The organism is Neobacillus sp. NPDC093127, from assembly GCF_044754175.1.
Classification (GTDB): Bacteria; Bacillota; Bacilli; order Bacillales; family Cytobacillaceae; genus Neobacillus.
The window spans coordinates 142,088-231,266 of the sequence record NZ_JBIVOP010000003.1 but is presented as its reverse complement, the minus strand read 5'-3'; the positions used below and the strand labels follow the sequence as shown (position 1 = coordinate 231,266).

General features: G+C 40.4%; 67 protein-coding genes, 1 pseudogene, 1 riboswitch and 2 other annotated features (1 of these 71 only partly in view). Of the genes and pseudogenes, 34 read left to right on the top strand and 34 right to left on the bottom strand.

Going from position 1 to position 89,179, the window contains the following annotated elements; all coding sequences use genetic code 11:
• A partial coding sequence (locus tag ACIQCO_RS06390) for a collagen-like protein (RefSeq protein WP_400426845.1) occupies positions 1-1,251 on the top strand: 1,251 nt, incomplete at its 5' end.
• Between the two features lie 67 nt (positions 1,252-1,318).
• On the opposite strand, the gene ACIQCO_RS06385 is transcribed toward ACIQCO_RS06390, so the two are convergent.
• Complete coding sequence (locus tag ACIQCO_RS06385; protein ID WP_400426843.1) at positions 1,319-2,878, bottom strand: glycosyltransferase family 2 protein; 1,560 nt, start codon at positions 2,876-2,878, stop codon at positions 1,319-1,321.
• Entirely contained in the window at positions 2,868-3,971 is a 1,104-nt protein-coding gene (locus ACIQCO_RS06380; protein WP_400426841.1) for a tetratricopeptide repeat-containing glycosyltransferase family 2 protein, read from the bottom strand. Before ACIQCO_RS06380 ends, ACIQCO_RS06385 begins: the two co-directional genes overlap by 11 nt.
• 162 nt (positions 3,972-4,133) lie before the next feature.
• On the opposite strand from ACIQCO_RS06380, the gene ACIQCO_RS06375 reads away from it, so the two are divergent.
• The 3 genes from ACIQCO_RS06375 to ACIQCO_RS06365 all read left to right on the top strand — a co-directional run bounded on the left by ACIQCO_RS06375 (position 4,134) and on the right by ACIQCO_RS06365 (position 5,674).
• Complete coding sequence (locus ACIQCO_RS06375) at positions 4,134-4,448, top strand: S-Ena type endospore appendage (protein WP_400426839.1); 315 nt, start codon at positions 4,134-4,136, stop codon at positions 4,446-4,448.
• A gap of 155 nt (positions 4,449-4,603) precedes the next feature.
• A complete protein-coding gene (locus ACIQCO_RS06370) occupies positions 4,604-4,996 on the top strand; it encodes an S-Ena type endospore appendage (protein ID WP_400426837.1) in 393 nt (130 codons plus the stop codon).
• 252 nt (positions 4,997-5,248) lie between these two features.
• Positions 5,249-5,674 carry an OsmC family protein gene (locus ACIQCO_RS06365; protein WP_400426835.1) on the top strand — a complete coding sequence of 142 codons (426 nt, stop codon included), beginning with the start codon at positions 5,249-5,251 and terminating at the stop codon, positions 5,672-5,674.
• A gap of 449 nt (positions 5,675-6,123) precedes the next feature.
• Here the strand turns inward: ACIQCO_RS06365 and ACIQCO_RS06360 are convergent, their stop codons facing one another.
• The 3 genes and pseudogenes from ACIQCO_RS06360 to ACIQCO_RS06350 all read right to left on the bottom strand — a co-directional run.
• Positions 6,124-7,665: an IS200/IS605 family accessory protein TnpB-related protein gene (locus ACIQCO_RS06360; protein ID WP_400426833.1), complete on the bottom strand. Its 1,542-nt coding sequence runs from the start codon at positions 7,663-7,665 to the stop codon at positions 6,124-6,126.
• Between the two features lie 264 nt (positions 7,666-7,929).
• Entirely contained in the window at positions 7,930-8,865 is a 936-nt protein-coding gene (locus ACIQCO_RS06355) for an ADP-ribosylglycohydrolase family protein (RefSeq protein WP_400426832.1), read from the bottom strand.
• Positions 8,866-8,959: 94 nt separating this feature from the next.
• Positions 8,960-9,088 (bottom strand): annotated as a pseudogene (locus ACIQCO_RS06350) (DNA-binding protein); the annotation flags it as partial.
• A 125-nt stretch (positions 9,089-9,213) separates the two neighbouring features.
• Between ACIQCO_RS06350 and ACIQCO_RS06345 the strand changes: the two are divergent.
• The 4 genes from ACIQCO_RS06345 (at position 9,214) to ACIQCO_RS06330 (ending at position 11,250) form a co-directional block, all read left to right on the top strand.
• Positions 9,214-9,858 (top strand): alpha/beta hydrolase, encoded by a 645-nt coding sequence (locus ACIQCO_RS06345; RefSeq protein ID WP_400426830.1) that lies wholly within the window; start codon positions 9,214-9,216, stop codon positions 9,856-9,858.
• A gap of 34 nt (positions 9,859-9,892) precedes the next feature.
• Complete coding sequence (locus ACIQCO_RS06340; protein WP_400426829.1) at positions 9,893-10,672, top strand: DODA-type extradiol aromatic ring-opening family dioxygenase; 780 nt, start codon at positions 9,893-9,895, stop codon at positions 10,670-10,672.
• Between the two features lie 34 nt (positions 10,673-10,706).
• Positions 10,707-10,904, top strand: a complete 198-nt coding sequence (locus ACIQCO_RS06335; protein ID WP_400426827.1) for a tautomerase family protein — start codon at positions 10,707-10,709, stop codon at positions 10,902-10,904.
• A gap of 94 nt (positions 10,905-10,998) precedes the next feature.
• The gene (locus ACIQCO_RS06330; RefSeq protein ID WP_066092464.1) at positions 10,999-11,250 is read left to right on the top strand and encodes a hypothetical protein; all 252 of its coding nucleotides are present in this window, start codon (positions 10,999-11,001) and stop codon (positions 11,248-11,250) included.
• A 68-nt stretch (positions 11,251-11,318) separates the two neighbouring features.
• On the opposite strand, the gene ACIQCO_RS06325 is transcribed toward ACIQCO_RS06330, so the two are convergent.
• A complete protein-coding gene (locus tag ACIQCO_RS06325) occupies positions 11,319-12,098 on the bottom strand; it encodes a DUF2268 domain-containing putative Zn-dependent protease (RefSeq protein WP_400426977.1) in 780 nt (259 codons plus the stop codon).
• A gap of 215 nt (positions 12,099-12,313) precedes the next feature.
• Positions 12,314-13,171: a 5'-methylthioadenosine/S-adenosylhomocysteine nucleosidase gene (locus ACIQCO_RS06320; protein ID WP_400426826.1), complete on the bottom strand. Its 858-nt coding sequence runs from the start codon at positions 13,169-13,171 to the stop codon at positions 12,314-12,316.
• Between the two features lie 226 nt (positions 13,172-13,397).
• Here ACIQCO_RS06320 and ACIQCO_RS06315 point away from each other — a divergent pair, with 226 nt between their 5' ends.
• On the top strand, positions 13,398-13,940 hold the full coding sequence (locus ACIQCO_RS06315) for an NADPH-dependent FMN reductase (RefSeq protein ID WP_400426825.1): 543 nt from the start codon (positions 13,398-13,400) through the stop codon (positions 13,938-13,940).
• Positions 13,941-14,469: 529 nt separating this feature from the next.
• On the opposite strand, the gene ACIQCO_RS06310 is transcribed toward ACIQCO_RS06315, so the two are convergent.
• On the bottom strand, positions 14,470-15,390 hold the full coding sequence (locus ACIQCO_RS06310) for a reverse transcriptase-like protein (protein WP_400426824.1): 921 nt from the start codon (positions 15,388-15,390) through the stop codon (positions 14,470-14,472).
• Positions 15,391-16,136: 746 nt separating this feature from the next.
• Between ACIQCO_RS06310 and ACIQCO_RS06305 the strand changes: the two genes are divergently transcribed.
• From ACIQCO_RS06305 to ACIQCO_RS06250, 12 genes are all read left to right on the top strand, one after another.
• A complete protein-coding gene (locus ACIQCO_RS06305) occupies positions 16,137-18,746 on the top strand; it encodes a right-handed parallel beta-helix repeat-containing protein (protein ID WP_400426823.1) in 2,610 nt (869 codons plus the stop codon).
• A 280-nt stretch (positions 18,747-19,026) separates the two neighbouring features.
• Positions 19,027-20,070, top strand: a complete 1,044-nt coding sequence (locus ACIQCO_RS06300) for a glycoside hydrolase family 43 protein (protein ID WP_400426822.1) — start codon at positions 19,027-19,029, stop codon at positions 20,068-20,070.
• Positions 20,071-20,121: 51 nt separating this feature from the next.
• Positions 20,122-21,375 (top strand): extracellular solute-binding protein, encoded by a 1,254-nt coding sequence (locus ACIQCO_RS06295; RefSeq protein WP_400426821.1) that lies wholly within the window; start codon positions 20,122-20,124, stop codon positions 21,373-21,375.
• A gap of 64 nt (positions 21,376-21,439) precedes the next feature.
• Positions 21,440-22,333 carry a carbohydrate ABC transporter permease gene (locus tag ACIQCO_RS06290; protein WP_400426820.1) on the top strand — a complete coding sequence of 298 codons (894 nt, stop codon included), beginning with the start codon at positions 21,440-21,442 and terminating at the stop codon, positions 22,331-22,333.
• A gap of 12 nt (positions 22,334-22,345) precedes the next feature.
• Positions 22,346-23,182, top strand: coding sequence for a carbohydrate ABC transporter permease (locus ACIQCO_RS06285; RefSeq protein ID WP_400426819.1), 837 nt, complete (start codon positions 22,346-22,348; stop codon positions 23,180-23,182).
• Positions 23,183-23,203: 21 nt separating this feature from the next.
• A complete protein-coding gene (locus tag ACIQCO_RS06280) occupies positions 23,204-23,623 on the top strand; it encodes a PH domain-containing protein (protein WP_400426817.1) in 420 nt (139 codons plus the stop codon).
• 255 nt (positions 23,624-23,878) lie between these two features.
• Positions 23,879-25,681: a glycoside hydrolase family 2 protein gene (locus tag ACIQCO_RS06275; RefSeq protein WP_400426816.1), complete on the top strand. Its 1,803-nt coding sequence runs from the start codon at positions 23,879-23,881 to the stop codon at positions 25,679-25,681.
• A gap of 113 nt (positions 25,682-25,794) precedes the next feature.
• On the top strand, positions 25,795-26,784 hold the full coding sequence (locus tag ACIQCO_RS06270; protein WP_400426815.1) for a LacI family DNA-binding transcriptional regulator: 990 nt from the start codon (positions 25,795-25,797) through the stop codon (positions 26,782-26,784).
• Between the two features lie 336 nt (positions 26,785-27,120).
• Entirely contained in the window at positions 27,121-28,296 is a 1,176-nt protein-coding gene (locus ACIQCO_RS06265; RefSeq protein WP_400426814.1) for a galactokinase, read from the top strand.
• Between the two features lie 140 nt (positions 28,297-28,436).
• Entirely contained in the window at positions 28,437-29,954 is a 1,518-nt protein-coding gene (gene galT / locus ACIQCO_RS06260; protein ID WP_400426813.1) for a UDP-glucose--hexose-1-phosphate uridylyltransferase, read from the top strand.
• A gap of 80 nt (positions 29,955-30,034) precedes the next feature.
• Positions 30,035-31,081, top strand: coding sequence for an aldose epimerase family protein (locus tag ACIQCO_RS06255; RefSeq protein WP_400426812.1), 1,047 nt, complete (start codon positions 30,035-30,037; stop codon positions 31,079-31,081).
• 204 nt (positions 31,082-31,285) lie between these two features.
• Positions 31,286-32,158, top strand: a complete 873-nt coding sequence (locus tag ACIQCO_RS06250) for an EamA family transporter (protein ID WP_400426811.1) — start codon at positions 31,286-31,288, stop codon at positions 32,156-32,158.
• Positions 32,159-32,263: 105 nt separating this feature from the next.
• Here ACIQCO_RS06250 and ACIQCO_RS06245 read toward each other — a convergent pair whose 3' ends face one another.
• Positions 32,264-32,596 (bottom strand): hypothetical protein, encoded by a 333-nt coding sequence (locus ACIQCO_RS06245; RefSeq protein WP_400426810.1) that lies wholly within the window; start codon positions 32,594-32,596, stop codon positions 32,264-32,266.
• A 77-nt stretch (positions 32,597-32,673) separates the two neighbouring features.
• The gene (locus ACIQCO_RS06240) at positions 32,674-32,964 is read right to left on the bottom strand and encodes a GRAM domain-containing protein (RefSeq protein ID WP_400426808.1); all 291 of its coding nucleotides are present in this window, start codon (positions 32,962-32,964) and stop codon (positions 32,674-32,676) included.
• 595 nt (positions 32,965-33,559) lie between these two features.
• Here ACIQCO_RS06240 and ACIQCO_RS06235 point away from each other — a divergent pair.
• Positions 33,560-34,363, top strand: a complete 804-nt coding sequence (locus ACIQCO_RS06235) for a prohibitin family protein (protein ID WP_400426806.1) — start codon at positions 33,560-33,562, stop codon at positions 34,361-34,363.
• A gap of 46 nt (positions 34,364-34,409) precedes the next feature.
• Here ACIQCO_RS06235 and ACIQCO_RS06230 read toward each other — a convergent pair whose 3' ends face one another.
• Together ACIQCO_RS06230 and ACIQCO_RS06225 are read right to left on the bottom strand one after the other, a co-directional pair.
• A complete protein-coding gene (locus ACIQCO_RS06230; RefSeq protein WP_400426805.1) occupies positions 34,410-34,550 on the bottom strand; it encodes a hypothetical protein in 141 nt (46 codons plus the stop codon).
• 23 nt (positions 34,551-34,573) lie between these two features.
• Positions 34,574-34,659, bottom strand: a riboswitch (cyclic di-GMP riboswitch).
• Positions 34,660-34,778: 119 nt separating this feature from the next.
• The gene (locus tag ACIQCO_RS06225; RefSeq protein ID WP_400426804.1) at positions 34,779-35,273 is read right to left on the bottom strand and encodes a sigma-70 family RNA polymerase sigma factor; all 495 of its coding nucleotides are present in this window, start codon (positions 35,271-35,273) and stop codon (positions 34,779-34,781) included.
• A 306-nt stretch (positions 35,274-35,579) separates the two neighbouring features.
• Here ACIQCO_RS06225 and ACIQCO_RS06220 point away from each other — a divergent pair, with 306 nt between their 5' ends.
• Together ACIQCO_RS06220 and ACIQCO_RS06215 are read left to right on the top strand one after the other, a co-directional pair.
• Complete coding sequence (locus ACIQCO_RS06220) at positions 35,580-36,113, top strand: VanZ family protein (RefSeq protein ID WP_400426802.1); 534 nt, start codon at positions 35,580-35,582, stop codon at positions 36,111-36,113.
• A 102-nt stretch (positions 36,114-36,215) separates the two neighbouring features.
• Positions 36,216-37,055, top strand: coding sequence for a protein phosphatase 2C domain-containing protein (locus tag ACIQCO_RS06215; RefSeq protein ID WP_400426801.1), 840 nt, complete (start codon positions 36,216-36,218; stop codon positions 37,053-37,055).
• Between the two features lie 130 nt (positions 37,056-37,185).
• Here the strand turns inward: ACIQCO_RS06215 and ACIQCO_RS06210 are convergent, their stop codons facing one another.
• From ACIQCO_RS06210 to ACIQCO_RS06185, 6 genes are all read right to left on the bottom strand, one after another.
• The gene (locus ACIQCO_RS06210) at positions 37,186-37,662 is read right to left on the bottom strand and encodes a hypothetical protein (protein ID WP_400426800.1); all 477 of its coding nucleotides are present in this window, start codon (positions 37,660-37,662) and stop codon (positions 37,186-37,188) included.
• Positions 37,663-37,909: 247 nt separating this feature from the next.
• Entirely contained in the window at positions 37,910-38,650 is a 741-nt protein-coding gene (tatC, locus tag ACIQCO_RS06205) for a twin-arginine translocase subunit TatC (protein WP_400426798.1), read from the bottom strand.
• Positions 38,651-38,796: 146 nt separating this feature from the next.
• Positions 38,797-39,804 carry an NAD-dependent epimerase gene (locus tag ACIQCO_RS06200; RefSeq protein ID WP_400426975.1) on the bottom strand — a complete coding sequence of 336 codons (1,008 nt, stop codon included), beginning with the start codon at positions 39,802-39,804 and terminating at the stop codon, positions 38,797-38,799.
• 5 nt (positions 39,805-39,809) lie between these two features.
• Entirely contained in the window at positions 39,810-40,241 is a 432-nt protein-coding gene (locus tag ACIQCO_RS06195; RefSeq protein WP_400426797.1) for a hypothetical protein, read from the bottom strand.
• A gap of 181 nt (positions 40,242-40,422) precedes the next feature.
• Entirely contained in the window at positions 40,423-40,590 is a 168-nt protein-coding gene (locus tag ACIQCO_RS06190) for a hypothetical protein (RefSeq protein ID WP_400426796.1), read from the bottom strand.
• Between the two features lie 191 nt (positions 40,591-40,781).
• Positions 40,782-41,987, bottom strand: coding sequence for a HupE/UreJ family protein (locus ACIQCO_RS06185; protein ID WP_400426794.1), 1,206 nt, complete (start codon positions 41,985-41,987; stop codon positions 40,782-40,784).
• Between the two features lie 272 nt (positions 41,988-42,259).
• Here ACIQCO_RS06185 and ACIQCO_RS06180 point away from each other — a divergent pair, with 272 nt between their 5' ends.
• From ACIQCO_RS06180 to ACIQCO_RS06160, 5 genes are all read left to right on the top strand, one after another.
• Positions 42,260-49,432: a CehA/McbA family metallohydrolase gene (locus ACIQCO_RS06180; RefSeq protein WP_400426792.1), complete on the top strand. Its 7,173-nt coding sequence runs from the start codon at positions 42,260-42,262 to the stop codon at positions 49,430-49,432.
• A gap of 407 nt (positions 49,433-49,839) precedes the next feature.
• Positions 49,840-54,063 carry a S8 family serine peptidase gene (locus ACIQCO_RS06175; protein ID WP_400426791.1) on the top strand — a complete coding sequence of 1,408 codons (4,224 nt, stop codon included), beginning with the start codon at positions 49,840-49,842 and terminating at the stop codon, positions 54,061-54,063.
• 100 nt (positions 54,064-54,163) lie between these two features.
• Positions 54,164-54,523 carry a hypothetical protein gene (locus ACIQCO_RS06170; protein WP_400426790.1) on the top strand — a complete coding sequence of 120 codons (360 nt, stop codon included), beginning with the start codon at positions 54,164-54,166 and terminating at the stop codon, positions 54,521-54,523.
• A 237-nt stretch (positions 54,524-54,760) separates the two neighbouring features.
• A complete protein-coding gene (locus ACIQCO_RS06165; RefSeq protein WP_400426789.1) occupies positions 54,761-58,213 on the top strand; it encodes a 5'-nucleotidase C-terminal domain-containing protein in 3,453 nt (1,150 codons plus the stop codon).
• A gap of 74 nt (positions 58,214-58,287) precedes the next feature.
• Complete coding sequence (locus tag ACIQCO_RS06160; protein WP_400426787.1) at positions 58,288-62,841, top strand: endonuclease; 4,554 nt, start codon at positions 58,288-58,290, stop codon at positions 62,839-62,841.
• 29 nt (positions 62,842-62,870) lie between these two features.
• Here ACIQCO_RS06160 and ACIQCO_RS06155 read toward each other — a convergent pair whose 3' ends face one another.
• The 3 genes from ACIQCO_RS06155 to ACIQCO_RS06145 all read right to left on the bottom strand — a co-directional run bounded on the left by ACIQCO_RS06155 (position 62,871) and on the right by ACIQCO_RS06145 (position 66,400).
• On the bottom strand, positions 62,871-64,202 hold the full coding sequence (locus tag ACIQCO_RS06155; RefSeq protein WP_400426785.1) for an O-antigen ligase family protein: 1,332 nt from the start codon (positions 64,200-64,202) through the stop codon (positions 62,871-62,873).
• 27 nt (positions 64,203-64,229) lie between these two features.
• Positions 64,230-65,699, bottom strand: a complete 1,470-nt coding sequence (locus ACIQCO_RS06150) for an oligosaccharide flippase family protein (protein WP_400426783.1) — start codon at positions 65,697-65,699, stop codon at positions 64,230-64,232.
• A 71-nt stretch (positions 65,700-65,770) separates the two neighbouring features.
• Complete coding sequence (locus tag ACIQCO_RS06145) at positions 65,771-66,400, bottom strand: sugar transferase (RefSeq protein ID WP_400426782.1); 630 nt, start codon at positions 66,398-66,400, stop codon at positions 65,771-65,773.
• Between the two features lie 262 nt (positions 66,401-66,662).
• On the opposite strand from ACIQCO_RS06145, the gene ACIQCO_RS06140 reads away from it, so the two are divergent.
• Complete coding sequence (locus tag ACIQCO_RS06140; RefSeq protein WP_400426781.1) at positions 66,663-67,271, top strand: hypothetical protein; 609 nt, start codon at positions 66,663-66,665, stop codon at positions 67,269-67,271.
• A 33-nt stretch (positions 67,272-67,304) separates the two neighbouring features.
• Here ACIQCO_RS06140 and ACIQCO_RS06135 read toward each other — a convergent pair whose 3' ends face one another.
• The 4 genes from ACIQCO_RS06135 to ACIQCO_RS06120 form a co-directional block, all read right to left on the bottom strand.
• A complete protein-coding gene (locus tag ACIQCO_RS06135) occupies positions 67,305-68,423 on the bottom strand; it encodes a glycosyltransferase family 4 protein (protein WP_400426780.1) in 1,119 nt (372 codons plus the stop codon).
• Positions 68,423-69,559, bottom strand: a complete 1,137-nt coding sequence (locus ACIQCO_RS06130; protein ID WP_400426779.1) for a glycosyltransferase family 4 protein — start codon at positions 69,557-69,559, stop codon at positions 68,423-68,425. The genes ACIQCO_RS06135 and ACIQCO_RS06130 overlap by 1 nt, the downstream gene beginning before the upstream one ends.
• A gap of 4 nt (positions 69,560-69,563) precedes the next feature.
• The gene (locus ACIQCO_RS06125) at positions 69,564-70,193 is read right to left on the bottom strand and encodes an exopolysaccharide biosynthesis polyprenyl glycosylphosphotransferase (RefSeq protein ID WP_400426777.1); all 630 of its coding nucleotides are present in this window, start codon (positions 70,191-70,193) and stop codon (positions 69,564-69,566) included.
• Between the two features lie 337 nt (positions 70,194-70,530).
• Positions 70,531-71,442, bottom strand: coding sequence for a DMT family transporter (locus ACIQCO_RS06120; protein ID WP_400426776.1), 912 nt, complete (start codon positions 71,440-71,442; stop codon positions 70,531-70,533).
• A 379-nt stretch (positions 71,443-71,821) separates the two neighbouring features.
• On the opposite strand from ACIQCO_RS06120, the gene ACIQCO_RS06115 reads away from it, so the two are divergent.
• Both ACIQCO_RS06115 and ACIQCO_RS06110 read left to right on the top strand, forming a co-directional pair.
• Entirely contained in the window at positions 71,822-72,910 is a 1,089-nt protein-coding gene (locus tag ACIQCO_RS06115) for a CotS family spore coat protein (protein WP_400426774.1), read from the top strand.
• A gap of 6 nt (positions 72,911-72,916) precedes the next feature.
• Complete coding sequence (locus tag ACIQCO_RS06110; RefSeq protein ID WP_400426773.1) at positions 72,917-74,452, top strand: glycosyltransferase family 4 protein; 1,536 nt, start codon at positions 72,917-72,919, stop codon at positions 74,450-74,452.
• Between the two features lie 75 nt (positions 74,453-74,527).
• Here ACIQCO_RS06110 and ACIQCO_RS06105 read toward each other — a convergent pair whose 3' ends face one another.
• From ACIQCO_RS06105 to ACIQCO_RS06065, 9 genes are all read right to left on the bottom strand, one after another.
• Entirely contained in the window at positions 74,528-75,130 is a 603-nt protein-coding gene (locus ACIQCO_RS06105) for a DUF421 domain-containing protein (RefSeq protein ID WP_400426772.1), read from the bottom strand.
• A gap of 84 nt (positions 75,131-75,214) precedes the next feature.
• Positions 75,215-77,161 carry an FtsX-like permease family protein gene (locus ACIQCO_RS06100; protein WP_400426770.1) on the bottom strand — a complete coding sequence of 649 codons (1,947 nt, stop codon included), beginning with the start codon at positions 77,159-77,161 and terminating at the stop codon, positions 75,215-75,217.
• The gene (locus ACIQCO_RS06095; RefSeq protein ID WP_400426769.1) at positions 77,151-77,918 is read right to left on the bottom strand and encodes an ABC transporter ATP-binding protein; all 768 of its coding nucleotides are present in this window, start codon (positions 77,916-77,918) and stop codon (positions 77,151-77,153) included. The genes ACIQCO_RS06100 and ACIQCO_RS06095 overlap by 11 nt, the downstream gene beginning before the upstream one ends.
• 70 nt (positions 77,919-77,988) lie before the next feature.
• Complete coding sequence (locus ACIQCO_RS06090) at positions 77,989-78,999, bottom strand: sensor histidine kinase (RefSeq protein WP_400426768.1); 1,011 nt, start codon at positions 78,997-78,999, stop codon at positions 77,989-77,991.
• Positions 78,992-79,699 (bottom strand): response regulator transcription factor, encoded by a 708-nt coding sequence (locus ACIQCO_RS06085; protein ID WP_400426767.1) that lies wholly within the window; start codon positions 79,697-79,699, stop codon positions 78,992-78,994. The genes ACIQCO_RS06090 and ACIQCO_RS06085 overlap by 8 nt, the downstream gene beginning before the upstream one ends.
• A gap of 240 nt (positions 79,700-79,939) precedes the next feature.
• Complete coding sequence (locus tag ACIQCO_RS06080; protein ID WP_400426766.1) at positions 79,940-81,106, bottom strand: Ger(x)C family spore germination protein; 1,167 nt, start codon at positions 81,104-81,106, stop codon at positions 79,940-79,942.
• Positions 81,106-82,611 carry a spore germination protein gene (locus ACIQCO_RS06075; RefSeq protein ID WP_400426765.1) on the bottom strand — a complete coding sequence of 502 codons (1,506 nt, stop codon included), beginning with the start codon at positions 82,609-82,611 and terminating at the stop codon, positions 81,106-81,108. Before ACIQCO_RS06075 ends, ACIQCO_RS06080 begins: the two co-directional genes overlap by 1 nt.
• Positions 82,604-83,713 carry a GerAB/ArcD/ProY family transporter gene (locus ACIQCO_RS06070; RefSeq protein WP_400426764.1) on the bottom strand — a complete coding sequence of 370 codons (1,110 nt, stop codon included), beginning with the start codon at positions 83,711-83,713 and terminating at the stop codon, positions 82,604-82,606. Before ACIQCO_RS06070 ends, ACIQCO_RS06075 begins: the two co-directional genes overlap by 8 nt.
• 372 nt (positions 83,714-84,085) lie before the next feature.
• Positions 84,086-85,273, bottom strand: a complete 1,188-nt coding sequence (locus tag ACIQCO_RS06065) for a YibE/F family protein (protein ID WP_400426763.1) — start codon at positions 85,271-85,273, stop codon at positions 84,086-84,088.
• A 239-nt stretch (positions 85,274-85,512) separates the two neighbouring features.
• Here ACIQCO_RS06065 and ACIQCO_RS06060 point away from each other — a divergent pair, with 239 nt between their 5' ends.
• Both ACIQCO_RS06060 and ACIQCO_RS06055 read left to right on the top strand, forming a co-directional pair.
• Positions 85,513-87,387, top strand: a complete 1,875-nt coding sequence (locus ACIQCO_RS06060; protein ID WP_400426762.1) for a purple acid phosphatase family protein — start codon at positions 85,513-85,515, stop codon at positions 87,385-87,387.
• A gap of 109 nt (positions 87,388-87,496) precedes the next feature.
• Entirely contained in the window at positions 87,497-88,573 is a 1,077-nt protein-coding gene (locus ACIQCO_RS06055) for a HupE/UreJ family protein (RefSeq protein ID WP_400426761.1), read from the top strand.
• 169 nt (positions 88,574-88,742) lie between these two features.
• Positions 88,743-88,977, top strand: a binding site (T-box leader).
• A gap of 46 nt (positions 88,978-89,023) precedes the next feature.
• Positions 89,024-89,179: a binding site (T-box leader), on the top strand (it continues 176 nt past the right edge of the window).

The following is an 89,179-nucleotide window of genomic DNA, read 5'->3' as shown; positions in this document are numbered from 1 at the left end:
GGAACAACAGGAACCACCGGAGCAACGGGACCAACGGGACCCACAGGAGAGACAGGAACGACCGGAGCGACAGGACCAACCGGACACACGGGAACGACCGGAGTCACCGGCCCAACCGGACCAACAGGAGTGACCGGAACCACCGGAGTCACGGGGCCCACAGGACCAACAGGACTAACCGGATCGACTGGAACAACAGGAACCACCGGAGCAACGGGACCAACGGGACCCACAGGAGAGACAGGAACGACCGGAGCGACAGGACCAACCGGACACACGGGAACCACCGGTCCGACAGGAATCACCGGAACCACCGGACCAACTGGAGCAACGGGGCCAACCGGTCCGACAGGATTGACAGGAATCACCGGACCAACTGGAGCAACGGGGCCAACCGGACCAACAGGATCGACGGGAACCACCGGAACCACGGGGACCACCGGAGCCACCGGACCAACTGGCCCAACCGGAGCAACAGGAACCACCGGAGCAACGGGGCCAACCGGACCCACAGGAGAGACAGGAACGACCGGAGCGACAGGGCCAACCGGACACACGGGAACGACCGGAGTCACCGGCCCAACGGGACCAACAGGAGCGACAGGAACCACCGGAACCACGGGGACCACCGGAGCCACCGGAGCCACCGGCCCAACTGGAGCAACGGGGCCAACGGGACCAACAGGAGCGACGGGAACCACCGGAGCCACCGGCCCAACTGGAGCAACGGGACCAACGGGACCAACAGGAGCGACAGGAACCACCGGCCCAACTGGCCCAACCGGAGCAACAGGAACGACCGGAGCCACCGGACCAACTGGAACTTCCGCACCAAATAGTTACGCGTTTATTTTTGATACAACTTCTCAACTAGTCGCTGTTGGAGCTGCGGCAACCTTTAATACAAATGGGCCAATAGGAGGCACAGCGATTTCTCATACCCCGGGTTCTTCGGCAATCACGATTACCCAGACGGGAGATTATAGTGCAACCTTTATGTTAAATGCGGATGTACCCAACCAATTTGCACTTCACTTAAATGGCTCAGCGATACCTGGCTCACGGTATAGTGCCGGTTCTGATCCCCAAAGCCGGCGAAATACAGGGCAAGCCATTTTTACTGTAAGCACGATTCCCAGTACACTTACCTTAATTAATGATACATCTACAGGAGCTGTAACCCTTGATCCAATCGCTGGAGGAACCGTTACAGGGACATCAGCATCCGTACTGATTCGAAAGTTAACATAAAAATCATTTTTCAACTAGCAATAGAATGAATACTAATAATCACACCATTCATCTCAAAAATACTTCCTTACTCCTCCCAGCGAATCAGCACGGGATTTTCATCTAATATGGACAAGTATTGGTCGACGTTTCCGTATAATCCCTCGGGGTCAAGCTCCATATAGCGCTGAAACTTCTCTATTCGATCCGAAGGCTTAGCCCAGCCAAAATGCAGTAAACGTAACGGCGAGATCCGATTAGGAAGCTCAAAAATATTTTCAGGGAAGCGCCCGCAATGCTGCGGGGTTTCTCTCCACGTATAGTCAAAATGCTCTCGGAAACGGGCTAAAAAAGGCCGATACGTCAGGTGGGACCGCCAAAATCTGTCTTCCCGATAGTGCGTATCATTCCAAAAATCGTAGAGACGAAAATGAAAGACATCCACATCCTCTTGCTCAAGTAGTTTCTGGACCTCAAAGACAAACTTGGGTTCAAACATTTCATCTGCGTCTAGATTCAAGATCCAGTCGGGGTTGGTTTTTAGCGTTTCCTCCCATTGTTGTTTACGAAGCTCGATTTCATTAGCAAACTTAGAGGTTTTATTCTCCACAATGTGTACGGGGATCCCTTTCAATAGCTCTAAACAAGCGTCAACCGTATCATCGGTACTTCCGTCATCAATAATCACCGCTTCATCAATATAGTTGCGGTGCTCTTTCAGAACCTGTTTCAAATACCGAACACTTTCATTTTTCACAACCATGGATAACGTTAATTTGTGATGGCTGTTACTCATAACGTGTACAATAGATTTCTGCCCATTAGGAGGAACAAGCTGGGTTTTGCCGAAAAATTCCTGGACACCTTCGAGATCAGACTCTCGATAAATATGATAGGCGGGGAAGTGGGTATCCACATATAAACCGAAGCCTAACACCGCTGCCCGAAGACAAAAGTGACGATCCTCTCCCCAAAATGAAAGATTGGAGATTTGCTGAAAATTAACGCCAGCTTTCAATGCTTTCAGGCTGATCAATGTACAAGCTCCTAGACCGCCAACTTGATAGATTCCGGGTGTCCGCATTTGTCTGAGAAATTCTTGATAACGATTCGAAATTTCCGCATCCGTTAATCGTTCCCCACGATCTTGCTTCCACTGTTTATACTCATCCGTTAGCCAAACTTGCGGTTGAGGTTCGGAATGAGGCTGCCATTTCGTCCAAAAAATTTCCGCTATGATATCCTTATCCGCCTTGACTAAATGTTCAATCGTATTGGGATATAAAAGCAGGTCAGAATCGACCAAAAATAAATAATCATAGTGATCCGCAATCACTCGTTCGATGATCAGGTTTTTAAAATCGGCAACTTTCCAGATTAGTTGTTCATTCCAATGGTGGGTATTCCGATCACAAATATAATCGTCACACTGGTTGGAAGGGGAAACGGTGACATTTTTTACATCCTCTTTAAAATCCAGCAGCAGCTGACTTGATGATTGTTCCGTATTGTCATCGATCAAGAAAAAGCTTAATTCGACGTCATCCTGTTTTAATCTTTTTAGGGATGCTAAAAATTCACGTAAAATACGCGGTTTTTGATGGACGGGACTCCCGACTAATACCCGTTTCCTCGCTTTATTCTCCATGACTAGGACCTTCCGCTTCTCCTATTTGAAGACAAGCTTCTAAATAGGCTTTGTTGTGCAAAACATTCGGATCGGTTGGCCGATACTGGCGTGCCGCCTCATTATGATGGTAAGCCAATTCATACTCTCCCAGCCGGTCATAACAAATACACAATTGCAAATGGGGCAGCCATGTGGAAAAAGTAAGATTGACAAATCCCCAATGATCTTTTGGTACCTCCAGTTGCGCAGCAAGTTTATACCAAAATACGGCCGCTCGTACTTCATTTTTTTCTAAAAAGTAAAACCCTAAACGACAACAGAATTCTGGGCGCGGACTGTCAAACTGAAATGACCTGAGGATGGACTGAAGCTCTTTTTCCGACTCGCCTAAGTCAAAATAGCAATCCGCAAGTTTACTGCAGGCAGAAATATTGTCTTCCACCCACCCTTTTTTGGTTTTAAGGAATTTTTCATAAAAATAAATCGCCCGTTCATGCATTTGATGATCTTTCAGTTCGTTTGCGAAATAAAATAAATCCCTCGGTGTCAATTCTTTTCCTCGGGCTAATTGCCTTTCATAGATTAATAGATTGCGATTCGCGTCATGCCGGTTACTTTGATGAGTAACCGCAATGTCGCTATTGAAGATGTTCCCCCAAACCTCAAGATACTCATGAACGGCACCAATCCATTTAAATTGATTTTCGCGCTTCACAAGCCGGTTCCGTTTGACACTTGACGTCACATTTCCATACTCGTCGGTCTGTAAAACATAATCCATTGTCACACTGTCAATAGAAGAAACTAGTGTCCCCTTCAATGTCTTTAATTTCGTCCTATCTGCCTCTAATAGAACATCGTCGGCATCTAACCAAAAAATATAATCCTTTGAGGCTTGTTGAAAAGCAAAATTGCGCGCTTTCGAAAAATCATCTACCCATTCAAAATCAAAAATCCGATCGGTGTATTTAGCGACAACTTGTTTGGTCGTATCTGTTGAACCAGTATCAATAATATTGATTTCATCTACAAGATCGTTAACGGAGTCTAGACAGCGGGCGAGGGAATCTTCTTCATTTTTTACAATCAGACATAAACTGATTGTTACCATGTATGACATCCTTTCGTAAACGTAAGTTGGTTTGTTTACGATATATGCCCTGCATGTGAAGTTGGTTAACAAAACTGGACCCCTTAAATGTGCTTTTTCATTAGGACGAGGTTCGATTTGCATCATAGTATGTCTTGAGGATTAAAAGGTGGTGATATGATTATGTGTGGAAATTGTTGTCCAGACCGTCCTTTTACGACCGATGATATTTGCGGAAATTTTGATACAACCGTTGCTACTACACCCTTGACGGTTTACGATCAAGATACGGCCATTATTTCATCAGGTACAATTAGTATTTTCTATGATCGCGGGACCCCGGCTGATATAACGTTTAGTGTGAACGGAACTCCGTTTCCGACTCCGGTTCCAAAAGGAAATACCATTTCACATACGTTTGACAATATCGATTCACTGTCAATCGATACGGCAGGAGCACTTGGTAAATACTGTATAACGCTTCATTATCAGGTATAAAATTTTTCGATCAGGGTTTGGCAGTAGAAGCTGTTAAACCCTGATACTTGTATAAACGATTCGTTTTACATAGGAATGTGTGAAGAAGGGAATGAAACCTTCTTCTCTTCTTGCATAAACTATATTCTAACTGCCTATGGAAAGAAGGTTTTAACATGCCTAAACCACACCCGCCCATTACTCCAGAAAAACCATCGCAACCGAGTTCAGAGAAACCAGTACTAACAGATGAAATCTGTGGCAATATTGAGCAGGGCTGCGATGGTACGTTTGTTGAATACTGGAAAGCCATTGGCATTTCCACTCTTCCGTCAGGATCCGTTTCGGTTGTAAATAAAAGTCATTGTATGATAACGGTTAAGGCGGATATGAATGGTGATGGTATTGCGGAGACTATTTTATTTCAATTAACTCAAAAAGGGCAGAGTAAGTCGGTCACTTTGGGTAGTATCGCCAATCTAGAAATTGGCTGTGGTTGTACAGATGGGCAGGGAAGTAAGAATTGCAGTGGGACATATTGCCTTACCATTCATTATGAAAAAACGTAACAAAATCCAAAATGGACGAGCTTATTGCAACATTATGCAATTATCCATTTATTTTTGTGAGTTCACACGATTTATAAAAGCGGGCGCTCTCGATTTTTAGGGAAGAAGGTAACAATCTAGCCCTATTTCTGCCCAAGACCCACATTTTCCTGATTACGGTCATTAAGTGATACCAGGTTTAGGCACCATCAAGGTAATTGGAAATAATCAATGCTCAAATTGGTTAGAATAAAACGGGAAAGGGGTATGAATATGGATTTTACAATTAACTGGAAAGGGAAAATGGCATTTTCAGGGGTAACTCCTTCCGGGCATGAATTTAACATGGATGCTGCTCCTGAAGTCGGGGGAGAGAACACAGGCGCCAGGCCGACAGAATTACTTTTGCAGGCAGTTGCGGGTTGTACAGGAATGGATATTATGTCAATCTTGCATAAAATGCGCCTTTCTCCTTCTGCCTTCCAAATGGATGTGAAGGGCGAACGAGCCGAAGACCATCCCAAAAGATTCACAACGATTAACATTCACTATGCGTTTGATGGAGAATTGCCGGAAGACAAGATTATCCGAGCAATTCAATTATCAAAAGACAAATATTGTTCCGTCTCCCATTCCTTAAATTCGGAAATAACTGTAAGCTATTCCCTCAATGGTGTTAAAGGAGAAAAAGACATATAACTTTTTAAAAATAAATGCCTTTTTACGGGAACTTGGTGTCAACCAAGAACCTGATTTTTCTCTGTTTACGATCATTAAGTTACCGTTCCTAAAAATATAGACATTCGTGTATATCACTATCTATATGTTCTAATCGAATAGAATCTATTCCATTTAGCACGCAAAACGAACAGAGTTTTTTGCGAATCGCGATAGGGAATCACGCCCTAATTCCAGAATGGAAACATCCGTTCAATTCGAGTCTTTAGACCAAAATAGACTTCAATGCTTCCGTCGCAATGTCATGGTTTCCTTTCTTTCGAATGAATTCCACGCCACAGGATATCTGTCGATACTCTAGAAAGGCTGTTAGCCACGCTGGTATTACAAATTCCCTTGCAAAATTGGAGTACGTGGTCCACATCTTCCTTGCAGGTAATAGGGAAGCGTTGCTCCAATTTTTTAGATTTTTATCGATCAGCCTTTAAAATTTCAATCTTATCTTGAAAGAGGTACTGCTTTTTTAGGTGATTTGTTATGATTCTCCATTTGCTAAAATTCGATTTATTTTTACTCAAGTTTTTTGGGAATGAAAGAATGGTGTCATATTTCGGTTTTTCCGTTTTGAAAAAGAATCCTCTTCTCGCAATCACACATGCTGCGGCACAATGAGAACCCATCCCATATCTAGCCATAAATTTCATCTGACCAATTTGGCTTGTGTAAGCAGGATTCACCTGCCGAACTCTGACACCAGCCTTTTTGGCTTTCCCTTCCATTAATTGTTCAAAAGCCGAATAGGCGAATCCGGACAGCATACGGGCATATTTTGTTCCCCTTTCTCGTAATTGCGTTTTCTTTTTTAAAAAATCGAGCTTCTCGATTACAATGTCTTTTTGAACAGAGATTGCGTAAACTAAGATTTCCTTGATTGCATCGCTAAGAGATGCCGTAACTTGTTCTCTCCTCCTATTATACATAGACACCTTTACGGACCAGCTTTTGATGGGATTTCCGAATCTATCAATTTCACTTACTGCTAAGAATCCGGCATTTAAGTCTATTCCGATTAGCCCATTAATATTGAATGTTCCAACAATTGGTGTTTTTCGTTCTACTGAAGCGGTAAGATACCAACCCTTTATCTGCTTAATAAAACGGTACGTAATGGAGGTAAAGTACTTTTGAGACTTTCCGCCACGGGTTTGTCCTATATATGAAACTTTTGCCCGATCCAGCCACTCTTGTCCAAACGGGAAGGTGACTTCGGGAAATTCAATGTATTTTCCATATTTGTCCTCAAAAGTATTGGCAACGCGGAGCCTTAATGTGTTTTTCAAATCATAGGTAGCACTCTGGTTTCCAAAGGTTTCATCCTTGGAACCCACGACTAAAAACTGTGAGCAGCGCGCCTCTTCCCAGTCTTTCTTCCAATCCCGATGGGTTTTATACTCATTTTCCTCCAAATGAAATTGCTTATGGAACAATATTTTTGATCCGAAACAAATGCGGATCTTCTGACAGGTTAAATCTGATTTCAGTTTTTCTAATTTATGTGTTAAATTACGCAATCTCCGCTTTTTTTGAAATAAATATGTTTTTAGATTCTTGTATTTTTTGGCGAGTTTGAGAAAAGACGGATGGGACGATGAACATTGAAGTAGTTTCTGATGGAGTTGTTCCTTTTGGGATGTTTTCTTTTCTATCATTTTTTGTAAATAAGCTGTTTTTGCTTCGAGTTCCTGTAGATCAAACTTTCTTTTTTCAATATAAGAGGAGACCTTTCCATCAAGCTGAATCCTTACCGAATTAAATTGACGGGCCGTAATCCCATATTGTGTAAGAAAGGTCTTTTTCAATGAAGCGGAGGGGAGCCCCTTTAAATGGGTTTGAACAAATAGCTTCCGTTCAAGCACGCCGAAGAACTTTCCGTACTCTGAAAGATACATGTCTGAAGTTCGTCCATGATTCAGTTGAATGTTACTTAGTTTTGTTTGGTAGGTTTGTATCATAATGAAAGGCCTCCTTCCATTTTGGTTAGAAATAAATATTAAAGCAGCGATTGTCAAAATTTTTACTGTCATAGTATTTTAAAGTGAAATAGAATATTTGTTCCCCTTTTTATATAATACCATAAACGTATATAAGCGTCAAATGTATACATTTGTCTATATTTTTGAAAACTGCTGAAAACCCTCTAAATAACGAACAATCCGCTTGGGATAACCGAGCGGATGTCACGACAGCACTTTCTTAACCAAGCAAAGATATAGTAATCAACCGTTTAAATGTACCTCATACAGTTTTTTTGCCGTTTTTTCAATGAAATCTAATTGCGCCAATTGATTCCGCCAATTTTCAGGAATGGCGGAAACTCCGTAGAACGCTCCGGCAAGCTGCCCATAAATGGCACCGGTTGTATCTGAGTCATCTCCTAAATTTACCACTTTAAGTAAGCCTTCCTTAAAATTATCCGTAAGATAAAATGCCCACAAGGCAGCTTCCAATGAGTCGACGACATAGCCACTCCCTTTAATTAGTGGGGGCTGCTTCTGTTTGAAGGATCCTTCCGCAACTTCTTTTATCTTCGGACTTAAGGGCCGGCCGATTTTTCCTTCAATCAAACGAACATATTCAGTTGAAAGAAGGACGGCCTTTGAATCACTGTTAGCGGCACCTGCAATGAGTGCCCCGAAGTAATAGCAGGCATCGATTGTTTCTTCAGCTTGATGTGTGGTCCTGGAACTTTCACCGGAAAAATAAATCGCTTTTTCCAGGTCATTCGACCAAAATAGAGGAACGGGTGAAAGCCTCATGATGGAGCCATTTCCTGCTCTGAATGGATCAGTTGAACCGCTGAATGGTTCCCCTGTCTCCTTAAAACGCAGAAGAGCTTCTCTTGTGGCGATTCCAATATCGAAACATTCGCCAGTACTGCTTAGATAGCCCTCTTTGTACCAGCGAATATAGCGCTGCATTTGATCCTCGGCATTGAAACCGTTCCTTTCGATGATGCTTTCAGTCAAGCATAAAGCCATTGAGGTATCATCCGTCCATTCCCCAGGTTTCAGCTGAAAAGGCCCGCCGCCAATCATATCAGTTACAGGTGCAAATGTACCGGGCGGCGAAAATTCAACAGCGGCACCGACACAATCTCCAACCGCTAATCCAATAAGACTTCCGACAAATCTATCTCTTCTGATCAATTTCATCGCTCCCTTCCCTACAGCAATTCGACAGAGGCCTTCTATTTCCTGCACCTGGGAAAAGGATCCTGTCCCCACATCCCACTGCAATTGATGCAAGGACACTTGCACACCAACTGAACGTATCTCCTACCTCTAATATAAATGAGTCCTCGCCTTGTTCCGGAAGAATTTTCCCCTTAAGGACCAAATGGCATTCTTCCCCTTCATGCTTGTTTTTGGTATTTTTATATAGTAAACAAATATTCATATGAGGAAACCAAAAGTATTTCATGTTTCTAAATATAAAATATATGGTTTAAAAAAATTTTTCCTGTTTATAATACATTTGTTGAATACAAGGAGGATAACTGAATGGAAACCCCAATGATTTATGAACTGCGTCGCCCAAAGAATGTTATTCCAGGGAAGAAGTATCCTGCATTGTTTGTCATGCATGGGATTGGCAGTAATGAACACAACATGCTTTCATTGGTTGATGGGTTAGAGGATTTCTTTTATATCTTTAGTGTAAGGGGCCACTTAACCCAAGGACCGGGATATGCTTACTTTACAATTCAGGGCTACGGCATACCACATCGAGAAGTATTTGATGAAGGGATCAATAAATTAACACACTTCATTGATTATGCATCTAAAACGTATCCACTTGATTCAAACCAATTATACTTATTAGGTTTCAGTCAGGGAGCAATTGTTTCTATGACTTTAGCGTTAACACTTGGTAACAAAATAAAAGGTGTTGTCGCATTAAGCGGATATATCCCTCTATTTGTAAAAGAAGAATACAATATTAATCCTGGTAAAAATTTATCTGTTTTTATTTCACATGGGGAATTCGATCAGGTTCTGCCATTTGAATGGGGTAAAGAAAATGTCGAATATTTCACTAAGTTAGGTATTCCTGTTATGTTTAATACGTATTCTGAAGGGCACACGGTAAGTGAAAAAAATCTGCAAGATTTTCAAACATGGCTATTAAATGAGGTACAAAGATAAATTATCCAAAAACAAAATTAGGGAGGAAATTAAGATGATACCATCATTATTTGTAGCTCATGGTGCACCATTGCTTGCAATCGAGAATAATGAGTATACAAAATTTTTAACTCAATTGGGGCAAAATATGCCTCGGCCTAAGGCGGTTATTTTATTTTCAGCTCATTGGGAATCTAACGTCCAAAAGGTTAGCGATGTTGACCAATATAGCACGATTTATGATTTCGGCGGGTTTGATGAAGCTCTTTACAAAATTCAATATCCTGCTCATGGTAATCAACAAATTACCAAAGAAATAGAGGGATTATTTACTGAGAGTGGTGTACCCTTTGAATTTGATACACAACGTGGTTTGGACCATGGTGCTTGGATTGTTCTCCGCTTACTTTATCCAAATGCAGATATTCCAGTCATCTCCATGTCCGTCAATTCTAGACTTACCCCAGAAGAGCAATATAAAATTGGGAAGACTTTGTCAGCATTACGAGCTCAGGACATTTTAGTCATTGCCAGTGGAGGAACAGTGCATAACCTCAGAGCGGTAAAGTGGAATGACAATGGACAGGTTGATCAATGGGCACTAGAATTTGATGATTGGTTAGCACATCATTTGGAAAAATGGGATTTAACAACACTTTTTAAATACGATTCTTTGGCTCCAAATGCAGAAATTGCTGTACCTCCATATGGGTCAGAACACTTTATCCCTATTTTTTATGCGATGGGAGCAGCAGACAATAGTCAAAATGCTACATTACTTCACCGCAGTTTTCGATATGGCAACCTTAGTCACAGCGTATGGCAGTTTGGATGATTTTCCGGAAATGATAAAAATGGAGTCATAAAACATGAATATCATTCAAGTCCATCTTAATGAAGGCAGATCTGCAGAATTAAAGCGGCAATTGATTTCAGAGGTTACTTCTGTGGTGAGCAGAACATTAGGAAATACCCCAGAAACTATCAGAGTGTTAATAAATGAGGTTCCTGAAGAAAAATGGAGAGTAGCCGGCGTGCCAATTAGGCTTTATAGAAAACAGATTTAATATTTCCACTAATCCCCTATTATACTTGTCCATAACGATTTTAAATTATATACGTATAATGTCGTATGGTTCATAAGTAATAGGGGGTGAAAAAATGTCGGTTGGACATTATTATGGAATGTGTCATAGACACATAGGTAGAGCTGTTGAAATCAGAACCCATGACGGAAGAATTCATAGGGGAATCATACATCGTGTCTCCAGAGACAGAGTTTTTCTTCAACCATTGGGGCGTCCTAGAAACTTAGGCGGTTTTGGCTATGGAGGCTGGGGATGGGGCTTTGGCGCTGGTATCGCGTTAGGTTTTATTGCTTCATTTGCAGTACTTTCTTTCTTCTTTTGGTAACGAATTTGATGATCCATTAAAAACAGACGAGAATTTTTTTTCGTCTGTTTATTTTCCGTTTTATAGTACTAACTTATTATTTGAGCAATATAATCTGGGTTGATATTTAGGAGATCCTTACTTGTTTTGTTAGTTGCTTCAATATAATTTTTAACCAAATAATATCCAACACTGTACCCTGCCATTTTCGGATAGAAACGTAATCCATACAATATGTTTTGATGTTTAATATCACTTTTTAGAATATTTCTATTTGGAAACACTATGTTATTCCATATTTTCTTTAGTTCTTCATTGGAATAATAGGATGTCCACGCAGCTAAAAATTCTTCACCCATTCTTTCACGTACTGCATTTTCAGCTAATCCTTCCAAAATGATTGTATCTAACAATACGTAATCATCTTCGTCTTTTTGATACTTGGATAACCGACAAACATGGTTATACTCATGTGTAAACAATGCCCTTATTTCCTTTTCTAAGTTATCCTCTGAAATAAATAAAAGTAGTTTATCTTTGAAGGCCAAACCTGATTTTCCGTTGAAGTCCTGTTTTAATTTTCGGTTGTGTATATCTGATGGAAAAATAAAAATAGGGATATTTGGTCCTTCCCACACTTTTTGAAGTCGCAGGTTTTCCTCTTGTACAATCTCCCATACTTTATTTTTTTGTAACTTTTTCACTACCTCATTTCCGTTCCTAAGAGGATGGTACATGCCATGTTGAGTTAAGTAATCGTAGATTTCGGAAGCTGAAGCATCCTCAAAGTGTACTATTAACTTTTCACATATTTCAATTGGTTTATGATATGAATCGTGTAACCACTGATCTGTTCTAATCACTCCCATATCTGCACTCCTAACTACATATTTCATTAAAAATACATTATGCACTTAGCATATAAACGTTCCGAAACCGTTTTCTTTCATCAAAAAAGACGACTTAAAATCATATTCCTGAATTGTTAGAGTCGTCTTTTATATTAATTGTCTTATTAAACTGCTCCTGTTTTCTGTACAATTTAGAAGCGCATGAAGGGAAAAGGCTCCTCGTCCCATTTTCACTAATTCGCCAAGTGGGACAAGGAGCCTGTCCCCATGGCCTTGACGATTTCAACGGCAAATTCGGCGCAATATTGCCCGGCGGTTTCTAAATCTTCTATTTTATCCCCTGAAACTTCAGAGTTTGAGACTGTTCTGACTGATAGGAAAGGAATGTGAAAGCCTTTTGCTACTTGAGCAACGGAAGCAGCTTCCATTTCTTCCACACTTGTACCGGCTTTCTTGTGGAACCATTGAATTCGGTCTACTTCTCTGTTCCAAAAATCGGAACTGCCGACTTTCCCGACCACTACTTTGCCATGCCTATAGTTAGGGGCGGCACTTAACGCTGCTTTCACAAGATCTGGGTGGCTCTTAAAGGCAGTATACTCCTTGATTTTTCCATTTTCTCTAATTTCTGTTTCGACGAATTTCCATGTTTTCGGACGAATTCCCTGGCCATCATCTAAATGCTCCGACCTAAGCCTGCCGATATTCATCACCTCTACACCAATCACCGAATCAAATACATGGAGCTTCGGGTCATGTCCTCCTGCCGTTCCTTGATTAATAATCGCTCTTGGATGATAATGTTCGATCAGTAACGCGGTGGAAGCAGCCGCATTAACCATGCCAATTCCAGTTCTTGAAATGACGATGGGAATCTCCTTTATTTTTCCAATATAATAGGTATAATTACCATGGGTTTCTTGTTTATATTGACCCATTTCTTTAAGAAGAACAGAAATCTCGATGTCCATCGCTCCTTGAACAGCAATGGGCTGATTGCCTTTTTGGCGGCTGCTCGCTGCTTCCTTTGTGGAAGGAAAGCCAGCTAGAAAATATGTCACCATCATTAGTAACGCTATAACAAACCTCATCCAATGACCTCCTCCTAAATTAGACTCATCCAACTTGATGCTGTGGCATACTACCGTTCGAGTTAGGTTATATTATCTTTCAGTGAAGACGAATCTATCCAACAGCACGAGAGCATTGTTTTTGACAATGATTTTTACCTTCCGTAAAATTGCTTAATGACAGTTGGTAATCATGGATTAAGGGGCAGACTATCAAAAAAATTCTATCATCATGGAGGCAGTGTAAATGAACGTTGTTGCAATCGTTGGAAGTATCCGTAAGGAGTCCTATAACTTAAAACTGGCACAGTATGTGCAAAAAAAGTATCAAGAGCACATGGATATTGAAATTTTGAGCATTCGCGATCTTCCGCATTATGATCAGGATACTGAATTAAATCCACCACAAGTGGTGACTGAATTTAAAAGCAAAGTGGCGAATGCTGACGCTGTTCTTTGGGTCACCCCAGAGTATAATTATTCAATCCCGGGTGTTTTAAAAAATGCAATTGACTGGCTGTCGCGTGTCGATAAAGTCATGAATCGCAAGCCATCTTGGATCATGGGCGCGACAATGGGGACACTTGGAACGGTTCGCGCGCAGAATCATTTACGCGACATTTTGTTCTGCCCAGGAATTGGCTCACCGCTATTACCAGGAAACGAAGTATACATTGGAGTCGTTCATGAAAAAATGGATGAAGCTGGGAACCTTACCCACGAACCAACAATTACATTTATCGATATGGTGGTAGATAACTTTATTAATTGGTATAACCAAATAAGCTAACCTGACAGGTAGTGACTAGGGACAGGCTCCTTGTCCTTAAACGGGACGAGGAGCCTGTCTCCCTCTATAATCCGACACAAAATTGTAATTGTAGGTAGAATTGAATCATTTTCCGGGGAATATTGTTCTTTTCTGTGGAAATGGGGCGGAGCGCCGCATAAACGAATAGGTATAACCAGTCGGAAGTGAATATATACAATTCGTATTTTGAATAGGTGAAGCGTAGCTCTGCTCACACCGCCATTATTATGCTGGTGTATTACTCATATAAAATATATTTCAATTCATGGGTTGGAAGTTGAAACGCATGTTAGTTTTTTCAGATAAAAGCTTCGACAAATATTTCCTCTCCTAAGGCACCACAAGAGAGCCTCTTTCGTTACCGTTAGCTTACGTTTATAGTCGTCCTTAGTTTTTAGTTTTAAAACTTCTTCGAACATTAATCCACTTAAAAATCAAAAAAGCTGCTGGTATTGGTTTTTCCAATCACTTTTCCAACTTTAAATTTTCGTTTGTCATTTCTTACATTCTATGATAAAAACTTTATTTCTTTAAAAACTTCTTTCTCATATTCCCGACTTAAACTATGAGCTTTCTGATAGAGCAAATTCTTTTTGCCGTTGTTCATTTCTCCTGCATATTTAACAACAACTTTTCCCTTTAACTCAGTCCATAACTGGTTAAACTCTAGCAGGTACGTCTTAATTGGACCTTCGTAACTGTTTACATCGATGGTGATTCCATTAGACCAAGATTTCTGGTCATTCACGATTATGGTCTTGTTGAATTTTTTCTTTTTCATCAATTTTAATGCGTCCAGTAAGGCAAGGAGTTCACTTACATGTGGTTTTGTTGTTGCAATCTTTCTAACATTGGAAACACCCATGGCTGTCTCTCTATTTTCAATTAAAATTAAACCGGACCCTGCCGTTTGATTGTTAAAATTGTACGACCCATCAACGATGATAATGGGAACGTCTTTGGGAACATTGTTACCTAACGGAGTTAAGCACTCTTCCGTTGCTGGTCCAGTTGCTGGCGTTAGAGAACCCTTCCGGAAATAATCCAAGATATCCTGGATGTGGAAAAACTCCTTTTCTCCTACTCTTTCAAAAGGCATTCCCCTTTTACTCAGGCCCTGCAAGGTTTCTTTTGTGATCCTCAGTGTTGCCAAAACAACTTTTTGAGTGACATATTCTTTTAGTGTCCGTCCTTTTTTATCACGAAATTCACTCTCTAACCGCTGCTGAGGCGGCCGATAGGTCTCCAGCCATTTCACTACCTCGTTTTCTAAAAATCGATATTCATTGCCAATCAAATAGTGCGGCATGCCATCCTTTAAATAGGCATTCATTTGAGCTTTGGATAATTTAAGCTTACCAATTAATTCACCTCTTAAAAGTAAAGCAGCCGGAGATTTCTGTTTTGTTTTTATATCAATCACACTCACCCACGTCCATTCGTCTGTTGTATGGATAAATTATACTATTCGGCAGTGAAAACTTAAATAAAAATGGTAGAACTGGTAACGAATTCAATTGGGTGTCATCAATTTGGTGTCAGGCACCCCTCGTGGACAAAAAGAGGTTTTGTCCACCCCACGTGGACAATGCTGATTCCTTGGTCGCTCTGGTGATTCACAGTGCCCATAGATTCTGGAAAAAATATATCATGGGCACTCTGGGAGGTTCACAGTGCCCGTAGGAGTAGGAAAAAGCATCCGGCGGGCATTCTGAGAGGTTCACAGTGCCCATAGGAGTAGGAAAAAGCATCCGGCGGGCATTCTGAGAGGTTCACAGTGCCCATAGAAGCAGGAAAAAACATATCATGGGCACTCTGAGAGGTTCTGAGTGCCCGTAGGAGTAGGAAAAGGCATCCGGCGGGCATTCTGAGAGGTTCACAGTGCCCATAGAAGCAGGAAAAAACATATCATGGGCACTCTGAGAGGTTCTGAGTGCCCGCCGGAACCAAAGAAAGTATAACCCAGGCATCCTGGAAGCAATCAAACCGAGGAATATCTCCTTGGTTTTTTTGTTCTATCCTTATTCCTATTTCGTCAATAGGAAGGGAGGTTCTTTAGCCCTATCTTCAGCATTTACCCAAACAATTCAAACAATATTCCAAAGATTTTGAATTAAAAGGCCTCCAGAAATAGCCTATACTTTTTAGGGATATTAATTTTAAGGAGATGATTTATTGAAAGCGCTTACTAGGATACTGATGATGGTTCTATCTTTGGTCATGGTGGTGAATACGGTTCCCGGGATGGCATTTGCTGATGAAGGAGCCCAACAGAGCAGGGACTCCTCTCAATTAAAATGGGAAACGATTTCCTTCGGTCAGTCAACAGATTTGAATTTTTCCGCGAATGTCTTACCTGGAAAAATAGGCACCAATTATGCGAAGCCGGAAGTGCCGGGGACGATTGACGGTGCGATTACATTAGAAAGCCGCGGCGGGAAGCTGGCGCCGGGCCATGATGGCTTAACGTTCTATTATACAAAGCTAAATGCGAAGACCGATAACTTTGTCCTTGAGGCTGATCTCACGATTGAACAATTCGGACCTGAAACCGGCGCTGCGCCAAACGGTCAGGAAAGTGCTGGCATCATGGTCAGAGACGCCATTGCTGCCCCGCGCCAGGATCCAATGATTCTCGGCTATGAAGAGGTTCCGGCTGCATCGAATATTTTTGGTGTTGGCATGATGCGCCATGGCATCAGCCCGATTTATCGTACAGGTGTGGTCTACCCGTGGGGTAATTTAGGCAGTCAGTTAAAAGCAACCGGATTTACAACCGATCCGGCGTATACCCTGCCAATCGGCACACCGGTCAGGGTTAAATTAGAACGAACCGATACTGAGTTCATCATGTCAACAACCTTCACACATCTTTCGGAAAAAAAGACATTTGAACAGCGGGTAAAGGGAGCGGATTTGGTTCAGGTCCTTGATCCCGACCATATGTATGTAGGTTTTTACGCGGCAAGAAATGCAAAAATGACCGTAACGAATGCAAGCCTGACGCTTAGTGATGCTCATACGGTTGCAACGCCGCCGACACCGCCAGCAAAAGAAAATGCCGCGATGAACATTGTTTCCGCACCAGAGACCGGTTCTGCCGATTACACTCTAAAAACACTAGCAAACTATGACGGTACCATTGCTATAGCGAAAGACGGGAAAGAGGTCGTCAGCAATGCGGCTGTTTTGAAGAACGAAGTGTATTCCTTCGCAGCCAAATTAGACAACGATACAACTGATTTTACCGTTGTGTATACGCCAAAAGACGCGCCGTCAACAGCTTCGATTACAAAAACCATTCAGGTCACGAAAAAGATTTTTAACAAAGGGGCCGGATTGTTTGTTTCACCAACGGGGAAAAGTACGGCGAAGGGAACTCTTGCAGAGCCAATGGACCTGGAAACGGCTATCAAGTACGTTCTACCTGGAGAAACGATTTTTATGCGCGAAGGAATCTATTCGCCTTCTGCGATGTTAAACATTAAAAAAGAGTATAGCGGTGAAAAGGATAAACTGAAAACCCTTGCGGCCTATAATGGTGAAAAAGTAACCATCGATGGGCAAGCCAAGCTTACAAATGTCATTCAGCTAAACGGGGATTACTGGCATGTGGCGGGATTCCATGTGACAGGCGCCACCTCAAATGGGATGAGGGTGAGCGGCGATCACAATGTGGTCGAGCAAATGCTCTTTAACTATAACGGCGATACAGGCCTGCAAATTACAGGCAGCGGCACGAACCCTGATTTATGGCCGAAGTACAATTTGATTCTTAACTGTGAATCACATGATAACCGTGACCCTCGTGATGAAGATGCAGACGGATTTGCTGCGAAATTAGGGGTCGGCGAAGGTAATGTGTTTAAGGGAAATATCGCCCATCATAATATTGACGACGGCTGGGATTTATACAACCGGACGAATGAAGGAGCCAATAAGCCGATAACGTTGGATGGAAATATTGCCTATTCGAACGGAAAGCTGAGCGATGGCTATAACAAAGATGGCAATATGGGGAATGGTTTTAAACTTGGCGGCGAGGGCCTCCCGGTTGCCCATATCGTTCGGAACAATCTTTCTTTTGACAATAACATGGACGGATTTACCGATAATTTTAATCCAGGAAAAATGATTGTCGAAAACAACACTTCTTTTGATAATAAACGCTTTAACTTTGTGTTCCGCATCAATCCTTACTTCACTGCTGAGGAACAAGGTATTTTTAAAAACAACCTTTCCTTTAGAACGAAGTCAGGTGCGGTGCCCGATTTCATTTCCGGCGCAGTCGATGAAACCAACTTCTTCTATGACGGAACAAAATCGGTGAACAGTAAGGGAACCGTGGTGACAGAAAAGGATTTTGCCAGCCTGCAAGTACCGGCAGCGTTTGCCCGTGCTAAAAACGGAACGATTCAATTTGGTGATTTCCTCCGTTTAGCTCCGAAAAGCGGACTTAATAAGGCAGGCACGGGAAAAAGTTATGTTGGAGCACTTGCAGCAAACCCTGTGTCAATAAAAGTCGAGGGGCCAGATTCCATAAGGGAAGGGGAAACGGCGCAGCTTGTCGTCAAGGGAGTTTACGCTGACGGCTCTGTCAAAACACTGACTGCCGATATTGTGTATTCAAGCAAGGACGCAGCGATTTTAGCAGTTAACGAAGATGGTTCCATTCAAGCAGGTAAAAAAGGAAAAACCATGATCACGGTTTCCTATCACGGCCTGAAAGAAGAACACCCAGTCCATGTAAAAAACATGCCGCCGGGGCAGAAAAAGAAGCAATAGGTTTTTGCATTTTAAAAACCTGTAAAAGAAAAACGACTATCAAACTTCGATAGTCGTTTTTTATTGAGATTAAGGAAGGGATCATCATGCCACTTCGTAACTTTCATTTCCAAAAAGATGATTGACAATTTCGAACAGCGACGGTATAGTAAGTTTAGTAAAAGTTTTATAAAAATTTTACTAAAACACTTTAAGTTCCATCTGATGTAAGCGTAAACATGATGTCTTTATGATTTCAACCATCAGATTTGGTGCGTGTTCTTGAGAGGGAGGGGGGGCAATGAGGCGAAAGGGAGTAAATAAAGCCTCAGTTGTTGTCGTATGTTTAGTTATTGTTTTACTAATTGCAGGAACAGGGATGTGGCATTTTATGAACAGTGAAAAGACCATAACATATAAAAACCCTGTTGGCGGAATGACTGATATTGGCGATCCCTTTGTGTTGAAAGACGGAGATACTTATTACATGTATGCGACTTCTGAAGCCTCGATCGGATTTAAGGTTTGGCAGTCTGGCAATCTGGTTGATTGGGAGGAAAAAGGCTTAGCCTACGATATGGCCGAACAATCAGAGCAATGGGCGACAGGTGATTTTTGGGCCCCGGAGGTCATCAAACACAACGGTCAGTTTTATATGACCTATAGTGCTCGTGATTTTGATGGGCACTTGCAAATATCAATTGCAACAAGTAAAAAACCGTTAGGACCATTTAAGGATGTCAGCACGAAAATCATTAAAGAAGAGGGCTCCTATATTGATGGGCATATTTTAATTGATAATGAAACACCGTATTTGTATTATGTCAAAGACTGTTCAGAAAATATTTTGAACAATATTCACGTCAGCCAAATCTTTGTACAGAAAATGAATGATGATTTGACAAAGGTAGTGGGCAAGCCGCAATTGTTAACCCAGCCTGACCAAGAGTGGGAAGGTCTTACCGAGGACTATCAGTGGAATGAAGGCCCATTTGTTTTAAAACATGAAGGTAAATATTATCTGATGTATTCATCCAATTTCTATGCCAGCCCGGATTACGGCATCGGCTACGCTGTGGCGGATGATCCGATGGGACCGTTTGAAAAAGCGGAGGAAAATCCAATTTTACAAAAGGATTTAAAAAACGGAATATCTGGCCCTGGGCATAATAGTGTCACTACAGGTCCTGATGGGAAAACGCTCTATATCGTTTACCACACACATACCGATCCTGACGCTCCAAGCGGCGACAGACAAATGAATATTGATCGATTGTATTTTGAAGATGGATTGCTGAAGGTGGACGGTCCAACTCACGAAGAACAGCAAATAAGGTTAAAGTAACTTAGAAAAGCGATTCAAACGAATCTCAATTATGTTGGAGGGGAATCTTGCATGAAAAAGAAGAAATTATCCTTGCTATTAACTGCATCCTTAGCATTATCTATTGGCCTAATGGGCTGCAGCAAAGATGATAATAAAGCAGCTACAGACAAAAATGAAAAGAAAGAAATCGTTTTATGGACTAGTATGACTGGTCCGGATGGTGAACTTGTCCAAAAGAACATTGACCAGTATAATGCAACAAAACCAGATTACTCAGTAAAAATGGTGAAAATGGAAGGTAACGCGTTTAACAATAAATTAGCAACTGTTGCCCGTTCCGGAAAAGGTGTTCCTGATGTCGCACTTATCGCGTCTGAAAACGTATCGGTTTACCAAAGCCAGGGTGTACTGGATTCTTGGGATCAGTACATTAAAGGAACAGACATTAAAGGTGATAACTATGTAAAAGCGGCTTGGGACGTTGGCTCAGTCGAAGGCAGCCAGTACGGACTTCCGGCTACAATGGGTTCTTGGGTTATGTATTACAACAAAGATTTAGTGGACAAATATGTTCCTGGTGCCGCTGATGATGGCATTATTACCTATGAAGAAATTGAAAAAGCCGGTGCTGCAGCGGCAAAAGACGGCATTTACGCTTACGGATTCAGTTGGCCAATGCAGAATTTCAGTAACCTTTACATGCAAATGGGCGGTAAATTCTCTAAAGATGGGAAACCAACCATTGACAACGAAACGGCAGTGGCTGCCCTGCAAGAATTTAAAAAATTACGTGACAATAACTGGATGAACAAAAAAGGTGAAGATACAACAAAGCTATTTAAGACTGGAAAAATCATCTTTATGCCGGAAGGTACTTGGATGTTAAATACGATGAACGAGATCAAAGACTTTACTTGGGGCGAAACTTTCACTCCGCAATGGGATGCTGCTAAGATTGTTCAAGGAAGCGGTGCTGATCAATTCGCATTGTTAAAGAGCAAAGAGCGTTCTGAAGTAAAAACAAAAGAAGCAGTTAAGTTTATTGACTGGCTAAGAGGCAACCAATCCGAGTGGATTAAATCAGGTGCAAACCCAACTGCTTTAGCTATGCTTGAAAATGAAGATTATACAAAAATGCCTCAATCGTTCCTGTTAAAAACAGAGCAAGGCCAAAAAGCGGTTACCATTATCACTGACCCTGGTTACTCTTATATCTTTGGTGAAGTAGATACAAATGCATGGGATATGATTCAAGGTAAATTAGACATTAAAGAGCAACTAAAGAAAATACAACAAACTGTTAACGATAAGATGGCTCAATAGTATTAGAAGAGGAGGAGTTTCATATTCCTCCTCTTATCTTCTTTCATAACCGAGGTGGTAATAAATGAATACAACGGTAAAAAAAGGACGAAAGCCTCTTAATTTTTGGCCGGCCCTTTTTGTTGGCCCCCATTTAATCATTTTTCTGATGTTCTTCCTAATTCCTAGTATATATGGGATTTACATTTCTTTTACGAAATGGAATCTAATCGCAGATCCTCAATTTGTAGGGCTGGAGAATTATAAGACTCTCCTTTTTAATAAGGAATCCAGCTTTTATGGCCAATTTCGCAATGGTTTGAAAAATACCTTCTATTTTGTTATTTTTTCGGTTCCTATTACGATTATTGTGCCGTTATTGCTGGCGACAGCATTATCCGCCAAGCCTAAACTAAATCGTTTATTTCAATCGGTTTTTTATTTACCATCGCTCTTCGCGATTTCGGCTGTTATGATTATTTGGCAATTTTTATTAAGTATTTCATATGGGCCGCTTAACCAGTATTTTAATGTTGATATTAATCTTTTAGATAACCAGCCCTATGCCTGGATCTCCATCGTTGTCGTTACTACCTGGTGGATGATTGGGGGGAATATGGTCATTTATCTGGCTGCCTTAAATGGTGTTTCTAAGGATTTATTTGAAGCGGCAGATTTAGATGGTGCAGGAGTTTTAAGCAAGTTTTTTAGAATTACCCTTCCAAGTATTAAAAGTCAGATTCTTTTTACTACCGTCATGACGACGATCGCTCAATTTAATGTGTATGGACAGCCTTTAATGCTTACAGGCGGCGGGCCGGAAGACTCAACCCGTGTCTTATTAATGTACATTCAGCAAAATGCCTTTGGTAAGGGGATGTCCATTGCTGGTATGTCATCAGCTATGGCTGTTCTATTAGGACTTTGTATAATGGTTGTATCTGTATTTCAATTTTTCATTTTAAAAGAGAGGGATTAGAGGTGGGTTACAATGAAACAAAGTAAAGCAACCAAAATTACGGCCTTTATTTTTTTACTCATGATGGCTTTATTCTGGGTAATCCCTCTTATTTGGGCCTTTTTTACTTCATTTAAATCAAATAACGAAATTGAGTCCACGGGATTTACCTTCCTGCCGATTCATTGGACCATCAGCAATTACAAGGAATTGTTGTTTGACAATGCATCTAACCCGGTTATTAAGTGGTTTTTCAACTCATTAATCGTGTCCATCAGCCACACCCTTTTGGTCTTAGTGGTTGTTGCCCTTGCTTCTTATGGGTATACCCGCCTGAAATTTAAAGGGCGTGACCTTTTATTTTCAATATTATTAGGCTCTATGATGTTCCCGAGTGTCGTTAACCTGATACCGCTTTACAAAATCATGGATGAACTGGGATGGGTAAACAACCTGTTAGCGGTCATTGTTCCGGGAGCTGCCGGAGTATTTAATGTTTTCTTAGTGCGCCAATTCGTTTTAGGGATTCCGAAAGCACTTGATGAGTCAGCCCAGATTGACGGGGCTAATGAGTTCCAGATTTTTTGGCATATTATTCTGCCGCTGATCCGACCGGTGTTGACTGTGGTTGCGTTGTTTAGCTTTACTGGGTCGTGGAATGATTTCTTGTGGCCTTCCATCATCATTAATGATATTGACAAATTACCGATTACACCGGGACTGCAGCTGCTCCAGGGACAATACATTACGTACCCGGGATTAGGAACAGCAGGTGCGCTGATTGCATTAATCCCAACCTTTCTGCTGTATTTGTTTGCCCAAAGGTACTTTATGCAGTCTATGTCTCTATCGGCAGGAGTAAAAGAGTAGGTTTTAATCGGGGGGAGATTTGTGAGCAGGTCTTTTGAGCGAAAAATGATGTATACAGCGAGTGTTTGGCAAATGGTTACAGGCTTGATTACCGTTTTCTATTACTCTTTTTATATTAAAAGTCAGGCAAGTGGGGCAGGACATTTATCGCCAATCGAATCGATGGGGGTCCAGTCTCTTTTTGACAATTTATATACCTTTTCGATTACCTATGGCCTGTTTTTTGTGGTCGTGTCTAGTGTGAATTTTATTTTTACTTTGAGATTGGTAAAAGACGATACCTTGCAGTACAAATTGCCGATTTTCTGGATCGCTTTAGCTGTCATTCTGTTCTTTTTGTCTGATTTTATCAGCGTGATGCTCTTCTTGGCAGCAGCGGTAATTGCTTTAGCGAAGAATCGGCCATTAAAACAAAAGCGTTTAGCAAGAACTAAAAAATGAAGTGCTTTTTTACTTTTAGGAAGGCTGTGTTAAAAGGGAATGTTGATTTCCGTTCCAGGCGCTTCGCTTTCCGCGGGGCGGGCGGTGAGCCTCCTCGGCGCTAAAGCGCCTGCGGGGTCTCACCTGTCCCGCTGCTCCCGCAGGAGTCTCGCGCCTTCCACTCCAATCAACATTGTGATCAAAATCAACAATATTCTTTAATACAGCCTTTAGAAAAAGAGTATTCTGCTCTTCGTGTGAAAGGGGACAACAAGGATGAGTTATAGACAAGAATACCCGCGGCCGCAGCTGGTCCGCAATGAGTGGGTTAATTTAAATGGTACATGGGACTTTGCTTTTGATGATCAAAATATGGGACGGCAACAAAAGTGGTATCTCAACAACTCAGAAGCGTTTCAGAAAAAAATTAATGTACCGTTTGCTTATCAGTCAAAACTAAGTGGAATAAACGACCCAAGCTTCCATGACCACGTCTGGTATAAGCGTGAATTTACAGTTCCGGCAACCTGGAAAGACCAGCGTGTCATCGTCCATTTCGGTGCGGTGGATTACCGTGCCTGGGTTTATGTAAACGGACAATTAATTGGTTCCCATGAAGGCGGGCATATTTCATTCTCCTTTGATATAACGGATGCACTAACTTGGGAAAATGAAACGATGGTAGTCCTTGTTGAAGATCCATCCACCGATGAAACGATTCCGCGTGGAAAACAATTTTGGATCGAAAAATCAGATGCTATTTGGTATACCCGTACAACCGGCATTTGGCAGACGGTGTGGCTGGAGCCAGTTAGCAGCACACGGATTTCCAAGTTGAAGCTCACTCCGGATATCGACCGCGGCGATATTATTGTCGAGTTCGATGTATTAGGAGAATTTGCAAATAAAAAGGTTAACATCGAAATTAGCTTTAAAGGCGAATTAGTCGTAAAAGATACAATTGAAGTGCTGGAAGCTTATAATAAACGAGCCATCAATCTATATAATCAGCATATTTTCCGTACTGGCTTCCATCATAATGGCTGGAACTGGACACCGGAAACACCGAACTTGTTTGACTTAAACATCACATTAAGCGATGCTGATCGACAGCTCGATGAAGTTACATCCTATTTTGGAATGAGAAAAATTCATACGGAAAATGGAATGGTGTATCTAAATAATAAGCCCTATTATCAAAAGCTAGTCCTCGACCAAGGCTACTGGCCGGATGGATTATTAACAGCGCCAACCGATGAAGATTTGAAAAAAGATATTGTCTTATCTAAGGAAATGGGTTTTAATGGCTGTAGAAAACACCAAAAAGTGGAGGATCCGCGCTTCCTTTATTGGGCAGATCAACTCGGCTTTTTAGTATGGGGCGAATGCGCCGCCTCGCCATGGTACAGTGAGGATGCAGCTGCCAGACTGACAAGAGAGTGGATTGAAATTATTGAACGTGATTATAATCACCCATCCATTGTGGTTTGGGTCCCTGTGAACGAAAGCTGGGGCGTTCCATTCATTCGTGATAACAAACAGCAGCAGCACCATTCGTTAGCGATGTACCACTTGATTCATTCCCTTGATCCTTCTCGTCTGGTCATTTCAAATGATGGTTGGGAATTGACGAGAACGGATATTTGCGCGATTCACAATTACAACCATGGCAATAAGGATGAGAAAGCGAAATATGAAGTATACAAAGAAGAATTATCTACAAAGGAGACGATTCTTCGTTCGCAGCCTGCCCTCCGCGGTATTTATGCTAACGGTTTTGAAAACCAGGGCGAACCAATCCTGTTAACTGAATTTGGAGGCATTGGCTATAAAGCCGGTGAAGATTCCGGCTGGGGCTACACCTCTGTGAAAAATGCTGAAGATTTTGTTGCCGATTATCGAAGAGTCATGGAAGCTGTTTATGCTTCCAAAGTACTGCACGGCTACTGTTATACTCAGTTAACGGACGTAGAGCAAGAAATAAACGGTTTACTTGCCTATAACCGAGAACCAAAGTGTGATTTAAAACTGATCAGGGATATTAACGATATGTGGCAGGATAGTATTATTAAAGGGTAAGATGTGGCTGGATCACGTAAAAGGGACATGACCCCCTAAGGAAGATAAGATCATCCTGCGGGGGTCTAGTTACTAATAATGAATGAGGAAATCGATGAAAAAGAGGGATTTCTATGGCTACCATTAAGGACATTGCTGAACGGGTTGGTTTTTCGATTGCGACTGTATCGAGAGTGCTTAACTATGATACAACCCTTTCGGTCAGCGATGATACAAGAAGGAAGATTTTTCAGGCGGCAGAAGATTTATCTTATCGAAAAAAAACGGAACGGCATCTGTCGACTTACAAAATTGCTGTTGTCTACTGGTATACCGAAGAAGAAGAATTAAACGATCTTTATTATATGTCCATTCGCTTAGGTGTTGAAACGGAATGCGAGGTTCATAAACTACCTATGACCAAATTGTCGCTTGACCGGTTATCTACTCTTCAAGGAGAGGAGATTCATGGAATTATTGCCATCGGCAAGTTTAGTCCAAAGCAGGCGGAAGATATTCGCAAAATCACGGAAAATATCGTGTTTGTCGATTGTTCTCCTGATGACGACCACTACGATTCAGTCGTAAGCAACCTTGAAAAAGCAACGATCAATGTCCTTGACCATTTAGTTGAACAAGGGCATCAGAATATTGGATTTATTGGCGGGCAGGAAAGCTATAAAGATCATACCTCCGATATTCCCGACCCGAGACAAGTGACGTTTAAGCAGTATCTTGAAGACAAGCAGCTTTATAAGGAATCCTATGTGTATTGCGGGGAGTATTCTGTTAATGAAGGCTACCGACTAATGAAGCAGGCCATTAGCGATCATAAGGAAGACCTTCCTACAGCCTTCTTTGCCGGGAATGATTCGATTGCGATTGGCTGCATGAGAGCCTTACTTGAAGAGAACATTTCGATCCCCAATCGGGTAAGTATTATTGGCGTCAACGATATTAGTATTTCGAAATATGTATTCCCGCCTTTGAGTACAGTTAAGGTTTACACCGAACTGATGGGGAAAACGGCTGTGAACCTATTGTTAGAGAGATTGACTGACCGTCAGGTGGCAAAGAAAGTAATTCTATCTACTCAACTGGAAATACGCGAAAGCAGTAAATAACCATTTTAATGAGTAAAGTATTTTAAAAAATGAGCGCTGTAATGGTGCTCTTTTTACGTTGTGCGAGCGGGTTAAACATTTTAGGTAAATTTTTAGTAAAAACATTGACCCTGTTTTACTATTTCTATAAAATAGACATTGAAGGCACTTTCAGGGGCCTTAGGATTCCATGAAGCGTTATCTAGAAAAAATAAGACCAAACAAATTTGTGAAAAGACAGGTTTCAAAATAGGGGCAGCCACTTCGGCTGCCTATCAATATATTCATTTCCAGTTAAAACAAAGTATCTGGTTTCATCAGTTCTTTTACTAGCTGGACAAAAAGGTGGTGGGGTTAATGGACATTAATAGATTGAAAGTAAAATTTCAAGAGGTTTTCTCTGCGGGGGAAGCTGCTGAACTACGCACGTTTTTTTCTCCCGGGAGAATTAACTTAATTGGAGAACATACCGACTATAACGGCGGACATGTATTTCCTTGTGCCATTACGTATGGTACTTATGGAATTGCAAGAAAGCGGGAAGATCGCCAGGTGAGAATGTTTTCGATGAACTTTGAAGATAAAGGAATGATTGAATTCTCACTGGATATGCTTCGGTACGATGCGGATCATAGCTGGGCTAATTATCCGAAAGGGATGATTCGTTATCTTCAAGAAGCCAGCCGCGAAGTACCAGTTGGGCTCGATATCCTTATTTACGGGAATATTCCCAATGGGGCTGGTCTTTCTTCATCCGCCTCACTTGAAATGCTGACGGGTGTAATCGTTAATGAAATCTTTGAATATCAGATCGACCGGATTGATTTAGTAAAGCTCGGAAAGAAAGTAGAGAACGAGTTTATTGGTGTAAACAGTGGAATTATGGACCAATTCGCCGTGGGCATGGGGAAAGAAAACTGCGGCATTTTACTCAACTGTAATACGCTGGAATATGAGTATGTGCCATTAAATTTAACGGGATATAAGATTATTATTATGAATACGAACAAACGGAGAGAACTTTCTGATTCCAAATACAATGAAAGAAGAAGTGAATGTGAGGCAGCACTTACACTTCTACAGCAAGAACGTGACATTCATTCATTGGGTGAATTAAGTGAGAGTGATTTTGAAACAAGCAGGCATCTCATCGATAATGAGACCCTTGTAAAAAGAGCAAGACATGCGGTTTATGAAAACCAGCGGACGTTACATGCGTCTGATGCACTGAAAAAAGGCAACCTGGAGAAGTTTGGCCAGTTGATGAATGCCTCCCATGTTTCATTACGCGATGACTACGAAGTAACGGGAGTTGAGCTCGACACACTTGTGGAGTCGGCGTGGGAACAGGAAGGTACAATTGGTGCCCGGATGACAGGGGCGGGATTTGGCGGCTGTGCCATCGCCATTGTCAAGGATGAAAACGTCGAAGAATTCGTTGCAAACGTCAGCAGCCAATACATGGACAAAATCGGCTATCAAGCAACCTTCTACGTGGCTAGTATTGGTGAGGGCGCAAAAGAACTAGCATGACATTCACTAGGTGCCAATCCGCTCATGTTTAAAAGTGTTCAGGAGCACTTGGGTTATTTTCACAAAAATGCAAACTGACGCTAATTTTATAGAGGATGCCGGGAATTGGCACCGTACTAAGATGACTAGGAGTGGGCGACATGACTGTTTATTTCGTATTAAATCAGCTTGTTAGAAAAGCGATATCGTTAAAAATGATTGAATCTGATGATGAGATCTATGCACGAAACCAAATCATGTCTCTTATCGGTTTGACAGATTTCCCGGAGCACCTTGAGTCGAGCCCGAGAGACTCTTACAATCCGGCTCTTCCAGACACTTCCGATTTGTTGGATAAATTAGTGGACGCCGCTGTCGAAGCGGGTGTTATCGAGGATTTGTTTGATGAAAAAGAAATCCTCAGCAGTAAAATCATGAATGTTTTTATCGATAAGCCCTCCGTGGTTAACAAGTCTTTTTATCAAAAATGGGCGGTAAATCCGGTGGAAGCAACAGATTATTTTTATGAGCTGAGCGAGCAAAGCAACTATATCCAAACGAAAAGAATTGCCAACAATATCAGCTACAAAGCCGAAACACCATATGGTGAATTAGATATTACGATTAACCTTTCCAAGCCAGAGAAGGATCCAAAGGAAATTGCCAGGGAGAAGGAGCGCAAAGCTGCTTCGGCTGCTAATTATCCAAAGTGCTTGCTTTGTGTAGAGAATGAGGGCTATGCAGGCAGAATCGGACATCCGGCACGCTCAAACCACCGGATGATTCGCCTCAAACTAACAGAGGAGCCGTGGTTCTTCCAATATTCCCCCTATTCTTATTATAATGAGCATTGCATTGTGTTATCCGGCGAGCATCGCGATATGGCCATCACGAAGGATACCTTTAAGCGGTTAATAGAGTTTGTAGAAAAATTCCCGCACTATTTTATCGGCTCAAATGCAGACCTGCCAATTGTCGGTGGATCAATCCTTACCCATGACCATTATCAAGGTGGAAACTATACGTTTGCGATGGCCAAAGCTCCTGATGATCAGGTGTTTCATTTACCCGATTATCCGGGTATTCGGGCAGCTACAGTTAAGTGGCCGATGTCTGTTATCCGATTAAGAGCGAAGGAGCAGACCGAATTGCAGAGTGCTTGCGCGTTTATTTTAGAAAAATGGAAGCAGTACAGCGACGAAGCTGCGAATATTATTGCCTATACAGGTGAAACCAGACATAATACGATAACGCCGATTGTGAGAATGAGAAATGGCGAACTGGAAGCAGATCTCGTCCTCCGGAATAACCGTACGAATGATGAGCATCCGCTTGGTATTTTTCATCCTCATAGCGATGTGCACCATATTAAAAAAGAAAATATCGGCCTGATTGAAGTAATGGGCTTGGCGGTATTACCGGCGCGTTTGAAGACCGAGCTACTGGAGGTCGAGAAGTTTCTGCTTGATGAACCGAATCAAATTGCCGACTATCATACTCCGTGGGCAAACGAAATGAAAATTCGGTATGCAGGGGAAATCACGGCTGAAACCGTTTCGGATATTGTCCAAAAAGAGGTCGGTTACAAATTCTTGCGGGTCCTTGAAGATGCAGGTGTGTTCAAGCGGAGTGAAGAAGGACAAAAGGCATTCCAACGGTTCATCCACTCGCTAGTATAAAATCAAAATGTAGATGCGATGCAGCCCTAATTCGGCTGCTCCATTTGTACATAGAAAAAATTGCTGCAGGAGGTAATCCGATGAAAATTTTACAAGAGCCATTTGGAGAATTAAAGGGGCAAGCAATCACGGCTTATACGATGGTGAATAATCAAGGTATGGAAGTTACTGCGATTGATTATGGCTGTATCATAACAAAAATCACGGCGCCTGATCGGAATGGCACATTTGAAAATGTGGTACTTGGTTTCGATACAGTCGACGAGTATGCATTGCATTCACCCTATTTTGGTGCGGTCGTCGGACGGTTTGCCGGGCGGATTGCCGGTGCTGAGTTTGAGCTTGAAGGGAAGAAATATTTGTTAGCTAAAAATGATAATGGAAACCATCTTCATGGGGGTCTGCAAGGCTTTGACAAGATCGTCTGGGCAGCGGAAACCGTCGAAAAAGCTGATGCCGTTAGTGTCGTCTTTTCTTATTTGAGTAAGGATGGGGAAGAAGGTTATCCGGGCAACTTCGATTTAAAGGTCACGTATACGTTAACAGACGATAATGAGCTGCAGGTTTCCTATACGGGGGAAACCGATCAAACGACCTTGGTCAATGTAACCAACCACTCCTATTTTAATCTGAGCGGCGAGTTAAAAAGAGATATATTAAATCATCAATTAACACTAAAAAGCGACCAATTTCTTGAGCTCGACCCTCATCTGATTCCAACTGGGGAATTTTTGAGTGTGGAAAATACGGCCTTTGATTTCCGGAATGGCCGAAAAATTATCGATGGTGTGCAAGCTGAACATCCACAGAATATTCTCGCCGGCAAAGGCTATGATCATCCATTTCTATTAACAGAAAATCAAGGTGGAGAAATCGTTTTAGAAGATGAAGAATCCGGCCGTGTATTAACGGTTGAAACGGACCAACTTGCTGTGGTTCTCTATACGGGCAGCCAAATGACCGGCGGCTACTCCGTTCGCGGGGTCCCAGTTCGCAGATACCTTGGCTTGTGCCTAGAGACACAAGGCTTGCCGGACTCCATCCACCATGCCCATTTTCCATCCTCCATCCTAAAAAAGGGCGAGACATTCGAATCAATGACAAAGTACCGGTTTGGCGTATTGTGAGTGAAGCAGGGACGAGGGGATACCTCGTCCCATTGTTCGTTTAAGTGAGCCTCTGTCATACTTTAAAACCAAGGGTCAGACCTGCTCCTATAAATCAATAAAGTAGAACCTCATGGTATCCGAGCTCCGTATGCTATACTTATATTTTAGAGATTAACAGTATTTACATTAAAAGGATTATTTTGAAGATTAGGAGAGAAAGATATGTGGTTTGTTTTTGCAGTTGCTGCTGCCAGCTGCTTTGGTTTAAGGGGAATTCTTTATCATTGGACGTCACAGCGACCGATTGATCGTAATCTTCTGCTGTTGGGCGTCTATTTATCCGGTACTCTCATCACAGTGACCGGTAATCTATTCATCCAGCAATCGTGGTCAACCGGAGCATTATTCGGAATCTTAATGGGGTTATTTTCGTTTATTGCAAACGCTTCAATGTATAGGGGCTATGCAGTCGGCAAGGCCTCCATTGTTGCTTTATTTACAGGACTGCCGCCGCTGGTTGTCATGATTGTTGCCTTCGTTTTGTGGCGTGAGGAATTAACCGCTTGGCAATTCACTGCGTTCTTCATCGTCTTGAGCGGCCTGATTCTGATCAAATACTCACAGGATTTGAAGCTCAACCAATTAAAAGGGGTTCAATGGGGTGTCCTAACCATGCTTTTCTTCGGATTTACCGATGTTTCGGTAAAACAGGCTACCCTTTCCGGAGCGGCGACACTCCCTATTTTAACCGTTATGTTTTTAACTGGCAGTGTCTTGTTCGGTACTTCATGGGCGATAAACAAGTCAAAACGAGCGGCATCATCTAATGAAGAAGATTCACCTAATAACTGGACAATGAAACGGACCATAGGGTGGGGCATGATCGTAGGGATTACAAATGCTGTGGGAATGCTCTTGATCTTTCCCGCATTTCGTGACGGGATTACGGGAATTGTTTCCGCAATCGTTGCGATGAACGTTGCGTTTGTTATTTTATATGCGCGCTTTTATTTGAAGGAAAATTGGAACAAACGGGAAATAACGGGACTTTCGATGGCCTTTGTGGGTATACTTATCCTTCGAATTGCCTCTTAACATTTTGGTGCCTGACACCCATCCTTAGAAAGACGGGGAGCAAATTGCTCTCTGTTTTTTTTTGCAAGATTACTAGAATCCTAGGGGAAGGGCACCTCGTCCCATTTATAGACATAAAAAAGTAAACAAGAATACCAAAACAGATCCCAGGCTAATCGGATGCTTGAGATAGGATAGAAAAAACCGGGGAATGGTTTGAACTTCCCCGTTATCTTTCTCTTTAAATACACCTACAGTTACCGCGGAAAAAAGTGCAGAACAAAATAGCAAAATAATTTTGTACGACATATAATCCGTACTAACAGCGACACGAAATGTATAAACAAATCCTCTCCGAATTAAAAACCAATAGATGATGTAAGCAATCAATGCTTCCACGGTAATAGTAAGAAAAACCCTTAGTAAAAAAACAAATCCCCGGTTACTATTCATATTCAAGATTTACACCCCCAGAATTTAGGACAATGAGCCTGTCCTTGTGTCCGACCTACGACCCCATGTTATCTATTATAGTCTTAATTAACATATTTCTCTTTCAAACGACAAACTTGTGCTCCGTTCCGTTCTTTAAGATAACGGACATGCCATTTGGAACAAAGTCCCATCGTATTTCTTTTTCTTACAGATGCAATCTCGCTCGTTGGGATTTCCGTTGTTCCAGCTTGAATATTTAACGAATGGGATGTGAACATAAGCCTCTGATTAGTAATAATCAATTTCCCGCCCACTGCTTCTATTCCTCTAAAAAGATTGGCGTTTACCTTATTTACTAGTACGGTTTCTTTGTTTAACTCCGTAAATGACACCCTGACCACCATCCCCTTTTAATTTAATCATTCAATATAAATCTATTTTATAATACGTTTAATCTGCAAGGGGATTTTTTTGTTTTCTCCTAGTTGCTGCGTATTTTTGGACGATTGTGACGTAAAAGGTGCGACGAAACTATCTCTACTAAGGTGTTTCTGCGGAGAATGAGTTAAAAAGTCGATGTAGAACCGCTCTACGTAGGTGTTTTCGTGGATTTAGAGACAAAATGTTGAAGTAGAACCGCGCTGTCACAATATCCAACCGATTGTGCCCGTCCACACGATTTTTCTGAAGGAGCGGTCACAATACCCAACCGATAGTGACCATTCACTCAATTATCAAGAACTTACGGCACCTTTTCCTCCATTTACGTCGTCCTTTATTCCGCTTACGACATAATTCCGCTCACTTATTACCTATTTTTCAAAACTTACGACATTTCCTGGATATTAATAGAAATTATCTCAAACCTCGAGAGCTTTACGACATAGTTTCCTCCAATTGCCAGCACAAAGCGGGACAAGGAGCCTGTCCCCGGCATAAAGACCAAGCCAATTTCATAAAGTTTATTAAGAGGAGGGGGGATGCAGCATGAAATACATGAAATCGATTATAGGCGGACTCATTGCCCTTGTTATAGTAGTAGTTATCTTTGCGTCGGTTACAACTGTGGCTTCTGGTAATAGAGGGGTGCTTTTGCAATTAGGGGCCGTAAAGCCGACGATTTTAACGGAAGGATTTCATTTTAAGATTCCGTTTATCCAAACCGTTCAACTGATTGAAGTCCGGGTACAAAAAGAAGAAAGTTCCCAGACGGCAGCTTCAAAGGACCTTCAAACAGTCACAACAAATGTAGCAGTAAATTATTCTGTGAATCCGGATGCTGTGAATAAGCTTTATCAAGAAATCGGATTGGATTATCGTTCCCGAATCGTTGACCCGGCGATTGCAGAGTCACTAAAAGCAATAACAGCACAGTACACAGCAGAGGAATTAATCTCCAAGCGTCCAGAGGTATCAGCGAAAGTGAAAGATATGCTCGGAAAAAAACTAACAAAATATTTTATGATTCTAGAAGATATCAATATTAAAGAATTTGCCTTTAGTGAAGAATTCAATAAAGCGATCGAATCGAAACAAACTGCGGAACAGAATGCTTTACGAGCACAAAGGGACCTAGAAAGAATCAAAATCGAAGCAGAGCAGAAAATCGCTCAAGCAGGTGCGGAAGCAGAGGCATTAAGATTGAAAAAGCAAGAAGTAACGGCGGAATTAATCCAATTAAAACAAATTGAGGTCCAAGAAAAGGCATTAGAAAAATGGGATGGCCGCTTGCCAAGCGTCACAGGCGGAGCAACTCCATTTATCGATTTGAATGGACTCACGACAAAGTAAAGGGACACGGCCCCCTCCCGGTTTGGGAGGGGGGCCTGTCCCTCTTTTAAGATATTTTATTAACGATAATTGTCACGAAGGTACTAAGGATGATAGTGGCAATCATGATTGATCCATATAGAATGCCTTTTTTCCTCTTTTTTTGATAAATTACTTCTTCTGGTGTAAGCCATAATTTTTTTGACATCAATGATTCTCCTTTTTCGTATTGATGGCAGCTGGCTGGCTTTGTCAAAATAACAGAAGCCCCTATAGCTTTGCGTCATCACTTTTCAGTGATTTTGCCCTTAATTTAGTGCCTCGAAATATTATACTCCAAGATCAAGTGCCTGTCATCGCCTAATGGGACTAATTTACGTACGTGCTCCTCGTCCCAATTCTTTATAATTGAATATCTTGTAGTGGGACAAGGAGCCTATCCCTCTGTCCCACCAAGGTGCCTGTCCCCAATTTTCCTTTTGGCGCTGCTTCGCCATTGCTTCACTGCGGAGACGGATACGTGTTCCTTTTCGGCGATTTCTTTTATTGTTAAGGAGTAAAGACATGATGCGAGTACCCATGTTGTCTCTTTTTCCGTAAGTTCTGTGCAATAGGAGAGGAGCAGCTCGGACTCGAGGGGCTGTGTGGAATCCAGGTCTTCGATGGTCCTCCAATACTCTTCCTTTGGATGAAATGTTCTCTCTTTCTGCTTAGCGGCAGCGGCTAATTCTGATAACAGTCTGCCTTTTATATACGAATAGGCATAGTTGCTGAATTTCCCCTTTCCCTCATCAAAGCCCTTACTAGCTTCCCAAAGTGCTATTAAACCAGTTTGGTAGAACTCCTCCTGGTCATGAAAAATTTTTAATGAGTGGATGATCCGGTGAATCATTGGTTTATACTGCTCGGCTAATTGTTCAAAGCTTTCCACTTGCGAATCCTTTTAGGACAGCGCGCTTCCGGTTATTCCTAGGTAGCTCTACCATACTGCGAAAAGTAGGTTTCATCGAATTCGTTACATTCACTTTTGAACCGAAAAAAGAGGGAAACATTCATTTTTAAGCTCTTAAAAATTACTTTTTAAAATGATTTTGGCCATTTAGCGAGATTATTGTATGAATTTTGCACGGAATTCTGGGTTTCTTGTATCATGCTTGGGGCAATTAACCATTTGGTCATGTTCATCGGTATGATAGAATAAAGTAAGTACAGTGCCATTTCAGGAAGGATATTCGTGATGTCTTACTATAGAAAAATTAAGTTCTGTTTACCATGGATTTTCGTATTGCTTTGGATGATTTTAATCTTCAACTTATCGGCGCAGCCGGCCTCCCATTCCGGTCAGCTTAGCAGGGGAGTCACAGCAGTAGTGGTGGAAACAGTTAAGCAAATTACCCCTGTAACCGATGTAACCGTTGATAGATGGGATCATATTGTAAGAAAAAATGCGCATTTCTTTATTTACCTAATGCTTGCAATCTGGGTATTTAATGCACTTTTAAAAAGTAGAATAGCAGGATTAAAGGGCTTTTTTCTAGCAATGGCAATCTGTGTCCTGTACGCTATTTCTGATGAATTCCATCAAGTATTTGTCCCGGGCAGAGGTCCTGCTGCTAAAGATGTGCTTATTGATAGCGCTGGAGCAATCGTGGGAATTGGGATTTATCAATTAGCTGCGCTTGCGATAAAAACACGAAAGCGAAAAAGACTTAGCGAAGGTCATAGTGACGGAAGAAAAGGCTCTCTTCCTGCCGCAAAGCGAAGGTCATAGTAACTGAGGGTGCCTGACACCATCGCGGTCCCCTGTGTTTCGATTCGCATATAAATAAAACAGCTGCATTTCTACATTTTTTATAAAGGAAGCTTGATATCGATGAGGGTTGAGTCATTTTTAAGGAGAGCCCCTTCAAAAAGTGTTAGCGAAGATGCCATTGTATTAAATGAAGAAATTAATGTTTATGGGGTCTTTGATGGAGCGACACCGGTAACCCCCTTCCAAGATGAGCAGGGGATGAATGGTGCCTATTTAGCAGCCAATATTTTTAAAGATTATTTCACTACACGCTACCCGGAAAACCTTTCCTTAGTTGAGGGGGTCGTGGCTGCTAACCGGTTGTTGAGGGCTCACATGGAGAAATACGGGATTGATCAGAAAAAGGTTGAACACATTTGGTCAACATGTGCTGCCGTCATCAAGTTTGAAAAGGATGGCATGATATCTTTTGCGCAGCTTGGAGATTGTATGATCATTGCCGAGTATCAAAACGGTTTGATAAAAGTCCTGACAAGGGATACCGTAAAGGGTATCAGTTATCGAGCGAGGGTTTGGCGTGAGGAGCAGCGTAAGCAGGGAGTTCCGATTCCGGATGAGGAATATTTTCAAGATCGTAAAAAGCAGCTTTGCTTTAATCGGACACTCGCGAATAAATCGTTTGGGTACAGTGTAGCAAATGGAACAGAAGAGGTTGGCCCGTTTATTCAGCATGGTCAAGTGCGGGGCAGCGAAATAAAGGCGATTTTACTCCTAACTGATGGTCTGTTTCACCGCGATTATTCATTGGAAGAAACATTTAACATGATCCGGAATGCTAGTGTTTCATCCTATGCGCTTGATTTAGAAAGACATGAGGGCGAGAATCGGCTTCATTCAGATGATAAGGCTGGAGTCATGATTAGACTTGATGGTGAGAGAGCCCAAAACCCCGCTTTGTGAAAAAAGCGGGGTTTTGATTTGTTTTCGTATTATAGGGGGATGGGATCAACTAGCTCTTCCTTTTCCAGCAACTGTTTCATTATGTTCGCGGCGGATTGCCGCCAATCAATTTGGTGTGTCACGACGAATGTTAACTCTTCGATTCATATTGGATGGGATCTGGAATCCATCCACTTTCATCCAGTTCGGTGTTTGTTGGCATCGATTCCATTTCCTTGCCGAGACGTTTCATCTCATCTTCATCCTTTGCCATCGAACTGTTGTGTGGTTTTTGGGCAGGGGGAGGGGCGACTTTTTTTTCAAAAATATTTCGCAAATAATCGGCAATTTCATAAAGCTTGCTTTCTGCTGCCTCCTTGACAGGTCGTGGGATTCTCATTTCACCATATAGAGAAGGTACTCCAAGTTTAGCATCATTCGGTCCGCTGGCATTTTGATCAATAGGAATTTCTAACCAATAGATTGATTCAGTGGAGGAATCTCGCAATGGGGCTCTGTACTTTACTGATTCGTCAATGCCGGTCAATGTAAATCCCTGACTGGTCAAAATGGAGTGTACCTTTGCAAGTGGTTTCTTTTCAAAAACAAGAGCTTTCGTTTGCAACATGCTTTTCATCTCCTTGAATCGATTTTTTTGGGCGGCAACATTTCCGCTTATCGCTGTTTACCCCGAAAATCTGGGGGGTAAACATTTTTTTGTAGTAATGGGGATGTCAAAAATGATTGGGGAAGGAATAGGTTCTATGGTGTCAGGCCCATCCGGTTAGTTGCTGAGTAGCGATATCCAGTAAATGTCGTAAGTCTCGTAAAAGAAAAAAGGGCCGGATTCATCACCTGAATCCGGCCTCTTCTATTTATCCCATTTCCACCGAATCTAATAGATTCCGGCGCTTTTGCTTCTTTTTATAAACAACTTTTGCTAAGAAGATACTAATTTCAAATAAGAGAATCAGCGGTACGGCTACTGATAGATGCGACATGATTTCTGGGGGTGAAATCATCGATGCAATAATGACGAGAATGAAATAAGCATACTTTCGCAGTTTCACCACTTTATAGGGATTTAGGATGCCCAGAGTGGTTAAAAACATTAAAACGAGCGGCATTTCAAAGGCAATGCCGAATGGCAGCGTCATGTTAATTAAGAAACTAACATATTTTTCCGCAGTAAACGAAGGGATCATGAGACCGTCACCCATTTTCATAAGAAAGGTCATGATGTTTGGAAAGATAAAAAAGTATCCGAATGCAAGCCCTGCGATAAAAAGAAAAAACATCGCCGGTATATAAGATAATGACGCCTTTCTTTCAAACGGTTTCAAGGCTGGCTTTACAAATAACCAAATTTGCCATGATAATACAGGGATGGTTCCGGCAACGGCGATGATGGTGGCCAGGTGGAAAAAAATCCAGATGATATCACTGGGTCCCAACACCATGAGTTTATAGCCGAGATCACCCATAAAAAAGTTATAAATATTTTTCGCATAGATAAGTCCAAGTACAAGAAAGAGGATAAAAGCAACAGCGGTAATCATCAATCTTTTTCGCAATTCATCCAAATGGTCCATTATTTGAAGATCGTTATTTTTCATAGAGGTGCTCCTCAATTCTAGGATAGTATGTATTATATCATCCGAACGGTGCATCCTTCCATGCAAATTTGTCGAATTAAGATACTATTGATGATTCACCTCAAATGAAAGGGACGAGGGGCTCCTCGTCCCACTGGAGCCTGTCCCTACGTCCCATAATACTTTTTGTACCAGTAAACAAATTGTTTTAAGCCTGTGTCGATTGTGGTTGTGGGGGTGAAGCCGATGTCAGCGTGCAGGTCGGAAATGTCGGCGTAGGTTTGCTTGACGTCGCCGGGCTGCATGGGTAGAAATTCAATTGTAGCTTGTTTCCCGATTAACTTCTCCAGCGTATGAATGAAATCGATGATACTTACGGGGTTATTGTTGCCGATATTATAAATTTTATATGGCGCCTTGCTGGAGCTCGGGTCAGGGCTGAAGCTATCCCAGTTCCGGTTGGCCAGCGGCGGACGATCAATTAATTGAATGATGGCCGCGACAATATCATCAATATAAGTAAAGTCTCGTCCCATGTTCCCGTAATTAAAAACCTTAATGGGCTTGTCAGCGATAATATTTTTTGTGAAAGAATAATAAGCCATATCCGGTCGCCCCCAAGGTCCATAGACCGTAAAGAACCGAAGACCTGTCGTCGGAACCTGAAATAAATGGCTGTACGTATGGGCCATTAATTCATTCGCCTTTTTCGTGGCGGCATATAGACTGACAGGGTGATCAACGGTGTCTTTAGTGGAAAAAGGAATGTTCGTATTTGCCCCGTAAACAGAACTCGATGAGGCATAAATCAGGTGCTCAACCTTAAAGTGCCGGCACGCCTCTAATACATTGATAAACCCAACTAAATTTGAATGAACATAGGTATGTGGATGGTCGATACTATAACGGACCCCGGCTTGAGCCGCTAAATTTATCACGATCTTAATCGAATGCTCCTCAAATAGCTGCGTTAATTTTTCCTTATCGACTAAATCCATTTGATAAAATTCAAAGTGAGCGTTTTTTTCTAATATCGTTAGACGGTCTTTTTTTAAAAGAACATCATAATAGTCATTGAGATTATCTACCCCGATAACATGATGATTTTGCGCTAACAAATGATTTGCTAGATGGAAACCAATAAAACCAGCTGCCCCTGTAACTAAAATGTTCATGGTTCTCATTTCGATCCTTTATTAGGGAGCGGAAACGGTTTTTTTGTCCATGCTGTATAGGTTTTGCGATCAATCGCCTTTACTTGTTTGAGAAAGGAATCTAAAAAACCTCTTTCCCGAAGGTCTTTAAATAATTCGAGAGGCCTGTCCTGTTCGCGCGAAAATGAGTATCCATGATGCTCTCGTTTTGCATGTTTTAGATTCCCGTAAAGTTTGACGCATTGCTCTTCTGAGATGCGGTAAACAGCGCCCTGAGCGCCAATTCCAATCAGCGGGAAGTTGGTCGGATTATCAACCACGACCGTTCTTTTGCCCTTGATTACAATCAAGTTCATCTGCGTTTCAGAAACTAATACGCCATCGTGGTTAGGAGTGATCCATTCGGGGATGCCTGCATGCGGGTCCACTCGCAAATTTAAATGAATAGCAGTACGCAAATAACTCCTCTCCTTTCCTATCCTTATCGAATATCGTATGCAGCATGGCAGCGATTAGTGTGGGACGCAGGGAGAGTACCTTGTCCTAATTTATAAGAAAGGACTGCATTTTCCCGCTACTTTGTTTAGCGAGAAAAAACTGCAGTCCTTTTTTGTGGTTTACCTAATATTTCATTTTCCTTTATTTAACTTTAATCATGGAATTGGCTTTAAATGTTGTGTTTTTAGGATCAAACCCTGAAGGAGTTACACGAACAGTGGCAACTTGCATATCGTTCTCCTCGTCAATGGCGGCCGCTTGGTTTTGTGGTTGACCGATTACCCCTGCATTTAGATGCTTCGCGTTCATGGCAAGAACAATAAGTGCTTTTATTGGTTTGTTGTGCCAATTGTTCGCGTAATTGGTTTGCTTTTACAAATTTAAAAATGATCAGTCTGACGATTAGGGCCACTACTAACGCTAGCCCCATTCGATAATAGGCAATAACCGGTTGATTACGAAATGCGGTAAGTGTCGATAAAGGACTCAACTCCTATATGTTAGGTTAATAATCGTTCGACCAACCAAATTCCACCTAAGAGAAAGGCGACCGAAGATACAGATATGATGGTCTTCCGTGAAATTTTTGAACGATGCAATAGTGCTAATAAAGGTAAAAGAATGATAACGATTAGGAGCTGTATCAGTTCAATGCCGATATTAAAACTAGCAAGATCAATGGCTAATTCGCTCTTAGGAATATTCATTTCTGTTAAAATATCAGCAAATCCCATTCCATGAATAAGTCCAAAAAGAAAAGTCAGGATCCAACGGTAGGTAACCGTTTTACGGAAGATATTCTCGAGCGCCACATAACAAATACTGAGCGCTATAGCCGGTTCAACAAAATTGGCAGGTATTGAAATGATTCCTAGGACGGTCAATGTTAATGTTAAGCTGTGTGCAATCGTAAAAGCGGTGATCACTTTGGCAAACTGTTTAAAACTTTGTCTAGCAATAAGAAGTGACAGCAGGAATAACAAATGGTCATAGCCTGAGAGGATATGATTCATCCCAAGTTGCAAAAATGAAAGCCACCCTGATGTTGAATTTGAAGTGGGTTCCGCTGTTTTTTTCGGTTGATGCTGTTGGTCCATTTTTGAATTTGTTTCATTTGATTGGGACCCAGCTAAATCATTTTCAGTAAGGATCATCGACCAATTGCGATTATTTCCTTGAAGGGCTGCTGTACTATTTTGATCACCATAGTTAATCTTGACTAAGTCAACATAGTTTGCGTTTTTATCATTCATATATAAGTTATCGGTTAATGAAATCGATTGAGAAACTGTTACTGCAGGTAAAAGCGCTTCAAGCTGGAGTTGGGTAGCATCTCCTCTTCGGTTTAAATTGATTGTTTCTATCTTGAACCAGTCTTGCTGCTGACCATCTATTTTTAAAATAACATGATCATTTATAATTGATACAATTTTATTTTTAATTCCTTCAAATTCTTCTTGGTCTAACATCCCATCTTTATTTAGGTCTCCGCCGGCTAACTCGATGACAGAAACTTCATCTATTCCATAGGTCATTTTTGTTTGCGATTTTGTAAGGTTTAAAGTGGTGTAACTAGCACTATAGGCATGTGCTTGAGCTGTTTGGATAGACAAATTTAACAGAACGATAGGAACAGTTAAGAGGATAAGCGTGCGAAAATGAGTACGCAAGAATGTAAATAATTTCGATAGGATAGTTTTGTTCATTGAAGGCCTCCTGAAGTTGAACTTGGGAAATAATTAAATAATTATTTAAATAGAATCACGATAAATATAACATATAAGTAAAAATAAAAGTTTATTAAATTTTTAGAAAGTTGTAGAAATTTGTGACTAAGCATAATAAGATTACCATAGGTCCTTTTTATTAGTTGAAAGGGGGATAAATTGGAAATAGTAGGTATTAATCCCTACTATTAGAATCAGATGGGGCCAAAAAATGTAAGTGTTTCCATTATTTTTCGGGAGGAATGTCATCGGTGCACAACCTAATTAGAAAATACAAGAAATGGGTTAGCCTGTTTCTAACAGCGCTTATGTTATTATCAATGGTCCATCCACAAATGGCAAAAGCTGCAACAGATCCAGTTACTCTAGCAAAATGGGATTTTAGTAAAGGAAATAATCTAATTGCAACAGATGGAATAGCGGCAAATCTTACCAAGGCACTTTCAGTTACAGGTGCAGCAGTTTCATCTTATGCTGCAGGTCCTACTTCAGGAATCAGTGTTCCTAATGCTACTCCATGGACAAACAGTCCGTCATTTTGGAAAGTAGCATTGTCCACGAAAGACTATCAAAATATTACCTTATCATCTAAACAATATAGTTCATCAACTGGACCAAAAGATTTCAAACTTCAATATAGTTTGAATGATACAACATGGACAGATGTTCCCAATGCCACTGTATTGGTTGGAAGTGGCAGCTGGACAACAGGCGGTCTGTTAACGAATGTCTCATTACCTGCTGAGACAAATGATAAAGATGTGGTTTATGTTAGATGGCTTTTAAACTCTAATTTAGCTGCTAAAAATGATGGTAGTGCTATTGTTTCAACAGGCACTAGTCGTATCGGTCTGATCGAGTTTAAAGGTGACCCAAAAGGTACTCCGACTGTTGAAAAAACAGCCGCACCTAATGGTGCAAAAATTACCTATGCATCCTACACAAGCGTTACCGGTACTGCAGGTGCAGTTGCTAATAATGCACAAGTGAAAATTTATGATGAATTCAGCACATTGTTGGGATCGGCAACAGCTGGTGCCGATGGTTCATTTTCGGCAACCATTACGAATCCACAATCAAAAGCATTAATCTATGTTTCTGCTCAAGAGACTGGTAAGGATGCTAGTGATAAAGTATCTGTAAGCTATACAGGCGTTGTCATTCAAAAAACGGCAACACCAATCGCTTCAAAAATTACTTATGCTACTTACACGAATGTCACTGGTACAGCAGGGGCAGTGGTAAATAATGCAACAGTTAAACTCTACTTTGACGACAACACGGTTGTTGCGACCACAACTGCGGGTGCTGATGGTTCGTTTAGCGTTACTTTTGCAAACCCGCAATCAAAATCAGTTATCAATGTAATGGCACAAGAAGCTGGGAAAGACCCAAGTGACAAGGTTGCTGTAACCTACACAGGCCCTACTGGAAATCCAACAGGAATTTCCCCGGGAGACGTCGTTTTCAGCCAGTTATATGTTAATGGTGGAAACAGCGGTGCCTTTTATAAAACAAAGTTTTTTGAACTTTACAATAATACAGATAAAGATATTGATCTAAATGGTTGGTCTATTGCTTATTCAGCTGCAGCAACTATGAACTTTGGTGCCGGACAGGCTTTATCAGGTGTGATTAAAGCACATGGTTATTTCCTAGTTGTAGGTGCAACCGGCGCTACAGGCGCAGACCTTCCAGTAAAGGCTGATGTTACCACCACATTGAATCCAAGTGGTTCAACAGGCGGTGCCTTAGTCCTTGCTAAAAAGAAAACAGCTGTTACTGGTGTTGATGACCCAGATGCTATCGATTTGTTAGCCTTTACTAACGGCACAGCGGTTTTTAAAAATCCATTATATTGGGGAAGCCCAATCTCAGATTCTACTGTAGGTGGGGGGACCATTCAACGTAAAACAAATATCGGTACTGAACCTCAATCAGCCTATGGTCTAGGAAATGGCTGGTTTACGAAAGATCCTTCTAAAGATTTTACGATGAACAAGCCTGCCGGAGCTAACTATCCTCAGGAAATGGTTGTTCATAATTCCAAGTTTATGCTAACACCAGATTCTGCGAAGATTGCTTTTACAAAGGCGGGCGGTACTGCGACGATTGCAGGCCAAGCTGGATCTGTTCCAGCTTCATCTACTGTCAAAGTTTATGTTGAGAATGGTGGTACATTAACTAGTCCGCAACAAGCAACTGCAGCTGCAGATGGGTCTTTCTCACTGACTTTCCCAGATGCTAGCAACAGTTCAGCCGTTTACGTAACACATACTGATGGATCGCAAACTGCACCACTTGAGAGCAGCTATGCAAGAATAAACGTTGCTGGCACTCCTAAGACGGTCACTGCAATGAGTGAATTGCGGAAAAATGATACCAATGGATTGCCGATCAATCTTGGCTATTCAACAACCATTGAAGGGGTAGCAACGTCGGACAATACCCCGTCTGAAAATGTAAAAACGAATTTCACGATTCAGGATGCAACAGGTGCGATCAAAGTTGTCAATAATCTTGATCCATCCACAACTATTAAAGCAGGAACAAAGTATAGTATTGATGGACGTGTGGTCTTCACAGCAGGGCTAACACAGTTTGTTCCGACTGCAATTAGATTTGTTGGATCTGATACTTTACCTAATCCTGAGCAAATAGCCATTAGTGCAATAAACGAAACAAAAGAGAGTAAATTAGTCACATTCAACGGAAAAGTAACGAATATTCCTGCCAATGGTCCAGATTATGATATTACGGTTAGTGATGAATCGGGGGCTAATTTAGCGATTGTTCGTGTGCAAGGAACACTTGGTGATCTTGAACAAGGTTCAAGCTATACGTTTACAGGAATTGTTAGCCAATATAAAAAGGCTGCACCGTTTACTAGTGGCTACTTCCTTTTACCAAGAAACGCCGCTGACATAAAAGGCCAATTAGTGTTAACTCATACGGCGTTAACAAAAGCGTATATGGGCATTGATGTTGCTTTCACAGCAATGGCCAAAAATGCGGATTCCGTGATTCTTTATTACAAAGGAGCAACAGATTCCTCTTATCAACAAGTAATGATGAACGCTGCGGATGGCAAAAATTATAATGGTAAAATCCTAAAGGCTAATGTCCCAGTAGGAAAATTACTCTATTATATTGAAGCTGTTACCAAAGATGATAAAAAATCAGTGGGAACTGCGGCAGCGCCAATCACTGTCGATGTGGTCGAAGATACAGATGGTCCAGCATTTTCAAATGAGTTACCTGTAACTGGCGACAATATCGATTCTAGATATCCTGTTATCTCAGTTAAAATGGATGATCCAAACGGAGTAAACACTTCATCGGCAACCATTAAGATTGATGGCAAGGATTTCACTTCAAAAGCAGCAATTAGCGAAACAGAAATTAAATTAATTCTTACAAAGAGTGATGAATTAACCGAAGGCGAACATACCGTAGCTGTATTTGCGAAGGATAAGCTCGGTAACCCGTCAACTTTCACTTGGAAGTTCACGGTAGCAAAACGGTTTGTCAGCGGAAATCATTATCGGGGAACGACACATAACCATACAAACATTTCCCATGATGCGGCTGGTTCACCTGAGCAAGCATTAAAAGATGCTGAGAAATACCATTACGATTATTTTGCTTTTTCAGACCATTCTCATGATATTGATGCCAGCCTTGTAAATAAGGATACGGTTGATCATGGTGGAATGAAAGAACGTACTGGTGGTTCCGATTGGCAGTTAACGAAGGATTTAGCTAAGCAATATACAAAGGATGGAAAGTTTGTTGTCTTCCCAGCCTTTGAAATGACTTCGACAACATGGGGTCACTCAAATGTATTTGGTACAGATAACTTTATTGACCGGGTTGTTAATGGCGGAGCCTATCAAAAACTGCAAAATTATTATGCGTGGACACTAACATATGATAATATTGTTGCCCAGTTCAACCATCCAAAAATGTCGGCAAATGCTTTTGATAATTTTATCCCTTACGATAAAAATGTCGACAAGTTATTCACGATGTTGGAAGTTGGAAATGGTTCTGGAAAATATTCGTATGCCAATGCTGAAGACAAGTATTATAGTGCCCTTGACTTAGGCTGGCATGTTGCCCCTACTTATGGTGAGGACAACCATGATGCGACATGGGGTCAAACGAAAAAACGTACGGTGATCGTCGCTTCTGATTTATCGCAAAATTCACTTCTAGAGGCAATGAAAAAAATGCGCGTCTATATGAGTGAAGATCCTAACTTTACGTTAGATGTATCTGCAAATGGATTCTATATGGGATCTACCGTTGATACGAATACGTTAGACTTTAAGATTACAGGAAGTGATCCTGTTTTAGAAAAAGCTTCTGACCCGGATTATAGCTATATCAAAACGCCTTCTAACGATTCTATTGCAAAGGTTGAGTTGCTGTCGAATCGTGGAAGAGTTATAGACACTTATGTACCAACTAAAGACGTAACTTCATTTAATTGGGAGCCAAGTGTAACTGTAGCTGGCGGTCAACAATGGTTTGTTGTGAAGGTAACTCAAAAAGACGGCGATCAAATTTACTCTTCACCAATTTGGTCTCCAGCTAAGGATTTAGCTGTAAGTGTAAGTAATGTAAGTACACCGGATGGTGCGATTGTCGGTGGTGTTGCTACAACGCTTACTGCAGGTGTAAGTAACCTAGGAAGTGTAAACGTAAATAAAGTAAAAGCAAAATTCTATTACGATACGATTGATGTTGCACACTTTATTGGCGAAGCCGTTATTGATTCGCTACCAGCCAATACCTCAGGAAATGCCAGTGTTGCATGGGCAAATCCGGTGGCAGGAACCCATAACATTATTGTTATGCTTTCTGCAGACGATGGTCACGACTTGGGTGATAATAAATATGAACAAAGCTTTGTTATTAAAGCGCCATTAGGCAAAACAATCATGATTGATGGTACACATGGCAATGAAAATACAAAAGCGGATCTTGGCACATACAAAGATAACCTTAAATTATTCACAACGTTAATGAAACAGCAAGGCTATACGGTTGCCGAAAATTCAGTGACACTTTCTGATGATGTGTTAAAAAATGTAAGTGTGTTAATGATTACGCACCCTACATCTGCTTATACATCCACTGAAATTGCTGCCATTACTAAGTTCGTCACCGCTGGTGGTTCATTATTAATGACAGAAAAGAGTAACTTTGGCGGTTCGAATCAAAATCTAAATGATATCTTAGCAAATGTTGGTTCAAGTATTCTTGTGAACAATGATGGAGTGTTTGATGAAACAAAAGAAGGTAACTTCTGGGGTACACCATTAACATCAAATTTCTCTGTTCGTTTACACCCAACACCTGTTAAAAACACACTAACTGACTTTGTTCCAACAATTGAATACTATAGTGGTGCAAGTCTTGCGAAAAATGATGGAACAGGTAAAAAGGCAGCGTTAACGGATAGTAGTTCTGTCACAATCCTAGCTCGAGGAAACGAATCAACGTTCCAAGATAGCCCAACGATCAAAGCGGATTCTGTATCCTATAATGTGCGTACAGCCATTAAAGGCGGTCCGGCTTTGGAAGATGTTACCGGTGGTTCAGTGATTCCACTAATTGCGTCTGAAGAGATTGGCAAGGGTCGAGTTGTTATCTCTGCAATGAACGTCTTCAATGATAAGCAAATTGATCAAACATTTAGTCCAAAAGGAAATGCGCAATTTGGAGTCAATGTTGTCAACTGGTTAACATATCTTGAACCAAAAGTGAAATCTCTTGGAGATGCACGTTTGTTAGCCGAAGGAACAAATGTTGTTGTTGAAGGAACCGTAACGACAACTGCATTTTTTGACGCTGTTTATATTCAAGATAATACGGGCGGTATTATGGCCTTTAATGATGTACCGGCAGGAAGTTTAAAAATTGGCGACAAGGTTCGTATTTACGGACACATTAAAACATTTGAAAACAACTTAGAATTAGAGTTTGGCAGTTTTGCAGAAAGTGTTGTAAAACTAGGTGCAGGTACACCAGTTGAACCTAAACTCGTTACCACTAAGGATTCAAATGCAGAAGCAAACCAAGGCCAACTTGTTAAAGTGATCGGTAAGGTTGTTTCAAAATATGATGAAAATTCATATGAAATTGATGATGGTTCTGGAAAAACGTTAGTATTTACAGATGGATATATTATCAATCAAAGCGGACCTGTACCAAACCTTAAAGTGGGTGACACGTTAGAGGCTGTTGGTTTAACAGGTAAGTTTAGTGAAGGAAATCGTATCCGTGTCAGAGATACGAGAGAATTAGTAGGAACTATAGCACCTGATACTAAGAGCCAAGGTCAGTTATTATTAGGTGACAAACCGTTAGCTAATGTAACATTCAGTCTTTATACGGCTGGTGCAAATCAAGTATGGTATGATTTCACAACAGATGCAAACGGAAACTTCACTTATAATCTGCCAGATGGCGATTATAAACTTGATGGTGTATGGGTGGATCCGACATGGTATCCATTAAACGGGGCTTACAAGATTAAGAATGGTCTCGTGAATGGTACAAACAAATTAGTTATTAGTGCAACCGATTACCAAGTTCCAACAGATCCTGGAAAAGTAAATGTTTCAGGTAAATTAACCAAGAACTCTGGGGGTTATGCGAACATTCCGTTCAGTATCCATACCCTTGATGGAAAACAATGGTACGATACAAGAACAGACGCTAAAGGTCAATTTGCCCTTCTTGTACCAGATGGAAAGTATCAAATAGATGGTATTTGGGATGGAGCAAAAGGCTTATGGCAAGTTTTAAATCAACAATTTGAAGTAAAAGATGGCAAGCTAGTGGGCGCTCCTGAGTTACTAGTTAATGTGAAGGCAATTGAATCAAACGTAACTGGTAAATTAACACAAGGCGATACTCCTTTAGCAAATACTATCTTTAGTATTCATACTACTACTGGCGAACCAGTTTGGTATGATACGAAAACAGATGCAAACGGAAACTTTAGCTTTAGTCTGAACGATGGAACGTATAAGCTTGAAGGTATTTGGGTTGATGCGGACGGTACATGGTATGAATTACAAAAAGAATTTACCGTTTCCGGCTCACTTCAACTTGACCTTAAGGTTCCAGTTAAACCAGCAAAAAATGTTACAGGTGTATTAACGAAAGGGACGGAAGTCCTAGGCGATGTCGTTTTCAGTTTCCATACTACTACTGGTGATACAAAATGGTATGATGTGAAAACAGCTGCTGACGGAAGCTTCGGCCTTGTAATGCCAAACGGCGCTTATCAACTTGACGGGGTTTGGGTGGCATCCGAAACGAAGTGGTATGTCCTTAACCTTAAGATTAGCGTCGAAGATGGAAAATTAGTTGGAACCGACCAATTACTAATCAATCTTACGAAGTAATAATATCTAGGAAGAGCCGGCCCCTTTTATGAAGGGCCGGTTTTTTATCCTTCCTTTTTATTTTATTAAAGGTGTGGATTAAATAAATTAGCTTAGGTATTTACTACTAAGATGTTATATAGTACTATATAATTATCTGAAAATTACATAATGGTAGAATAATTAGAATAGTGAATAACCCTCATGGTATTTCTGCATCTTTTCTCCATTAATATAAGAAGATTCCTAGAATCACATATTATTATTGTGTCTGCATCAAGAGGAATACTATTTTCCGAATTCAGATAATTCAATATTGTTAGAAAGTAATAGTGATCCGTTCCTTTCAAAATATTTTATTAAAGGAGGTGAATTATTTTAAAAAATTTCCACGAAAAATTTTGGATTATGAAAGAGGGGTATGGAGGTTGAAGGTTAGAAATTATCGTAAATTATTTAGCAGTTTAGTAGCATTAGCGATGTTTTTTACATTGCTATTTCCTTCTTATGGGGCTGCTGCTTCAAACAAGCAATTAACGAAAAAAGAAAGTCAATTAAGCACGGCTACAGAGACACAAATGAAAAGGCTTATTGCACAGCAAAAAGCAACTTTAGGTCAAGACGCGGTTTTACACCCGGATTTACAAAACTTAACGGGTGATCAAGAGGTATCCGTTATTGTTGAATTATCAGAATATCCCGTTGCCTTGGCAAAAGGGATTAATAAAGTTGCTGGAAAAACAACTTCTAAAACTGAAGAAAAAACTATTCAGCAAAAAGTAGTTTCCCAGCAGCAAAAGTTTCAAACGAACCTAAGCACAAAGGGGATTAAAGCAAAGGTTGGTTATACTTACAATTACACTTTCAACGGGATGGCGCTTACATTAAAGGCCAGCCAAGTGAAAGAACTGCTAAATATCGATGGCGTTAAATTAGTTGAACCAGACGCCGAAAGGCACGCATTGGGCACAAAGGCTTCTGGCAGCAGCGCAGTTAAGCCAATGATGAATACAAGCAGCCCATTCCTAAATGTACCATCTGTATGGGCCCTAGGCTATAAAGGCCAAGGTGTGAAAGTAGCCGTTCTTGATACTGGTATCGACTACAACCACCCAGAGTTTCAAAATGTTTACAAGGGCGGATACAACTTTATCGATCAATCCAAAAGTACCGAATACGCACGAAATCGTGCAGCTAATGATCCATATGAAACGACTCCATTAGATCGCCCAGCAAACAAGGCTGAATTCGATTCTCAAGGCAGTGCTTTCTACACAGAGCATGGCACTCACGTTGCTGGTACGATTGCTGCACAGGGCAATAACCCATTTGGGATTAAAGGTCTAGCCCCAGAGGTTGATCTTTATGCTTATCGTGTACTAGGTGCTTACGGAAGCGGCGCAAACTCGGGAATAATTGCTGCGATTGATAAAGCAGCTGTAGAAAAAATGGATATTATCAACCTATCACTAGGAAGCACTAGCAATAGCCAAACCTCTTCCGACGCAATCGCGATTAACAATGCTGCGTTAGCTGGTGTGACTGCTGTTGTTGCAACGGGTAACTCCGGTCCAAACCGTGGAACAATTGGAAGCCCATCTACAGCGGCATTTGCGATTTCGGTTGCAAACTCGACTGTTCCTGAAACAACCATGGCTGGACAAGCTTCTGTAACTGTAGAAGGTTCTGCACCTGCAGCTTATAACATGAACTTAATGGGCTGGAAATTTGGTACAAAGCCAGCCGAACTTCTAAATGGAACTTATGATGTTGTAGCGGTTCCAGGACTTGGAGAAGCAAAAGACTATACTGGTTTGAATGTACAAGGAAAAGTAGCACTGATTTCACGTGGTACGATTTCTTTTGTTGACAAAATTGCCAATGCTAAAAAAGCAGGAGCAGTAGCGACAATTATCCATAATAACGGCGGCGCTAACGGTAACGGGCCTGCTGGAGTATTCCTAGGCGATTCCTTTGCCTTCATCCCGACATTTGATATGTCAACTACGGATGGAACTGCATTAAGAACTGCTTTAGCAACGAAAAAAGCAACCGTAACATTTGGTAGTTTTTCTGAAAGCAAAACAGCTGGCGACGATATCAACAGCTCAAGCTCACGCGGCCCGGCTAATCCGAATTTTGATCTGAAGCCAGACGTTTCTGCTCCAGGAACGAATATCATGTCTTCGGTTCCTGCTTACGGCAAAGACTTCCCAGATGCTAGCTACCTGGAGTCGTATGACCGTTTCACCGGAACAAGTATGGCAACACCGCACGTTGCCGGTATTGCTGCATTATTAAAATCACAGCATCCTAATTGGACACCATTCGATATTAAAGTAGCAATCTCCAATACTGCGAAACAACTTGATGTTAAGAAATATGATGTATTCTCACAAGGTCCTGGACGCGTTCAGCCTCTAGCGGCAGCAACAACTGAAGCATTGGCTTATGCAATGGACAAAACAAGTTTTTCAGGAAAAACCTACGATAATATCAAAGGTACAGTTACTTTCGGAAATGTTCCAACCAATGCGAACAATGCATCTACCGTTACAAAAGATATTGTGGTAAAAAATCTTACAGGCAGCGCTAGTGATTATACAGTTACTGTACAAACCACAAAGGCTGCGACTGGTGCTTTAGCTACTGCAAACGTGACAGTGGATAAAGCTAATTTCACACTTGCGGCTAATGGTGAGAACACCTTAAAAGTAACGTTAAACGTTCCAAAAGGTGCAGGTACTACTGGAAATGAAATCCTAGGTTATGTAAAAATCACCAATGGTAAAACGAATTTAAATTTACCATTCGCAGGAAGCTTTGCACCGCCAACAGGATTGAAAAGCTTCTCAATTGATAGTAGTAGTATTTCGCCAAATGGTGATAAAAAGTTAGATAGTACTACGGTACGATACGAATTCTATAATGCACAAAAATACACTCAGATGGAACTTTGGGATGCAATTCATCAGGATGCCGGTGTTGATGGCGATGGATATCTCGGTTTATTAGTTAATGCTTCATCTACATCAACAGGGCCAAAAACAGTTGCTTTTAACGGTAGCTATACTTCATATGAAACGTCTAAAGCGGCTAATGCTCAAGACGGTGTATATACGCTTGATTTAACAACCTATAATTCATCAATTCCAAGCCAAATTACGGCGGTTGTTACGTCAAACTGGATTGGACCTGTATTTGTAAAAACAACGGCTCCAACAGTTGTTATGGAAGATACCTATACAACTAAAGACTCAAGCTACAATCTAACCGGATCACTTCAGGATTCTTACGTTGACTGGAAGTCAGTCGTGGAGGAAGTCTTTGGTGAGGACTACGATGTCAACTCAAAATTGCATGCCAAATATGAGTTAACAAACAGCAATGGTGAAAAGGTTGGAGCAGCAACGCCAATTACGCTTGATCAAGACGGTAAATTTAAAGTATCCCTAGCTGGATTAACGGATGGGGATAATAAAGTGAAGATTACAGTTGATGATGAAGCACAAAACTCTGCTTCAAAAGAAATCACTGTAACGAAAACGGCTGCTCCAAATCCTGATGCAGGTAAAGGTCAGTTATTATTAGGTGACAAACCGTTAGCTAATGTTACTTTCAGTCTTTATTCGGCTGGTGAAAATCAAGTATGGTACGATTTCACAACAGATGCAAACGGAAGCTTCACTCATAATCTGCCAGATGGCGATTATAAACTTGATGGTGTATGGGTGGATCCGACATGGTATCCATTAAACGGAACTTACAAGATTAAGAATGGCCTTGTGAATGGAACAAACAAATTAGTTATTAGTGCAACTGATTACCAAGTTCCAACAGAGCCTGGAAAAGTAAATGTTTCAGGGAAATTAACCAAGAACTCTGAGGGTTATGCAAACATTCCGTTTAGTGTTCATACCCTTGATGGAAAACAATGGTACGATACAAGAACGGACGCAAAAGGTCAATTTGCTCTCCTAGTACCAGATGGAAAGTATCAATTAGATGGTATTTGGGATGGAGCAAAAGGCTTATGGCAAGTTTTAAATCTACAATTTGAAGTAAAAGATGGCAAGCTAGTGGGCGGTTCGGAGTTACTAGTTAATGTGAAGGCAATTGAATCTAACGTAACTGGTAAACTAACTCAAGGCGATGCTCCTTTAGCCAATACAATCTTTAGTATTCATACGACAACAGGCGAAGAAGTTTGGTACGATGCGCAAACAGATGCAAACGGAAACTTTAGCTTTAGCCTCAACGATGGAACGTATAAACTTGAAGGTATTTGGGTTGATGCGGACGGTACATGGTATGATCTTCAAAAAGAATTTACCGTTTCCGGCTCACTTCAACTTGACCTAAAGGTTCCAGTTAAACCAGCGAAAAATGTTACAGGTGTCTTGACGAAAGGGACCGAAGCCCTAGGTGATGTCGTTTTCAGTTTCCATACTACTTCTGGTGAAACGAAATGGTATGATGTGAAAACAGCTGCTGACGGAAGCTTTGGCCTTGTATTGCCAAACGGCGCTTATCAACTTGACGGCGTTTGGGTGGCATCCGAAGCAAAATGGTATGTCTTAAATCTTAAGTTTAGTGTTGAAGATGGAAAATTAGTTGGAACCGACCAATTACTTATCAATCTTACGAAGTAATCAAAGGTAGGAAGAGCCGGCCTCTTTTATGAAGGGCCGGCTTTTTATCCACATTTTCTCTCAAATCATATCCATTCATCCAAATGAAAGGAATAGGTATATGTTTAAAAAGTTTGCATTGCTTACACTTACTTCACTCCTAGCTGCATCACTTATTTCATGCTCAAATGACAAAGAAGCCACAAAGTCAAATGCCCAAAAGGAAAATACTGCGAAGCAAAAGACAGCGTCCGTGGCCAAAAAGGAGAGCGAGAAGAACAAAACTCCTAAAAGTGAAGCCCAATTAGCTAGTGAACTTGTTCTGAAAGATACTAAGGTAGTGAAAATCTTTAGTATTAATCAGAAGCTGCATGATAATTACAAAGATCTTGGCCCTTTTTATTTTATTAGAGGTGTAGATGAAAAAGGGAGAAAGACAGAAGTATGGGTGAACAATGGGAAGATTTTCGAAATCAATTAACAGCCTCAGATTCCCATAAAGGGGCCAACTGGAAGTTTAATAGAGTTGAGGAAATAAGCTAGTAGAAATTTTAGAATATTTCTAGAAATATGTAGAATTATGCTTTGAAACATTATAAACTATAAATGGTTACATATACCTAATGGAAAGAGAGGGAAGGTTTGGGGGAAGTGGGATTCCTCGCCTGAACAGGAAGTCTTTTTTTTCAACATTAGTAGATTTGGAGGGAATTAATCTGTGAATAAGATATTCAACAAATCAAAAAAGTGGGTCAGCTTAGTCTTAACAGCAGTTATGCTCTTAGCATTAGTAGTGCCCCTTAATGTAAATGCAGCAACAACGCCGGTTTCATTGGCGAAGTGGGTATTTGGCGACAATAACCTTAAGTCAACATCCGGAATAGCGGCAAACCTGGATAGACCATTGTCCATAACAGGTGCGACAATTACTAGTTACACCGGTGGACCCAATGGAATCAATGTTCCTAGTGCTACAAAATGGGATACCAAACCAGCATCATGGCAGGTATCGATTTCAACAAAAGGTTATCAAAATATTACATTATCATCAAAACAAATAAGTTCTGGTACAGGACCGAAAGATTTCAAGGTTCAATATAGCTTAGACAACTCTACATGGGTGGATGTTCCGGGTGCTGTGGTAACAGTAGCCAATAACTGGACTAGTGGAGTTTTAACAAATATTGCATTGCCTAAAGAGGCAAATGATAAAGATTTAGTCTATGTAAAATGGTTAAAATCTTCCGAAATTAATGTAAATGGCACCGCAATTGTCGGAACCGGTACAAGCCGCATGGGCGAAATCGAGTTTAAAGGCGAAGCAGCAGCTCAAGAACCACAGCCAGATCCAGGTGCCGTTCCAGGCCAAGGTAAGGTTGTCTTAGGCGGCGAGCCATTAGCAAATCTTGCATTCAGCCTTAAAAATACGACTAGCAATATCTGGTATGATTTTACAACTAATAAAGATGGTGTTTTCACTTTCAATCTAGCAGATGGCACATATGCGATTGAAGGTCTATGGGTGGCACCAACATGGTATCAGCTTAACAAAACGATTACGATTAAAAATGGTTTAGTAGATGGATTACATGAATTAGCAATCGATGGACTAAATCCAGCTGAAGGCACATGGAATCTAACTGGATATGTAAAGAATGGTTCAAAAGCATTGAACAATCTTACATTCAGTATCCATAGCACAGAAGGAAAATGGTATGATGCAACAACTGATAAAAACGGTAAATTCAACTTTAAGCTAGCAGACGGCAGCTACCAAGTAGATGGTATTTGGGATGGAGCTGCTAAAAAATGGTATGAGCTCAATCAAGCGTTCACCATGAAGGACGGAAAACTTGTTGGAGCAACTGAATTAACGATTAATCTTGCTGGTGTTTTCAATGTAACCGGAACACTTACAAAAGGAACAACAGCCTTAAGTAACACTGTTTTCAGTCTTCACACAAAATCTGGCGAAGCCATTTGGTATGACACGAAAACAGATACAAACGGTAACTTTGAATTTAAACTTCCAAATGGTACTTATACGATTGACGGGATTTGGGACAGTGCCGCAGGAAAATGGTACGAACTCAAAAAGGACTTCACGGTTAATGGCTTATTCCAATTAAACATTGACGTCTTAAAAGATGGAACAGGTGTCATTTCACCGAACGTAACAGGTGTAGTAAAGAAAGGTAAAGACGTATTACCTAACGTAACATTCAGCGTGCACACAGCTGATGGCAAAACATGGTACGACATGACCACAGATGTAAATGGTATCTACAGCACAACAATTCCGAACGGAAGCTATGTACTTGATGGTATTTGGATCGGTGCGGAAAACCATTGGTATGAACTCAAAAAAGAATTTACCGTAAACGGTATAACAGAATTTAATATCGATGTTTTAGCTGGACAAGCTAACGAGAAATTCACCTTGAATGTTATGCATTCTAACGACACACATGCAAACGTTGATAATGCGACGAATAATATTAACGTGGCGAAGAAAATGACTGCGATTAAGTCTGTTCGTGCAGAAAAACCTAGCGCATTATTACTTGATGCAGGTGATGTGTTCTCAGGAACATTGTATTTCAATGAGTTTAAAGGCTTAGCAGATTTAGAGTTTATGAATTTAGCTGGCTATGATGCGATGACTTTTGGAAACCACGAGTTTGATGTCGGTACTGAAGTGTTATCTAACTTTGTTAAAGGAGCTTCTTTCCCATTTGTCAGCGCTAACGTTGACTTTACGAACGATGCAAATTTAAAATCCCGTTATCATAACGGCCTAACAACTGATAACCCAGCTGGCGGCCAAATCTACAACGGCATTATCAAGGTTGTAAATGGGGAAAAAATCGGTATTTTCGGTTTAACAACAGAAGAAACTCCAACGATTTCTAGCCCTGGAGACGGTGTTGTCTTCAAAAATTATATCACTGAGGCAAAAAGATCTGTTGCTGCCTTGGAAGCACAAGGCGTTAACAAAATCATTGCTTTAACACATATCGGTTACGACGATTCAATTGACTGGGATAATGACTTAGAATTAGCGAAACAAGTGGAAGGAATTGACGTCATCGTTGGCGGTCATACTCATACAAAGCTTGATGCGCCTGTATTTGTCACAACTAAAACTGAGCCAACGGTTATCGTGCAAGCAAATGAATATAACAAGTTCCTTGGAACATTGGATGTAACATTTGATGCAGCAGGTAAAGTAATCGTTCCTGAAACAACTGGTAAACTGCTTGATATTAGCAAGTACACAGAAGATGCAGCTACATTGCAAATTCTTAACACAAAATACAAGCCAGCAGTTCAGGAAAAGGAAAGAACTGTTGTTGGAACTGCTGCGGTTGCCTTAGAAGGTGGAAATCCATTAGCACGTACAAGAGAAACAAACCTTGGTAACTTCATTACCGATGGTATGCTTGCAAAAGCTCAAACGATTAATCCTGACACCCTGATTGCCGTTCAAAATGGCGGTGGAATTCGTGTCACTCTTCCTGCTGGTAATATTACAGTAGCAGATGTATTTAAAGTGCTTCCTTTCGGAAACTCTTTAGGCATCATGAATTTAAAAGGTGATGAACTGAAAGCTGCTCTTGAATATAGCGTGAAGGATGCACCTGCAACTGCTTTTGGCGGCTTCTTACAAGTGTCTGGTCTGAAAGTCACTTATGACAGCACAAAACCAGCTGGTCAAAAGATTCAAGCCATTCAAGTGAAGGGTAAGGACGGAAGCTATACGGCTTTAGACCTTAATAAGAACTACTTTGTGGCAACAAACGTCTTTACGGCTAAAGGCGGAGACGGCTTCACAATGTTCGAAAAAGCTTACAAAGAAGGGCGTGTAAGTGAGCCAGGATTTGTGGATTGGGAAATGTTCAATGACTACATTGCGGCGCAGCCAAACAAAACGGTAAGCCCTCAAGTAGAAGGACGGATCGTAAACGTGGTTCCACAAACAATTCCTGCTGCATCATTCAGCGGTACGGCATCGAATCCAAAAGTATACTTCGGCAACGTGATCGTTGATGTTACAGGTGTTAGCAAGCTTGAATATGCAACTGTAAAAGGTAACTTAACATTAAAAGGCGGTACTAGTGTCGATCTTTCAACTGTAACGGTAGAAGGCGAAACTATTTTTGAAGATTAATTGATGCTATGTAAAGCTCCTGGTAATTCACTGGGGGCTTTATCCCACAAAAAAGGATTGCATTGGAGGACACAATGAAATATAAAACGAAGAAAAGGATATTCAATATCGGATTGATTTTTGCGTTAGTATTAAGCCTTTTCGCTCCTTTTCAAAATGTTTCAAAGGCTGCCGATTATATTACTGTTGCGGAAGCCATTGCGAAGAATGCTGCTGGCGGTAAAGCCACTGTTCAAGGCTATATTGTCGCTTTTGCCACAGGAAGCAATGCAATAACGCAAGATCCAAGTAAATTCTCAAGTGATTTCAACTACTCCATCGCAGATTCACCATCAGAAACAGATAAAGCAAAAATGCTTAATGTTCAGATCCCAGCCAACTTTAGAGCGACACATGGCTTACAATCCAATCCAACGAATATTGGGAAAAAGGTCCTGATTTCGGGTGATTTATTGGCCTATAATAATATGCCTGGATTAAAAAATGCTACATCCATGGAGTTTGTTACTGTAACTGACCCAACGAAAGTTAGTGCCGTTACCGCTACTCCAGAAGCTGGTGCAGTCGCAGCTGGAACAACAGTCACGTTGGCGACAGCAACAGCTGATGCAAAAATTTATTACACAACGAACGGCACAGAGCCAACGGCTGCAAGCACTGCATACACGGCTCCAATTGCCATCAATGGAGCTGTAACCATCAAGGCCGTTGCCATTAAAGCAGGCTTAGCTAACAGTGATGTCGCAACATTCGCTTATACGATTTTACAAGCCAATACGATTGCTGAAGTCAGAGCGATGGATCTTCAATCGAATGTTCAAACAAGTGGTGTCGTTACCGCTGTTTTAGGAAGAGCGATTTACTTCCAAGATGCGACAGCTGGAATTGTCGCCTACACACCAACGGACAGCACAACGATTCAACCAGGTAATAAAATCACCGTGTCAGGTAAATTAACGGAATATTCAACGTTGCTTGAAATCGAAGCCAATCATGAAAATATTGTCGTTACTGGCACAGGAGCCGTTCCGGCCGCTGAACTAGTAAAAGCTGCTGACTTGCAAGAAAGCAAAGAAGCAACCCTATTAAAATTGAAGAATGTAACAGTCGGCGCATTCGCTGGCGGTAACTATACAGCTACAGATGCTGATGGGACAAGCTTCCAAGTTCGCCCGAGCGATGCATCGATGCTCACTACTGGTACAACCTATGAGGAAATTACCGGAGTTCTTAGCCAATTTGGCGGGGTATATCAATTACTTCCACGAAATGCAGGCGACATTATTAAAGACTCAAGTATTGTCCAATCGGTTGTTGCTACTCCTGGTGCCGGATTGGTAAAAGCAGGAACAGAAGTTAGCTTAACAACAGGTACAACCGGTGCAGCGATTCACTACACAGTGGATGGCAGTACCCCAACGGCAGCAAGCCCGTTATACTCACAGCCAATCGTGATTAATAAAGCGACAACAATTAAAGCAGTTGCCGTGAAAGCAGGCATGACGAATAGTCCTGTTGCTAGCTTTGAGTATCTGATTCAAGATGGCGCGATTCACATTTATGATATTCAAGGTAAATCGCACACTTCGCCTTTTAACGGCAAGACGGTTTCAGACGTAGAGGGCGTTGTTACGTATATTGATGGAACAAGCCGCTTCTTTATCCAGGACCTAGTAGGTGACGGAGACCCGAACACCTCTGATGCGATTCTCGTCTTTAAATCTGCTCACGGTGTTTCCATCGGTGACCGCGTGAAAGTATCTGGTAAAGTAACCGAATACTACGGTGAAGGTTATGCCGAGAAAGCGACAACAGACTTAACGATTTCAGAAATTGAAGCAACAACCATTACGAAAAATGGTACAGCACCACTTCCGGCACCAATCAAGCTTGGTGTTGACCGAATTTGTCCGCCGGAAATCATTGATAATGACCAATTTAGTGTCTTTGATCCAGAGGAAGATGCGATTGATTTCTGGGAAAGCCTTGAAGGCATGTATGTCCAAGTCGATGATGCAAAAGTCATTGCATTGCAAAAAGACGGACTAGTTTGGGTAGTCCCTAAAGATTATCCAACAAATGTCGAACCAGGCGGAATGCGGATTACTGAAACTAGTTCGAACCCAAATCGCATTGGTGTCGATGTAAGAAACGGCTCCACAGCCAACAAATCTTACCGCGCCAAAATGGGAGACTATTATACAGGTGCGATTAAAGGGATTGTTAACTACGGTTACAGCAACTTTAAAGTAATGACGCAGGAACCAACGCTGCCAAAATTAACAGAAACACCAATAGTTCGTGCTGCAACCAAAATCACACCGGCAGCTGATAAATTAACGATTGGAACATATAACGTTGAGAACTTCTCAACGGCTACTCCAGACGATAAAGTAACAAAGATTGGCGATGCGATTGTCAATAAAATGAAAAACCCTGATATTATCGGATTAAACGAAATCCAAGATAACAACGGGGAAACAGACAACGGAACAGTAGATGGAACACAAAGTGCCCAAAAGATTATTGATAAAATCAAATCACTTGGCGGACCAACATACGCTTATACCGAAATTGTTCCAGTAAACAATCAAGATGGCGGTGCACCTGGCGGAAACATTCGTGTTGCCTTCCTTTACAATAAGGACCGTGTATCGTTAACTGCAGGCGCACAAAAAGGTACATCAACACAAGCAGTTGGCTTTGAAAATGGCAAGCTTACTTTAAACCCAGGACGAATTGATCCAACAAACTCTGCGTTTAATTCAAGCCGTAAGCCGCTTGCAGCTCAATTTGATTTCCAAGGTCAGAACATAATCGTCGTGGCCAACCACTTTAACTCTAAAGGCGGCGACCAACCGTTATTCGGGAAAACGCAGCCGCCCGTTTTAAGCAGTGAAATTCAACGTCATAAAATTGCAGCGATTGTGAATAACTTCGTGAAAAATGTGAAAGCAAAAGATGCTAACGCAAACGTTGTCTTACTTGGAGACTTCAATGATTTTGAATTCACGAAAACGCTAACCATTGCTAAAGGGAACGAATTAACTAACATGATTGACAAAGTTCCTGCTAATGAGCGTTACAATTATTCTTATCAAGGTAATGCGCAAGTACTAGACCAAGTATTAGTTACGAACAATATGGTTGCAAATACAACTGTAGATATCTTGCACATTAACTCTGGTTTCATGGATGTGCATGGTCGTGCAAGTGACCATGATCCGATCCTCATTCAAACACAATTAAAAGCAGCAGGCGGGGAAGTTTTACCACCAGTTACACCGCCGGCAGGAACAAAGGTTTACAACTTAAACGGCTTTAAAACGAAGAAATTAACGGTAAACAATGTAGGCGCTGAAATTACCGTAAGTGCTGATTCTGTGATTACAGAGGGCATCGTGTTAACAGGTTCTTATGCGAAATTAAGCGGTGCTGGCTTAAAGAACACGGTCATTACGCTTAGCCCAGCCGCACCGGGAGCTGTGATTGACCTTGGCGGCAATGAGGTGAAAGAAGTCGTCATTGCGAACGCGAATATCAGTCAAATCAGAGGCGTTGAAAAGGTTCAGAAGTGGACAGTGAAAGATGGCGTCGACACTTCTAGCATCAAATTTACAAAGGTTAGCGGTGAAGTGATTCCGGCTCCGGTATCTCCACCAAAAGCGAATCAAGCACCCGTTGTAGCGAAAGCATTACCAAATGTTTCTGTTCAAGTTGGTGCACCCGTTTCAATTAATTTAAATGACCATTTTTCCGACCCAGATGGCGACGTATTAACATACACTGCCACTGCCGGCACTATTCAGGGATCGACGTTAACGGTTCCAACTGCTGCGGAAGGAACGGTCAATGTGACGGTTACAGCAAATGACGGCACGAAAACGGTTAGTGCCACATTTACGGTAACAGTTTCGGCAGCAACCGGAGGTAATGTGGAAGCCTATTACCAACCGGCAGCCGGTAAAACAGGCGCTGACCTGAAGCTTGCGTTACACAATATTATTAAGGTACAAAAGAAATTAACGTATGCTGCGGTAACAGACGCATTAAAGAAAACAGATGAAGATCCCAACAATCCGAACAATGTCATCCTGCTTTACACTGGCCGTTCACAAGCAAAAACGACGTTTGGTTCAGGTGTAAATGACTGGAATCGTGAACATGTTTGGGCAAAATCTCATGGTAACTTTGGAACAAATGTTGGCCCGGGAACAGATATTCACCATTTACGGCCAGCTGATGCATCTGTCAACAGCACACGAGGTCATTTAGATTTTGATAACGGTGGCAACAAAACGATCGGCGAGTGTCCAGGATGTAAATATGATAGCGATTCTTTTGAGCCGCCAGATCGTGTAAAAGGCGACATCGCGAGAATGCTCATGTATATGGATGTTCGCTATGAGGGCGATGGCGGCGAGATCGATCTTGAGCTTGCAGACAAGGTGAATACCTATCCAACTCCATTCCATGGTAAGAAATCTGTCCTGCTGCAATGGAGCAAAATGGATCCACCAGATGCCTTTGAAAAGCACAGAAACGATGTCATTGAATCCATTCAAGGCAATCGTAATCCATTCATCGATCACCCTGAATGGGCAGACTCAATCTGGCCTGCTAGCTAATACGAAATCAAAAAAGAGCACCTGCTATCCTAATGAAGCAGGTGCTTTTTCAATACATTTTTTGAGGCTTGATTAATAATGATTGTACATAGCCCCATGAGGAACCATAGGTATCTCCAATGCAAGGTGTCTAAAAAGAAACTGTTAATGATTACACCGATATATACAGATAGGAATAAATAAACGGGAAGATTCCAGACTTCCTTTTTACGATAGTAGAAAAGGAAGGTTAAAGTATAAAGAACTCCAATTGCAAAGAAAAGAAAAGAAATCCACCCATTTTCAGCTATGATTCGTACAAATAAATTATGAGTTGCATAGCCAAAATGTATTTCAAATTGTCCTGGGCCAATTCCAAATAGATGAGTTGATCCTAAAAGAATCCCTTGGCGCTGATAAAAGAAACGGTCCGTATCATAGGATTGTAAGACATCTGTGGAATCTGAAAATCGAATTAAGATATAATGTAGGATTGAATCACCAACCACTAACATCAATACTGCAGCTATAATGCCCATTACCCCTACTAACATTGTAATTTGTCTGTACTTTTTTTTATATAAAATAGTGTAAAAGAGGTAGATGACTATCACAATGCCAAAATTCAATATTGCTGCCCTTGACATTCCAGCTAATAAGACCCCAATCACTAAACCTGCTAAAGAACAAAAAGCAATATATTTAATTGAAAAACAGTGATAGGAAAAGGCTTTTTCGATAAGTAGGACAATTGCTAGGATTAAAAAGGGAGAAAAGTCATTCGGATCCATAAAAAATCCCTGTGCACGAACACCCTGAAACCAGGTTCCAATGTCACCAATTATCCCTGCTTTTTGGACAATCACAGCCAATGTTGAAAATAAAACTGTACATATATAGCCCCAGAGGATTGAATAGAATTCCCTCCTTGTTCGAATGGTAATAGAAAGAAAATAGTAGATGGCAATCATAAATACGGTATGGATAAAGTAGAGTACCGCTTCATGGATATTATTACTGCTAAGCACTGACAGCATTGAAACGATTATAAAAAGCAATAATGAATAATTAATAAAGCGGATATCCACCATCGCCTGTAACTTTCGCTTCTTTCCAATAAAGAAAAGTCCTGCAACGATGACAAAAAGTAGGTCAAAAAGTTTAATATCTGTGTTCATAATCCCAAAGCTGCTGAAGAATACGAATAAAATAAAAGCCCCTTTATACGTGTAAGTATAATAAATAAAGGCAGGTAAAAGAATTAGTCCAATAAACAGTAACCCTACACGAACAAAAGAAGGATCTTTAGATATGATGATTAGAATTCCAATCAAAATGATTAGCAATACTGAACAAAGAATATAGGTTTTCTTGATGGCCATTTTCCTTACTCCCTCTATCGGTCTTGTTTATGAAATTATCTCTTTTAATGTATTTTTCCAAAAGAAAAATACTACTCCCAAGTATATAAGGAAAAAAGGTAAACCTATAATCATGCTGATTAGCGGCGGAGTTCCCTCTAAAAGCTTTATTTTTAGCGCGAGAAAAGGGATTGCAAGAATCATAACTAGTAATGTTACCTTTACTAGTGCCATCCATGGTATTTTCCACTTAATGAACTTAATGGAAAAGATAAATAGTAATCCGCTATAAACGATGAATCCTATTGTTGTCGAGATGGCTGCCCCAATAAAGCTCCATTTGGGAATAAAATAAAGATTAAGGACAAAATTCAAAATTGCCGCCACCGCAACAAAATAAAACATTTCCTTCGTCCGTTTAGCAATCTGGTAGGTTAGTTGTCCATATAGTCCAATATTCCAGGCAAAAAAGCCAAAAATCAAAATAGGGATAATTATTGCTCCATTAGTAAATTGATTCCCCAATAAGAGTTCACTTACTTCATTTCGATAGATAGAAAAATAGACGCCAAAAGGCATAGCAATAACGATAAATAGGTGGGTAAAACCTGAGATTCTCTGTTCGATATGCTCTTTATTACTGTGCTGTTGTATTTCGTTCATCATAATTGGTTGAATGGCAAAGAACAATGGATTACATATTAAGGCAATGGCTTGTACTGCAATCGTAAAATTTGCTGAGTAAATCCCTACTTCATGTGAAGAGTGGAAATATTCAATCATAAAACGGTCGGTAAGATTCATGACGGTTGTTCCAATATACCAACCGATCAATGGAAATCCATATTTCCAAAATTTTTTTACAAATTCAATAAAAGAATCTTTTGCAGCCTTCAAAGGGACAAACATTTTTTGAGCTTCAACATACCTAAGCATCGGGAGTGTTACCAAGATTTGAGCAACTGAGGTTCCCCAGATAAAAGAAACAGGCGTAAACTGAAAATACAATACAAAAATAACAATGATGACTAACTTCATTAAGGATTGAATAACATTCAAATTCCGAAATTGCTTTGATTGTAAATCAGCCTGATATACTCCTCCTAAAACCATAAAGTAAATGGAGCTAATAATCAGGAAGACAGAAGACCAATAATACTCTTGATAAGCTATTAAGAAAGAAGGGAAGAAAAGAAAAAGAATACTTACCATCAGAAGAAAGCCTATTGAAATAAAAAGAAGCAGATAATTCAAATTACGATTAAACTCTATGTTAGTACCACTATTATTGTATTCTGGCCGAAATCTTTGAACCGACAATACAATCCACTGTGCCAGAAAAGAGGAAAGGATAATGGTTGTATTTACTACAATGGTATAGATACCATATTCTTTTGGTGAAAAAAATCTAGTAAATACCATTAATAAGATAATATTAATGAGGGCAGGGGCTAGAAATACAGGAATATAGATAATGGTATCCCGGCTAATGCGACTCTTTTTTGTAATTAAAGACATGATGACTTTTTCCCCTTATTCAAGCTAAAATAGACCTATATTGTCACTGCACACATATATTTCACCGTGTCTTATCTCCAACCTTTGGCGAATAAAATAACGGGAATTGATTTCAAGATAATCTTACAATCTAGTAATATAGAAAAGTTATAAATATAGTATAAATCAAGTTCTAATTTTTCCTTTGGTTCAATCTCATATCCGCCGTTAATTTGCGCCCATCCTGTAATCCCAGGCTTTACCTGTAGACGCTTACGAAAATCAGGAACATTTTTTTCAAAATGCTTGATAAAAATCGATCTCTCCGGTCGAGGGCCAATAATCGACATTTCCCCGCGAAGTATATTTAGAAATTGCGGAATTTCATCAATTCGATATTTGCGTAGATAATAGCCAACGCTTGTAATCCTTGAATCATTTTGATTTGCCCATTGTGGTCCATTCTTCTCAGCGTCGATTTTCATAGATCTAAATTTTAAAATGAAAAAGGGCTTTCCATTTAACCCAATCCGTTCCTGCTTGTAAAAAATAGGACCAGGAGAATCTAGCTTAATAAAAATTGCAACCGTTATCAATAATGGGAAAAGGATGATTAATGAACAAAGACTAAAGAAACTATCGATTGATTGTTTAATAAAAAAATATACAGGTTTATTTCTGCTGTTGGCAATTACTAGTCTTAGTCCATTAATTACTTTCAACTCTTTCACCCTTTGTAGTTGAAATTAGAGAATTATCATTATCTTAACAGAGCTTATAAAAGAAACATGAGTATCTCTACCTATTGTACTATAAATATGCTCTTTTTGTCTTTCATCCTTTTGAAAAAGAGGACATAAGAGGTGTCTGTCACCGCTCGATTTTGTCGATGGGAGTGATCGTTATTTTCATTGAAGTAAGCGGGTACAACGGGGTATAATCAAGTAAGGGGAATATTTTGAATAATTTAGTAGGGGGAAAAGTATGAAGCTGTATGGAAAGATCATCCTTGTTTTGATGTTATCGGTAGCGTTAATAGGATTAAGCGGCTGTTTTGGAAAAGAGAAAGAGTCGAATGCTGCTGATAAAAAGGTTGCAGCGACAAAAACGGCTGATAAAGCCACGAAAGAAAACAAAAGCACAGATCAAGAAAATCAGGCAGCCAAAAGCACGGACCAAGACAACAAAGCAACCCAAAGCACGGATCAAGCAACTAAATCATCACAAAATACCGATACAAGCAAACAAGCATCTAAAAACGACAGTAGTGCGAACAAGACAACACCATCGACTAATAAGACTGATAAGACCGCACAAAACACGGATAGCAGCAAGAAGCCTGCACAAAATACGACTCCAGCAAATACGAATCCCTCTAAGGACCAAACGGTTGGAGATAAGGAGATTACGGATTTTGTCCTAGCAAATACTAGAATCGTGCAAATTTCTAATATTAGCAGACGTACCAATGAGAAATACCCTAATTTAGGTCCGTTTTTTGTTGTCAGGGGAATGGATTTAAGAGGAGAAGCAAGCGAAGTTTGGATAAAAGATATGAAGATTTTCGAAATGGTAACTCAAGCAAATAAGTAATTAAAAAGGAAAACGATAGAACCCGTATGGGGCCTATCGTTTTCCTTTTAAATAGACCTGCTCTGTTTGTTGACACATATGCTCCACCGTAAACCTGTTCGCAAGTTCCAAATAGTACCTTCCTATTTCCTCACGATACGAATCATTTACTAGTAAAGAAATCAGCCGCTGGTACATTGCTTCATCATCATTTATTTCTACTAAAAGGTTCTTCGTCCCGTGGGGGTCGATTACTTCCTTAACGCCGCCAACATCTGTACTGATAACTGGAATTCCCCTGCCACACGCCTCTAGCAAGACATAGGGAAGCCCTTCTTTATGAGAGGTAATCACCATGATATCCATTTGGTCCATCCATTCGAGCACATTGTCCTGATTGCCTTTTAACTTGATGATGGATTCAAGGTTTTGCGTTTTGATTTCGTTTTGATAATGACCATATAACGGGCCATCGCCAATCAGCCAAAACTCGACATTTTGCCCTCTGAATCGGGAAGCGACCCTAAGGAGCATATCCAAATTTTTTTCCGAGGCAAAGCGGCCAACAAAGCCAATAATCTTGGAATCACGGTTGCGGAGTCTTTGCTGCATTTTCTCCCATTTTGCAATCGAAATGATTTGCTTCCCAGGAATCCCATTATGGATAACAGACATTTTCTTTCGATTGATTCCATGGGCGATTCCTTGTTTAAAATCAAAGCTTGACACCGTGATAATATCAGTAGAAACCCAGCTGAATACCTTCTCAAGCAAAAGATAAAGTCTGCGCTTTTTCGATGATAGGGTGGGATCCGTGAACACAAAGCCATGGGCCGTATAAATATTTTTATCGATTCTATTGAAGAAACCAGCCAATCTCGCAATGATCCCCGCGATTGAACTGTGTGAATGAACAAGATGATACTTTCCTTTTTTCATAAAAACAAATAGTTTCCATAACGCCTTTGTATCTTCCCATATCTTAATGGTCCTTGGAATAGGTATCACGGCAGTCTCAATTTTCTGCTTCGCTAACTCTTCCTTTAGAGGTCCCTCTTCGCCGAGAACGACATGGACTTCATGCCCCTTTTGTGAAAACCATTCCGTCAAATATAGTAGATGTTTTTGAGCGCCGCCGATATCCGCACCGGTAATACAATAGAGGATTTTCATTAGACAACGGTGTTAATGACACCTGCAACTCCTTTGATAAATGATTTTCTCGTAAAATGGGCTTCGTACCTTGCACGCGCTTGTTGTCCCATCTGTTCAGAAAGCGCTGGATGTTCAAGCAGCAGCGTTAGCTTTTCGATGAGTTCGTCGACACTTCCGGGCTTAATGATAAAGCCGGTTTTTCCGTCTTCAATTAATTCCGGGACACCGCCGACATTGGTCGAAATAGCTGGCAGCCCTGAAGCCATGGCTTCAATAATCGATAGCGGCAGTCCTTCGGTATCCGATGGCAAAATGAAAACAGTTGAAGTTTGTAAAAGCTCCCAAGGATTTTCAACCCAGCCGAGGAAGTTGACAGTGCCTGCGAGCCCCAATTTACGCACTTGTTCGTGCAAGGAATGTCTATAGTCTTCTGGATGCCATGGAGGTTTCTCCCCGATAATATTCAGCTGAACGTTATAGCCCATTTTTTGCAGCCGGGCAGCAGCTAAAATCGCCAGGTCTTGGCGTTTTCCTTCAATAATCGTTCCTACCATGGTGATCGTAAAGGTTGAATTGTCCTTCTTTCGTTCGGGTAATCGGGTTGTCAGCTCGACACCATTATGAACCACGCTGAATTTAGCCTTTTGTTTTGGAAATTGCTGCTTGTAGCGTTCTGCTAATGTGTTTGAAACGACAATAATTTTATCGGCGGCGGCAACACTTATTTTTCCTAAAAGATTATTCAGCTGTTCCTCCCCATGGAGATGCCAGATGACCTTTCGTCCAAACAGTTTCGCCAGCCAGCCAATCAGGAGCTGGGAGCGGAATTGACTCGTATATACCAGATCAATCCGATTCTTGCGCAAGAAGGTAATAACTTTAAAGAAATGAGGGAGCATATTGAATCCCTGCGAGAGGTAAAAGAATGCGCCCGTTTTGACTTGTCCTTTTCGAATCTTATTGACGGCATTATGGATGGGAATTAGTGTAACGGCTTTGCCTGCAGCGCTTACACGGCCGTTCATCGGTCCGTCTGTTGAAGTCACAAAATACGTATTTAGTGAACTGTTGTCAAGCGCAGTGAGAAGCTCAAGTTCGCACTTCTGTGCTCCTCCCCATTCCGGACGGCTTTCGTAAAAGAGAATCCGTTTCACTTTCTTATCTCCATCCTTTGGCGAACAAAATAACAGGAATTGATTTCAAGACAATCTTCAAATCTAATAAAATCGAATAATTGTAAATATAGTATAAATCGAGATCTAATTTTTCCTTTGGAGCAATATCATATCCGCCGTTAATTTGTGCCCAGCCAGTGATTCCTGGTTTTACTTGAAGGCGGTTACGAAAATGAGGAATTTCCTTTTCGAAGTCTTCAATAAAAACTAATCGTTCCGGCCGTGGACCAATAATCGACATTTCGCCGCGTAATATATTTATAAATTGAGGTATTTCATCGATCCGGTATTTCCGTAAATAATAGCCAACCGCGGTAATCCGGGCATCATTTTGGTTAGCCCATTGCGGTCCATGCTTTTCGGCATCGATGTACATCGTTCTGAATTTAATGATCAAAAAGGGTTGTCCATCCAGCCCAATGCGTTCCTGTGTGTAAAAAACAGGACCACGCGAATCAAGCTTAATCACAATCGCAATGATGATAAGAAACGGGAAAAGAATCATTAATAAACAAAGGCTAAACAAAGTATCAATCATTTGTTTTACTAAAAAATGAAGTGGTTTATTTTTTGTGGTTGTTGTTACTAGACTTTGTTCATTAAGTACTTTCATTTTTCTCACCCTTATAAATGATAGTTAGAGGCTGCTCTTGTAAGAGGTTAAAACGTTTAAAGCAAATGATTCTAAAGGGTTTACAACGGGAAACTATGAATATCTTTTTCCTATTGTACTATAAATTTACTATACCTGTCTCCTATCCTCGCGAATTTTGTTGAATATTTAAAATTTTTTCAGGGACTTTAGTTGCAGGATGAGAGGACGGGTATATAGTCTTGATTACCTATTAACGAATGATAGATACCCCTGAATGGGACAGTAGAAGAAAACACCGAGCATTAATTAACTGGATGTCCTTCCTTCATAATTAAAAACTCCTTAGATTTGGTATCTAAGGAGTAAATGTTCCTTCTTCAATTGTGTGTGGAATTGGTTTTCGCTGCTGACTCAAAAAGAAAAAGACGCCGATAAGGACGAGCAGTCCGCCGGCAATTTGCCAACTGACGAGTTGCTCATGTAGTAAAAGATAAGCTAATATTGTCGATCCAACGGGTTCGCCTAAAATACTCATCGAGATTGTGGTAGCATTGACGTAGTTTAACAGCCAGTTATTGATGAGGTGACTGACGGTTGGAACGGTGGCAAGTAAAAGGAAGATGCCCCATTCCCTGGCAGGATAGCCGCTAACGGCAACTCCTGTAAATACGTTATAGATGGTTAGAACGATAGAAGCAAAGAAAAAGACACAAAAGCTATAGAGCCAATGCGATATTTTTTTAACGATGGTTTGCCCAATCAATAAGTAGCCTACCACAGAGATAACACTGAAAAATGAAAGAATATCGCCGATAATAGCATCTTGACTTAAACCGAAATCCCCCCAGCCAATCATCATTGCTCCAACGATGGCAACACCCATCGTCAACAATGCGGACAGTGTCGTTCGTTCTTTAAATAGAAAAAAGCCCCCGATCAACGAGACAATCGGCTGTAAAGTAAGAATAATTGTTGAACTGGCAACCGTTGTTAACTTTAACGAACCGAACCAGAGTACAAAGTGTAAGGCTAAAAAGGAGCCGGAAAAAAATAAAAAGAACCAATCCTTTTTGGTGATTTTTTTGAATTCATGCCGATTTTTCCACACGATGGGCACCATTAAAATGCTCGCAAACCACATGCGATACATACTTAGAATGGAGGCAGGTGCATCAGACCATTTTACGAAAATAGCCGAAAATGAAATGGCTATAATGGAAATGGTAAGTGGCAGTACGATTGATTTTGAACCTTCATTCTGTAACATCTTTCCCTCCTGCTTCTTTTCCATATTAAATAAAGACTTTCAGACTCGAAAGTCACGATAAATATTAAATTATTATAAAAGGAATTACTAAGTGTATCAATAGGCTTGATGAAAATCGAAAAACTTTAGTTGGCGCTGGATTGTGGGGAATCATGGTAAAAGGTCCTTCTCGAAGCGTTCCAGTCCATACGCCGCGCAAAGGAAGCGTGCTTATCTAAAGAATCCGCACCTATCCTCTCACCATGCTTGGACAATTACATATGATTAAGTATGGCCATTTGATTATTACTAAGCAGAATAGAACGATTTTTAGAGCATTTCATCCCTAGTTAGAAATGTTTTGCACTTTTTGAGTGCTCAAAAAGGTAGGAGGGATATATTGGATAATATTGTTATCGTACCATGGGAAGCGGATGAGCTTACGCATGAATTTTTTATTCCGGATTATATTAATACGCTGGCAGCTGAGGTTTTGAAACATTATAGTTTTCAAGTTAAGAGCATGCAGGTGGTGACAACGAAGCCCGACAAAGGTGGGTCCATTTGGAAACTTGAAACGAATGCAGGGCCAAAAAGTTTAAAACTGTTACATCGAAGACCAACTAGAAGTATGTTTAGCCTTGGAGCTCAAAAATACTTGGTCGAAGTTAAGGGAGCGAGAGTTCCAGGAATCGTCCAAACAAAAGATGGACAAGAGTATATTGAGGCAGGCGGGAAATTATGGTTTGTTGCCGAGTGGATTGAACCATTGGCACCGGTAACAAAAGATTTGGAAGGAGCAAAACAGCTTTGTTATGCGCTTGGTGAATTCCACCAGTTAAGCAAGGGGTATATTCCACCAAGTCAAGCGGAAGTTGCTTCAAGATTGGCCAAATGGCCAAAAAGCTATGAAAAAGTCATCATGAAAATGGATTGGTTCCGAAACATTGCAAAAGCGTATAAAGAGATGCCAGCAAGTCAATCGATATTAAATGTGGTTGATAGTTTTCAAGAACAAGCGCGAAAAAGTCTGGCAGATCTTAATCAATCTAGTTATTTGTCGTTAGTAGAAAAAGGAAATAGGAGTTGGGGGCTCGTACACCAGGACTATGGTTGGTCAAACGGCCAAATGGGACCTAATGGTATGTGGATTATTGATCTGGATGGTGTCGCCTACGACCTGCCAATTCGTGATTTAAGGAAACTTATTTCGGGTACGATGTCCGATTTATTTAATTGGGATGTGACATGGATACGAGAAATGATAAGGGCTTACCATGAGGCAAGTCCACTAACACCTGAACTTTATGAACTATTAATGATCGATTTCTCCCTTCCTAATGAATTTTATAAAAATATTAAAGAAGTCGTATATGAACCTGAACTATTTTTAAATGAAACAACCACTCAATTAATTCAAACGATCGTCGACACGGATCAATCAAAATGGCCTGCGTTAAATGAAATTCAACATGATTGGAGGAAGTAGGGAAATATGAAGATATTAATGGTTTGTACAGAAAAACTGCCTGTGCCTCCTGTTTTAGGAGGAGCCATACAAACGTATATTTCCGGAACTCTCCCAATCTTAAGCAAATTTCATGATATTACAGTGATTGGGATTAGTGATCCGTCTCTCCCGGATAAAGAAATAATGAACGGCATTCAATATGTCCGTGTTCCAGGAATCATATTGGAAATATATCGAGAAGAGGTCGTACAATTTATCCAAAACAATTCATTTGATCTTATCCACATTTTTAATCGCCCCCGACTTGTCATGCCCATCCGCGGTGCAGCGCCAAATGCAAAAATCACCTTAAGCATGCACAATGATATGTTCAGTATCGAAAAAATTGACCCATCTGAAGCAACATCAGTTTTGAAAGAGGTTTCCAATATTGTAACCGTAAGTGATTATGTTGGAAATGTCATCCGTACTCTTTATCCCGAAACTGTACCTAATATCCGCACCATCTATTCAGGTGTAGATACCGAGCGTTTCCTACCTGGAAACCATCCAAAAATGGGTGAAATTCGAAATTCCATCCGAAAACAACACGGTTTAGAGAAAAAAACCGTTTTATTATTTGCCGGAAGGCTTTCGGTAAACAAAGGGGTAGATAGGTTAATCCGAGCATTACCTCAGCTTTCAACAAAATTTAAAGATTTAGCTTTGGTAGTTATGGGAAGTAAATGGTTTAGTCAAGATGATGTAACGGATTATGTCGCGTATATTAGGGCATTGGCAAAAAAACAATCAATACCGGTTGTAGCAACGGGTTTCGTTTCTCCAAGTGAAATTCAAAAATGGTTTGCATCAGCTGATTTATTTGTGTGTACTTCCCTTTGGCAAGAACCGCTAGCACGCGTTCATTATGAAGCAATGGCAGCAGGACTTCCGATTGTTACAACTGCAAGGGGAGGAAACTCGGAAGTAATTATCCAAAATGAGAACGGACTGATTGTAGAAAATCCGGAAGATCCGAGCTGCTTTGCTGAAAAAATTACAACCATTTTGTCGGATAAATCTCTGATGAAAAGAATGGGGATTAGAGGAAGAGAACTGGCAGTTGCGAATTATGAATGGAATCGGGTAGCAAACGAGATTTTAGAAGTTTGGCAACAATCGATAGAAGCGCCGCTTACGAATATACAGCATAATGATTTAGAGTCTATACAAACCCAACTTACGGATAATACGCAAAGTGAGACACTAGAAGTCTATCAAGTGGAGCCCGACAACGAATTTTCAAAGCAAGACAAGGTGGATAAGCAAGACAAAGTGGATAAGAAAGATAAAAAGGACAAGAAAGACAAAAAGGACAAGAAAGACAAAAAGGACAAGAAAGACAAAGTGGATAAGAAAGACAAAAAGGACAAGGAAGACAAAAAGGACAAGGAAGACAAAAAGGACAAGAAAGACAAAGTGGATAAGAAAGACAAAGTGGATAAGAAAGATAAAAAGGGCAAGAAAGACAACAAGAAAGACAAGAAAGATAAGAAAGACAAGAAAGATAAGCAAAAATAAAACGAATATTATAATGAGTACACTAAAATATCCCCCTGACCTTAAGGGGGATATTTCGGTATTTCCCTGGGTTACTCATTCCAATCTGTTGGGTGATGGAGTGAGAGACCTTTTGTTTACCACCTCAGTAAATATATTCTCTTTATGATCTGTTGACTGATTGATAGGAGAGGGGAGTTTACCGGTTTGAATTAATTGAATAAGATTTTGTATGTCTTCTTTTGTTGCAGGTTGTTTCTCCTTCTTTAACATATATCCTAATTGTCCATTCACCTCTAATGTAGCATATTGGACATCGCTAACCGTAGTAACACCTACTTGTCGTAAAAGTGTTTCTAATTTATCTATCGTAAACCTAAGTTTTATTAAATTTTTTTCATTTATTTCCCCTTTTTCAATAAGTGGTATAGCTTTACCAGAAACAATAGATTCGAATCCATTGAATTTTAATTCAACGAATTCAATTATGATAAGAGCTAGTATTAATAAGGTCCCGACTCCAATCGTAGGCCAAAGCCCTTTACTTACCACTGGATGAATCAATAATGTACCAATCATAACCATGATCACTGTTTGTGGTACAGTCATTTTAGCTACCGACCGTCTCCCGCTAATCCTTAACAATATCAATCCAGCTACTATAATGATGACAGTTTTCCAAACCCAATCTAAATCCATACAAGATCTCCTCTTTTTTATTATTAATATTAGGAACTTTCTTTATGGATATACATTATTTTAAATAGGGACGGGGGACAGTATCTAGTCGCCAATAATTTGATTGGCATATTTGCGTTTTACGATAAAATAATAAATCAATTGGAAAAGTAAATAAACGCTGCTTATTGAGAAGCTGCTGCGGTATATTTCAACATTCATTCCTGATTCTTTAAAAAAGGTACTCGTGTATACAAGGGAGATCCCGATTCCGATCAAGGGAGCGGCGAAAAAGAGAATTTTTAATTCCCCAGCGATGATTTTGCGAATTTCTTTTTCGGTAATCCCAATTTTATATAGCTTTTTGTAATTTTTCTTTTCATCCTCCAGTTCGGAAAAGAGGCGTAATAGCAAAATAATAACGGTCGCAATAAAAAATAGGATACTGATAAAGGTCACAAGATAGAGGACGAGCCCGCCGCCTTGCTTATTATAATCGTAGAGACCTATTTTTGACCCTGGCTGGAAAAATTCCTGTTCAGACATCAATCTTCGCTGAATCAGGTTCGCAAATTCAGGTGTTACTTTATTCGCAGCCGTTAATTTCTCCTGCAGCTTTATGACAGCATCTTTCGAATTCTTCCAGTCCTTTACATTTAAAAACTGAATATCCGCTGGTTGTATGTCTGAAGAATTCCTTTTTAACTGTTGATAATCGGTTGAATTAAGGACAATTAAGCTATTATCGATATAGTTTAGGTCATTAATCAGCCGTTCAAACATGGCCGCCTGCAGTTTGTGAACACCTATATTTGGTAGACCCTCTTGGATATCGGCAATCATTCTTTTCCTGTCTTCTTTCCCCTGCAAGTTTAATTGAACTAGAATCAGGTAGCTGCCTTTTTCAACCTGAATCGGTTTGCTCGCAATAGCTGAAAGCTGATCATCAGCGACAAAAACGGTTCGGAAATTGTAGTTTGCCGGATCAAAGTAGTTGCTCACTTCGAGCGTTTTATGCTCGGTGATGGGATTTTCCTTCGTATCGACCACTCCAGACAGCTTATCAAAGGAAACGTCCGTTTGAACAAACGCGATATCATAGGGGTGAGAATCGGTCGCTGCTTTTTCTGCACCTAAATAAAGATAAAGAACAAAGCCGATGTAAAAAATCGTCACAATGACCATAACCGTTATAAGGTAGATAATTTTCTTCACTTGTTTAAACTTATAATCTAGATTCGTTAGCAATAGCAGGTGACGGTAATAGCCTGATGGCCTTCTTTTTATGATTGTTAGACAGAAACTCCCTAACTGTGAGATCGTCATATATAAGGTAATCATGATGGAAATCGTACAAAACAACAGCAGTTGTCCGTCATTTTCAGGGACTGTCCCGAAGTTAGCATAGAGAATATATAAGGTTGAAAGCAGTGCGATAAACGCAATCGCTGCCAAAACGGGATTCGCGCGTTTATTTTTCTTGGATATACGCTCCTCCTTTAACAGCTTAACAATCTCAAACCTACTCGTTACGACCATCGTACCCCCTACAGCGATGGCAAAGATCAGACTGAATAGACCAATGGAATATAGATAACTGTTTAAATTGAGTTCAAACGAAACGCTCTTTACACCAATCAGGCTCATAATGATTAGGAAAAAAAATCGTGAAAATAGCGATCCTGCTATAATCCCTAAGCTAATGGAGGCGCCGGCAATGATGCTATTTTCTACTAAAATGATTTTACGAATATCCCTGGTTGACATCCCTAATGTCATAAACAGCCCAAACTCTTTTTTTCTGCCTTTAATAAAGGCAGAGTGAGCATAGCTGATAAAGAAGATTGAAAAAATCAGTAAGGCAATAGTAGGAATCATCACCGCTTCAGAGATACCTTCTTCGATTTCTTTTGAACTATGCAGACTTTCATTAAAGAGGAGCGTTGAAAACATGAAGAACACCATGACGGCAAAACTGTTGCAAAGAAAGTAAAATAGATATCTTTTCAGATTACTTTTGAAAATTTTAATAGCGATTTGCTTAATCGTCATGCGTCCCACCCCCTAAGATGGCAAGGCAGTCGATAATCTGGTCTAAAAAGTCCTTTCGATTCCCCTTTTTAACGAGCTGCGAATCAAGCTGACCATCTTTAATGAAAATGACTTTGTTGCAATAGCTTGCTGCAAAGACGTCATGGGTCACAACAACAATCGTCGTTTCCATCTCTTTGTTTATTTTTTCAAAGCATTCCATAATCGTTTTCGAAGACTTTGAATCTAGGTTTCCTGTCGGCTCATCTGCAAAGATAATACTAGGATCATTGACCAATGCTCTGCTGACGGCGACACGCTGCTGCTGACCACCTGATATCGCATATGGATATTTATCGGCGATGTCATAAATACCAAACGCAGACATGATTTCTTTCGTCTTGTTTTCCATATATACTGCGTCACGCTTTTCTAAAATCATCGGTAACATCACATTTTCTTTTAACGATAAACTATCAAGTAAATTAAACTCTTGGAATACAAAACCGAGATGCTGCCTTCTGAATAAGGCTAACTCTTCCTTATTCATTGTACTGAGTTCTTTATTTGCAATATGAATTGTCCCCGATGTAGGGGAATCAATGCCGCTTAAAAGATTGAGCAGCGTCGTTTTGCCGCTTCCCGATGGACCCATAATCGCCACTAATTCCCCTTTTTCAATCGTCAAATTGATGCGATTAAGCGCCTTTGTGGCAAATTGATCCTTCTCATTATCATAGATTTTTACGATATTTTTTACCTCTAAAACTGCTGTCATGTTAAATCCCTCCTTCCTCTATGGTAGTTTTTCCGTTTGTTCAGAACCATCGAATATCCTTACGGGAATCTTACAATTTTGCAAGGTATTTAATCGTTACCTCCGTACCCTTACCTACTTCTGAGCTGATTTCCAGCCGATGACCTAAGCGGTCGGCGATTTTCTTACAGATGTATAAGCCAATACCCGTGGAGTTACGGAATTTTCGGCCATTTTCCCCAGTAAAGAAGGGGTCAAAGACTCTAGGTAGATCATAGGCAGGGATTCCGACACCTTCATCCTTAATGGAAAGACAGGTATATTCCTTCTCTTGAAAAATAGTAATCACTAGCTTTTTATTGCTTTCGCTAGTGTCAGAATATTTAATTGCATTTGAAATCAACTGGTCAAGCAGAAATTGATTCCATTTCTTATCCGTTATAACGGAGTACTCTAGGTTAGCATTTACGACCGGATATACGTGGTTATAAATGAATTGACTTTTCTTTTCATTGATAACGGTTTTGACAGAAGCAACGAGCGCTACAGCACGAGGTTCAAAATCCATGGCGATGTTTTCAAACCTGATCATATTCAGCACCTGTTCAATACTAGCGAACAGACTATCATTCTCCGCTTTAATATTTTTTAAGACTTCAACCGGGAACGTTTGCTGTGCCGAATACTTTTGAATAATGAGCTCAATAACGGATATTGGCGTTTTTAAATTATGCATCCATTGATAAAGAAATTGGACATTTTCTTCATGTGTGCTTTTTAACTCATTGATCTCGCGGACGTATTTCTTATTTAAGGTATGAATGAGCTGGGACACTTCTGCTTGTTCGTTCGTTACTGGCCGCAAATCTAAACGGTCATGATTCGATTGGTGTAAATGATGGTTAAATTTATAGTATGTACTCCATTCCATCACAATCAAGATGGCTAATACGAATAAAGAAATACTAATAGGATAGAGGATTTCCAGATTGCCAGGATGGATTATATTAAAAAAAATGATTAATATAGCTGTATTGATTAGGTAGACCAGAATAATCGATTTCTTATCTTTAAAAAAATTTTTCAGTAGTACTTTACTCATCTTCCCCAACCTCTACTAATAGTTGATGATTAAATAGGTACCCAACACTCCTTTTTGTTTGAATCAAACCTTTGATTCCCAGCTGTAAAAATTTGTTTTTTATCCTTGAAATGTTGACCGTTAACGTATTGTCATCGACAAAGGCGACATCGTCCCAAAGCTGCTCAATCAGTTCCTCTCTCGTCATAATCCGCTCTTTGTTTTCAATAAAATATTTAACTAATTTATATTCATTTTTACTAAGTTCCACGATTTTCTCGTTAAAGCTCATTCTGAAGCTATCCTCATAAAGGGTTAATTGATGGACGGTTAAATGGCTAGTGTTGCTGGAATATTCACCATATGCTCTTCTTAGAGCGGCTTTTACTTTTGCTAGTAAAATTTCAAAGGTAAAGGGTTTTGTGAGATAATCATCGGCTCCAAGCTCGATCGCCATCACTTGATCCAATTCTCCACTTCTCGCAGAGGTTATGATAATCGGTACTGTTGATTTTTTTCTCATCGCTCGACAAAGGTAAAACCCATCAAAATAGGGTAGGTTAATATCTAGAAGGACTAAATCCGGCTGAATTTGTTCAAACTGCTCTAAAATACTGTTGAAATCCGTTTGTTCATGCACAAAGTACTTATATTTTTCAAGGCATTCCTTCATAAGCAAACATAGCTCAATATCATCTTCAATCAGCATAATTTTGTACATCCTTAGCCCTCCAATCCCGGTCATTTTCTTCAATTTACCATATTAAAGCTATTAATGAATAGTAAAATCATACTGTGATCAGGTCCATAAAAATATCCCCTTAACTTAGTTAAGGGGGGAATTTAGTCATCATTAAAATAGTACTTTTTATACCAATTAACAAATTGTGATAATCCGTCTTCTATAGCAGTCCAATCACTTAAAGGAATGTGTAAAATGTATCAAAAACTATTGGCAGTGTTATTCTAAGGTAGGCTCTTCCCGTTGTTTAGCTCCATGAACCAATTTCACTTTTATATCTAGCTTAATGGAATCTTTCGTTAACGGAATTTTTCCATTATGTTCTGTTTGTTTCCAGACATTTACGTTTTTTCTATAAAGAACCTCTGATAGTCGATACACATCGGCGTCGAAGTTAAGTCCTTTTGCATACGTTTCCATAATTTGTTTTTTTATTTCCTTTTCTGATTCTGATGCTAAACTAGCAAGATTGACTTTTTTCACTAGGACAAGCATTACAGCTTTTGCTTTGATCTGCACATTAAAATGAATGTCCGAATTTTTTACGACTGGATGTACCTTTACTTTTGACTTTTCAATTACTAGATCAACCAATGGCCCTTCTTTACTTCTTACCTGTAGCACGTCTCGAACAAAATCTTTATTCATCCATCTAAAACCTAAGGCGTGATCGTTTGTTATTTTTCCCTTGAGAGCATCTTTTGTCGTAACAGCAATCCCATCTGTTTTAATTGCTTCATGTCTTTCTCTATCTGTTACCCAGTTTTTTTTAGAAATGCTTATGAAAGGGATACTAGCCTCGTGCCCAGGCTCGTCCAGTGCGATAAGCAGTTCTCTCATATCGATCGGTCGAATAAACGAACTTTGATGGAATGTGGCTTTAGGATCACTTAGCCTTGAGAGGGCAGTAGACATATCAAGAATTGGAGTAGTAACGAATACTTTTGAAAGTGGTTCCTTTGTCCCGTACATCCAAATGCGATATCGCGTCTCTCGATAGCGATCCAACATATCAATCGTTGCTTTGACCCCCACTTGCTTCAGCGCATTTTCTGAGAAAACAACATAGGAAAGATGGCCCCAGAAAATCCGTCTTTGGGAACTTTTATAGAGGTTGAAAATTGCTTTATCAAACGTTTTTGCCGAGGCATGGCCGACTTCAACATTTACTTGAGGTCCTCCGCCTCCGCTGGACTCAGATTTTGCCATCAATCGTAAATTTATTATTTGTAAATAAATGGTGTAACGACCGTCCTTATAATCCACTCCCAAACCTTGAGCATATACCATTCGCTCAGCTTCATTTGTATCCCAGCAGCCTGCTATTGGGATAACAGCCAGCACGATCAATGTAAGAAACAAGTGTTTGATCAGTTTTCTCCTCATTAGGATTCCCCTTCTTTTCGGGTGGGATCGTTAGGGTTTAGAGAGTTTGCTCTACTAACTTTTTTGGACTCGGGTAAACGAAAAACAGATTTTAAGATATTCATCATATCAAGACGGGTGGCTAAGCCTAAATAGGGAACCCCAAAAATCCGAATTTTAGCAATGTAAATAAGAATAATAAAGATTGAGATAAAAAAACCAAAAAAGCCAAAAATAGAAACACAAAAGATGACAAAAAACCGGATTATAGAAACTGTTCCAATTAACCACTGGTTTACCAGTGTAAAGGTAGCAATAGTCGAGCCTGAAATGACTACAAGCATGGCAGGATTTGTTAATCCTGCTCTAATTGCGGCATCTCCGATAATAAGTCCGCCAATTACGCTGAGCGTTTGTCCTACTGCAGTTGGCAAGCGCAGACCAGCTTCCCTAAATAATTCAAAAATAACCAGCATTAATAAGGCTTCGAGAGATGTGGGTAGTGGAACTCCTCTTCTCGATTCTACAATTGTTGCTAAAAGCGTGAGCGGAAGCTGATTCTGATGGAATGCAGAGAGGGCAACCCAGAAACCAGGAAGGAAAGTTGCTATTAGAATTCCGACAACCCGCATCAATCGCTCAAAGGAGGTAAAAGCGTAGTTCTGTTCTTTATCCTCGGAACTCTTTAGCAGAAAGAACAGGTTTACTGGTGTAATATAAGCATAAGCAATCCCATCGATTAAAATAATGATTCTGCCATTTAGGAGTGATTGAACGGCAAAGTCTGGTCGTCCCGAATAGGCATGACGTGGAAACAAACCGAATGGGTTTTTATCTATTAATTCTTCTAATTGTGTACCGCTAAAGAGCCCATCGATATCAATAGCAGACAACTTTTCCATGATTTTTTGTAAAATTTCTTTATCAGTAATATCGTCTATATATAGTACAGATACCTTTGTTCTGGTTCGCCTGCCAATTACCAGCGATTTACTTGCAAGCGAGGTTGTTCGAAGTCGTTTTCGAATTAATGCGGTGTTGATTGAAATGTCTTCAATAAAATTGTCTCGTGGACCTAAGAGACTCACTTCTGTTTTTGTTTCTTCCGGGTTTCGCTGCGGCCGTTCCGATATGTCAACTAGAAAAATGCTTCCCGGTATATTGAAGTCCAACAGCATTTTTCCGGAAAAAATCTCTGAAACTGCTTCATCTTCATTTTCTAGCAATTTAAGAGAAGGGAGGTGAAGAAGATTGAGAATCTTTTCCATGCTAGGTTCCGCATGTAATGGCGAAAAAAAAGCTTCAAGACGATCGGGAACCGTTTGATAAAGCATATCGTTTCTAACTAACCCTTTACAGTAAATCATCATCACCTTGTGCTGATTGAATTTAAAAGGTTCAAATTTTACATCTTCGTTTTTTTTGAATAACTCCCGAAGCGTTTGTTCGTTTAAATACTTTGATGATGTTGCAATTTCCTTCTCATTAGGAATTTTCGTTGTATTCTGAGTCTTTTTCTTAAACATCTTTATTCGGCCTCCATACTTTTCTTTCAAAGATTGCTGCCAATAGACCGAGGAAAACTGATAAGCCTAAGAAGAACCAAAGTGTAAATGGTAAAATAAACGCAGATAACATTCGCAAGAATTGAAAATCACTGATCGGCAGTAATGCTATAGCAGTAATTGCAGCTAAAATAATTGACAGAAACCATTTTCGTTTTTGTTTAAATGGAAGGTACTCCCTTATTAGCAGTAAAAGTAAGGAAATTCGGATAAATGCACCTGATAGCCATTGGTAGATGGATAAAAAGTCGACGTGTTCAATAAAATTCCCCAGAGAGGCCAGTCCCCATTCCTCGTATGGAGGAAATCGCTGTTTTGAAGCTTCAACAGGTCCAAATTCAATCACAGCTCCGATCAGTGGGCCAACTGTTAATAATGTTAAGATGATTGAAGCTATTAATAAATGGCCAAACCGAATAGGTGTTTCAGTTTTGTGTTGAAGGAACAGAAAGAATATTAATTCCACCATCCCTGAACATTGGTATACCGTGCCTTTTAAAACAGGGCGAAACCCATGTTCGAGAAAGGGCATAAGAAGTGAAAAATTTTTGTATTGAATGTTGGTAAACGACACAAAAAATCCGAGAAGGACAATAAAGAATAAAAGAAAAACATTAACGATACTCAAGGTACGCAGACACGTTCCTGCAAGCATCCAACAAACCAAAGCAAAACAAACTGCCAACAAAAAAAAGGGGGTACTCGGCAGGAAAGTAATATTGACCCAAGTAATTGTCTCCCTTAATGTCACTCCGGCAATAATGGTAAGATACAGGATAACAATGAAAAAAATAAAATTCCCTAACCATTTTCCAGTATATTTTTGCATCCATTTATTCAAGTGCTGCTGCTTTGTTTTTTTATGAATAAACAATAAAAGAGGAACCCAGAGAAGTACAAAAAAAAGTGAAACAATCACACTTAACCAAGAATCTCTTCCTGCGGTTTGTATCAAAGGTGAAATAATAATGACATGATTCTTTAAGCCAATCGCAGTCATAGATAATAGGATTAATTGAAATACGGTAATCGAATCTGATTTCTTTATAGCTATACCTCCCAAAAAGTATAATAATGGTAATATTATTTGTATTTCACTATTATTTATCCTTGTTATATTTTTTTAGAGGATTCTTGAGCATCCCTCTGCTTTGTTGGTTTTGTTGCATAGATACAACAAGTACTATTTTAAAGGGGGGAAGCTCATTGAAATTTCCAAAACAAAGGACCATAGACAAATAATTGTCTATGGCCCTTTAATCTGCTTATCCTGTCCAGTCTCGATAAAATCGAGATTATGTCCATCATCAAGGCTATGAAGGACTAATCGGTCAAATAGAATGGCTCATCTTGTTTTTTTAGCTAAAGAATCGTTGAATAAGAAATAAATAGCCGCACGATTTTTCCTTAATTAGCAGTATTTCGATGAGCTTTACTATTGTGCTTCCATATAGTTTTTGACGTTTACAATATGTTTTTCTTTTTTAAACTTTGGCATAATCCTTGAAGAAATATAAGCAACGATCGGTACGGTCAGGATCACCCCGATACTTCCGGACACCCCTTGAATTACCTCGATGGCCACGAAATCCATATTGATCAATTGATTAAAGGGTACATTATAGGCATAAATTAAGATAAGCGAAGTAAGGGAAGCACCTGTAAAGGCAAGAATTAAGGTATTGACCATCGTTCCCATCATATCGCGGCCTACATTGATTCCAGAGATAAATAGCTCCCTCTTGCTAAGTGTTGGATTTGCTTCATAAACCTCGTGAACAGAAGAGGCGATGGAAATCCCTACATCCATGATGGCACCAAGAGATGCGATAAGAATACCGGCAAAAAGCAGTCCTCTCACTTGCATGTCAGTTTCAGTCGCGATGACAATTAAGGATTCAGACTCATTCGTATTAAACCCAGTGACATGAGCGAGGAAGCCAGCAGTACTAGAGATAACACCAGCAATGACGACCCCAAGCGTTGTACCTAGTATCGCTGACAATGATTTTGAACTCCAGCCATCAAGTAAAAACATGGTCACACAGGTTGTAAGAACAACAATCACTACTGAAGCAATAATCGGTGAATACCCTCTATAAAGCATCGGAATAAACAAATAGAGCAGACAAGCAAAAGTAAACACAAGTCCAACGGCAGACTTCAGCCCCTTCTTTCCGCCAATCGCGCACAAGACTGCAAGTAAAATGAAAATCATTGCACCCAAAAGTGGAGCACGATAATAGCTGTAAACCGAAACCTTGTACATATTTGGTCCTGCCGTATCGACGATAGCGATAATTTTAAGCCCTGCCTTTCCGTGAACATTGTAAAGTGTACTTAAATAGTTTTTAACCTTGTGAATCTCACCTTTATGTTCTCCAGAAAGAAGTTTAACCTCCAGGTCTTGGGTTCCACGATATAATCCGCTAACTGTTTCATCCTGTTCTAAAGATTCACTGAGGACTCTTACTATCTTTGCCTTTTCATATTTTATATAAGATGTACCGCCTTGCTCATTAAACGTAACCTCAGGGATCCTATTAAAAAGAAACAAAAATACTGAGAAAAGCAGACCCAAAATCACGATAAGGATCGCTCGGTTTTTCATAGATTTAAGCATGTGTTTCCTCCTAAAAAAATTTCCGTATGATTTAGTTTGATTATAAGAAAATAGTGTTAAGAGAATGTAGTTTATTAGTAAATTAATATTAAATTTATAAAAAAGGATGAAAACTCTTAATTTACAGATAATTTACACGGATAGAATCTTTATTTACATGGAATTTATTTCTTCTTTACAAACTTCTCTTATGATAAGAGTGAGCCTTCCTTTGAAACCGCGCGGGTGGAGGTAAAAAATTGAGGGAGTGGTTTTTTGCGATGAGAAAAGGAATTAATAAAAAGAATCGGGATAGATTGCTATCGATAGCAATGGCTTCAGCGATCGTATTCTCGGGTTGGACAAGTGTAAGGGCAGGTGCAGAAGCACAAATCACCCCTGTTTTAAACACACTCAGTAACTACTCTGTCACCGATCTAGGACTCACTCCCGGAAAAAATGAATCTGAATTGAATCTAACTTGGTATACTCCTCGAAACCCGGGAACCGCTATCGTTCAGATTGCTGAGAAGTCTAAAATGAATGGAAATGAATTTCCATCTGACAAAGCCATGACATTCAATGGAAAAGCTTCTGACTCAGTACCTGATTTTTCTACCAATAAAGTAACCGTAACGAACCTGAAAGGCTCAACTGAATATGTGTACCGTGTTGGTGACGGCACAGATGAACACTGGAGCACTGTCTATGAATATACCACCCGAAATGCAGAGGATTACCGAATCATGTTAGTGGGCGATCCGCAAATCGGTGCGAGCGGAAATGCGACTACTGATACGTCTGGTTGGGAGGACACGCTTACGAAAGCGGTTGAAAAATTCCCAGATTACAGCTTCATTATGTCTGCGGGTGACCAGGTGAATACGTCCACAAGTGAAAAGGAATATACCGGATTTTTCAAGCCAGACGCACTTAGAAACTTGCCGCTGGCACCGGTAGTAGGAAATCATGATAACAGTGTGAACTACAAATATCACTTTAATCAGCCTAATGAGTCAGCAGATTTCGGAGTAACCAATGCCGGTGGGGACTATTATTACACCTATGGCGATACTTTGTTTATGGTACTGAATACTAATAATATGAGTGGGGCTTCTCATGCCGCATTTATGAAAGAGGCGGTAGCGAAAAATCCAAATGCAAGATGGAAAATGGTCACATTCCATCATTCCATCTATAGTGCCGCCAGTCACTCTACAGAAACAGCTATTGTAAATTTACGAGCTGCCCTTTTTCCGACCATTGATGAGTTAGGAATCGACATGGTTCTTATGGGTCATGATCACTCGTATGTAAGAACCTACAATATGTTAGCTGACCAAGCTCAAAAAGATCAAATCGTTGATGAAAAAGGAAGAGTTTTGAACCCGAAAGGTACTTCTTATATCACAGCAAACTCTGCAAGTGGCAGTAAGTATTATACGTTAAAAACGACTCCGGAAATCTATTCTGAGGTTAGAAGTCAGCTCCGGGTGCCGACATTTTCAAACATCCATGTAACTCCGAACAGCATTGAGGTCTCAACCTATCGAACAGATACGATGGAAGAAGTCGATACGTATACGATAGTAAAGGACAAAACAGCTCCGACCTATACATTAGAAGCAAATGGATCTGCTTTCGCTGATGGAACTGTTTATCAAGATGACCAAAACGTTAAGTTCAAACTGAATGTAAAAGACGAAATTTCCGGTGTGGTCAGCCAATCCCTGACACTTGACGGAAAGCCATATCAAAATGAGTCAGGTGTGGATTTAGCAGGTAAACTGGGCGTCCATACACTAAGGATCCTTGCGGTCGACAAGGCGGGAAATACCTTGGAAAAGACCTTACGCTTTAAAGTGGAGACAAGTATCCCGTCGATGCAAAGTTTGCATGACCGATATACGGCGCTCGGGGATGTGAACGGCCCGCTCAGCAAACAACTGAAGAATAGCTTGGATCAGGCTGACCATCAGCTGAACAAGGGTTCCAAGGAAACAGCAGCTAAACACATGCAGGATTTCCTCAAGCATATCAATAACAAACCAATGCAAGGTAATATAAGTAAGTCAGTTAAAGACGTACTGACTGGCGATGCAGAAGCACTTATCAACCTCTGGCTGGGAAAATAAACGAAGCTGAGGTGCCATTAACCGTTTATCCCACTGGCTTTCAAGTTCAGTGGGATTTTTTTCAGGGGGTGGCTCCTCTTTTAGAAAAGCATAGTGAGGGGAAATCAGGATGGTTAAAAAATGGCTTAGTTTAATGGTTTTATCGTTTGCCCTTTTGGGGTATCAAGTACCCGTTTCGTTTGCCCATACTGGTGACAGTCAAGCCTATTCAGATATTTCGGAAAAGGATGGCATGATTCAATATATTTTACGGGTTGATATGGTTGAATTAAGAATAGCGGTAACCCCGAATGACCCAGAAATAGGGACCAATACACCGGAAGTCATCAACCAATTTGTAAAAAACTCTAAACCAGAAGTGGCAACCTATCTTTTATCTAAAATCAAATTGCACGCCGATGGTATACCACTTGAAGGAAAGTTAACCAGGCTTCATGCAATTGAAGTGAATAACCGGCCCTTTGCAGAGGCGACTCTTGAGTATTCACAAAACCATAAACCAGAATATTTGGCACTTACATACGACTTGATTTTTGATGATGTAGATCAATGGCATACCAATTTTGTTACGATCATCCATAATGGAAAGAAGCAAAATTCCATTATTACCTATGAATCGCGTGAAATCCAGCTTGGTCAGTTAAGTTTCATTCGTGCCATCAAACAGTTTTTTTTGCTTGGAGTGGAACATTTGATTACCGGTTATGACCACATTTTGTTTCTTTTAGGATTATTAATAGGAGCCCGGTCCGTTAAGCAAATTTTAAAAGTCGTGACCGCTTTTACCGCAGCCCATACCGTTACTTTGATTTTGTCCAGTATGCATATCATCATGCTGCCCGAAAGGTTTGTCGAGTCTCTCATTGCTTTGAGCATTATTTATGTAGCGATTAATAATATGTTTAATAGGAATATGAAACATAATTTATGGTTAGCCTTTGGATTTGGTCTAATTCACGGGTTCGGTTTTGCCGGATCATTATCTGAAATGCGGATGGACGGCGGACATTTCATGTCTTCATTGTTAACTTTTAATCTCGGTATCGAAATGGGTCAAATACTGCTTGTCTTGGCTATTTATCCTGTGATTCATTATATTCGCAAAGTGAAATGGTCGATTCCTTCTATATCGGCAGCGATATCCCTTTTCGGAGTGGTATGGTTTATTCAAAGGGCATTTTTATAATGTTTAGATAAAAAATTCTAAGGCTTTTTCCCGAAGCCTTAGTAGAATAAGCTTTTGAAACATTTATAAGGAATTTCGGTCTGAAATAATATATATTTATAATATTTAATCCTTGACAACTTAATAGATCTCACTTTATAATTCGTTATACTAAAAAAATGTTATATATTGTAGAGCGTTGAAAGGAATTTAGTAGTGCTTAGCAATTTTGTCTTCAGAGAGCTGATGGTTGGTGCGAATCAGTACAAACGTAAGCATGAATTACACTCCCGGAGTTTCTTTTTCGTAGTAAAGGCAGCAGTCTTTATGAAGGGGAAGACGGCAACAAAGTCGTTATTAGAATGAAAAGTGGTGAGCGTATGCTCGCAACTAGGGTGGTACCGCGAAGTCTATTCGTCCCTACTGGAATTTTGCCAGTAGGGACTTTTTATTTTTAAAAAATTTCATAGGATATAAGCATGGAAGGGAATACAGTAGTGCTTAGCATTTTGTCTACAGAGAGCTGATGGTCGGTGCGAATCAGTACAAACGTAAGCATGAATTACACTCCCGGAGTTTCTTTTTCGTAGTAAAGGCAGCAGTCTTTATGAAGGGGAAGACGGCAAC

Excerpts from the sequence above, each read along its gene's own strand:
- ACIQCO_RS06090 (WP_400426768.1), bottom strand. The coding sequence starts at position 78,999 with ATGAGTAAAGTACTACTGAAAAATTTTTTTAAAGATAAGAAATCGATT.
- ACIQCO_RS06370 (WP_400426837.1), top strand. The coding sequence starts at position 4,604 with ATGCCTAAACCACACCCGCCCATTACTCCAGAAAAACCATCGCAACCG.
- ACIQCO_RS06255 (WP_400426812.1), top strand. The coding sequence starts at position 30,035 with ATGAAAATTTTACAAGAGCCATTTGGAGAATTAAAGGGGCAAGCAATC.
- ACIQCO_RS06075 (WP_400426765.1), bottom strand. The coding sequence starts at position 82,611 with ATGTTTAAGAAAAAGACTCAGAATACAACGAAAATTCCTAATGAGAAG.
- ACIQCO_RS06385 (WP_400426843.1), bottom strand. The coding sequence starts at position 2,878 with ATGGAGAATAAAGCGAGGAAACGGGTATTAGTCGGGAGTCCCGTCCAT.
- ACIQCO_RS06210 (WP_400426800.1), bottom strand. The coding sequence starts at position 37,662 with ATGTTGCAAACGAAAGCTCTTGTTTTTGAAAAGAAACCACTTGCAAAG.
- ACIQCO_RS06295 (WP_400426821.1), top strand. The coding sequence starts at position 20,122 with ATGAAAAAGAAGAAATTATCCTTGCTATTAACTGCATCCTTAGCATTA.
- ACIQCO_RS06345 (WP_400426830.1), top strand. The coding sequence starts at position 9,214 with ATGGAAACCCCAATGATTTATGAACTGCGTCGCCCAAAGAATGTTATT.
- ACIQCO_RS06095 (WP_400426769.1), bottom strand. The coding sequence starts at position 77,918 with ATGACAGCAGTTTTAGAGGTAAAAAATATCGTAAAAATCTATGATAAT.
- ACIQCO_RS06250 (WP_400426811.1), top strand. The coding sequence starts at position 31,286 with ATGTGGTTTGTTTTTGCAGTTGCTGCTGCCAGCTGCTTTGGTTTAAGG.
- ACIQCO_RS06325 (WP_400426977.1), bottom strand. The coding sequence starts at position 12,098 with ATGGGAGTGATTAGAACAGATCAGTGGTTACACGATTCATATCATAAA.
- galT (WP_400426813.1), top strand. The coding sequence starts at position 28,437 with ATGACTGTTTATTTCGTATTAAATCAGCTTGTTAGAAAAGCGATATCG.
- ACIQCO_RS06375 (WP_400426839.1), top strand. The coding sequence starts at position 4,134 with ATGTGTGGAAATTGTTGTCCAGACCGTCCTTTTACGACCGATGATATT.
- ACIQCO_RS06380 (WP_400426841.1), bottom strand. The coding sequence starts at position 3,971 with ATGGTAACAATCAGTTTATGTCTGATTGTAAAAAATGAAGAAGATTCC.
- ACIQCO_RS06055 (WP_400426761.1), top strand. The coding sequence starts at position 87,497 with ATGGTTAAAAAATGGCTTAGTTTAATGGTTTTATCGTTTGCCCTTTTG.
- ACIQCO_RS06220 (WP_400426802.1), top strand. The coding sequence starts at position 35,580 with ATGTCTTACTATAGAAAAATTAAGTTCTGTTTACCATGGATTTTCGTA.
- ACIQCO_RS06150 (WP_400426783.1), bottom strand. The coding sequence starts at position 65,699 with ATGTCTTTAATTACAAAAAAGAGTCGCATTAGCCGGGATACCATTATC.
- ACIQCO_RS06335 (WP_400426827.1), top strand. The coding sequence starts at position 10,707 with ATGAATATCATTCAAGTCCATCTTAATGAAGGCAGATCTGCAGAATTA.
- tatC (WP_400426798.1), bottom strand. The coding sequence starts at position 38,650 with ATGAAAAATAACGATCTTCAAATAATGGACCATTTGGATGAATTGCGA.
- ACIQCO_RS06365 (WP_400426835.1), top strand. The coding sequence starts at position 5,249 with ATGGATTTTACAATTAACTGGAAAGGGAAAATGGCATTTTCAGGGGTA.
- ACIQCO_RS06085 (WP_400426767.1), bottom strand. The coding sequence starts at position 79,699 with ATGTACAAAATTATGCTGATTGAAGATGATATTGAGCTATGTTTGCTT.
- ACIQCO_RS06125 (WP_400426777.1), bottom strand. The coding sequence starts at position 70,193 with ATGAAAGTACTTAATGAACAAAGTCTAGTAACAACAACCACAAAAAAT.
- ACIQCO_RS06140 (WP_400426781.1), top strand. The coding sequence starts at position 66,663 with ATGAAGCTGTATGGAAAGATCATCCTTGTTTTGATGTTATCGGTAGCG.
- ACIQCO_RS06230 (WP_400426805.1), bottom strand. The coding sequence starts at position 34,550 with ATGTCAAAAAAATTATGGCTTACACCAGAAGAAGTAATTTATCAAAAA.
- ACIQCO_RS06215 (WP_400426801.1), top strand. The coding sequence starts at position 36,216 with ATGAGGGTTGAGTCATTTTTAAGGAGAGCCCCTTCAAAAAGTGTTAGC.
- ACIQCO_RS06155 (WP_400426785.1), bottom strand. The coding sequence starts at position 64,202 with ATGGCCATCAAGAAAACCTATATTCTTTGTTCAGTATTGCTAATCATT.
- ACIQCO_RS06285 (WP_400426819.1), top strand. The coding sequence starts at position 22,346 with ATGAAACAAAGTAAAGCAACCAAAATTACGGCCTTTATTTTTTTACTC.
- ACIQCO_RS06270 (WP_400426815.1), top strand. The coding sequence starts at position 25,795 with ATGGCTACCATTAAGGACATTGCTGAACGGGTTGGTTTTTCGATTGCG.
- ACIQCO_RS06330 (WP_066092464.1), top strand. The coding sequence starts at position 10,999 with ATGTCGGTTGGACATTATTATGGAATGTGTCATAGACACATAGGTAGA.
- ACIQCO_RS06360 (WP_400426833.1), bottom strand. The coding sequence starts at position 7,665 with ATGATACAAACCTACCAAACAAAACTAAGTAACATTCAACTGAATCAT.
- ACIQCO_RS06290 (WP_400426820.1), top strand. The coding sequence starts at position 21,440 with ATGAATACAACGGTAAAAAAAGGACGAAAGCCTCTTAATTTTTGGCCG.
- ACIQCO_RS06300 (WP_400426822.1), top strand. The coding sequence starts at position 19,027 with ATGAGGCGAAAGGGAGTAAATAAAGCCTCAGTTGTTGTCGTATGTTTA.
- ACIQCO_RS06135 (WP_400426780.1), bottom strand. The coding sequence starts at position 68,423 with ATGAAAATCCTCTATTGTATTACCGGTGCGGATATCGGCGGCGCTCAA.
- ACIQCO_RS06275 (WP_400426816.1), top strand. The coding sequence starts at position 23,879 with ATGAGTTATAGACAAGAATACCCGCGGCCGCAGCTGGTCCGCAATGAG.
- ACIQCO_RS06340 (WP_400426829.1), top strand. The coding sequence starts at position 9,893 with ATGATACCATCATTATTTGTAGCTCATGGTGCACCATTGCTTGCAATC.
- ACIQCO_RS06080 (WP_400426766.1), bottom strand. The coding sequence starts at position 81,106 with ATGAGGAGAAAACTGATCAAACACTTGTTTCTTACATTGATCGTGCTG.
- ACIQCO_RS06185 (WP_400426794.1), bottom strand. The coding sequence starts at position 41,987 with ATGAACAAAACTATCCTATCGAAATTATTTACATTCTTGCGTACTCAT.
- ACIQCO_RS06320 (WP_400426826.1), bottom strand. The coding sequence starts at position 13,171 with ATGAGGTTTGTTATAGCGTTACTAATGATGGTGACATATTTTCTAGCT.
- ACIQCO_RS06170 (WP_400426790.1), top strand. The coding sequence starts at position 54,164 with ATGTTTAAAAAGTTTGCATTGCTTACACTTACTTCACTCCTAGCTGCA.
- ACIQCO_RS06100 (WP_400426770.1), bottom strand. The coding sequence starts at position 77,161 with ATGACGATTAAGCAAATCGCTATTAAAATTTTCAAAAGTAATCTGAAA.
- ACIQCO_RS06190 (WP_400426796.1), bottom strand. The coding sequence starts at position 40,590 with ATGAACGCGAAGCATCTAAATGCAGGGGTAATCGGTCAACCACAAAAC.
- ACIQCO_RS06160 (WP_400426787.1), top strand. The coding sequence starts at position 58,288 with ATGAAATATAAAACGAAGAAAAGGATATTCAATATCGGATTGATTTTT.
- ACIQCO_RS06200 (WP_400426975.1), bottom strand. The coding sequence starts at position 39,804 with ATGAACATTTTAGTTACAGGGGCAGCTGGTTTTATTGGTTTCCATCTA.
- ACIQCO_RS06065 (WP_400426763.1), bottom strand. The coding sequence starts at position 85,273 with ATGCTTAAATCTATGAAAAACCGAGCGATCCTTATCGTGATTTTGGGT.
- ACIQCO_RS06235 (WP_400426806.1), top strand. The coding sequence starts at position 33,560 with ATGAAATACATGAAATCGATTATAGGCGGACTCATTGCCCTTGTTATA.
- ACIQCO_RS06315 (WP_400426825.1), top strand. The coding sequence starts at position 13,398 with ATGAACGTTGTTGCAATCGTTGGAAGTATCCGTAAGGAGTCCTATAAC.
- ACIQCO_RS06105 (WP_400426772.1), bottom strand. The coding sequence starts at position 75,130 with ATGGATTTAGATTGGGTTTGGAAAACTGTCATCATTATAGTAGCTGGA.
- ACIQCO_RS06110 (WP_400426773.1), top strand. The coding sequence starts at position 72,917 with ATGAAGATATTAATGGTTTGTACAGAAAAACTGCCTGTGCCTCCTGTT.
- ACIQCO_RS06120 (WP_400426776.1), bottom strand. The coding sequence starts at position 71,442 with ATGTTACAGAATGAAGGTTCAAAATCAATCGTACTGCCACTTACCATT.
- ACIQCO_RS06355 (WP_400426832.1), bottom strand. The coding sequence starts at position 8,865 with ATGAAATTGATCAGAAGAGATAGATTTGTCGGAAGTCTTATTGGATTA.
- ACIQCO_RS06265 (WP_400426814.1), top strand. The coding sequence starts at position 27,121 with ATGGACATTAATAGATTGAAAGTAAAATTTCAAGAGGTTTTCTCTGCG.